Consider the following 115343-nt stretch of genomic DNA (forward strand, 5'->3'; position numbering starts at 1 on the left):
AAAACCAAAATGTAAAAAATGCTAGAGTTAGCACGCTAAGAGAAAATTTAGAAGCGATTTTATTAACCATTAGCTCGATATTTGGTTTTTTTAGCTCTGCATTTTGGAGCAAATTTATAAGCTGATTTAGATAAGAATTTTTAAAAATTTCCTTTGCTTCGTAGATGATTTGTCCATTTTGACAAATGACGCCACTTTTTACCTCTTGTCCCACTTCCAAGGTTACAGGCAGGCTCTCTCCAGTTAGACTTGAGCTATCCACGCTTGCCTCGCCACTAAGCACTACTCCATCAAGTAGCGCCCTCTCGCCAGATCTAAGCACGATCTTTTCGCCTAAATTTACATCTCTTGGCTCTTTTAAAACATCCTTGCCATCTTCTAAAACGCACACTTTTGCAAGCAGCATATCATTTAAGAAATTTGAAGTCTCAAGCGCCTTTTTCTTGCCCAAAATTTCTAAAAATTTACCGATAAAAACAAAGGTGATGATCATCGCAACCGAGTCAAAATAGCTCTCGCCACTCCTCGTAAACATCGCAAAAATGGAGTAGATATAGGTTATGCTAGCCCCCGTGATAACGAGCAAGTCCATATTTGGCGAAGCATTTTTTATGGCTATCTTTGCCCCTTTGAAAAACTCGCTACCAGTATAAAAAAGTACAGGCGTTGCTAATACAAACTGCGCAAAGCTTAAAATATCTTTTATATCGCCTCTTATGCCACTAAAATACCCGCTATATTGAGCGATGGCTAGCCACATAATGTTCATCGTAGCAAAGATACCAACTAGCGCTTTTGTGTAAAAATTTCTTCTTTTCTTAGCTAGCTCGTCCTCTTTTTGACTCGTAGCATAGAGCTTTGGGACATAACCAACGGCATAAATTTTTTCAATTATTTGCTCTACCAAAAGCTCCTGATCATCAAAAACAATAACCGCTTTTTGATTAAGCGAGTTGATATTTACCTCCAAGACGCCAGGCAAGCTAAAAAGTGCCTTTTCAAGTAGCCAGATGCAAGCTGAGCAAGTGATGCCATCAATTAAAAATGAAATTTGACCAAAGTCGCCCTCTTTTGTCACAAGCTCGCTAAAATTTGCCGCTAAATTTTTGATATTTGCACCGTTGCTTGCCGGTGTAAGTGTATTTTTACCAAGACGTTCATAAAACTCGCTAAGCCCATTTTCATTTAAAATTTCATAAACGCCTTTGCAACCAACACAGCAAAATTTAAGTCCGCTTTCATTTGAGATCATCACGCTTTCATCAAATTTTAATCTACAATGAGCACATCTACTTTGTGGCATTTTTACTTTCTTTTATCTAAAATTTTTACTAATATTATTGCATCACATGCCTATTACGCACCATGTAAATTTATGGTAGGCAAACTGCAAAAATAGGCATAAATTTCTTCTTTTATTATCGTTATAAAATGGCGAGATTATAGCAAATCAACCATTTTTGAGCAAAAATTTTATTTTATGCCATTTCTTGACAACAAAGTTTTATTTTTATAAAATGCCAAAGCTTTCAAAAACTTCTTTTTGAAACTTAGAAATTCTGCAAAATTATCCCCGCATTTAAAGAGGAAAAATGGAAAACAACCAAACCGAGCAAAGTGCTGCTCAAAATACAAAAACTACAAAAAAACATCAAGCATCAAGAACACACATACCAGTAGACGGACACAAGATCGAAGAACTAAGAACGCTTAGCTTAGATGAGCTAGTACAGATCGCAAATAGCGTCGGTGTCGAAAATCCACGCGAATTTCGTAGGCAGGATTTGATATTTGAGATACTAAAAACCCAGACAAAACAAGGCGGCTTTATACTATTTACTGGAATTTTGGAGATCACAAATGAAGGTTATGGCTTTTTAAGAGCTGTTGATGCGAATTTAAGTGACAGTTCAAACGATGCATACGTCTCAAACTCACAGATCCGCAAATTTGCACTTCGCGTGGGCGACATCATCACCGGCCAAGTAAGAGAGCCAAAAGATCAAGAAAAATACTACGCTCTTTTAAAGATCGAAGCGGTAAATTACATGCCTCTAGCAGACGCAAAAGAGAGGCCACTCTTTGACAACCTAACCCCACTTTTCCCAACTGAAAAGCTAAATTTAGAGTATGATCCTATGAAGCTAACGGGCCGTGTGCTTGACCTTTTCACACCTATTGGCAAGGGTCAGCGTGGTCTCATCGTCGCACCTCCAAGAAGTGGTAAAACTGAACTTATGAAAGAGCTAGCTCACGGCATCGCTAAAAATCACCCAGAAGCCCAGCTAATGGTGCTTTTGGTTGACGAGAGACCAGAAGAAGTTACCGACATGCAGCGCTGCGTAAAAGGCGAGGTATTTAGCTCGACATTTGACCTGCCAGCGCTTAATCATGTCCGCGTAGCAGAGCTAGTCATCGAAAAGGCAAAACGTCTAGTTGAGATGGGTAAAGACGTCATCATCTTGCTTGATAGCATAACCCGTCTAGCACGCGCCTACAACACAGTGACCCCACCAAGTGGCAAGGTACTAACAGGCGGCGTGGATGCAAACGCACTTCACAAGCCAAAACGCTTCTTTGGCGCAGCTAGAAATATCGAGCACGGCGGCTCACTAACCATCATCGCGACAGCACTTATCGACACTGGCTCACGCATGGATGAAGTAATATTTGAAGAATTTAAAGGTACTGGAAACAGCGAGATCGTGCTAGATCGCAACATCTCAGACCGCAGAATTTACCCAGCTATCAACGTACTAAAATCAGGCACCAGAAAAGAAGAGCTACTTCAAAAACCTGACGAGCTTCAAAAAATTTGGGCTATCCGCTCTGCGATCGCTACAATGGACGATGTCGAAGCACTTAAATTCTTGTATGCAAAAATGCTAAAAACAAAAGACAATAAAGAGCTTCTCTCTATCCTAAACGAGTAAATTTAAATGAGCTTGAAGCGCTTGCTTTGAGCTCTTTTTAAAATAAAAATTTCTACATTTTTCTATTATAAAAAATAAACCTTATCACTCTTAAAATCAAAGTCTAATTCTATTACTAAAAATTTACTTTTATATGGATATCACGATCTATTTTAAACTAAAAAATTTTTGATTTATAAAAATAGCTACTTGCTAAATTTTTCTATGTCTTGATTGATTAAATTTTCATATTCACAAAGCTCATTGCAGGTCTTTTTACTCTGCTCGATAAGCTCGTCAAATTTAAATCCAAGCATCACAATACGATAAAGGTTTGGCTTATGTTTTCGCCAGTTGTAAAGCGTTGCGACATCAACGTCTAAATGATAAGCCATATCACGTTTTGTCATCTTAGCCACTTTACACTCCTTTTTTCGAGTGATTTTATAAATTTTATTCTGATAAGAAAACAATTGAATTATTTTATGTTTTTTATTAATTTCATCTAATATTTAAACTTTATTTAATATAAGAAAACTTAAAATAGTCGCGTAACATTTTTTTAAATAAGGAGTAAAAATGAAAAATGCAGTTTTAAAAGTTGCTTTAGGTTTAAGCCTAGCTAGTGCCGCTGCTTTAGCGCAAGGAGCCTTTGTTGGAGTTGAAGGAGACTACTCTTTTGGATCAAACATGAAAGCAAAAAGCAACAATGGCACAACAAAAGTCAAAAAAGCTCAACCTGGTCTTGGCATAAAAGCTGGTTATGGCTTTGATGTAGCTAGAGTTTATGGAGCTTACATTTACGACTTTCAAGCAAAGAAGTCACTTGGTGATGAAGACGGTACAGTAATAAAATGGAAAACACACAAATTTATAGTTGGAGCAGACTACACTCCAAGCGTAGCAAAATATCTTAAATTAATTCTTGGTGGCTACACTGGCTACTCAAAGCTTAAAATGGATGTATTTGACACTCATGATGGCTCGGAAAAAGCTAATACAAATGGCTGGATACTAGGTGCAAGAATTGGTGCTGAATACTCTATTAACGAAAACAATGCAGTTGAGTTTGGTCTAAAAGCAGATAGAACAAAATATAGCTCTATAGCAAAATATGATAATGCAAAAATAAAAGAGACAAATGTAGGTCTTTATTTGGGATATACATATAAATTTTAATCACCCACAAGCTCAAATTTAAAAGCAAATTTGAGCTTTTTATTTAAAAACGAATTATAAATTTAAAAGTTTTTCTAAATTTTTACCGTCCAAGCGATAGTTTCTCCACTCAAGTGATTGATTTTTAGCACCCATACTTTCATAAAATTTAATGCTTGGCTCATTCCAGTTTAGACAGCACCACTCAAGCCTTTTTAAATTTTCATCCTTGCAAATTTGAGCTAAAAATTTAAAAAATGCCTTGCCGATACCTTGATTTCTAAACTCTTTTTTGACGTAAATGTCCTCAAGATAGATCCCACCAAGCCCCAAAAATGTAGAAAATGTGTAAAAATAGATAGCATATCCTATCACCCCATTCTCACTCTCACATACAAGGGCTTTTGCGTAGTTTTTATCAAAGATAGAGTCTGCGAAAATTTCATTTGTAAAGGTGACTTGATCGCTCAAATTCTCATAACTAGCAAGCTCTCTTACAAGCTCGCAGATCACGTCTATATCGCCCTTAGTCGCTTTTCTTATTTGAAATTTCATTAGTTATCACCAAAAAGTGCTTTTAAGTCTTTGATTGGCTCATTATTTTCTGCATTACTACTAGTTTTTGAGCCAAGTTCATTTAGCTCGATCTCATAACCAGTTAGCATGCTTGCTAGGCGGATATTTATGCCATTTTTGCCAATCGCCTTACTCTTTTGCTCGCTCGCAAGCGTTACGATTGCCTTATTTTCTTCAATCTTTACAGATGTGATGATCGCAGGCGCCATAGCGCGAGCCACCAAGATCGCTGGCTCTGTGGTGTATTCGATCGCATCGATGCTCTCACCGTGAAGCTCTTTACTTACGGCATTTATCCTAACACCCTTTGTACCGACCGTTGCGCCGACTGGATCGATGTTTGGAGTGGTTGAGATGAGCGCTACTTTAGCTCTTTCGCCAGGAATTCTCGCACTTCCTTGAATTATGATGCCACCATCTTTTATTTCAGGCACCTCTGAAGTTAGCAGCGCTTCAAGAAATTTAGGTGAAGTCCTTGAAAGCTCGACCTTTATACCTAAATTTTTATCTGTAAAAACTTTTCTAATGACTGCTTTTACCACATCGCCCACTTTAAATTTCTCGCCTTTTATACGGTTTTTGCGTGGCAAGATGGCACGAAGCTCGTCTATCTCGATAAATGTGTTTTCATCATTATCAACTCTGATAACTGGCCCAAAGACCATGTGGCCGCTCATCTCATTATATTTTTGTAAAATTTTCTCTTCTACTAGGCGCTGGATATGATACTCAAGCTCTTTGTGAAGCGTCTGGGCTGCGGTCCTTCCAAGGTTATCAAGGCTTAGCTCGTAAGTGAGCTCATCTCCGATCTCTACGCCACTATCTATCTTTTTAGCCTCTTTTAAGCTTAAAAAGTGTTCATTGTCTTCTTCAAGCCTCTCATCGTCGTTTGCTACGATTGAAATTTTTTGATAAAGCTTTAAATTTTTATTTGCATCGATACTCACGTCATACTCATAATTTTCGCCATAAACTCTTTTTGCAGTATTTATCAAGGCTCTTATAACGCGCTCTTTTACATCTTCTATCTCTAAATTTTTCTCATTTGCAATTGACTCGATGATATCTGAAATTCTTTCCATTTTTTCTCCATTGTAACGATAAATTTCGGGGATTTTTCGTGAAGTTTTGAAATTATACACAAGCCATACTTTTAATAAGTTTAAGCTTATTATTAACTTTTATTTAATCCTTTTTTTATGATGTTTTGGATATATTGACCGATTAAAATTTAAGATTTCGAAAGGATTAAAAATGGAGCTAAAACTTGCAAGAGCTGAATTAGACGCAAAACCAAAAACGATTTCACTAGAAAAAATAGAGGCAGCTGTCGAAAAAGAGGGTCAGAAAATTTTCTATTTTGATAAAGAAAATACACACAAACAACTAATCGCCTTAGTTGAGCATTTTGAAGAAAAAGGGCTAAGCGTTTATCACAGAACCGTAAAATACGGACTTGATGATAGCGACTACATGTATGAAGTGCATATACTTTAATGAGTAAAAAACTCTTTATCCAAACTTTAGGCTGTGCTATGAATGTTCGTGACAGCGAGCATATCATAGCCGAGCTCTCACAAAAAGAAGACTACTCCTTAACACAAAATATAGAAGAAGCTGATTTAATCCTTATAAATACTTGCTCGGTTCGTGAAAAGCCAGTTCATAAACTCTTTAGCGAAGTCGGCGCGTTTGAAAAAGCCAAAAAAAGAGGTGCTAAAATAGGCGTTTGTGGCTGTACTGCAAGCCATTTGGGTAGTGAAATTTTTAAACGCGCACCTTATGTTGATTTTGTTCTTGGCGCAAGAAATGTTAGTAAGATCACAAAAGCGGTAAATACACCTAAATTTATCTCAACCGACATCAATCATGACGAGAGCGAATACGCATTTGGCGAATTTAGAGGCTCACCATATAAAAGCCACATCAATATCTCGATCGGCTGCGATAAAAAATGCACCTACTGCATCGTCCCACACACCAGAGGCGATGAAATTTCCATCCCTTCAAGCCTTATCTTAAAAGAGGTAGAAAAGGCTGCAAAAAGCGGCGCAAAAGAGATATTTTTACTAGGGCAAAATGTCAATAACTACGGTAAAAGATTTTCAGGCGTGCAAGAAAATATCGATTTTAGCGACCTTTTAGTAAAGATAAGCGAGATAGAGGGTGTTGAGAGGATAAGATTTACAAGTCCACACCCACTTCACATGGATGATAAATTTCTTGAAATTTTCACTAATAACCCAAAAATTTGCAAGTCTATGCACATGCCACTTCAAAGTGGAAACACCAAAGTTTTACGCGAGATGAAGCGCGGATACACAAAAGAGTGGTTTTTAGATCGCGCGCTAAGACTTAGAAAGATGTGCCCGAACGTGAGTATCTCAACTGATATCATCGTCGCATTTCCGGGCGAGAGTGATAGTGAGTTTGAAGATACAATGGATGTGCTTGAGCAAGTTAGATTTGAGCAAATTTTTAGTTTTAAGTATTCGCCTCGCCCTCTTACAAAGGCAGCTACTTTTACAAATCAAATAGATGACAAAACCGCTTCAGAAAGGCTTACGCGCCTGCAAAATCGCCACAATGAAATTTTAGACGAGATCGTGGCGGCACAAAAAGATAAAATTTTTGATGTATATTTTGAAGAGCTAAGAGCAAACGGCGGCGTTGCTGGGCGAAGTTTTAACAACTTTTTAGTTCAAGTTGATGGAAGCGAAGAGCTTCTTGGCACTACACAAAAAATCAAGATCACAAACCCAAAACGAATGGTTTTGTATGGTGAGCCACAAATTTAAAAGCATCCTTGAAAAGCTCGCCCTAAATGTTGGCGTATTTTTCATCTACATTTTGATGTGGCTCATTTTCCTAACCTGCAAAAAGAGCCACACTCCAAATTTCTTACCACAAAATGGCTGCGTCGTCGTCTTTTGGCATGGCAGACTTAGCTTTATGAGCTTTGCCTATAGACGCTGGTGGAGCAAGCAAAATAGAAAGCAAGGCAAGGTGATAATAAGCGACCACAAAGATGGCGAGCTAATCACCAGAATAATCAAATTTTTTGGCATCGGCACCATTAGAGGCAGTAGCTCAAAAGGCGGCGCAAGGGCGCTTATAGAAGCCTTAAGAGAGATAAAGCAAGGCCACGACGTCATCATCACGCCAGATGGCCCACGCGGACCAAGACACAGCGTAGCAGATGGAGCTGTAGTGATCGCACAAAAGTCATCTTGCGAAATTTATGCTCTAAATTTTGAAGCAAGCTCGTTTTGGGAGTTTAAAAGCTGGGATAAGATGATACTTCCAAAGCCATTTTCAACTATAAATTTTAGCCTCTCGGCTCCTTTTAATGTGGAAAATTTGGAGCAAAAAGATGCAAAAGAGAAGATACAAAACGAACTTTGGCAAGCCTCACAAAATGATGGCGGAAAGAGCGTTTTGCAAAATAAAGAGGACTTTAGGTCAAATTTAAAAATTTGGTGGAAAAAATATGCGCATAAAAATCCACAAATAAGCGATGAGATAAAAGAAATTTTGGACGAAATTTATGAAAAATAAACTATCTATCTTTATAGCCATCTTTCTAATTATTTTATTTGGGCTATTTTTTTATAGCGACAACTCCTATAAGCTCGCTCTTGAAGCAAAATTTTTATACGAAAACAAAGAATACGAAAAGGCCTTAAATTTAAGCCAAAAAGCACTTGATATAGATATTTATAACAAAATGGCAAATACTATACTAAACCAAAGCAAGGCTGCTATCAAATTTAGCTCATACATAAAAAATGGCAAAGAGTATCTTGAGCGTATCAAAAAAATGAGCCAAAATAGCGTCAGCAAGGCTGATAGTGAACGTATTAAGATGATGTGTGATGTGATGATAGAGGATTTTGACGACCTTAAAAACTCGGCCCTACTTGATAATGAGCTAAAAAATGAAGCTTTAAACACAAAAGAGATTTTCGTTAAGCTTAAAAACGAGCTGTTTTAAACTTATTTAATCCCTTTTTAGCTACCATAACGAAAATTATGCACTAAATTTAGGAGATTTATGTCTTTTAGCGTCAAAAAGCTTTTTTCTAACCTTTTTTTAAGCGTCGTGTTGGAGGGCAATGAGTGCATATTCTTCGGTCAAGTCTTTAGAAATGGCAAACTTTTAAAAACTATAAATGCTAAATTTACAGATATAAATATCGATAGTATCGATGAGAAAATCATAAAATATATAGAAGAGCAAGAAAAAACATATTTTGGTGTATATGTTTCAGTTTTTTTTAACGACGACTCGCAAGGCGCACTTCCTAGCATTAGCTTTGACGAATATAAAAAATTTAATATAAATACTAAAAATCTTACAAGCCTTATCATGCAGGATAGCTGGAGCATTTATGCAAATTTAAATGCTATAAAAAAATATAAAAATTTATTTGGGCAAGATAGCGTGGATCTCATCTACTCGCCTATTGCCCTACTCTTTCACGAGCTTTTAAAACGCGGAATTTCTCCAAAAACTACGCTTTATCTTTATATCCATGCACATTCGTTTACACTTGCGATCTTTAAAGATAAGCAAATGAAATTATCCACTTTTTTAAATATGTCTGGTATTGAAGAAACCAACCAGGAAGCTGAAAGCCTAAAAGAAGAAGATATAACAGATATTGACAACTTAATCATTAAAGAAGAAAATGACGCAACGTCGCTTGATGATTTTAAAAGTTTAGATGATTTTTTAAGTGATGATAAGCCAAAAGAATTTGAAGACCTAAATTATGAACTAAATATGCCAGCTTCTACAAATGTAGAAAAATCGGTTGCTATTTTTGGGTATGACATGAAGATGTTTGATTACATCGTAAAGGCCGTAAAAGAATTTTATGAAAATCCTCTATACAGCGGTGATTTTATTGAACAAATAATTGTTTTTGAAAATACAAAAACAAGTGCAACCTTTTTACAATATCTGCAATCTGAGCTTTTAGTGGAGACTTCGGTGTATCCAGTGAATACAAATCATATTATGAATGAAATCATGCAAGAAGAGATAATATTATGAGATTTAGCTTTATTGCTCCAGAACCAAGACCGCTTATATCTATCTTTAGCAAAATTTGGCTAAGTCTTATAAGCTTTGTGTTTGTAGCTCTTTTGGCAACAAATTTCTTTATACTCTATAAAAATTATTCAATTGAAAAAAATATAAATTTTTTATCAAATGAACAAAAAGAACTTAGTCAAAAAATAGTCACAACAGATGAAATTTCAGCTAAGCTCGTCGTACAAATAGAATCTGCAAATGATATTTTCACTTCAAATTCTATTCTCAAGCAAAGCTTGCACAATCTTTTTGATCTAGTGCCTGACAGCATAACGCTTGAAGAGGTTTTTATGGATAAAAACTCACTCATCATTCGTGGTATAACGCCGACAAAAGATGTATTTAATCAGCTTCTAGCTTCACCTTTAAGATCTATTTTTACAACTTCAAATACTAGCTTTTATCAAAGTAAAAACGGCTGGTATGGCTTTATAAGTACAAACAAAATTGATAATTCTGAGGGATATAATGAGTAAAAAAGATACGAGCTTAGAAAAAATAGATCCTGTCAAGCTTTTACTTTTTATATTTGCTTTTATTGTAGCTTGTTTCATTATGATATTTGGTTTTATCGTGCCAAATATAAAAGAATTTAAAAGCCTAACTAGACAAAATTATTCACAGACCTCATCTTATACAAAAGTAAAAAATGAATTTGAAGCCAAATTTAAAAACCTTGAAGCAACTAAACAAAAAGATGGAGCTATCATTTCAGCTTTTGAGACTAAATTTGATAAAGATAAATTTATAGAATTTGCCTCCAAATTTTTCAGTGAAGTAAGCCTTAGTAAAATAGAAGAAGGTGATAATAATGCTAGTGAGAAATTTTTTAGATTTCGCCTAAATGTAACTAGCTCTCTAAGGACACCACAAAAATTTTATGACTTTTTAGATGCGCTTAGTAGCTATGACAGTATCGTAAAGACAGAATTTCCTATCGTCATGAAAGGCGAAAAGGATAAAATCCATACTACATTTAATATAAAAGTCTTTGGGTTAAAGTAAAATTTTAGATTTCATTTAATAAAAAGCTACAAATAGATAACAGTTCTCTCAAGTTCTTAGTTATAGAAATTATATTTTTATAGACATAAATTTATGTATTTCATCGGTATTGATATAAGCTCAACATCTACAAAAGTAGCAATACTAGATAATTAAGATAATTTTTGTGATCTATTTTTGTTATCAAGTAGTTTTAGTGCCATAAAAATAGTACGCAATATAAAAGAAATTTTAGAACAAAAAAGCTATCAATATGCCTCAATCACAGCTACTGGGTATGGAAGAGCAAGTGTAGAAGCGGATGTAGTAGCTTTTAAAAGCTGTACAGAAACTACAAATTTTAAAAATAATATAAGCGCACAAGGTAACCTTGTAGAAAATATCGCCAAACGTTACTTAAAGACGCCCCTCTTCTGTAATGTACAAAAACGACGCAATATCTGATGCTATTAAAAATTTGTAGATGAATATAAAGCAGATGGTGCAACAGATATCGTTTTAAGTGGCTGTTACACTTATGCAATAGAAACAAACAAGATAAAAGAAGCTAGCAAAGAAGCTGGTGCAAGCTATATGAGCCTTGAGGACTGACTTACCCCCCCCCAAAAAAAAAACAAGATGCTGTCTGGATTTGCACACATTTGAAGGTATTTTTAGAATTTCTCGAACAAAACATTAAATTTTAAAAGGCCCAAAAAGAGCCTTTGTTGATTTATTGCGAATTTTTAGAATAGTATTTTGCTAGTATTACTTTTTCTCCACACACTTACCAAGCTGACAAGCTCTTTTGTAAAGTGCATTTGCCTTTACTTCATCGCCGCTTAACTTTGCAAGCAAAAAGCACGACTGAGCGTATTCAAGCTCGCAGCTCTTTGCCAAAAGCCTTAGCACTCTAGCCTCAGCCTTAGTTCTATCTATCTTATGTATCTTTAAATTTTCGCTTTCGATGTAGGATTTTAGCCCCATAGCCTCGTTATAGCAGCCAACGCCATCGCCGCTATCACAAGCTAGTTTATAAAGTTTTAGAGCTTTTTCTATATCTTTTTGCTCATCAATCAGCCCTTGCTCATAAATTTGACCTAAATTTGAACAAGCCGTCGCAAGCCCAGCATTGCAAGCTTTTTCGTAGTAGCCTTTTGCCTTTACAAAGTCCTTTTCATTGCTAAAATTTACAGCTAAATTGTTGCAGTCGATACTATTTCCACCCTCGCAGTTTTGTATCATCTTCTCTTTTTCAAGCTCAAGATGCTCTGCCCTAGCCTCTTCATCACTTTGCCAAAAGCCAAAGCTTACCATCTTTTGCCAAGACCAGCAACCACTAAGTATAAAGCCCATAGCCAAAATAAGACCAAAATTTAAGACCTTTTTCACTTACATTCCTAGCTTTGTGCCTAGTCTTTTCATCTGTGGGCATGCCTTGCTTAGCCCACGAAAGCAAGCGACTTTATAAATTCCATAAGCCCTTTTTTCATCTTTATTGACACCAAGACCAAGCTCATACATCGCTCCGATATTGGCACAACTTGGCAAATCGCCAGCATTGCATGCATTTGTATAAGCTTCCATCGCCAAATAATAATCTCGCTTAACGATCTCGCCTTTTCTATAAGCATTGCCTAAATGATAGCAAGCTTGCATGCCTCCACCATTGCAACTTTCTTTATAAATCGAAATTGCCTTTTTTGGATTTTTTTTAACTCCAAGTCCAAGCTCATAAAGAGTGCCCAAATTTGCACAACCGACTTGCACCTTAGCATCGCAAGCTTTTTTATAATTTGTTAAAGCATTTTCATATTCTTTTAAAAGCTCGTAATTTACACCCAAATCGTTGCAAGCTTCCGCATCGCCTTCTTCGCATTTTGGTATTAAAATTTCGATCGCATTTCTTGAAATTTGCTCTTTATTTTGCACTATTTTTTCATCCTTTGGTTGCTGCCACGAATCATCTTGTTTTTGTCCTATACCAATCACATTTAAGCAGCCAGTGAAAAATAAAGCCGATAAAAGCAATAAATATTTTTTCATTCTTTTCCTTTTAAAATTGTCCAAATAAGTCATTTAGTGCTTCACTGATACTTGGATGAGTGAAAATTTGATTTTTAAAGAAATTTGCATTTGCTTTTAAATTCATCGCAATTGCAATTTCATTTATCAGCTCATTTGCATAGATGCAGTGAAAGCTGGCTCCTAAAATTTCTCCACTTTGTGCATCAACGATAGCTTTTAGCATGCCTACATCGTGATTTAATACTTTTGCGCCTGGTACTGTTGCCATGCTAAGCTTTAGCTCTTTAAAATTTAGCCCAAATTTACTAGCCTCTTTTGCATTTACTCCAACTCTTGCTAGCGGAGTATCAGTAAATAGCACATTTGCGTGAATGCTTCTATTTTTAGTATTTCTCTTTTTATCACCAAAAATTTGTGAATAAACTATCCTAAAATCATCCAAGCTCGTGTAAGTAAAAAGCTCTCCACCACGCACGTCGCCTACCGCATAGATGTTTGGCACATTTGTTTGAAGATTTTCATTTGTCTTTATAAAGCCTTTTTCGTTTAGCTCAACTCCAGCAGCTTTTAAATTTAAATCATCTACATTTGCTACTCTGCCAAGTGCGATCAAAAATGCATCAGCCCTAAGGCATCTTTGCTCGCCATTTTGCTTAAAATTTAATATATTCTCTTTAATGCACTCTATCTCGCAACCCTCTAAAATTTCAACGCCTTGGACTCTAAGAGCTTCTTTTACGCTATTAGCTATATCATCATCTTCATTTTTAAGTAGTTTTGAACGCCCTATAATAGTCACTTTTGAGCCAAAATTTGCAAACATTGATGCAAACTCTATACCGATAAAACCGCTACCGATAATGACAAAATGCTTTGGTAAATTTTTTAGATCAAGCAAAGTTTGGCTTGAAAATACATTTGAGCTTACAACCTCAAAAGGAGTATCTGTCTCTTTTGAGCCAATATTTATGATAATAAAATCGCCCTCTATTATCTTTTTCTCGCCGCTTGGCGTTGTTACAAGTACGCTATTTTCACTAGCAAATGAGCCAACACCATCGATCACATCGATATTTTCTTTATCATTTAGCATCGCATAGTTTTTAGCATTAAGAGCCGAGATTAGCTTGTTTTTATTTTCCACACTAAGCGTGTAATATTCGCTTTCGACACTATTATTTACAAATTTTGCCTCTTTAGCGGCTGTTATTAGACGTTTGGTTGGTATGCAGCCAACATTTATGCAAGTGCCTCCATACATCTTTGGCGATCTCTCTACAAGAGCCACTTTTTTGCCAAGTGCGGCAGCTTTAACCGCTAGCGTTTTGCCAGCTTTTCCAAAACCAATAATTACAATATCATATTTCATTTTCAGTCCCTTATCTTTCCCATTAAATAATAAGTTGTTTCATTTATCTTTTTTAGCTCCATTTTATATTTATTAGCCCAGTTTTTTATGATCTCATCAACTCGCTCTTTTATTTCATTAACGGTAGCTACATTTTTTATCTTTAGTCTATCTTCACTTCCACTCATCGCCACAAAACAAAGGTGTGGCTTTAAATGATCGTTTAGTTCAATTATGCTCTTTGGCAAAAGACCATCAGTATTGTTTAAAATTCTACACATTTGAGCAGTGGTCGTTTCATTGACGTTATAGCCAAGCTGGATTAAAAGTGCATTATGATCCATATCGTTCCTTTTGCTTAAAATTTGCGGGCATTATAAGATAAAATTGGATAAAATCGCCTAAATTTTCAAGGACAAATATGAAAAAATTTATCATTTTTGTGTTTAGTGTTTTACTATTTTGGGGATGTTCGTTAGATCAAATTTCACAAAATTTTGGCCTTAGTGAGCCACCACTTGATCCAGAGGTCGAGCAAATAGCAGACGCCATCTATCTATACAATGAAGGCAACTATCCAAAGGCTTGTAAGAGATTTTATGATTATGCAAAAGATGGAAATGTTCTAGCCATGCAGCAAACTGGCATTTGCTTTCGTGACGGCAAAGGCTTTAGCAAGGATATCTTAAGGGCACTTTTTTGGTTTGAGACAGCTGGCAGATACGGCAACATAGACGGACTAAGAAGTGCTGGATATATATACGAATACGGCCTTGGGGTCAATAAAAATTTAGAAAAAGCGATATATTTTTATGAAAAAGCTACAAGCCTTGGCTCAAGCGAGGCTAGCTACGATCTGGGGCTTATCTATCTAGGTAAAAATGACTATAAGAAAGCAATAATTTATCTTGATGAGGCTTGCTTTAAAGGCAAAGAAGAAGCGTGCATGAAGCTAAAAGAGATGAAATTTTAGCTCTCATCTCTTTTAAATTTACTACCCCTCAGCCTTTTGAGCGATCAAAACGCCCTCTATCATCTTTTTGATATCCCCATCAAGTATCGCGTCAGTTTGCGAAAATGCCTCGCCACTGCGGTTATCTTTTACTTGCTGATACGGAAAAAGCACGTATGATCTTATCTGATGTCCCCAGCCGATCTCACTCTTTTCGACGCTATTGCTCGCCTCTTGCTGCTTCATCAGCTCAAGCTCGTAAAGGCGCGACTTTAACATTTTCATCGCTGTAGCTCTATTTTTGTGCTGGCTGCGGTCGTTTTGGCACTGCACGACGATGCCAGTTGGTATGTGCGTGATACGGATGGCTGATTCAGTCTTATTTACGTGCTGACCGCCCGCGCCACTGGCTCTATAAGTGTCTATCTTTAGATCTTTTTCCTCGATCTCGATCTCTATGTCATCATCTATTTCAGGGCTTACCATGACACTTGAAAAGCTCGTATGACGGCGCCCTGCGCTATCAAATGGACTTGTGCGAACGAGCCTGTGAATGCCATTTTCTGCCTTGAAGTACCCATAGGCATTTTCACCTTTTACTATAAAGCTCACATCCTTTAGCCCAGCCTCATCACCCTCTTGAAAGTCAAGAGTCTCGACCTTAAAGCCTTCGCGCTCGCAAAATCTAAGATACATCCTATAAAGCATGCTGGCCCAGTCATTACTCTCAGTGCCACCAGCTCCTGGATGGATCGATACAATCGCGTTTTTACCATCATCTTCGCCACTTAAAAGCATAGAAATTTCTAAATTTACTATCTTTTCATCTAAATTTTTAGCGTCATCAAATAAAGAATTTATAGTATCCTCATCATTTTCAGAATTTGCTAGCTCAAAAAGCTCCTTTGCATCACTTACTGCCTGATTAGCGTCGTTAAATTTTGCAAGCATATTTGAAATTTTAGTTTTTTCTTTATTTAGCGCCCCAGCTTTAGCGATATCTTGCCAAAAGTCAGGGTCTTGCTCAGTGGTCTCTATCTCTTTAAGTCTAGCCTTGATCTCCTCAGGCTTTACGATAGAGCCTATGTTTTCAACTTTTGTTTGTAGCTTCTTTAAAAGCTCGTTATATTCGTAACTATCCAAGTCTTTCTCCAAAAATTTTTGCCGATTTTAACCAAAAGTTGCTTACATTTTTAAATTTACGCCCTTTTAATCCTTTTTTGTTACAATGCCAAGTTAAAATTTCAAACAAAAAGAGTCAAAATGCAAATCATAAGAACTATAAAAGAACTTCAAAATTTCGTCTCTAGCACAAGCGCAAAGATCGGTTTTGTGCCGACCATGGGCGCACTTCATGACGGACACGTTAGCCTTATCAAAAAATGTGTGAGCGAAAATGAGATAAGTATCGTCTCAACATTCGTTAATCCAACTCAATTTTTACCAGGCGAAGATCTGGACAAATATCCAAGAAACGAGCAAAATGACATCAAAGTTTGCGAGCAAAACGGTGTTAGCGCTATTTTTATTCCAGATTCTGGTGAGCTTTACTTTGAAGATGAGCCGCTCATAGTCGCTCCAAAGAAGCTTTCAACTATTTTAGAGGGCAAAACTAGGCCAGGACACTTTGACGGCGTCTTAAGAGTGCTAAATAAGCTATTTTGCCTAACTCGTGCAAATAGCGTCTATATGGGCAAAAAAGATACGCAACAACTAATCATCGTGCAAAATATGATAAAGACATTTTTCCTAAACATCGAGCTAGTTGCTTGCGATATCGTTAGAGAGCCGGACGGACTTGCACTTTCAAGTAGAAATGTCTATATCTGCGACGAAGATAAATGTAATGCTCTAAGGCTTTCAAGATCGCTAAATAAAGCACAAAATTTGATCCAAAACGGCGAAGAGGACGCAAGCGAGATCAAAACAAAGATGCTTGAAGTGCTAGAGCCGTTAAAGGTTGATTATGTCGCTATTACGGATAGAAATTTAAATGAAATTTCAAAAGTGGAAAAAAATAACACCATCATTTTAGTAGCAGCTTATGTTGGCAAAACTAGGCTAATAGATAATATCTGGATATAAAAATGCCAAAACTTCACTTAATTTCACTTGGCTGTAATAAAAATTTAGTTGATTCAGAAATAATGCTTGGTAGATTGCAAAACTACGATATTACCGATGACATCAGCGATGCCGACGTCATCATCGTAAATACCTGCGGCTTTATCAAATCCGCCAAAGAAGAGAGCATACAAACCATACTTGAGATGCACGAAGCTCGTAAAAATGGCTCTTTACTAGTAGTGACTGGCTGTCTTATGCAGCGCTACAAAGATGAGCTAATAAAAGAGTTGCCAGAGGTTGATCTCTTTACCGGTGTGGCTGACTACGACAAGATCGATGAGATCATCTTAAAAAAGCAAAATTTATTTAGCCCGCAAACTTATCTGCAAGCAAATGAAGAGCGTGTGATAACTGGCTCAAACTATCACGCTTACATCAAAATTTCAGAGGGCTGTAACCAAAAATGTAGTTTTTGTGCGATACCGACATTTAAAGGAAAACTAAAATCACGCTCGCTCGAAAATATCGTAAATGAGGTCAAAAATCTAGTCAAAAAAGGCTACTACGACTTTAGCTTTTTATCTCAAGACTCAAGCTCATATATGCGTGATCATGGCGTTAGCGACGGACTAATAAATTTAATAGACGAGATAGAAAAGATAAAGGGCGTAAGAAGGGCCAGGATACTCTACCTATATCCAAGTACGACTAGCAAGGAGCTAATTGAGCGCATCATCGCCTCGCCACTCTTTCACAACTACTTTGATATGCCGATCCAACACATCAGTGAAAATATGCTAAAAATAATGAAGCGTGGAAGCGGTGCTAAAAAGATAAAAGAGCTTTTAAATTTGATGAGAAATGCCGAGAATTCATTTTTGCGAACTGGTGTCATCGTTGGTCATCCAGGAGAGAGCGAGGAGAATTTTGAGGAGCTTTGCGAATTTTTAGAAGAGTTTAAATTTGATAGAATTTCAGCCTTTGCCTACTCAAAAGAAGAGGACACTGCATCTTTTGACATGGAGCAAATCCCAGCTAAGATTATCTCAAAAAGACTAAATAAGATAGAAAAAATCACTAAAAAATCGATAAATGAGAGCTTGCAAAAAGAGATTGGCAAGCAAATTTATGCTTCTCTTGAGGGCGAAAGTAGCGAGGGCGAGATGTTTTATGCAGCCAAAAAAGACATCTGGGATAAAGATATAGACGGCGAAATTTTAATAAATGAAAGCGATGTAAAAGAGCTTGAGATCGGCTCACTCTACCTTTGTGAGGTCACTGACGTGGTCGATCAAAAACTGATCGCTAAAATCATCAAAAAAGCAAAATGATAAGCCAAAATGTGAGAGAAAAGCTAAACTCAGGTGCAAACCTGCTTGCCTTCTCGCACGGCATCGATAGCACCGCACTTTTTTACATTTTAGAAGAGGCTGGGATCAAATTTGATCTAGCAATGGTTGATTACAATATTCGAGAGCAAAGCAAAAGTGAGATAAAAAGTGCAAAAGAACTCGCAGATAAATTTGGTAAAAAAATTTATACTAAAAGCGTTTTTTTAGATAATTCAAATTTTGAAAAAAATGCGCGCGAGGCAAGATATGAGTTTTTTGGAGAAATTTGCCAAAAATTTGGCTACGAAAATTTAATCCTAGCGCATCAGTTTGATGATAAATTTGAGTGGTTTTTGATGCAGCTTAGTAAGGGTGCTGGACTAAAAGAGCTCTTTGGCATGAGCGAGCTTGAAAAGAGAAAGCACTTCTGGCTAGTTAGGCCGCTTTTAAATTTACGCAAAAAAGAGCTTCAAAACTATCTTGGTGAGAGAAATTTACACTATTTTATCGATGATACAAATTTAAAAGGCGAGTTAAAAAGGAGCTTCATGAGGCTAAATTTTAGTGAGCCATTTTTGGATAGATATTTTAGTGGCGTACAAAAGAGCTTTGAGTTTTTAGAAGCCGATAGACAAATTTTAATGCCAAATATCATAAAAATAAGTGATGAAATTTTTATCATAAAAAATGATAGTAATGCGATACGAGGCGTTGATATGGTGGCAAAAGAGCTAAACGTGCTTCCAAGTAAAGCGCAAAAAGATGAGCTAAGCACAAATTTGGCAAAGCAAACAAGCGTGGTGCTAAGTGGCAAGATCGCTGTCGGATACGCAGACACTTACCTTCTAGTAACTCCATTTTGCAAAGCCATAATGCCAAAAATTTTTAAAGAGAAGGCTAGAATTTTAAAAATTCCAGCTATAAATAGAGGCTATCTTTTTGCTATAAATTTTGATTTATCAAAAATTAAATTCTAACAAATATTGAAAGATTTGGCTTTTGCCTGAAACAACTCCAAAGCAAAAGCCAAGATTAATTAAAATAAGCTATTTACGCTTTCATTGTGATATACACGGCGTATCACTTCTCCAAATAAAGAAGCCGCACTTAGCACTTTTATACAAGGAAGCTCCTCAGCTAGAGGGATGGTATCTGTTACTACTAGCTCATCCAAAAAGCCTAGTCTTAGCCTATCGTAAGCTGGTCCGCTAAGAACTGGGTGTGTACAAAACGCCATAACGCTAGTTGCACCACGCTCTTTAAAAATTTCAGCTGCTTTTACAATAGTACCAGCTGTATCGATCATATCATCGACCAAGATCACGTCTTTGCCGTTTACGTCACCGATTATATTCATCACTTCGCTCTCGTTTGCTTTTTCGCGGCGCTTATCTACGATAACCATGTCAAGATTTAGATTTTTAGCTAAGGCTCTAGCACGAGCCACGCCGCCTACATCAGGGCTTGCAACGATTGGATTTGGTAAATTTTTAGCTCTTACGTAGTCATTAAAAATGATACTTCCATAAAGGTTATCAACCGGAATATCAAAAAATCCTTGAATTTGTCCTGCGTGAAGATCCATAGTGACGACTCTATCGATGCCTGCTGTTTGCATCATATTTGCCACTAGTTTTGCAGTGATCGGCACTCTAGGAGCTGCTTTTCTATCTTGTCTAGCGTAGCCAAAATACGGCACAATCGCTGTTATAGAGCTTGCGCTACTGCGTCTTAAAGCGTCAGTTAAGATAAGTAGCTCCATTAAATTTGTATTTGTCGGTGCACATGTTGGCTGAATGACAAAAACATCTTTTCCGCGCACGCTCTCGCCGATTTGCACGCTGATCTCTCCATCGCTAAATCTTTTTATACTTGCCTCGCTAAGAGGAAGTGAAAGATATTGCGAAATTTTCTTTGAAAGCTCAATATTAGCCGTTCCTGAGAAAATTTTATAGCCTCTCATAATGATAACCTTTTTAGTGATTTTTATGTTGGGATTTTATCAAAACGAGCTTTAATTTAAATTTATTCTTTTTAGGACTATTTTCTAGCCCTAGTTTAATTCTTATCGCCACAATCAAAATTTTAAGCTTTGATTTTACAAACCTTAAAATTTAAACAAGTATAAAAAATATAAGATAACTAAGAATATTTTTTTATTTATAAACATTATAGGACTACAATCACAACATGTTTAAAGCTTATAGAATTTATGATTTTATCAAAGATGATAGTTTGGATATGAAGGCGGCTTTTGTTGATAGACTCTATCCAAGAGGCATAAGAAAAGAGATATTTTCAAATTTTTTTTGGTTAAAAGATATCACACCAAGCACTGCTTTAAGAGAGTGGTTTCATGAAGATAGAGAAGCTAGATTTGATGAGTTTTGTGAGAAATTTGAGCTCGAGCTTGATAATGAAAAAGCACAATCTTGCTTTAAAATGCTAAAAAAACTAGAAAAAGAGCATGGCGATATAGCACTTCTAACAGCTAGCAAAGATATAAATCTTTGCCATATCGTTGTGTTATTAAAAATTTTAAATAAGTAGTTTGCCAGCCTATTTCGCAAGAGTGCCAAGCACCTTTTCAAACTGCACACCATACCATGTGCGGTTCTTATCTTTTAGCGTGACTTTAATGCTACTAAGCACAAAATTTGCTGCCTTTTTGATAGAATTTTGCATGCTTTCACCATTTATAAGTGAGCCAAAAAGCACAGAAGCAAATATATCTCCGGTTCCGCTCGTATGAAATGGCAAAAATTCGTGAAAATACTCTACTTTCTCTTTTGTCTTTGCGTCGTAAGCTATGATGCCGCATTCATTTTGCTTGTATCTAATGCCCTTTAGCACGATCTTTCTAGCTCCAAAACTAGCCAAGCTTTCAAGCAACTCTAAAATATAATCTTGCGTATAGTCACTGCCTAAAAACGGCATCCCGCACATAAAGCTTGCTTCAGTTATATTTGGCGTGATGACGTGAGCCTTTGTGCAAAGCTCACGCATTTTCATAACAAATTTTTCATCAAACCCATGATAGAGCTTGCCATTGTCGCCCATGCAAGGATCTACAAGTATTAGTGGAGCAGAGTCTCTAAACTCATTAAAAATTTTCTCTATCAGCTCAAGCTGGCTAAAGCTGCCTAAAAATCCAGTATAAATTCCATCAAATGCGATATTTTCTTTGTGCCATACTTGTGTTACCGCGTCAAATTCATCAGTCAGATCACGAAATGTGAAATTTTTAAAGCCAGTATGAGTCGAAAGCAGCGCAGTAGGCAATATGCACGCCTCAATGCCTTGAGCGCTAATTATCGGAAGCGCGACGGTAAGGGAACATTTGCCAACACACGAGATATCTTGTATTGTAAGGATTCTTTTCATTTATGCTCTTAGTTTGTAAAATTTTACTCCAGCAACATCGGCTAGATAAACCATATCTTGTTGCAAGAGCTTGTTTAAAATTTGCTTTGAGTGTTCTGAGAAATTTTCTTCAACATTTGCGATAGTTTGCGGACGACGTTTCAGCATTTCTAAAATTTCATCCTCACTAAAGTTATATTTTTGCTCTATCTTGTGAGTTTTGACGATATTAACTGGCACGCCACTTATCTGCTCGGCTAACTCCTCTAACTTTTTAGCGTCTACGCCATTTACATTATAGGCTGGTGGGCGATCTACCGTACCAATATCTACTCGGTGTGGAGCTATCTCATTTATCGCCACATTAAGTGCTTCAAACTCACTTTTTTTATCATTAAAGCCAGCTACGACTAAAATTTCAAGCACAAGCTCGCCCTTAAATTCCTTACGAAATTTAGCCATTGCTTTTATAAGTTCATTTACTTCTATGCCGCTTTTGTTGCGGTCTATCTTTTTAAAAGTACTTTGCACCGCGCTATCCAGGCTAAATTTCACTATATCAAGCCCACTTAGCGCTTCACAAATTTTTGGATCACGCACGCCTGAGCCATTACTCAAAATAAGTGTTTTTGAACTGCCTTTTAGCTTATTTATCTCGTTAATTAGCTCTTGCAAGTATGGGTAAAGAGTTGGTTCGCCATTTGCTGTAAGTGTAATAACATCGATGTTTTGATGAGTACGCAAGGCATCTTTTAAAGCCACTAAAATTTCTTCAACACTTGGCGGATCTTGTATCGCGTTGACTGTTTTTGCGCCACTTAGCTCACAATAAACACAGTCAAAATTACATGATTTTTGCTTAGGGCTTAGATCTATGCCAAGACTCATGCCAAAACGGCGTGAATTTATCGGACCAAAGACGATGCAAGGCTTATTACCTTGCACTTTTTGTTTGCACCTGTTTTATGAAATATTTTGCATTTTTAACTGGCACATCTGGTAAGATTCCGTGACCGAGGTTAAAAATATGAGGCACGCCTTTCATTGTACTTAAAATTTTATCCACACCTTCATCTATCGCCTTTTTGCTATAAAGTCTAGTTGGCTCCATATTGCCTTGAAGGACGTATCTTGGGCTAAGTTTTGCTTTGGCTAGCTCGATCGGTGTACTCCAATCAACGCCAAAAACATCAAAGTTTCCTGAAATTTTATCCAGATAGCCACTTATTCCTTTTGGGAAAACGATGACTGGAATTTCTGGAAACTCAGCCTTAACGTTATCAACTATCTTGTTTATGTAGTTAAATCCAAACTCAAAATAAGCCTGCTCTTCAAGCGCAGCCGCCCAGCTGTCAAAAATTTGCACTGCATTTACACCAGCTTTTATCTGCTCTTTGACATATAAAATAAGAGCTTGCGTCACTTTTTCTAAGATTTGATGTAGGAATTCTGGATTTTCATAGAGCATTTTTTTGCAGATCGCATAGTTTTTGCTGCCGCCACCCTCTATCATATATGTAGCTATCGTCCACGGAGCGCCGCAAAAGCCAATGAGCGCCTTATCTTTGGCTAAATTTTCACGTGTTAGTTTGATCGTATCATAGACATATGCTAAATTTTTTACCGACTTTTCGATACTAAGTGCATCAAGTGCGGCTTGATCACGCAAAGGCTTTGTAAAAACAGGCCCCTCACCTTTTTCAAAACGCAGATCCATACCCATTTCAAGTGGCACGACAAGGATGTCGCTAAATAAAATTGCCGCATCAACACCAAGGATTTCAACTGGTTGAAGCGTGACTTCGCTAGCCTTTTTGTAGTCTTTGCAAAGCGATAAAAAATCCCCTGCTTGCGCACGTACTCGCATATACTCTGGCAAATATCTACCAGCTTGGCGCATCATCCAAACAGGCGTATAAGGGGTAGGTTTTTTAAGACAAGCGTCTATAAAAATCATTAAATTTCCTTTAAATTTTTAAAGGGATATTACCTAAAAATAGCTAAAGAAAAGATGTAGGAGAAATTTTAAGCGTAAAAACGCTTAAAATTTTAGTGATCTCCCTTGTGGAGGAAGTAAAGTCCAAGGCAAAGTGCTAGGATAGAAGCCGCAAGATATGCCATCTCAAGCGGTGTTGTAAATTTTGCATGAAGCACTCTTTGGAAGAAATTTACGATTAAAACCATGACGATCACTTTGCCAAGCTTGTCTTTTAGCTCATCAAGTGAATGCACTTCAAGCACCTTGCTCTGCTTTGACTGCTTTAACTGTGTGATCTCCGAGATGAAAAGCTCGTAAATTCCGAAGCTAAATATATAAAGAACAAGCGCCATCAAGTATAGATCGATCGCTCCAACAATCTCGCCAACGACTTCTGAGTGGAAATTTTCAACGTGAAAATCTGCGGCAAAGAAATATTTATAAACCTCTAAAAGTACCTTGCCGACGTCGTAACTTGCGATGATAAAAAGTACGATCGCACCTAAAAGTCCAAAAACTACTGGAAAAAGTGTAAAGCTGTTGCTTGCAAGCAAAATTTTTTCAAATATCTTACGCAATAAAAATCCTTTTTATTTACTCTTGCATCGCGATCCACTTTTGCGCGATCCTGACAGCATTTGTAGCAGCCCCTACGCGGATCTGATCGGCACTACACCAAAGGTGAAGCACATTAGGTCTGTAGTTATCGACCCTTATCCTACCAACATAAGTCTCATTTGTGTCGCTTGAGATGATAGGCATCGGATACTCTTTATTTGCTGGATTATCGACTACTACGATACTTGGAGCTTTACTCAAAATTTCTCTTGCTGCATCTGCACTCACATTTTTATCAAAATGAATAGTGATCGCCTCAGAGTGACTTCTAAGCACTGGCACACGTACGCATGTTGCGCTCACTTCGATATCTTTGTGAAGAATTTTTTGTGTTTCATTGACCATTTTCATCTCTTCTTTTGTATAGTCATTGTCCAAAAATACGTCAATATGCGGGATCACGTTTAGTGCTAGGCGGTGTGCAAATACCTTTGGCTCGCACTCATCGAGTTTAAACTCAAAGAATTTTTGCATCTGAATGACAAGCTCTTCCATGCCCTCTTTGCCAGCACCACTTGCCGCTTGGTATGTAGAAACGTCGACTCTGTTGATGCCAAAAGCATCATTTAATGGCTTTAAAATTTGCACCATTTGAATGGTTGAGCAGTTTGGATTTGCGATGATACCGCGATTTTTCCATAGTGCGATATCGCTTGGGTTGCACTCAGGTACGACTAGTGGAATATCTTTATCCATCCTAAAATGGCTTGTATTATCTATTACGACAGCACCGCTATCAGCTGCAAATTTGGCAAATTTCTCTGAGACTGAACCGCCCGCACTAAAAAAAGCAATATCTATCTCATGCTCGCTAAAAACCTTTTCGGTTAGCTCTTTTACTTTGTAATATTTGCCATTAAATTCGATCTCGCTACCAGCACTTTTTGCACTAGCAAGCGGCAAAAGCTCTCCAACTGGGAAATCAACCTCCTTCATAACTCTAAAAAGCTCTTCGCCGACCGCTCCAGTAGCACCAACGACCGCTACGTTAAATTTTCTCATCTGCTCTCCTTGGTTTCTTTTAATTTTCTTAATTTGCATAATTTTACTAGCCAAAAACTTAAATTTTTACCTATTTTTTACTTCTTGCTTGCAAAAATAGATCTTTTGGCAAAATTTCATCGCCCTCGCTTAGTATCGCTGCACGCTGCACGACCGAGATGAGCTCTCTTATGTTGCCTGGATAGTCGTAGCCCAAAAGCTCCTCTTTGGCTGCTTTTGAGAAATTTTTAGCCTCAAAGCCATACTCTTTGCAGCATTTGTCCAAAGCATCCTGCGCGATAGGCAAAATTTCATCCTTTCGCTCGCGAAGTGGCGGGATGAAAAGCGGGATCGTGTTTAGGCGGTAGAAAAGATCCTCTCTAAACCTGCCCTCTTTCATCGCAAGCTCTAAATTTGAATTTGTAGCGCAGATAATGCGAACGTCTATCTTTTCGCTCTTTGTAGCACCAAGCCGTGTTATCTCGCGCTCCTGCAAGGCACGAAGCAATTTTGGCTGTAAATTTATAGGCATCTCGCCGATCTCATCTAAAAATAGCGTTCCGCCATTTGCCAGCTCAAACTGCCCTTTTTTGGTAGTCGCTGCGTCGGTAAATGCGCCTTTTTCAAAGCCAAAAAGCTCACTTTCTATCAAATTTTCAGGGATTGCTGCCATATTTAAAGCGACAAACGCAGCGTCTTTTCTAGGTGAGTTTGCGTGGATAAATTTAGCAAAGACCTCTTTGCCAACGCCGCTTTCGCCACTAAGCATTATTGAAGCGTCAGTCCTTGCGGCTTTTAGCGCGATATTTAGCGTGGCTTCTAGCGCCTTTGAAGTGGCTAAAAAGCTGTTATTTTTGCTTTTTGTTTCTATTTTTTTTATAGTTTTTGGAGTTTTTTGCTTAAGAAGCTCGACCCTTTTTATCGCTTCATATAGCGTCGAGACGTCAAACGGCTTGGTTAAAAAGTCCTTCACGCCAAGCCTAACGCTCTCGATCGCCTTATTAAGCGTGGCGTTTCCAGTCATTATGATGACATCAAATTTGCCGTTTAGCTCTTTAATAAACTCAAGTCCGTCCATCTTTGGCATGTTTATGTCGGTGATTATTAGATCAGTGTCTTCACCTAGCTTTTTTAGAGCCTCAACTGCACTTTTATAGCTCTTGATGTTTAGCTCTTCATACTCGCCAAGTGCGATCTCAAGCGACTTTCGCATATTGATGTCATCTTCTACTATGACGATATTCATTTGATCTCTTTTTATTGAAGTGTGCCGATGATAGCGGATTTTGGCTTAAATTCCACCATAAATCTAACTGGCAAAATTTTCAAATTTGAAGCGTTTGTGACCTGTGCATTTTTGACATTAAGCTCATTTTTTATCATCACTTTTTTTAAGGCAAAGCAGTCAAAAATTTCATCTTTGTGTAAATTTAAAAAGCCAAGAGTTGTGGTGTTTTCATCTTTAAAAGCATCTATCTGGCAAAGAAATTTTGGTTTTGGATTTGATGTTAAAGTCATCGCCTTTGAAAATGAAATTTCCTCAAAGGCAACTATTTGGTTTTTTGTATCGACCTTCGCCCAGAAGATAAACTCCTCCAGGCAAAAGGCGAAATTTAAAAGTATTGTTAGTAAGAAAAGACTTCTCGCCACTTATCTTCGTCTATCTTAAGCTCCATATTTACCTTATAAAGCCCGTCTTTGAAATTTTCATTCACGATCCTTGCATTTTTGACAAGACCTTGAACCTTTGAAGTGATAGATGAATCATTTAGCATCGCGTCTCTTACGGTATCTTCAGCGTTGATCTTTACGCCATAAAGCTTACCAGCAAGCTGAGAATAAGCATCAGCCATCGCCGCTCTTTTTGCAAGAGTGACCGACTGAGCGTACGAGAGCGAATTTAGCGGAGCTATGCCCTCGCCTGTGGCTCTAAAAGTGGTCTCTCTTGGAGCACTATCATATATCATCTTCTCTTTTTTCATCACCTCTCTAAGATCGTCTTTATCGACCTTTTGGATGACTACGTTGCGGTTTGATGTGTTAGTTGGCTCGCCCATAAAGCCGTTAAATGAGCAACCGCCAAAAATAGCAACCATCAAAGCAAAAGATAAAATTTTAACCTTCATAAACAACCTTTTTTATGCTTCTATTTAAAATTTAGTAGCAAAATTTATTCCAAAAGCCCCATATCTTCGCTTGGTGCTTCTTCCTCGTCCTCACCATCATCTGCCTTAGGGCATCTTGCAATACTTACAACATCATCGCCATCGACATTTACAACGATCACACCACTTGTGTTACGTCCTGCTTTGCGGATGGTTTGCATATCAACTCTGATCATCTTGCCACTTGATGTTAGAGCCATTAGATCTTGCTCTTCATCAACCATCACAACACCGATCAGATCGCCTGTTCTGCTTGTTAGCTTCATGCAAATGACACCTTTGCCACCGCGATTTGTCAAGCGGTACTCATCAGCGGTTGTGCGCTTGCCGATACCTTTTTGAGATATGCTTAAAATTTCTTGATCATTGCTTTCGATGACTGCTGCGCCTACGACCTCATCGCCTAGCTCTTTAAATTTGATGCCAGTTACGCCGCGTGCAGTTCTTCCCATTTGGCGAACCTTACTAATCTTAAATTTAAGACACATACCTTTTTTAGTCACTACAAATAGCATTGTCTCATCGCCTGAGTTTGCGTCTTCTTCGGCGTTTGCATTGTCTTCGTCGATCTCGTTTTGTATCTCTTCTATCTCAAGTACTTCAGTCTCAACGCTTAGCTCATTCTCAGGGTCAGTTACTGGCATATCATCATATGTTTGAGCAATGAGCGCAGTTACTAGCTCGTCGTTCTCATCAAGACTGATCGCTCTTACGCCAACAGAGCGGATGTTTTTAAACTCGCTTAAATTTGTGCGTTTTACGATGCCGTTTTTAGTGAAAAACGCTAGCGATTTGCTCTCGTCAAAGTCAGTCGTTGGGATGATCGCTTTAATCTTCTCATCAGGCTGCAGCTGGATCAAATTTACAACTGCTTTGCCTTTTGCTGTGCGGCTTCCTTCTGGGATCTTATAGACTTTTAGCCAGTATAGCTGTCCGCGGTCTGTCACAAACATAAGCGTATCGTGGGTATTTGAAGTAAAGAAGCTCTCTATAAAGTCATCATCGTATGTCGTGACCGCTACTTTGCCCTTGCCACCACGTTTTTGCTTCTCGTACTGCTTGCTTGGCACACGCTTGATGTAGCCGCGGTGAGTTATGGTTACGACCATATTTTCATTTGGTATGAGGTCTTCGATGTCGATATCATCGTAGTCATCGACGATCTCTGTCACTCTTGGTACTTTAAATTTATTTTTTATCTCAAGAAGCTCTTCTTTGATCAAATTTTCAAGCAATGTCTCACTCTTTAAAATTTCATCAAGTCTTGCGATCTCAGCCATAAGCTCGGCTAGCTCGGTCTCTAGTTTTTCTCTCTCTAGGCCTGTAAGCTTGCTTAGGCGCATATCAAGGATAGCGTTTGCTTGAAGCTCTGAGAGGTTAAATTTACTCATCAAGCCTTCTCTAGCAACCGATGTATCAGCACTATTTCTAATAAGCTCGATCACCTCGTCAATATTATCAAGTGCGATCTTTAGACCCTCTAAGATGTGGGCTCTTGCACGCGCTTTTTCAAGCTCAAATATCGTTCTTCTAATGATAACTGTTTTTCTGTGATTTAAAAATAGCTTAAGCAGCTCAATAAGGTTAAATACCTTTGGCTCTTTGTTATTAATAGCAAGCATAATAACGCCAAAAGTGCTCTCCATCGTGGTTGATTTAAATAGGTTGTTTAGCACGATGTCGCTCATAGCGTCGCGTTTTAGCTCAATAACTACACGGATGCCGTCCTTATCAGACTCATCTCTAACCTCGCTAATGCCCTCTATCTGCTTATCTTTTACAAGCTCGGCGATCTGCTCAATGAGCCTTGCTTTGTTTGTTTGATAAGGCAGCTCGTCGATTACTATGACATCTTTGTTTGGCTTTTTTTCTATGTGAGTTTTAGCTCTTAGTTTGACTCTGCCACGACCTGTACGGTAGGCCTCTATTATGCCTTTTTTACCAAAGATGATACCACCTGTTGGGAAGTCTGGACCTTTAATAAATTCCATCACCTCTTCAAGTGTAGCCTCTTTGTTTTCAAGAAGGAGCAAAAGACCATCTATAAGCTCATCAAGGCTGTGTGGTGGGATATTTGTCGCCATACCGACCGCAATACCGCTTGAGCCGTTTAATAATAAATTTGGCACACGGCTTGGAAGTACATCTGGTTCAACCTCTCTATCATCGTAGTTTGGCACAAAATCAACCGTGTCTTTGTCGATATCTTTTAAAAGCTCTTCGGTAAGCATTGTCATTCTAGCTTCGGTATAACGCATCGCAGCTGCGCTGTCGCCATCTATTGAACCAAAGTTTCCTTGCCCGTCAACGACTGGATAACGCATAGAAAATTTCTGAGCCATACGAACAAGTGCGTCATAAACCGCTATGTCGCCGTGCGGGTGATACTTACCGATGACTTCACCGACGATACGAGCTGACTTCATATAGGCACTTCTGCTACCAACGCCAAGATTGTCCATAGCGTATAAAATTCTTCTATGAACTGGCTTTAATCCGTCTCTAGCGTCAGGCAAAGCACGTCCGACGATGACGCTCATGGAGTAGTCAAGATAGCTAGTTTTTATAGACTCTTCGATATCAACAGATGCGATATCTTGAGTTAATTCAAGTAGATTGTCTTTCATTTTTTTCCTTAAATTTAGCTTGGCTGATTTTAGCTTAAAATTAATAAAAACTTGCTAAATAGCAAATCAGCGACTTTGGCAATAGAGCGATAAAAATTTTAGTCTAAAATTTTTACTATCTGCTCTTTTTTAAGAATAAAATCGTAGCTAAAGGCATCTATTACGACTCCAGCGTAGCTACTCTCTTTTAGCATAGCTAGATACTCTTTTATCCCTATCTCAATGCTCTCTTGCTCGCTATCGTTTCGCCAAAGCTTCATCGCCTCTTTGCTAGTAAATGCTGGAAAATAGCTAAGCTTCTCGCCCTCATCTTCAAGCAGGATAAATTTGATATTTGAGCCCTCTTCTTCATAAACCACACCACCATCAGGCTTTGCGAGTGCTTGGTTTAAGAGTACCGGAGCAAAAAAACTAGCCTTTTTCAAAGCTGCTATCAAATTTATCTCATTTTGCTGACTAGGATCATTTAAAAATTTATCCATCACTTCTTGCATTTTAGCCCCTAAAAACCTCATCTACGGCCTGACAGATCGTATGTATAAAAAAGATGTGCGACTCTTGGATCCTTGCGGTATCGCTTGAGCTAACGACTAAATTTAGATCACATCCTTCATTCATCGCACCACCGCCTTTACCGCTAAGTCCAAGTACTGCAACGCCCATTTTTTTAGCACTTTTTATCGCTTCAAGGACGTTTTTGCTGTTGCCACTTGTTGAGATCGCCACGAGCAAGTCGCCCTCCTGCGCCAAAGCCTCAAACTGGCGTGAAAAAACATAGTCAAAGCCGTAGTCATTGCCAATGGCCGTAAGTGCCGAAGTGTCAGTAGTTAACGCGATGCCAGGTAGTGGCTGGCGCTCGCTTTTATATCTGCCAGTTAGCTCGGCTGCAAAGTGTTGAGCGTCCGCTGCAGAGCCGCCGTTGCCACATATTAGCACCTTTTTGCCATTTTTTAGCGTATCAGCTACCATCTGGCAAGCACACTCTAGGCTACCTAGCAAATTTACATGCTCGCTAAAGATCTTTTGGTGAGCCTCGAGCTCATTTTTTATCATTGTTTTTAGCATCTTTTATCCTTTTTATTATCCCTGTTGTGCTTTTGCCCTCGACAAAGTCAATCAGCCTGACCTCTTTTACGATCTCGCTACCAACGACCTCTTTATCTTTATAATCAGCCCCTTTTACAAGCACGTCCGGCTTTATCTTTGTTATCAAATTTAATGGCGTATCCTCGTCAAATATCACGACATAATCGACAAACCCAAGCCCACTTAGCACGCAGGCTCTATCATCTTGCGAGTTTATAGGTCTCGCCTCGCCTTTTAGCCTCTTAACTGAAGCGTCAGAATTTAGCCCAACGACCAAAAGATCGCCAAGCTCTCTTGCACGGGCTAGGTATTTTACGTGTCCAGCGTGCAAGATATCAAAGCAGCCATTTGTGAAAACGACCTTTTTCTTGCCCTTTTGGCTCAAAATTTCTTCTAACTCCTCAACGCTTTTAAGCTTATGCTCGAAATTTGCCCCAAATGAGCTATTTAGCAGCTGCTCGATCTCGCTAAAGCTAGCCGTTGCGCTACCTATCTTTGCCACGACGACGGCTGCAGCGAGGTTTGCTATCTTTATCGCCTCTTTTATGTCAGCACCAGTTGCTAGCATATAGCCAAGTGTAGCTAGCACCGTATCCCCGGCACCTGTGACGTCAAAGACCTCTTTTGCTTTAGCGGCAAAGATGTGCAGCCTGTCGTCATATAGCGCGATGCCCTCTTCTGAGATCGTGATGATCGAATAGGTCAAATTTAGCTCGTCTTTTAGCTGTTTTATCGCCTTTTCAAGCTCGGTCTTGTCTTTTATCTTTAAATTTGTAGCCTCGCTCGCCTCTTTTTTATTTGGCGTTAGAAGGGTCGCGTTTTTATACTTTGAGTAGTCACTGCCTTTTGGGTCAATAAGAACTGGGATATTTAGTCTCACGCACTCGTTTATGATCTCTTGGCAGACCTTTTCGCTAAGCACGCCTTTACCGTAGTCGCTTAACAAGACGGCCTTGAAATTTGCAAGATTTTCTTTGACTTTTAAGACGAGCTCATCTTCTAAATTTATCTTGACAACGCTCTCTTTATCAATCCTGACAACTTGCTGGTGGGATGCCATGATACGGCTTTTTATCGAGCTTTCACGCCCTTTTTCGGTGAGTATGAGCTCATCTTTTACATTTAGCTCAGCAAGTCTCTCTTTTATCTTTTTGCCAGCCTCATCATCTCCTAAGACGCTAGCCACGCTCACATTTGCGCCAAGAGAGAGTAAATTTCTCACCACGTTGCCAGCGCCACCAAGCGTGTAGGTTTCATTGTTTATCTTTACAACCTGCACTGGCGCTTCAGGCGAGATACGGTCGCAGCTACCCCAGATATAGTGGTCCAGCATGAGATCGCCGACGACTAAAATTTTAACTCTCTTAGCCATTTATCTCTTCCTTGTAAATTCTCTTTATTTCTGGCAAGTAGTCTTTTATCGCTTCTTCCAAGCTCCAAGTCGCACTAAAGCCAAATGCCTCGCGAGCTGGGGCTACGTCGGCCTCGGTGTGAAACTGATATGAGCCAATAAATGGATTTTTTATGTATTCGTTGCCTAAATTTACACCGATCTCTCGCTGCAAGATGTCAGCAATATCTTGAAAGCTTCTTGCTTTGCCAGTAGCTGCGTTATAGACGCCACTTGGTGCATCAAGCGCTTTTATGTTTGCATCAATAATATCTTTTATGTAAACAAAGTCTCTTTTGATCTGGTCGCTACCTTCAAAGAGTCTTGGGGTCTTGCCAGCTAAAATTTGCAGACCAAACTGAAGTACCATCGAGGCAGTTTTATTTTTGAAAAACTCGCCCTTGCCAAAGACATTAAAATACCTCAGCCCAACCACGCTTACACCGCGTTTTGCATAAATTTTATTGATATTATCCATGCTAAGTTTGCTAAAGCCGTAAACGTTATTTGGTGCTTCGCACTCGCCGACGGTTTGTGGACTCTTTGCGTTGCCATAAGTGGCGCCTGAGCTTGCGTAGATCATCTTTGCGCCCAAACTCTCGCAAATATCGAGCAAATTTACAAAGGCGTTTACATTTGTTTTTATTAGCTCATCTTGCTCTTTTACGGTCGTATCTGAGATCGCTGCCTCGTGGTAGATGACGTCTGGAGCAAAGTTTTTTATCTTTTCAAGTGTGCTGCGATCGTTAATGTCGCCAGCGTAAATTTCACCCCTAAAGCCAAGTAAATTTTTAAAATGGCCAAAGCTTTTTAGGTTGCCGTTGCTAAATGTCTCATCGTTTCTAAATTTATCCACGACAAGCACGTGAGCATCTTTAAAATTTTCATCAAAATAATGCGCCAGCGCCGAGCCTATAAAGCCAGCGCCGCCAGTTATAACTATCTTTTTTCCATTTAAATTCATAGTGATTTTTCCTTTTTTAGCTTATTTAAAACATCTCTTACATCTTTAAAATTTATCCCATCAAGCAAGAAATTTCTACCAACACCTGCTCTTTTGCCGGCCTCGACGTCACTTGGTTTATCGCCTATCATGAGCGAGTTTTTAGGGTTTATGTTAAAATCTTTGCAGGCATCAAGTATCATCTTTGGATTTGGTTTTCTACAAGCGCAATCCGCCTCTGGAGCGTGTGGACAAAAGTAGACTTTAGTGATAAAAATTTGCTCTTTTTTAAAGCTTTCTAGCATAAATTTATTTAGAGCATCAAACTGCTCCTGCGTGTAGTAGCCCCTGCCGATGCCTGATTGATTTGTCACGACAAAGAGCTTATAGCCAGCCCCAGCAAATTCTCTTAACGCATCAAAAATGCCATCGATAAATTTAAAATCTTTTATCTCGTAAACATATCCAGCATCTTCGTTTATTACGCCGTCTCGATCCAGAAAAAGTGCTTTAATAGGCTTATTTTTATTCATTTGGTGATTATAGCCAAAATATTTTAACTAGCTTCTTGCGAATTTACCTTTTTGTACTATAATGCATAAACTTTTTTTACAAAGGATGAAAAATGAAAAAATTACTAATTGTTTCTAGCGTTGCGGCTCTACTTTCAACTGCTGCCTTTGCTGCAGATGGTGCTGCTATCTACAAAAAATGCATCGCCTGTCATGGTGCAAAAGCTGAAAAAATGTTTAATAATAAAGTTCCAGCTTTAACATCTCTTGATGCAGCAGCTATCGAAGAGGCACTAAAGGGTTATAAAACAGGAGCAAATAAATTTGGTCTTGGCGCTATGATGAAACCAATCGCTACTCCAATGAGCGACGAAGATGCGAAAGCAGTAGCTGAATACATCCAAACTTTAAAATAATAATTAGGGGCATTCGCCCCTCCTGCATTTTTAAATTTATACTAATAATCCATAAAACATATAGTAGATAGGAATTTCTCTTTTTATATTTAAAAGTTATGAAACCTTTTTTTACTAATCTTTCTTTTTACATATTAAAACAAAACTATTCTAGTCTTCAAAGCCATAAAACAACGCTTAGAGATAGCTAAGAGCGTAAGTAAAATAGAGGCTCGTAAACTCTTTACTGAAACAAAAGACGACCAAGTGCTTCGTATGACATACTACTGGGTATCTCAAGGGGCTTATGATAACTGCAAAGACCTACCCTTAAACAAGTGCCCCATAACTCATCTAAACCACGATATAGCAAATCGTATGTGGTGGGCTGTAAGAAACCATCTATGATATAAGGGAGAAAACAACACTCACGGATTATACGTATTACGCCATACAGTGGCTTCTAGGTTAGTGAGCTTGAAGGGATTTAATGCTCATAAACTGATGGCTTTTATGGGTCATACAGATATCAAAAGTAGCTTACACTACGTTCATCTCAATGTTGATGATATACGTGATGGCACGGGGGTTGGCGTTTAGTTTTTAAATGATAAAGATACGAGGCATTTGGTTGCGGAGGACGGATTTGAACCGCCGACCTTCGGGTTATGAGCCCGACGAGCTACCACTGCTCTACTCCGCGATAAGTATTATTTTGGATTTAAAAAGTGGATGGGGTAAGAGGATTCGAACCTCTGAATGACTGGACCAAAACCAGTTGCCTTACCGCTTGGCGATACCCCAATGTTTTTAAGAGTTGTAATTATATAGATTTTAATGTGCTTTGTCAAGACTTTTTAGAATTTTAATAAAAATTAAAATTCTAAAATTAAAATAATTTATGACTTTAGCTATAAAATTTCTCTTTGTCCTTTTGCATTCACTGGACTTAAAACACCCATTTTCTCCATTTGCTCTATTATGTTTGCAGCTTTGTTGTACCCTATTTTTAAACGCCTTTGCAGATAACTGATCGACGTTTTTTGCTCACTTAAAATGATCTCTTTGGCCTCTTCGTAAAGTTCATCAAGTTCATCTTCTCCTAGAGGACCAGCAGCCACGCTTCCGCTTGTACCTTCTTCTATTAAAAATTTCTCGTCATAAACTACATCTTGTTGCTCTTTTAAGAAATTTACAACCGTTTCTATCTCTTTTTCGCTAGCAAATGGTGCATGTAACCTTATCACACCAGGGCTTCCTGGAGGTGTAAATAACATATCTCCACGTCCGAGCAAGCTCTCAGCTCCCATTTGATCCAAGATAACCTTACTATCGATCCTCTGCCCTACTCTATAGCTTATCCTGCTTGGTAAATTTGCCTTTATAAGGCCAGTCACGACATCGACACTTGGGCGCTGGGTTGCCACTATCAAGTGTATACCGCTAGCTCTTGCCATCTGTGCTAGGCGGCCTATATAAAGCTCCACATCCTTGCCACTAGTCATCATCAGATCAGCAAGCTCATCGATGATCACAACGATATACGGGAACTGCTCGCCGCCCTCCTCTTTCATCTTTTCATTGTAGCTCTCTATATTTTTCGTACGAGTTTGGCTCATTATCTTATATCTTCGCTCCATCTCAGCGACCATATTTGCAAGTGCAGTGATCGCCTTTTTAGCCTCTGTGATAACCGGTGTCAAAAGGTGCGGGATATCGTTATATATGCTAAATTCAAGCATCTTTGGATCTATCATCATTAGGCGCAAAGTTTGTGGGCTATTTCTATAAAGTAAGCTTAAAAGCATCGCGTTTATACCCACACTTTTGCCAGATCCTGTAGTTCCAGCGATTAGCAAATGAGGTAGTTTTTTAAGGTCAGTCACAAAAGGAGCACCAACGATATCTTTGCCAAGCGCCATAGTCAGCGGGCTACTTGCATTTTTAAAGACTTCGCTCTCTAAAATTTCTTTTAGGTATATAGTTTCTAAGTTTTGATTTGGTACCTCGATGCCTACCACATCTTTACCAGGGATCGGCGCTTGAATACGGATCGTTTGAGCCTTTAGTGCCATCGCTAGGTCATCTTGAAGTGTTAAAATTTTACTTACCTTGATATGTGGAGCTGGACGAAACTCAAATGTCGTGACGATAGGCCCAGTATAAGTTCTAACCACATCGCCGTCTATTTTAAACTTACGAAGTTTATCAAGCAAATTAGAAATTTGCTGATCGATTTCCGTTTCATTTACGCTGTGCGAGCGTTTTGGCGGATCGTTTAAAAATTTAAGCGGTGGTAAGACAAAATTCTTTGGCTTTTCGACATTGCCTCGTTCTATTTGATCAAGCAGCTTCTTGTTTTCAGCCACTTCGTTTAAAATTTCAACTCCATTTATAGTTGAGGCCCTGCTCTCTTTTTCTGACTCAGACTCTAGCTCTTCATCTAAACTCTGTTCATCATCATTTAGTACCTGAGCTTCGATAAGCTCTTCTTCTTTTATACCTTCAGATTTTGACCTCTTGCGTTCTATCTTTGGGATTTGTCTTGGTTTTATATCCTTTAAATTTTTACTCGCCTCGTAGCTTTTTGGCTCTCTATCGACAAAAGCCTTTCTTAAAACAATGATAAAATTTTCCCTAAAAGCAAGCCCAAGCGAGATAATAAACATCATAAGTATAGCAACCGCAGTGCCGATAGAGCCGATCACCTCTTTTAAGGCACTAACTATGAAATTTCCAATTATACCGCCATTTACACTTGAAGCACTCAAGGCTTGAAACATCAAAAAAGCTACAAAAAAGAGGAAAATTCCTACTAAAAACTGAGCAAAATCAAAATCAAATTTCTTAAAATTTTTATAGACAAAATAGCCCAAAATGATCAATAAAAATGGATAAACATACGCAATAAGTCCAAAATATTTGATATTTAAAACACCAAGACCTTGTCCAAGCGAGCCAACAAAATCAGCAGTTGGAGCAGCTGTAGCGATACCAAAATATATAAAAATGCAAACAAAAATTGTAAATAAGATATGTCGTAAAATTTTAGATCCTTTATAAAAAAGGCTTATTATAGCACGCTTGAGTTTAATTTTAAAAAATCAGCAAGCTAGGTGGCCTGCTGATTTAAATTTTAATTTAAATAATTTAGCAAGCTTAGTTGATTTATCTTTGCACTTGCTTGTAGGGTTGCTTGATAAGATAGTGAAAGCTGCGTAAATTTCAAATATGACTCCGCATAGTCTGCGTCAATTACATCATTTTTAACAGTTTGCACATTCACTTTCATTACTTCGGCTCGCTCTTTTGTAGCAGTTAAAAGTCTTGATTGAGAGCCGATCTTTGTAAGCTCTTTATTTGCATGATCTATTAAATGATCAAGCCTTTGTAATGCACCTTGCATACCAGTATTTCGTGGATCATTACTATTTGCATCAGCTCTATAATATCCCTTTCTAACAGCCTCAATCATATTATCAAGGTCTTGAAAAACGCTCGTACTTGGCTCATCAATAGTTAAAGCATTATTTTCGTTAAAGCTAAAGACAGAACCCTTTCCTTGAGGGTGGCCAGCATTACCAGCCGTATCTCTACCAGTGCTATCGCCATCAAATTTATCGCTATTTTTTGCATCATGCATAGTTACTTCTATGTTTGTTACTGATTTTGTCTTATCAGTTAAAACCATTCTGCCTTTATCATCTAAAGTTGTCTCTACCGCGCCCTTTGTTTTTGATAAAGCCTCTTTATAGGCATTATAGTTTTGATCTCTTTTTACTTTTTCTATATCTGTATCAAAATTTGCGTTTTCTGCATGTGGAGGGTTTGGAATATTATCGCTTGCTGCCATAGCAACGATATCCATGAGCTGTCTATAAGTAAAATCGCTAGCGTAAGTTCTGTAACTTCCAAACTCATCTGAGTTATAAACTGTTAAAGTTCTAGTTGCAGAAGGTGTGCCACCTGGTGGTGTAGATGTTATGTCAAATTGCACTGGAGTATTTGTACCCCCTGCTGTGCCCATTTTTACCTTTATGTCATATTTTGTGCCAGTGATTGACTTTACTTGTAAATTTATCTCTTGGTTGTCGATATTAAAAAGCTCTCTCTTTCTAGCATCGACATCTTTTGGATATAAATTTCTATCGTAGCTCTCTTTTGTACCAGAAACTTCGCTTAGCTTTGTCTGATCTGTTGCATATTCGCCCGTTCTTCTAGCTACTTGAGGTAAATTTGCGATTAGCTCATTATCTTTTCTTTCAAATCTAACCTTGTCATAGTCAAATGCATTTGTCGCATTTCCATCTTTATCGGTATATTTGCTCTTTACAAACTCAGTGATATGAACCGTTTTTGGAACGTTATTTGCCATAGTTTCAAGATCTTCAAGAGAATTTACCGTATCAAGCGCATTGTTTTGAGCGATTGCACCACGATTTGGTGCTACTGACGTGGCTGCAACCATATGAAAGTCAATAGTTTGATTACCTTTAGTAAGATCTTTTATATTAAATTGTCCATCGTTATTTATGCTTACATCAACAACTTTTGTTGTTTTTGTATTGCCAAATTCCATGCCGATTTTTTCCATAAGCCCAGCCATTGTTGTATTTGCACTCATCTTAAATTTGCTAGTAAATGTCGTGCCGTCTGGCTTTTTGCCTTGCATGAAAAAATATGTATCTGGAAAATTTACATTTGAATTATCTAAAAAATCATAATCCGGATTTATTGTGCCATTGTAAGAGCCGTCACTTCTAACCACTGAATCACTAGCGTAATTTAGTCCGATCATATTTTTTATCTTGCTGTTATCGTTTAGAAATTTTGGTGCATAAGAGATGTCGGTTCTAGTTTGATCAGCTAAACGAACATTTGTGGTCAAAATTTTACTGTAATCGCCATCTTTTCCTAAAAATAGATCATACCCTGGGATATTATAAGGAAGCTCAACCTGAGCACCAGCTGATGTTTTCATATAATCACGGTTGCCTTGATACTTTCCTGCACCATCTATTGGCTTTGTATCAACAGCGCTTCCAGAAAACAAAAACTGCCCATTAACCGAAGTGTTTGCAATATTTACAAGGTGATTTTTTATACCTTGAAGGTCATTTGCCAAAGCCTCTAGCGATGTCTTACTATGCACACTGCTAGCTGCTTGGACTACTTTTGTCTTAAAATTTTCAAGCTGTTTTTCAAACTCTTGTAATGCATTATCTGTATTTTTTGAGAAATTTACAGATTTACCAGTGGCATCAACTACTTGAGTGAGGGTAGTTGCTTCATAATCAAGCCTCATCGCATCATTATAAGTCGCAGCACCATCGTATGGATCTTGAATTTTCAAACCATTTGAGAGCTGCTTGTAGCTTTTATTTACACCAGTCATATTTTTTTGGTAGTCATGCAAAGTCTGACTAAAACGTAGTTGGTTTGTTATTCTCATAATTTTTTCCTAAATTTTTATTCACTCTAAGCAAAAATGATTCCGCTTGTTTTTATATCGGTAAAAATTTGATTTTTTTTAGCATAAAAAGTTTATTGTATAATCCAACAAATTTTATATATAAAATAGGTAAGAAAAATGGCATTAAAAATTCTCTTTTCTCCAAGCGAAAGTAAAATTTCTATAAATACGAATAATAAATTTAATGGTAAGGATTTGATATTTCCAGAGCTTTTTGACAAAAGAGTTGAAATTTTAAACAGATACGATGAGTTTTTAAAAAACGCAAATTTAGACGAGATAAAAAAGCTTTTTGGACTAAAAGAGCTTGAAGAGAGCAAGCAGTTGCGAGAAAGCCTATCTCAAAAAGGCAGCATAAAAGCCATCTTAAGATATGATGGCGTAGCTTATAAACATCTAAACTATCGTGGTTTAGACAATGAGGCGCAAAAATATATAGATAATAATGTTTTAATATTTTCAAATTTATTTGGGCCTATCTTAGCAAAAGATGAGATACCAGAGTACAAACTAAAACAAGGTGAAAAGCTAGATGGCTTTGAAATTTCAAAATTTTATGAAAAAAATTTTAGTAAAGCGGTTAATGATTTTTTGCAAAATGATGAGATTTTAGACCTTAGAGCTAAGTTTTATGAAAAATTTTACACTATAAAAAAAGAATACATAACTTTTTGTTTTGTAAAAAATAAAAAAATAGTGAGTCATCACGTAAAAGCATATAGAGGCGAAGTCTTGCGCCAGATAGCAAATAAACTTATAAAAAATAAAAATGAACTAATGAGCTTAAATTTTAAAAATTTAAGGCTTATTGATATGAAAAAGATTGGGCTAAAGACCGAGCTTACGTTTGAAATTTGCGAGTAAATCTTTAAAAAAAATGCATTTTTTGTTAAAAAAACGTAAAAAAGAGCTAAATTTAGGGAAAAAGTATTGTATTTTTTTTTAAAAGAGTGTAATATAGCCACATAACTTCTTAAAAGGATGGTTCATGAAAAAAGCTGAATTTATTCAAGCTGTTGCCGATAAGGCTGGTCTTTCAAAAAAAGATACTCTAAAAGTTGTTGATGCTACTTTGGAGACAATCCAAGCAGTTCTTGAAAAAGGCGATACAATTAGCTTTATAGGCTTTGGTACTTTCGGTACTGCTGACAGAGCTGCAAGAAAAGCTAGAGTTCCTGGAACTAAAAAAGTTATCGACGTTCCTGCTAGCAAAGCAGTTAAATTCAAAGTTGGCAAAAAACTTAAAGAAGCAGTTGCTGCTGGTGCTGCTAAAAAAGGTAAAAAGAAATAATTTCTTTTTAGGGGAGCAACTCTCCCCCTTTTTTTCTCTCACATAAAATTTAATTTCAATTTTTACTTTAGCCCGAGTGGTGAAACTGGTAGACGCGCCAGACTCAAAATCTGGTAAGGGCAACCTTGTGTCGGTTCGAGTCCGACCTCGGGCACCATTATTTACCTAAATAATTTCTAAATTTATCCGATATTATCTGCAACATCTTTAAAAAGGATTTTAGATGAATATTGCATCGTTAAAATATAACTTTATAAATTTAAAAGATTTAGAAAATCCTACAGAAATGCTCCATGCCTTTAAGGATAAACAAGGTTTAGAGATAAATAACGACCAAATTTTAAGTCTAAAAGAAAGCATAAAGGCAAGCAAAGTTATAAATGTCACTGATGCCGAGATCAAAGAGCAAAATAGGCACAAAATCCTACAAAAAGTAGAAGAAATTTTAAATAACTACTCAAAAAATCTCATCTACAGCAACAATAAAATCCACTCCGATGAGCTTTCCAAAGGCTATCATTTTAGTGAAAATTCCTACTTTAAAAATATAAAAGCTTCAGATAGCAGCAGCATGCTATCTACACTAAAAAGTGGATACCTAAAAAATACAAAATTTAAAAATTTAAACGATTACGCTTATTCAAACACTCTAAAAACAAAATATGGAGAAGTAGAAGTATTTTTAGATATTTACGGCGATAGCGACAAACTTGGCACTACAAAATTAGAAAACAATAGCTATCTTTTTAGCTTTGATAGTAATAACGACGGCGCGCTAGACCAAAAAGATATACTCTTTGATAAGCTAAAAGTAAGGGGTTATGACAAAGACGGAAATGAAAAAATAGCAAATTTAAGCGATGTGATGCCAAGGGTCGATCTTAGGCAGTTTATCAGCACAAATGTCATAAATCACAACCGAATAGAAAGAGAAGAGCTAAATCGTAAAGCAACGATCACAAATAATCCCGATCTTTACGTAGATACAAAAGATATTGATTATAGACACTCTTACTACGCCTCAGATCCAAATACTTTGTTCGCTGCAGAAAACAGATATGAAAAGATAGAGAAAAATGATATAAATAATTTCTTTAAAAAATATGCCCAAAATGACGGCTGGGTCGATCTAAGACACAATAATATCTTTGGCAAAGATAGCTCTTTTAAAAATTTTGCCTATCTTAAAGTGGGTTTTGATGATACTGCAAGACTAAGCGAGTTTAATCCGATCATTGAACCAAGCAAAGATTACAAAAAAGATGAAAATTTCTCATATACAAAATTTCAAAAAGATAGTTTTATGAAATTTTACAAAGATTATAACGCTGAGTTTGTCGCATACAACAAAATGATAGAAAATCTTGGCAATAATTTAAAGAAATTTGAAGAGAATGCGGATGCTTATATATCAAAGCTTGAGAAGACAAAATCAGCCAAAATGATCGCGATGGAAAATGAATTTAAGCAAGCAACTGGACTTGAGTTTAGTTTCTCAAATTTAAAAAAAGTAAAAAAGGCTTTTATAACAAATGAAGCCACAGCTGCCGCATCTTTGCAAGATAGCGATAGCGTCATAGCTATGAAGCTAAACAAAGATGGCACTATAAGGTTAAAATTTGATAGTGGTAGAGAGATAGACGTAAAAGAGCTTTATAACGATACTGGCAAGCTAAATACATCAAGTGAGCTAAAAACTAGCATAAATTTAGAGGCAAAAAAGATGAGTAATGTGCAGCTAAATAGCTTGGATTTTAAAGATATTGGCTTCATGCAAAGTGATAAAATCGTAAGCCTAAAAGATGCTGGAGCGATCGCTATTGCCAATCTATCTAATAAATTTGAGAGTAAATTTTTAATCAGTCTAAATAATGGCAAAAGCATATCTACAAGAGAAATTTACAATATCAGCTATCTTGAGAATGATTTAAAGAGCAAAGAAAAGATAGATGAGAGAGATAAATTTTATAAAAGGGTTGATATTAAGGCATAAATTTTGAGAGCAAATTTTAAAAAAGGTTTATTGTAATTTAATCTTATGGGTCCTATAATCAATTTTCCGTAAAAATTTAGATTTAAAAGAGAATGCTATGAACTTCACTCCACTTTTTGCAATTTTTTTCATAATCGCAACTGGTTTTTTTGCTAAAAAAGTCGGCATTGTTGAGCAAAAGCACTCGATCCCATTTGTGGATTTTGTCCTTTGTTTTGCAATGCCTGCGCTAATTTTCGACAAAATTTATCACGTAAACGTCGATGTTTCGCTCATAAATACAATTTTAATTGGCTTTGGCTCAACAGCTATCAGCGCTGTCATGGCATTGGTGCTTGGTAAGATTTTTAAATTTACTAAAGTAACAACTGTTAGTATGGTCATGCTAAGCCTTTTTGGTAATACCCTATTTGTCGGTATGCCTGTCATTCAGGGCTTCTTTGGTGATGCGATGGTAAATGAAGTCATCTTTTACGATCAAATAGCCACTGGTATCCCGCTTTCGATCCTTGGGCCACTTATTCTCTCTTTTGCTGCACCAGAGAAGGTTTCACTATTTCAAAATACGATGAAAATTTTAAAATTTCCGCCATTTATCGCGCTTATTATGGCTCTTATCTTAAAAGAAGTACCTTTGCCTGATTTTATCTTTGCTCCACTTAGGATGTTTGAAGGTAGCGTTACTCCGGTGGCACTTTTTGCGATTGGTGTTGGTCTTAACTTTGGCAGTATCACAAGCACATACAAAGGCGTTAGCGTCGTGCTTTTATGCAAGATGATCTTGCCAGCTATCATATTTTTCATCATACTAAAATTTTCAGGTATCCAAATGAATAGAACATGGGTAGTTGGTCTCTTTCAATGTGCAATGCCAACATCAGCCCTTGCAAGTGCAATGATCATAAAAGCTGGGCTTGATAGCTCATTAGCCATTTCATCAGTGGCCATTGGAGTGCTATTTTCATTTATCACGCTTCCAGTTATATATTTTGTATTTGCGTAAATTCACACTCACTTAACACTAAAGAGATAGTATTTCATCATATTTCATTTAAAGGAGACGTTATGAAGAAATTACTGCTAGTTGCACTTGGTGCTATGTTTATGCTTGGTGGTCTTGCAAATGCTACTGAAATGATGAAAAAAGATGACATGGGCAAAGACGAGATGATGAAGAAAGAGCAGATGATGAAAGATGACATGGCTAAAAAACCCATGGTAAAAAAAGATGAGATGAAAAAAGACGACATGGGCATGAAAGATGAAATGAAGAAAGACGACATGGGTATGAAAAAAGACGAAATGAAAAAAGGTATGTAAAGGTGCTTGATGGTTAGAATTTTGCTCGTTGAAGATGATGAAATTTTACTTGATCTCATCAGTGAGTATCTAAGCGAAAATGGATATGAGGTCACTACTTCAGATAATGCCAAAGAAGCGCTTGATCTCGCCTACGAACAAAATTTTGACCTGCTTATACTTGACGTCAAAATCCCACAAGGAGATGGCTTTTCACTTCTTTCTTCCTTAAGAGAGCTAGGTGTTAGCGCACCTAGCATCTTTACCACCTCGCTAAATACCATTGATGATCTTGAAAAAGGCTACAAAAGTGGCTGCGACGACTATCTAAAAAAGCCATTTGAGCTAAAAGAACTACTCATACGTATACAAGCACTTCTAAAGAGAAATTTCTCACATCACAGTGGAGATGCGATCAAAATTTCAAGCGATTTTAGCTTTCATCCGCAGAGCAAAACACTAAGCAAAGATGGCAAAAATGTAAATATCTCGATTAAAGAGAGCGACCTACTCGCCCTATTTTTGCAAAACAAAGGCAAAATTTTAACTAAAGATGAGATTTTTAATAAAATTTGGAAATTTGACGAGGAGCCAAGCGAGCTTAGCCTTCGTGTCTATATCAAGAATTTACGCCAAATTTTAGGCAAAGATACCATATTAAATAGGCGTGGGGACGGCTATGTCTATGTCTGAAAAGACGCAAATTTTATTTAAAATTTTATCCCTCTATCTTGTTAGCACTGTGCTATTTTTAGGATATTTTTTCATACATGACTATAAAAACAAAAAAGAAGCGCTCATTTTAAACGAGGTGAAGTCTTTAAAAGAGATAAAAATGGGCATTTACATGAAAGCTAGAATGAATGGACTTGATTCAATTTCAAGTCTAACAAAAGAGAAAGGCGTACATGCTTGCATCGTGCTAAAAAATGGTGAGAAAATTTACAAAGACTTTGACTGCCAAAAAATCGACAAAAGCAAAAATGTAAATTTGATCGGCGGCAAGGTCGCGATATTTGAAAAGATCCAGTACATGGACGACAACACTACAGACGAGCTCTCACACGCAGATATTTTTCTAGTTGGTAAAGATATCAAGGCTGAAATTTTATCTTTACAAATTTCAACCACGCTAAAGGCGCTCTTTTTCTTTTTTGCCCTGCTCTTTGTCGCCTTTTATCTCGCAAAACTAAGCCTAAGACCGCTTTATGAAAAGATAGATACGCTAAACCGCTTTATAAAAGACTCAACACACGAGATAAACACGCCTCTAAGCGTCATCTCGATGAGCATAGAAACGGCCGATCTTGACAACCTAAATGAGCGAAATTTAAAGCGTTTTAATAATATCAGCCTTGCCGCAAAGAGCCTAAATAACATTTATGACGCACTCGTTCATCTAAGCTTTAACCTAGATAAGCCTAGCAAAAAAGAGCTCATAGATCTAAATTTACTAACCACACAAAGACTGAACTATTTCTCGCCATTTTTTGCAAAACGCGGGCTTAAGATAGAGGCTAGTTTAAAGCCTAGCTTCATAAACGCAGACCTTGAAGATATGAGCAAAATTTTAGACAACCTCTTAAGTAACGCCTCAAAATATGCATCATCAAATTCAAAAGTTCGCATCATTTTAGAGCCAAATTTCTTTAGCATAACTAATCTAGGTCACGGTATCAGCAAGGAGCAACAGATGCAAATTTTTGATCGCTACACGAGATTTAACGACGATCAGGGTGGCTTTGGCATAGGACTAAGCTTGGTTAAGAGTTGCTGCATAAAAAATGGTATAGATGTAAAGTGTCAAAGTGAGCTTGGTAAAGAAACTACTTTTTCGCTTTCTTGGAAAGACTAAAACCAAAATTTCTAATATTAGATAATAAATTTTATTAAAAAAAAATAATTTATAGCAAAAATTTATTTTTGATAAACTTTATTAGTATTATAATCCTTCTACAAAATCTTAATCAAGGAGAAAAGTATGAAGTTACTAGAAAAATATGGGCTTTTCATAAATGGTGAGTGGCGCGACGCGAAAGACGGCGCTACCCTTGATGCTAAAAATCCAGCAAACGGCGAGCACCTTGCAAAGATCGCAGATGCGACTGAAGAAGATGTAAATGACGCTGTACGTGCTGCACGTGAGGCTTTTAAGAAATTTAAACACACCACAGTTAGCGAGCGAGCAAAACTGCTAAACAAGATCGCTGACATCATCGATGAAAACAAAGATCATTTGGCAAAAGTCGAGAGTATGGATAACGGCAAGCCGATCCGCGAGACGCTAAATGTTGATATTCCTTTTGCGGCAGAGCATTTTAGGTACTTTGCAGGTGTCATCATGGGCGAAGAAGGCAGCGCGAATGTGCTTGACGAGAAACAACTCTCTATCGTTTTACGCGAGCCACTAGGAGTTGTTGGTCAGATCGTGCCTTGGAATTTTCCATTTTTAATGGCAGCTTGGAAGCTAGCTCCAGTGATCGCAGCAGGTGATGCGAGCGTATTTAAGCCTTCAAGCGAGACAAGTCTAAGCGTACTTGAGCTATTTAGGCTGATAGATAAAATTTTGCCAAAAGGCCTTATTAACATCGTAACCGGCAGAGGCAGCAAGAGTGGCGAGTGGATCAAAAACCATCCAGGCCTTGACAAGCTAGCATTTACTGGTTCAACCGAGATCGGCCGCGATATCGCCATAGCTGCGGCTCGTCGCATCATCCCAGCTACACTTGAGCTTGGTGGTAAGAGCGCAAATATCTTCTTTAGAGACGCAAATTTAGACAAAGCGCTTGATGGTCTTCAGCTTGGAATATTATTTAACCAAGGTCAAGTTTGCTGCGCAGGATCTAGAATTTTCGTAGAAGAGAGCTTTTACGACAAATTTATAGAGGCTGCGGTTAAGAAATTTAGCACCATAAAAGTTGGCGATCCGCTAGATCCAAACACACAAATGGGCTCACAAATCAATAAAAAACAAGCTGAGCAGATATTAGAGTATGTCGAGATCGGCAAAAAAGAAGGCGCAAAAGTAGCAGTCGGTGGCAAAGCCTACACTGCAAATGGTTGCGACAAGGGCGCATTTGTCGAGCCAACGCTACTAGTTGATGTGACAAACGACATGAGAGTGGCTCAGGAAGAAATTTTTGGACCAGTTGGCGTTGTGATCAAATTTAAAGATGAAGCCGAGCTTATCAAAATGGTAAATGATAGCGAGTATGGCCTAGGTGGCGGAATTTTCACGCAAGACATCACAAAAGCGCTAAGAGTTGCAAGGTCTATGGAAACTGGCAGGGTATGGATCAACACCTACAACCAAATCCCAGCAGGCAGCCCATTTGGCGGATATAAAAACTCAGGTATCGGCCGCGAAACGCACAAAATCATCCTTGAGCACTACACTCAAATGAAAAATATCATGATTGACCTAACCGGCAAGGTTAGCGGCTTTTACGCACAATGATTTTAGGGAGCTTAGGCTCCCTTCTGCTTTAAAATCCTTAAATTTTAAATTCTTTTACTAGGTTTTAACTTTATATATCGCTAGCATTACACCAATATAGTACAGCTATACAAAAGTGTTTTCTTAACACTACATTTTTAAGCTTAATAGACTAAAATTTGGCACAAAGGAGAAAAATTGAGCGAGCAAATTTATATCATAGGCGATGTGCACGGCTGTTTTAACACACTTTTAGAGCTTATCAAGCAGTTTCCAGACAAAGAAAAATCACAAATTTGCTTTGTCGGAGATGTGATAGATCGGGGGCTTTTTAGTTGCGATGTAGTCGAGCTTATCATACAAAATAACTATAAAATGGTAATGGGAAATCATGAGCGTAGGCTGCTAAGTAATAAACTTGAATTTCTAAACAACAAAGTGCCATTTGACAGGAGCTGGTTCTTTGGAAACGGCGGAGAAGAGACATATAGATCATACCTTGGACAAAGTGTGGAGTTTAAGCAAAGGCATGTGGATTTTTTAGAAACAAGGCCAGTTTATCTGGAGTTTAAAGAGTGTAAAAACCAAAATGGCGAGCATTTGGTCGTTTCGCACTCGGCTGTTGGTAAATTTTGGGACTTAAGAGATGATGATAGCTCAAAAGATGAGTTTAGAAGGCATGTACTATCGGGCAGAGGCGATATGATGCAAGTTGAAGGCATATTTAATGTCTATGGCCATACGCCAGTGCGTGAGGCTAAGCTCTATACAAATAGCGCCAATATCGATACGGGATGTGTTTTTAACGAAGAAGGATATGACAGGCTAAGTGCCTTAGAATTTCCATCGATGAAAATTTATACGCAAAAAAATGTTGAAAATTTTAATAAACAAGGATAAAAATGTGGTTTTCTAAAAAGAGCTCTAGCTTTGCAAGCAGAGTTGATAAATTTTGGAGAGAGTTTGGCAAAAATTTAGACGCCATCAAACAAAATTTAGAAGATAAAAATTTTGAAGCTGCAAGCAAAATGACCGAAGAAGCGCTAAATTTATGTTTAGTTGATCCAACTTTTATGATAGGCCTTATTGATGGAAAGATCGATCTAGTACTCACTCCAGAAGGACTTAAACATAGGCTTTTGTGGCTTAAATTTATAAAATCTCGCATGCCAAAAGAGTATGAAGCAAAGCTTACTTGTACACTTGGCAAGCCACGTGCACCACGAAACGTCGCTACTATACAGATGTATGGCGTAAGCGTTGATGCAAATGAGGTCATGGTCTATGCAAATTTCAACGACAAAAGCGTAGATATGTGCCTATATAACGAAACTATAAGTAAGCTTAAAAGTGAAGATGAAAATAAGGCATATACATTATCGCTAATACTTTGTGACAACGTAGTTGGTGAGATGATCATGATAAATATGCTTGGAGAGTTTGAGATAATAGACGAGCCAAGAGAAAAAGGCGTGCCACTGATCGACTTTGCCGATCTTATAGATGAGAAATTTGGTAAAGAAGCCTCAAATGAGCCGCTTAAGAATTTTATGGTCTATGAGCTAGAGCCTCGTTCAAACAAGCTACGTGACGACGTTTTTACAGGATTTACATCTCTTAGTGAGCTACTAAACGAATACTACGACGGTGCAAGTGATACTTATAACGAAGCTTTTGAGCTTGGCATAAATTTTTGCTTTTTAGCCATATCTCACGGTGGCGACATACAGTTTGGCGTTGATAGCAAAAACAAAATTTCAGACGCGCTAAAAGAGAGTGAAATTTGTGAGATCATAGGTGAAGCAAATGGCGAGATGCGATCTTACATAGATCTTATCTGCTTTGACAAAGATGACCTAGAGAAAAAGGCTAAAGAATTTAGCAAAGAGCTTGGAGTAAAGATAGAAATTTGCGAGTTTAAACGCTGATTTTACATAATATTTTACATAAAATAATACAAATCACACCAGCTGGTAAATTTATAAAAATATATTGCCAGCTGGCACGAACTATTAAATTTATCTTTTAAATTTTGAGCTATTTGAGAGGTAAGCACAAAGCTTTAGCCCATATAAAAAGATGATCCACGAGATGTAGATCCAGACAAAGAAGAAAAGCACGGCCGAAAAAGAGCCATAAACGCTTAGATAGGTTTTGTTATAAAGGACGTAGTAGACAAAGGCTGACTTGCCAATATACCAAACGAGCGAAGCAGCAAATGAGCTAAAAAAAGCGCTTTTAAACTTTATCTCGTCATTTACAGAGATGAGATATGTGATGCAAAATATCGCCCAGATGATGAGATATGGGAATATGCTTAAAAAATTTATCGAGTTTGTGATCACGTTTGAGTTTAGCATCTCTTGAATGAGGCTTGAAAGATAAAAACTACCAGCAAGACCAAGTGGTGCAAGCGTGATAAGCGTCCAATACGAGCTAAGTGCTGACCAAAATCCTCTAGCTCTACTTGCACGTGTCACTTTTAAAACTACATACTCGTAGTCACTAAAAAACATAGCCGATGTAAATATCATCGCTACAAAGCCAACTATGCCCAAATTTCCGCTATTTTGTAAGAAATTTTGCAAATAGTTTGAGATGATCTCTTGATTACTTGGCAAAAGAGCCGAGAAGATAAAGTCTTGAATTTTGGCGTAATAGTCCTCAAAACTAGGAAGTTTTGTAAAGATAGAAAACGATATAAGAAGTATCGGAATGATCGATAAAATCGTATGAAAACTAAGGCTTGAGGCATAGTGAAAGAGCTCTTTGTCCTTAAGCGTTGGGAGCAAATTTAAAAACTCCTTTAAATTTTGCTTACTTAAGGACAAACGGCTCATTTATCAGTTATCTTCTTCGAAAAGTTTTTCGTAGTGAGCGTCGTAGTTGTTGATGTGCTCGCTATTTAGCTTCCAAAAGACGGTGTCTATGTCGCTAACTCTTGTATAAAATGGTAGCTGATAGTACTCAACCTCACCACTTTTAAATTCTTTTAGTACTTTAAAGCTTTGGCAATCAGCAAAAACGCTTCTGCCATCCATCGCTACGAAAATTAAACCAGCTGCGCTTTGAGCGCACATTTTTCTAAAGTCATCTCTGCTTGGATTTGGTTTGTACTCGTAGCTTAGATATGCTCCAATAAGATCTGGATGGATAAATATCATATTAGGAAACGCGCCTGTGATCTCTTCATAAATTTCTTTATTTGGCACGATGATTAATGAGCGGTTATAAAGATAGTTTAGCACGACCATATCGCCATTTGCAGGTGCTATGCCTGGAAGTGGGAGCGCCTTTTGCTCAAGCAGATCAAACACCTCAAATCTAATCTTAGCAAAGCCAGCATTTTTTGATACAACACTAACTCTTGCGATGATAGAGCTATCAGTATCAAATTTGTGAAGCACAATACCACTTGAGCCGATTAAAATTTCTGGACTATCGACTATCGTTGCTGTGCCATCACTATCGACACTAATTATAGGAGTTCTATACTCATTTAAAGAAAAATCAGCCCCAAAAGCAAAGCCAAAAACTAGCGATAAAATCACAAATATACGTTTCAAAAATATCTCCTAAGTTTAAATTTTTAGAGCGATTATAGCCTAAAATGCTTTATCTTTTGCAAAATTAAAGCAAGTTTTAGTTAAAATCCCACCAGCTTTTTAAAAGGACATTAATGCCTCGTATTTTTATAATTTTTGCAATATTATCTATAAATTTATACGCTATAAAACCAAGTGTCGAAGAGCTTAGCTGGCCAAATGGAAGTAACTTTTTAAATTTCTTAGAGACAAACAAAATCCCACTTTCACTTTACTATAATTTAGCAACCGAAGATCAAGAGCTAACAGAAGAGATCATCGCTGGCACAAAGTATCAAATTTATAAAGACGATAACGGCAATACTAAACAAGTGCTAATTCCTGTTAGCGACGAGCTTCAAATGCATATTTTTAGAGACGATAATGATAAATTTAAGCTCGAATTTCTTCCTATCTCTTATCAAAGTGAGGATAAATTTTTAGCCTTAAAGGTGGACAAATCAGTCTCTGAAGACATTTTTGACTACACTGGCTCTGGTACGCTAGCTCTTGGCTTTAAAGAAATTTTTAAAGGAAGTGGCATTGATTTTAAAAAGATAAACAAAGGCGATACGATCGCTATCGTTTATAATCAAAAAATACGCATGGGCCGCTCTTTTGGCACTCCAGAAATTTATGCTGCGATGATAGAAACAAAAAATAAACGATATGTCATGTATAAATTTGAAGATAAATTTTATGATAAAAATGGCAAAAAAAATGATAAATTTTTACTTGTTCGCCCTCTTACAAACGCCAGAATCACATCAGCTTTTACTCTAAAAAGATGGCACCCTATTCTTCAAAGATATAGAGCGCACCTTGGCGTTGACTACGGTGCTCCAAAAGGTACACCAATCAAAGCTGCAGGCGATGGCACGGTTAAATTTGTCGGACAAAAAAGCGGATATGGCAGAACCGTTATCATCTCTCACGCTGGTGGCTATGAGACGCTTTATGCTCATCTAAATGGCTTTGCTAAAGGTATGAAAGGTGGTTTAAAAGTCAAGCAAGGCACGCTTATAGCCTACGTTGGCACAAGTGGTATGAGCACAGGGCCGCACCTTCATTTTGGTCTTTACAGAGACAATAAACCTATCAATCCAGAAAGTGCAATAAAGGTCGTTAAAAGCCTAGAGGATAAGAAAGAATCGGCTAAATTTAAAGCAGTTGTTAGCAAAAATGACGAGCTAATAAAAAATGCTTTAAATAATGAAAAAGAGTACCACAAAGTGGAATTTTTCCCTAACGTAATAGAATTTTAAAGGTAAAACTTGAGCCAAGAACTAGAAGAAGCAAAAGAGCTGATAGATCAGCATTTAGATGAAAATTTAGAAGATAACGAACTCTCGCCTTACGAGCTAGCCCAACACCTAAAAACGCTAAAGAAACACGACGAAGAGCTCTTTGCTCAATATCTTGAGAAGCTAGATCCTGAAATTTTAGGTGATGTTGCTATCGAGCTACCTGATCACATGCTAAAAGACGTGATCGACACACTACCAGCCGAAAAGATAGTAGAGGCACTTGAAGAGCTAGAGAGTGATGATGCGACAGACTTGCTTCAATACATCGAGGATATTGACGAGGATAAAGCTAGAGAACTCTTTAATGAGCTTGATAGAGAAAACCAAAATGAGATTTTAAGACTTAGAAGTTATGAAGAAGATAGAGCCGGTGCTCACATGCAAACAGAGCTTTTCTCGGCTCACCTTGAAGAAAAGCTTGGCAGTGCAGTAGCAAGACTTAGACGCGAGAAGCAAGAAGGAAAGTTAGAAAATATTTCACAGCTTTTTATTATTGATAAAGACGGTGTTTTACAATACGCTATTCCACTTGAGGATCTTATACTATTTGACTTTACAAAGACACTTAAGCAAAATATCGAAACCGCAGATATTGACCAGTATAAGCCCCACGTCGCAAACGATATGGACCTTATGCAAGACGTTGCTGATATGTTTCAAGAGTACGATCTAAACGTTATAGCAGTTACTAGTAGTAGCGGTATATTGCTTGGGCGTATCACGGCTGATGATATCCACGACTACATCCAAGAGAGCGCAACTGAGCAAATGTATAACCTAGCCGGTGTTGATGACGAGTCAGAAGAGGACGATACGACGCTATTTAAGGCAGGTCGCAGCCGTGCGGTCTGGCTTGGTGTAAATTTACTAACAGCTCTTTTTAGCTCGTCCATAATAGGACTTTTTGACGAGACAATCGCAGCCTATGTCGCTCTTGCTGTTTTAATGCCAATAGTCGCCTCAATGGGTGGAAACACCGGCACGCAAGCCCTTGCCGTTACGGTTCGCCGTTTAGCACTTGGCGAGATAGAGTTTAAAGATGCCAAAAATGTTTTAAAACGCGAAGTCAGTATTTCCCTCATAAATGGACTAATCTTTGGTGTGGTAATGGGCATAATCGCCTCTGTTTGGTTTGACAAAGGTATGCTTGGCGTTGTTATTGGGCTTAGTATGGTTACGAATTTATTCTTTGCTGGCTTTTTTGGCACGATCATACCTTTGACGCTAAGGCGCTTTAACATAGATCCTGCAGTCGGTTCAGCCGTCATTCTTACTACTTTTACTGATGCGATAGGATTTTTTAGCTTTTTAGGACTTGCAAAATGGATACTACTATAACTAATTTAGAAATTCTGCCTCTTGGTGAGTCAAAATACCTAAAGCCATTTAAGATGAAATTTATGCAAAATGGTGTCCAAAGAGACTGGGACTGCGTCAAGGTGATGAATAGTGTTAGTATTTTTTTATATCACGAGCAAAAAGATGCCTTTTTATTTGTAAAGCAATTTCGTCCTGCTGTTTGGTACTCACAAGAGAAAGAAGGCATCAAAACAAATGAGCAAGGCTTTACTTACGAGCTTTGCGCAGGGCTTATGGATAAAGGACTTAGCGAAGAGCAAACAGCTAGAGAAGAAGCGGTCGAAGAAGTGGGCTATAAGCTAAAAGATATCGAGCGTATCACTATGACATATGGTGCTTTTGGCTTTGGAGGCAACACACAAACTATGTTTTACGCAAATATAAATGATAGCATGAAGGTAAATTCTGGCGGCGGTATCGACGGAGAGGATATTGAGCTTGTTTTTATAAAACGAGAAGATATGATGAAATTTGCCTTCGATGAGAGCAAGGTCAAAGGCTTTGGGCTCATCTTTGCTTATTTGTGGTGGGAGAAATTTAAAAGCTAAAACGATATCTTTTTAATAAGCGCAAAAACAACGACTGCCACTAAAAAGATGCCAACTAATATCACATAATCAGACATAACAAGCCTTTAAATTTAAATTTTGGCTTATTGTAACCAAAAATTTAAATAAAGTAAGAACTTTATAACCGCACATATCATAAAATAACTCAAAAACGCACAAGGAGAAGATGATGAGCGAAAATGAAACTCTTTTTATAAACCGAGAATTAAGCTGGCTACGCTTTAATTCAAGGGTGCTCACTCAGTGTGAAAAGGAAATTCCTTTACTTGAAAAGCTAAAATTTATAGCCATTTATATGACAAATCTAGACGAGTTTTATATGATCAGAGTCGCTGGCTTAAAGCAGCTCTTTGCAGCTGGAGCTACTACAAGCAGTGGCGATGGCATGAGCCCACTTGATCAGCTAAGAGAGATTAGAAAATATCTACAAAATGAGCAAAATTTAGTAGAAGATCACTATAAAAAAACAGTAAATGCTCTTAGCAAAGAGGGACTTTTTATAAAAAATTATGACGAGCTTGATGATAGCTTGAAGCAAAAGTGCGACGAATACTTTTTCTCAAATATCTTGCCAGTCATCGTGCCTATCGCTGTCGATGCGACTCATCCATTTCCGCACCTAAACAACCTTAGCTTCTCGCTTGCAGTTAAGCTTGCTGATATCGAGCATCCAGAAATTTTAAAATACGGCATGATAAGAATTTCAAGAGTCTTGCCACGTTTTACACAGCCAAGTAGCAATGTTTTTGTGCCGATTGAAACGATCGTACATCGCCATGCAGAAGAAATTTTTCCAGGGTATAAGCTACTTAGCTCGGCTGCTTTTAGAGTTACACGAAACGCTGATATCGTCATCGAAGAAGAAGAGGCAGATGATTTTATGATGATACTTGAGCAAGGGCTAAAGCTTCGCAGAAAAGGGGCTTTTGTTCGTATGCAAATCGATAAAAACGTAGACGCTGATATCTTGGAATTCTTAAATTTTCATATGAAAATCTTTCATAAAGATGTCTATTTTTCAAGCATTCCGCTCACTCTTAGCTCGCTTTGGGAGATAGCTGGAAGCAAAAATTTTACCCACCTAGCAAATGCACCTTACGTTCCAAAAACGCTACCACCATTTGGCAATGGCATATCTGTATTTGACGCCATAGATAAAGAAGATGTGCTCTTAGTGCATCCATTTGAGAGTTTTGATCCAGTTGTAAGCTTTATAAAAGAAGCTAGTAAAGATCCAAAAGTCATATCTATTCGAATGACACTTTATAGAGTCGATAAAAGCTCACCAATAATTCAAAGTCTAATAGACGCCGCAAGTGACGGCAAGCAAGTAACCGTGATGGTTGAGCTAAAGGCAAGGTTTGATGAGGAAAATAACCTACACTGGGCAAAGGCACTTGAAGATGCTGGGGCGCACGTGATATATGGCATCACAGGCTTTAAGGTGCATGCAAAAGTTAGCCAGGTCATCCGCCAAATCGGCGATAAGCTTAAATTTTATATGCACTTTGGCACAGGCAACTACAACGGCAGTTCGGCTAAAATTTACACCGACGTTAGTCTATTTACGAGCAAAGAAGAATTTAGCCAGGATACGACTTCGTTTTTTCACATCCTCTCAGGATATAATAAAAATCGCCGTCTAAACGCTCTTAGCATGTCGCCTTTTCAGATAAAAGAGCGCATTATCGAAAAGATAAGAGTGGAAGCTAGCAAAGGCAGCGAGGGTAGGATCATCGCCAAAATGAACGCACTAATCGACGAAGATGTGATAAATGAGCTTAGCCGCGCATCAAACACAGGTGTGAAGATCGATCTCATAGTTCGTGGTGTGTGCGGACTAAGGCCTGGCATAAAAGGTAAAAGTGAAAACATAAAAGTTCGCTCAATAATCGGCAAATACTTAGAGCACGCTAGAATTTTATACTTTAAACATGCTCAGCCAAAAATTTATATCTCAAGTGCTGACTGGATGCCGAGAAATCTAGAGCGTCGCTTGGAGCTTATGACACCTATCTTTGAACCAAGGCTTCAAGAGAGGTTGCTTGAAATTTTAGAGCTTCAGCTAAGCGATAATGACCTAGCTTTTGAGCTACAAAATAGCGGTGAATACGTAAAAGTAGCAAGAAGTGAAAATGAAAAAGTAATATCTTGTCACGAAGTTTTGGAAAATTATATATCTAAAATTTACAAATCCGTAAAAAAAGATACAGATAAAGCAAAAGCCGATATGCTCGCAAGCAAGCTCTTAAAAGAGAGCTAAAAATAAATTAAGCTTTTAGACCTAGTCTAAAAGCTATTTTTTAATCAGCATAAAAAACACCAGCATTTGATTAAGTAAGTCTTATTAAAAATTTCAAATCTGCAGCAAAAAGTAAAATTTATAAATTTACTTGAGCCCCTCAAAGCTAGCCAAATATTTCAAATTTTTTAAATAGCTCTGGCTCATCTTTTACTATACCGCGCTTAACTAGATCAGCAACAACTTCGCGGTCACAATCCGTTTGTAGCGGCCAGCCTCTCGTATATCCCTCACGCTCATCTTTACTAGTGGCATCTACGCAGAAATTTTCACCATCTATGAAAATATCACGCAATGCATCAATATTATTTGTCACACGCCAAAGTAGCATATATGGGTTTTCAAGGTGATTTTGCATATCTACAACGATAAGGAGTTTGAAAAATTCTCTAAATGTCAAAAGCTTGTCAAAAAGCTCTTTTACCACACAATCTTTTTCAAATTTCACCACACAAATAGGCGTTTTGGTATCCGTTTTAAACTGCTTAAGTTCTTTTACATTTGGAGCTATACTTTGGAACTTAGCTAAAAGCTCGCTGTCGCTTAAAACCACAGGGCTAAATTTACAAAAATCCTGCGTCGCATCTACGCCGAGTTTGCCGCCAAAGCACGAATTTGGACTAGCGTGATCAAGCTGATCGCACACGCCTTGGCTTATTAGCACACTTTGGCTACCAAAACGATTTAGAACAAAGCTAGTAAATTCATCATAATCTTTAAGCTCAGGCGCATCGGCTCCAACAAAAATGGCATGTTTTACAAAGCTCATCTGCCCAACGCCCCAAAATGCGTGCATGGCCTGCTTTGCATGAGCTGGATAGAGCGTATTTATCTTGGCTAAGATTAGGTTGTGAAAAACGCCATTTTCAGGCATATTGTAGTCCAGTAGTTCAGGCACGGTCGTTCGCAAAAGTGGCAAAAAAACCCGCTCAGTCGCCCAGCCCATATATTTATCCTCAAGTGGCGGCTTTCCAACCACAGTCGCGTGAAATACCGGCTCATGCTTGCTAGTTATCGCCGTTACATCCATCACTGGAAAAGGCTCGATAGGCGTATAAAAGCCGGTATGATCGCCAAATGGCCCCTCAAGCTCGCACTTAGTCGTATCCACAAAGCCCTCTATCACGTAGTCTGCATCGTGCGGGACGTAAATTTCATTCGTTAAGGATTTTACAAGTTTGGCTGGCTCTTTGCGGATAAAACCATAAAGCAAAAGTTCAAAAATTCCCTTTGGAAGCGGTGCTTGCCCGCACCAAATATAAAGCGGATCACCGCCAATGGCTACAGAGACTGGCATTTTTTTACCTGCACGCTTGTATTCGTGAAAGAAATTTGCACCGTCTTTGTGGATCTGCCAGTGCATGCCAAGGCGATTTTTGTCATAAATTTGCAGTCTATACATGCCTAAATTTTGCAAATTTCCATCCAAGCTTTGCGTATAAACCTGGCCCATAGTGATAAAAGCACCTCCGTCATGCGGCCATGTCTTTAGCGCCGGAAGCGATAGCAAATCAGCATCCTCACTTATAAGTTTCACCTGCTGGCACTCACCCTCACCTTTTAATCTCTTAGTAAAAATTTTTCTCATGCTAAAAAGATAGGCTAAAAAATCAAGCTTTTCTTTGAAATTCTCTGGTCTTTTGGGCTTTAAAAGCTTTTCTATCTCGGCTGCGATCTCATCAGGCTGCACGCCAAATATTAGCCCAAGTGCGCGTTTTGAGCCATAGATATTTGTAAGCACTGGGGCAAATTTACGCCCAGTTTTTTTGCAGACTGGGTTTTTAAAAAGTAGCGCTTGCGAGCCCTCACGCTTGACCTCGATATAGCTAGCGTGTGCGATCTCAAGATCAATATCTACTGGCTCGTCGATAACACGAAGTAGATTATTTTCTTTTAAAAGCTTGATGTAGTCCATATTTCGCCTTTTTGATTTTTGGGCGATTTTAGCCAAAAATAGCTGAAAAAGGCGAAGCAAAGCGGATAGCTATTATTTACCGCACGCACCGATAGCTATCAGAGTATCGATCGCTGTTTCGGAAGCAGTCTTTGCGGTATTGCCTCGCCGTTTAAATAGACACAAGCACTAAATTTATACTCCATTGTCATAACGTCCGCAAACTAGCGTTCAACGCACAGCCACACATGGCCAGCATACTTACGTCTTTTCCAAAGTAATTCATCACAAATTTTTTGTTAGGTTAAACACTAGATGGCATCGTGGTTTTGAAAACGGCAGTAAATTTTGTAAATTTAATCTTTTTTTGCAAATTGATTAAATTTATAGCTACTCTAACAACTCACCAAATATCTCTTTGCTATATTTCATAAAGCGCTCATTAAGCTTTACGCTCTCGGTATCTATGCAAATGAGACTATCTTGTATCTCAAAAATGATGCTCTTATCAGTGATCTTTACTCGTTTTCAAGCGTTGTAGCAAACGTCGCCGTTGCACTCTGCGTATATGCCGTTTATATCGGCGTTTTCGTCGTCATCACTTTTTAGTTTGATCGGTCTTTGAAAGATTATGTAGTTTTTGTAGTCGTATTTGTCGTCTGCAAGACCGATCATATAGTAGTTGTCTTTGCTATTTTTAGTAGCGGTTAGGGCTTTTGCTTTAAATTTTAGCTCAAACACACTCTAAGCCATCTCTTCAGCGCGTTTTAAAAGCTCTTTTGCCCCTTTTTCTATAAATTTATGAGCTAGCTCCTTACCAACGCTTTGAAATTTATCTTTGCTAATCTTTAAGCTATCTTTTATAAACTCGCTTCCATCAGGCAGACCAACGATCGCATCGATAGAAATTTCATCACCTTTTAGCCTTGCACTTATGCCTATTGGTACCTGGCAGCCGCCCTCTAAAACGCTTACAAAATCACGCTCTATAGTCGTTTCTATAACCGCATTTTCGTCGTTTAGAAAATCAATCTGCTCTAAAATTTGCTTCTCATCTCTAGCCTCTACCCCAAGAGCACCCTGCCCCATCGCAGGTATCATCTCGTCAAAGCCAAATGTGTAGATGTGCGCCACTTCAGCCTTGATATTTAAGCGATTTATGCCAGCCATCGCCAAAATAATCGCGTCGAATTCACCCTCTTTTAGCTTTCTAAGTCTAGTTTGCACATTTCCACGAAGCGAGATAATCTCAAGATCAGGCCTCATGATAAGTAGCTGCATCTTACGGCGTAGGCTCGTTGTACCAACCTTTGCGCCATGTGGCAAGTCGCTAAATTTAGCAAATTTCTCACTTATCATCGCATCTCTTGTATCCTCACGTGAGCAAATCGCTGCTAGTTTAAGTCCTTCTGGAAAGACTACTGGCACATCCTTTAGGCTATGCACCGCGATGTCAGTCTCGCCTTTTAGCATGCTATCTTCAAGCTCTTTTGTAAAAAGCCCCTTGCCTCCGATCTTTGCAAGCGGCGTATCAAGGATCACGTCGCCCTTTGTCTTCATGCCAATAAGCTCAACTTTTATATCATTATGTTTTGATTCTATTCTAGCTTTGATATGCTCGCTTTGCCAAAGAGCTAAGATACTCTTTCTAGTTGCTATTTTTATCTCTTTCATCGTCTCTCCTAATTTACTCTTTTTGGCTCTTCTATGACCTCAACGTCGATAATCTCGCCCTCATCTTTTTTAGCACTCTGCTCGCTAAAATTTTGAAATTTAAACTCCTGATAGCTCTCATTTTTTGCTACATTTTTCTTAAATATCAAAGAAAAAATAACTACGGCTATACCAAAAATATCTGTTAAAATTCCTGGCAGAAACAAAAGCATTCCGCCAAAGCTAAGCCCTAACTGACTAAATAAATTTCCGCCAAGAAAGCTTTTAAGCGCCACTTGAGGCGAATTTAAGCTAGAAAATCCAGCATTTAAAAGAAGTGCGATACCCACAAATCCAGAGACTAGCACCTCAAGAAAGTAGTTTAAAAAGCCAAATTTATCAACAAAAAGATAGATAAATATCGCTTCTATCAAAAAAAATAAAAATGCGAAAAATCTCATAAGCCTTCTTTTATCTTTTTAAAGGCTTCATTTGCGCCGATCGTTTCTTTGCTTAAACCATCTCTTGTGATAAACTCGACCTTGCCATTTGCAAATTCTTTACCCACAAGTAACGCAAAAGGGAAGCCGATGAGTTCAAAGTCATTCATCTTAACGCCAAATCTCTCGTTTCTATCGTCGATGATGACACTAACGCCAGCTTTTTTAAGGCTCTCATAAAGCTCAAATGCAAATTTTACGCCCTCTTCATCTTTTAAATTTGAAATGATGATCTCCACGTCAAACGGCGCGCACTCTTTTTTCCAGATGCAGCCCTTCTCGTCGTGGCTAGCCTCTATCATTACGGCAATCAGCCTACTGATACCAATACCATAGCAACCCATCAAAAATGGCTTTGCCTTGCCGTTTTCATCAAGATATGTCGCATTCATCGCAGCTGAATATTTATCGCCTAGTTGAAAGATATGACCGACTTCTATGCCCTTACTAAGTTTTAAATTTCCGCCACACTCTGGGCATTTATCGCCCTCTTTTACCTTTACAAGGTCTTTAAATCTCTCTTCGTTAAATCCGCTAACGCTAACGCCAACAAAGTGGTAATCCTTTTCGTTGGCACCACATATCATATTATTTGCGCCTTTTAGCTCGTTGTCTATGTAAAATTTTACATCTTTTAGCCCAACTGGTCCGCAAAATCCAGCCACAAGCCCAGCTTTTATAATCTCTTCTTCGCTAGCATCGACAAGCTCGAGCGCCTTGCAAGCATTTTGCGCCTTTGTTTCTTGAAGCTCGTCATCTCCCCTTACAAAAAAGACCACAACTTCTTCCTTGTCCTCGTAGATTGCTTTTTTTATAACGGCTTTTATGCAGTAAAACTCGCTAACTTTGAAAAACTCAGCCACACCTTTTATAGTCTTTGTATCTGGCGTTTTAAATTTAGCCGCGTCAGCCTCTGGTGCCTCAGCATCGGTTGTTCTAGCTTTTCTCCTAGCAGCCTCTATATTTGCAGCGTATTTGCAAGCCTCACAGCAAAGGATGTCATCTTCGCCATTACTTGCAAGCACCATAAATTCTTTACTGCCGCTACCACCGATAGCTCCACTATCAGCTTCAACGGCTCTAAAATTTAGCCCCAGACGAGTGAAAATTTTACTATAAGTTGCCTCCATAAGGTCAAACTCTCGCTTAAGATCCTCTTTGCTAGAGTGGAAGCTGTAAGCATCTTTCATCGTAAATTCGCGACCTCTTAGCAAGCCAAAGCGTGGTCTTGCCTCGTCACGAAATTTAGTATTTATCTGGTATAAATTTAGCGGCAACTGCTTATAGCTAGTCACCTTGCCACGTACCAAAGCAACGGCTGCCTCTTCGTTTGTAGGGCTTATAACAAAGTCATTTTCTTTTCTATCTTTAAAGCGCAAAAGCTCCTTACCAAAGACGTTGTAGCGACCACTTTGCTTCCAAAGCTCGCCTGAAGTAACCACGCTAAAGCTCACCTCTAGCGCACCAGCCTCATCCATCTCCTCTCGCGCGATACGAGAAATTTTCTCATGCATGATCTTTCCAAGCGGTAGATAGTTATAAAGACCTGAGCCTATCTGCTCGACAAAGCCACCTCTTATTAAAAATTTATGACTTGGCAAAGAGGCGTCTTTTGGCGCTTCTTTGGTAGTTGGTGCATAAAATTTACTAAATCTCATCTATATCTCCTGCTTGAAAAATTTGCTCTTCTTTTATGTCAAATAGATATCTAACTCCGCTTGAAAGCTCTCTTGCTCCTTCTTTGTCCGCAAGCTCTTTTAGCTTCATCGTTGGCTGATGCAAAAATGCCTTAAAAACTTGGTGAATTAGTTTTTGCGCCTCTTCATAATCACTATGTTTTAGATAGCCCTTTTTGATCGCTTTTTCTAACTCGTTTTTAGCACAAATTTCAGCTTGTTTGCGGATCGATTTTATGAGTGGCACACTCATATCTTCTTTTAAAATTTTTAAAAATTCACTTGTGCCTTGACCTACGATCGAATAAGCTTTTTGTGCTTGCTCCTCTCTTAGGGCTAAATTTTTCCTTACTATCTCCTCTAAACTATCAACCGTATAGACACTAATAAATTCTGTATTTATAAGATCAATATCCCTTGGCACGGCAATATCAAAAAAGTATCTGTGAAATTCTCTTGGTTCGATTATGGCATTTGTGATGATCGCGTGCGGGGCTGCGGTGCTTGAAAATATTAGATCGTAATTATTTACATACTCTTTTAATTTTAAAATGCTATCCCAACTAGCGTTATCACCCAGGCTATCAACTAGCTGCTCAACACGCTCGGAGCTTCTATTTATAATGATGACTTCTGCGCCACTAGAGATTAGGTGTTTTGCTGCTAGCTCGCCCATTTCGCCAGCTCCTACGACGATAGCAGTTTTACCTTCAAGCGTGCCAAAAATTTCTTTTGCCTTTGCTACGGCGACACTTGAAACGGAGATCGGGTTTTTAGAAATTTGAGTTTCGTTTCTAACTTTAGCAGCGCATTTACATGCATAATGGATGATTTTACTGATTTGTTCGCCACAAGCTGAGCTATCGTAAGCAAATTTAAAGGCATTTTTTAGCTGGCCAACGATCTGCGTTTCGCCGACGACTAGGCTATCAAGCGAGCTTGCCACAGCAAAGAGGTGGTGCACAGCTCCGCTATCTTCATAAATATCAGCCCTTTCATAAAGCTCATCTTCAAAAACACCTGAAAATACAGACATACACCTAAATGCATGCGTCGTTGCACTTTCTAGATCACTAACGCTTGCAATTATCTCGACGCGGTTGCATGTATTTAAAACCATACATTCGTTTATACTTTTGTTTGATCTTAGTAGTTTTAAAATTTGCTCTTTTTTCTCATCGCTATCAAATGCAAGCTTTTCTCTAACTGAAATATCAGTATTTTTATATGTAAAACTTATATCTAAATAGTGCATTAAAATTCCCTATCTATCATGCTTTTTATGATCCCTTCAAGCTCGGCGTTTTTATACTCTTTTATCGATTCTATCGCTTCATTTCCAAGCCTTTTTGCTTCATTTACTGCTTTTTGAAGCGAATTTGTCTTAACAAATTCCTCTTTTAGCCATGAAATTTCGCCCGCGTTTAGCTTCTTTGCCCAAAGCGATCTAAGCTTTGTCTTACCAGCCTCGTCTAAGCTCTTATAAAGATATATGTAAGGGAGTGTCGTTTTACCCTCTACAAAGTCATTAAGTGCTGGTTTGCCAAGTATTTTTTCATCTTGAGTTATGTCTAATATGTCATCAACGATCTGAAACGCAAGGCCTAAATTTTTGCCATAAATTCCAAATTTCTCGCTATCTTTGCCAGCTAGCTTTGCTCCGCAAATAGCCGTGGCTTCTATCAAAACAGCTGTTTTATAGTAGATCATTTTTAAATATTCTTGCTCGTTTTCATTAAAATTTTCAGCCATTTTCACATCCATCATCTCGCCGATACTTAGCTTGCTGACTGCATCTGAGATGATAACTGCGATGCTTGAATCAAATTTTGTAAGCTCAAAATAAGCCTTTGAGTAGAGGATGTCGCCCAACATAACCGAGTTTTTACTACCAAAAAGCGCGTTTATGCTTGGCTTGCCGCGTCTTATATTTGCCTCGTCTATGACGTCGTCGTGTAGTAAGCTTGCAAGGTGGATGAGCTCGATGATAGCGCAAAGCTTAAGAGAAATTTCACTCTCGCCCGCTATTTTTAAAAGAAGTTTTGAGCGCAGCTTCTTGCCTGAGCTTATCTTTAAAAACATCTCAAACGCCCCTTTGTAGCCAAGCTCGCTTATAAATTTATCCATTATTTCATCGATTTTATCCATTTTTATCCTTCTATTTAGCCTCATCTGGATCTCTAAAACCCACATCCACACGCTTGCTCTCATCTAGCAGAGCCACCCTAAAATGCGCCTTTTTATCCTTAAAATCAATAAATGATATATAAAGGCTTACGCTCTCATTTGGCGGCATCGTAAAATCAGGCAAAACTCGCTGCATATAGGTGTTTTGTCCTTGTCTTAGCGAAAAGACCATCTGCCTTGGATAGCGCCTAAAAAAGCTTTGCACAGTGATATTTGTACTATCAAATAGCGTCCAACGAAAGTCAAACGTTTCAACCCTTTGGGTTCGCTTTTCAGTTATAAAGACCCTAGCCCACTCATCTTTTTTAAGCTCAAATGTATGCACCGAACTTGGGTCAAAATTTGGCTCTTTTGCAAAAGCAATGGAGGCAAGCAAAGCAATGAGCGCGAAAATCTTACTCATTTTGGCTTAAAATTTCTCCGCTAAGCTCGATATATAGGTCATTTACTCCGTTATAAATTTTATCTTGCTCTGAGACTATAAAATTTCTGATCTCGCCCTCGCTAATGCCATGCTTTTCGCAAAGCTCACTCATAGCCACAAATTTTTCAAAAATTTTATCTATCTCGTTTTTAACCAAAACGGCATTTGCGTTAAACAAAATGTCATAAAATTTATCCCTCGCACTGCCCTCAAATATATCTATCATCGCTGTTTCTTTGAAAATTTCTTAAGATTATAGCCAATTAAAACTAAGTTAAAAATTTAATATTATCTCCCATGCCTCGCTAACATTTTTAGCGTTATACGTGGCTGTTTTGCTATCCTCGCCAAATCCCCAGCAAACTTGCACGTAAGGCATATTTGCATTTTTGGCAGCTAGCTCGTCTTTTAGGCTATCTCCTACAAATATCGCCTTGCTAGCTCCAGTTCTACTAACAGCTAGGTGAAGCATCGCAGGATCTGGCTTTTGCGGTATCTCCTTGCTAGCGCCGATGACCTCGTCAAATAGCTCATAAATTTCATTTTTCTTTAAAATTTTCTCTAGCGTATCATGTGGTGCGTTGCTTGCCAAAACAACCTTATAGTGAGCCTCTTTGCACTTTTGCAAAAGCTCTTTTACGCCCTCATAGGTAGTCGCACATTCATCGTAAAATTTCTTAAATTTCTCTTCAAAACCCTCTTTCAAGCTCCTACTTGGCGTGTCGATGCCGTAAAACTCAAGGGCTAAATTTCTACCTGGCTCGTTGATCGCTTTTATGATAAATTCCTTTTCAAGTGGCGGCAAATTTAGCTCATCTCTTACTTCATTTACCGTTTTATATATCGCCTCGCCGCTATCTATCACCGTGCCATCCATATCAAAAATAACTACTTTCAATCCTCATCCTTAAATTTATTTTTATGCTTTTCTTTCTTATACGTCTTTTGATTTTTTAGCTTATCAAGTAGGTTTGCTGCCTTTAAAAGCTCCTCTTTTGGGGCATTTTTGATAAGCAAATTTATAAAATTTTCTAGCGCCTTTGAGTATGGCTGATCAAGATAAACGGCCTCTACTTTTTCGATGACTTTCGCGTTTTTCTCTACTCTTTGGCGAAATTCAGTCTCGTCAAAGTCATCTCTTTTTAGCCCGTTTATCGCTGATTTTGCAAATTTTTCTAGCGCGCGAAGATACTTTACACGTTTAAATTTGTCCGTGACTTGGTTCAAATTTTTCCTTTTTTTTGGCAAATTATATCAAAATTTGATTTTATCCCCTAAATTTTGGCTTTGCTAATGTATAATTTACGCCAAAATTACTTAAACAAGGAGCAAAAATGAGGCAAGAAACCGCTGCGATCCACGTAGGCTACGATACAAACGAGGGCTTTGGCACGATGGCTGTGCCTATTTTTCAAAGCACAGCTTATGACTTCGGAAGTGCCGAGACAGCAGCTGCTAGGTTTGATCTAAAAGATAACGGCTACATCTACACAAGACTTAGCAACCCAACGACAGATATCTTTGAAAAAAGAGTCGCTGCACTTGAGGGCGGAGCCGCTGCGATAGCGACTGCAAGCGGTCAGTCAGCTTTGTTTTACAGCATCATAAATTTAGCCCAAGCAGGCGATAATATCATCATCGCTAAGAAAATTTATGGCGGCACAACGGTGCTTTTTACGCACACGCTAAAAAGATTTGGCATAGAAGCTAGAGTCTTTGACAGCGACACAGCTGATGATCTGGAGGGTTTTATAGATGATAAAACTAGGGCTATATTTTTTGAAACGCTTTCAAATCCGCAAATTTCTATCCCAAATATCGAGAAAATCGTAGAAATCGCAAACAAATATGGCATCATCAGCATCACTGATAACACCGTGCCAACGCCTATCATCTTTCAGCCACTTCGCCACGGCGTCGATGTTTGCGTGCATAGCGCTAGCAAATATATGAGCGGTCAGGGTCTTAGTCTAGCGGGCGTGGTCGTAAGCGCAAATCACCTAAACGATAAGCTAAAAGGCAACAAGAGATATGAGCACTTTAACGTGCCAGATGCGAGCTATCACGACATCGTTTATGCTGATATGACGGATCGTTTTGATATCTACACGCTAAGAATGAGGCTTGCCATCGTGCGCGACATCGGCGCTGTGATCTCTCCGTTTAACTCTTGGCAGCTCATACAAGGGCTTGAAACGCTTGCTGTTAGAGTTGAGAGACACTCGCAAAACGCGCTAAAAGTGGCTAAATTTCTAAACTCTCACAAACATATAAAAAGCGTAGCATACCCAGGACTTGCCGACAACGTAGATCATGCAAAGGCACAAAAATACTTTAAAGACGGCATGGCAAATGGACTATTTTGCTTTGAGACTGATAGCTTTGAGCGCGCGAAAAAGATGCTAGAGCGCGTAAAACTCTTTAAGATCGTAGTAAATATCGGCGATACAAAGTCGCTCATCACACACCCAGCCTCGACAACTCACCAGCAGCTAAGTAGCGAAGAGCTCATCAAAGCTGGCATCACAAAAGAGCTGATAAGAGTTAGTATAGGTCTTGAAAACGCCGAGGATCTGATCGCTGATCTAGCTCAAGCTTTGGAATAAAGAAATTTCTAGCTCATTTTGGGCTAGAAATTTAAATTTTACTATAACTTTAAATACCTTGTCTGAACTTGTATCCGCGCGCATTTAAAATGAGAGTATTTTACATTTAAAATGAGAGCGGGATAAGGATAAAATTTGCTTCACTATCATTTTAAATGTAAAAAATATATTTTTAAATAGCTTTTTGCAGAATTCTAAAGGTTATGCTAAACATAGATTATCTAAATTTAAAGGGATAAGGAAAGAGAATTGCTTATTACATTTAAAGGAATGTGAATTTAAATATGATACTAAAACTACACAGGAAAACTTATATCAGAAACTACTAAAATTGATAAGAGAAAATCTGCTTAAGTTTTGTTGAGCCTTTAAAAAATCTCAGCTTAAAATTTCACTCAAAGCAGCGTTTAAATCACCAAATTTAAACTCAAAGCCCTGTTTTAGTAAATTTACAGGTCGCACATCTGCACCTTCAAGCAATATCGCCGAGCCTTCGCCAAATTTTAGCTGCAAAACAAAGCTTGGGACATTAAAAATGGCTGGGCGTTTAAGTGTGTTTGCAAGGGTCTTTGTGAAGCTTTCATTGGTAGCAAATTCTGGCGAAACAAGGTTAAAAATGCCTGAAATTTCACGATTTAGCACAAGCTCATAAGCTTTTAGCAAATCGTCCAGATGCACCCACGAAAAGCTCTGCTTTCCGCCTGCCAAAACGCCGCCAAGACCTAGCTTAAAAATCGGCAACATCTTAGCCAAAGCACCGCCCGTTTTGCCATCAACCCCTCTGCCAAGCACTACGCCAAGCCTAAAAATCGCCGTTTTCACGCCAAGCTCACTGGCCTTTAACGCTTCATTTTTCCCAAGCCACCGCCAATTTTCCCAAAAATCCTTTACTAAAATTCTGCGAACTTTCATCGTGTATTAAACCGCTCTCATAAATGCCAACCGCCGAAGTTGAGATGAAAATTTTGGGCTTTTTTGAAGTCTTTGAAAGTGCCAAAACAAGGTTTTTCGTACTTGCAATTCGGCTATTAAAAAGCTCATTTTTATAGCTTTGACTCCATCTTTGCGAGATGTTTGCACCAGCTAAATTTATTAGAGCATCACACTCTTGCAAAATCTCAGTCGAAGCTGAAATATCCGCATAAATCTCACGCTTTATTTTTAAAATTTCATGCCCTTTTGAAGCTAAAAACTCACACAAATTTGAGCCAACAAAACCACTCGTGCCATTTATCGCTATTTTCAAGTTTGTCCTTATCAAATTTTCTTAATTGCAATTTTCACTTTGCTTCAAAGCGTGTATTTTAAGAAGTTCATCCTTTTTCTGGTTTTTTAGATTATACCAAAAAGGATGAAATTTTATTATTTTATTATCGCTGAATTTCGCAAGAGCATATATTTTTCTTGAGAATTTAAAAGCTCATTTGTAAGGTCTAAAATTTATGGATTATAGACCTTCAAAAGGATTTGAAGCTACGTCCTTGCGATCAACTATATAAGGTATGATGGCTGCGTGACGTACTCTCTTGATCGCTTTTTCTACCATCTCTTGGTATCTTTTTGATGTGCCAGTTAGGCGTCTTGGCATGATTTTAAATCTCTCTGACAAGCAATACTTTAAAAGTGAAGTGTCTTTGTAGTCTATAAAATCAATCTTTGCTTCTGTAAATTTGCAATTAACCCATCTCACTTTTTTTGTAAAAAAATTTCTCATTTTTAACCTTAATGTAAAACTTGGTTACAAGACAAATTCAAATTAAAAATCTACCGTCCATTATAGAGGTATATACGGTTGCGCTTTTTACCACATGTGTTTTATAAAATTTTATTGGTGAAATAGCATAAATTTAATATGTCAAATACTTAACCGTATCTTGATACAGCACTTGATTTTCGCATTGTATCAGTAACAGGTCATTTTCTTCAAAGATTGTTGAGCCAGTTGGCTTTTGATACTCATTTTTACGTTTTATTAGGATTATTAAAAATTCACTTGGAAGCTCAAGCTGAGCCAAATCTTTGCCAATTAGTTTTGAGCCATAGTGGATGGTATGCTGACGAAGTGTGTAACTTAGGATCGGCGAGTTTTCTACCGGCTTAACATCCTCTTGCTCACTCTCTTTGACCTTAAATTTATCAGCCGCAAAGCCAAGTGACATACCCTGTATCAAAATAGAAATCAAAACCATAAAAAATATAATGTTAAAAATCATATCCGCATCACGTACGCCATCGACATAAACATAAGTAGCTAGCACGACCGGCACAACGCCTCTTAGCCCAACCCAAGAGATAAAAATTTGCTCATTTATCTTAAATTTTGAAAATACAAGCGATGCAAAAACACCAAGTGGTCTTGCAAAAAACATAAGCCATAAGGCCAAAACAAGCGCCATTAGTGCTGTTGCTGGAAGCTCGGAAGGATTTACTAAAAGGCCAAGCGTCAAAAAGACAACTATCTGCATCGTCCAAGCGATACCATCGTGAAAACCGACTAAATTTTTCTTATGAGAAAACTCTTTTTTGTTTATAAAAATTCCAGCTATATAGACAGCCAGGTAGCCATTGCCACCAATTTTAAAGCAAAGTGTGTATAAAAGCAATATCCAAGCGATAGAAAAAACTGGATAAAGGCCCCAGCTTTTTAGGCGAAGTCTATTAAACATGGCTGGCAAAGCAACGCCAAACAAATAACCCATGGCGATGCCTATGCCAAACTGCTTAACTAGCGTAATCGCCCACTCAGATGCTGTCGGCGTGGTATTTAGTGAGATCATTTGAACGATCGTCATAGTTAAAAATATCGCCATTGGATCGTTTGAGCCAGATTCAAGTTCAAGCAATGGAGCAATGCTATTTTTAAGTGAAATTTTCTTAGCTCTTAGTATGGCAAATACCGCTGCTGCATCTGTTGAAGAGATGATGGAGCCTAGCAAAAAGGCCTCCGCCCAAGTAAAATCAAGCAGATATTTTGCTACTGGAGCGATGGCTAGCGCGGTTAAGAAAACACCAAGTATAGCAAGCGCTAAACCTCTACCAAAAATAGGCTTAATCGCTGCAAAATCAGTATCTAGCCCACCAGCATAAAGTATAAAAATAAGTGCTAACATGCCGACATTCTGAGCAATCATTTGATCATCAAAATTTACGCCAAGCAGTCCGTCTGAGCCAGCTAGCATACCAACGCCTAAAAATATTATTAAAGATGGAATTCCAAATTTATCAGAGATCTTACTTAAAAGAATGCTAGTTATAAGCAAAACTGCAAAAAATAGTAGTAAATTCTCCAAATAAACTCCACAAAATTATATTAAATCATGCTTTCAAAAGCTTCAAATTTTTCTTGATTTGAAAGCATTTCAAGCAATACACCATAATTGTCTTTTATCTCATCTTGAAGCTTAGTAGTAAGCTCTTTAGCGTTTCTTCCGTCTTTTGGATAGCTCACTATTAAATCAATTGGCTCAGCGTTTAAAAACTCTTGAATACCTGATAATAGTTCGCTAGCTCCTCTTTCATTTGTTCCATGAAGCACGACCACATAATGCTCGTTCTCTCTTACAACAACATCGGTTTGTCTTAAAAATTTTTCAAAGAGTTCACTATACTCTTTGGTGCTTGGCAAAGAAAAATATATCAAAGATAAATTTTTTGCATAATCTTTTACATTTTTATAACGATTTATAAAAGCTATTTCAAGATCTATTATTGATAAGAGATCAACTGGTGAGAAAATTTTTGCTGCCATTTTTAGCCCTCTTTTGTTTATTATGTTTTATTTAAGTCACTATTATATCTTGTAAATTTTCAAAAACAAAGACATTCATTCCGTTTTTATATTCGTATCTAAATTTGAGTCCATGAGCATCAAGTATATTGCTAACTATATATAAACCTAGTCCAAAACTCTTTTGAGTATCCTCTCCTTTGATAAATGGCTGGACATAAAAGTCAAGATCATTTTTTAGCTTCTCACCTTGAGTTATAAATTTCATATGATCCTTGCTAACAACGATATTTACGTGCTTATCAGTTGAATATTTTATGCCATTATCTATCATATTTTTTATAGCAACCGAAAATAACTTGAAATCAACAAGCACCCTAACCTCATCAAGCTCACTGATACCAACACACTCTTTTTCTACCATTGCTATATCGATAGCCTCATCGATGAGATCCCTCATAAAACATGGCGTTTTATTGCTAAGTCCTATTTTTGATGTTATCTGCTCGATCGCCGCAAGTTCATTTATCAAATTTTCAAGCTTGTGAAAGACAGAGATTAACCTTTCTTGATTTTTACTTTTTTCTATCATTTGAGCAGCTATTAGGCCTTTTGTGATAGGGGTTTTTAACTCATGCATTATGTTTCTTAAGAAAAGATGCCTTGAGTCATTAAGTGCCTTGATCTGACAAACCGCCTCATAAAATGCTTCAGAAACTTCAGAAATTTCATCCTTGCCGTTGCCAACATTTTGTACGCCATCAAGCTCACCATTTGCAAATTTTACGATCTGACGCTTTAGCTTTCTAAGTGGTTTTATCTTATAGATAACAAAAATGTAAGCACCTAGCAAAATGACCGCAACCACCAGAAAAACAGCCTTTATCACCTCGTATCTATAAGGCTGAAATTCCTTATCCATTAAAAGTTTTAGCTCGTCTAAATGCTCAATCCTTAAGTAATGATGCTTGTCATAAAGCAAGATCGCACTTGAACCTAAATCGCTTGAAATTTCTTCTAAAACGGTCGCTTGTTTTAAAATTTCATCTTTTTTCTTCTCGTCTTTTATCTCTGGCATATCGATATTTGAAAGCTGGCGATCGTACTGAGCCTTATTTATAATGCCACCCATATAAAATAAATTTGTCCTAGCAACGTTTGAGTATTTGTTATTTAGCTCTCTTGTATAGTTTTGCTTATCAAAGCCCATGAGCCATAAAAAAGCTAGAAATATCGAAACAAGCGCAAGGGCAAAGATAAAAGTTATAGTTATAAAAATAGACGATCTTGGCATCAAAGAACCAATTTATAGCCGATACCGCGGATCGCGTGGATGTATTTTGGCTCTTTTGGATTTTCATTTAATTTTTGGCGAATCCTGCCGATGATGACGTCAATACTTTTGTTTGAGCTATCTTCATTTATGCTCTCGCAGTTATAGATGAGCTCCTCTCTAGTAACCGCTCCGCCCTCTTTTAAAAGTAGATATTTTAAGATATCGTATTCTGCAGCAGTTAAATTTAGCACGTTTCCTTTAAATAAAATTTCACGCTCAAATTCTTTTAAAACTAGGTCTTTATTTAAATTTCTCGCCTCACTTGCTGGGGTGATACTCTGCCTTCTTAGATGACTTTTGATACGAGCTAAAAGTTCTTGTGGGTCATATGGCTTTGGTAAATAGTCATCAGCGCCGTTATCAAGAGCATTTACCTTATCTGTTATATCATGCCTTGCACTTGATATGATTATAGGGATATTGTGATTTTTCCTGATCTCTTTACAAACTTCTAGCCCGTCCATACCTGGCAAAGTAAGATCTAGTATAACTAGGTCAAATTTACTTGTATTTAGCGTAGAAAGCCCGATATACGGCTCTTCGGCAGTCACCACTTCAACATCATAGTTTTCTAGATATTCGGTTAAAATTTCAGCAAGCTCCATATCATCTTCTATCATTAAAATTCTAGTCATGATCTTTCCTGTTGTAAATTTATTTTTAAGGATTATAGCAGATTAAGATTTTAAAAATTTAAAAGGGTTAAGAGCTGAAATTTCAGCTCTTAGATGATTATTTTATAACAAGGCCTTGTATGATACCGCCGCGATTTATCCACACTAGCGTCTTTTTACCTTTTGTATTTTTGACAGTATTTGCAAATGTTTGAAGATCTTTTATACTCTCTTCGCCAACTTGAACGATCACATCACCTCTTTCAAAGCCAAAGTCTTCAGCTTTTGAGCCTGATTTTACATCAGTTACTAGCACGCCTTGAGTATCTGGGCTAATTTTGTATTTATATCTTATCTCATCGCTTAGATTACTAACGCTAAGTCCTTCGATGATAATGCTTTTTGCTATGTCTTTTGAATTGTGATCAGCGTTTGCAAGCTTAATTTTTGCATTCATTATTTTATTTGATCGCTCGTAAGTTATATCAACACTACTATTTGGAGTTAGTGAGCCGATGAAATTTTTAAGATCATTTGCATTTTTGATAGCTTTATCATTAGCTGATATGACCAAATCACCTCTTTTTAGTCCAGCTTCATCTGCTGGCATGCCTTGCTCTACGCCACTTATTAAAGCACCTTCTTTATTTGTATAAAGCTCTTTTTGCTCATCAGTTAAATTTGCAATCGTAACGCCTATAAAGCCACGCTCGATCTTGCCGTCAGTTATCAGCTTTTTAGCGATATCTTTTACCATATTTGATGGAATCGCAAAGCCAATACCGTTGTTGCCGCCACTTTTTGAAAGAATGGCCGAGTTTATTCCGACTAAATAGCCCCTGCTATCAACCAAAGCTCCACCTGAATTTCCTGGGTTTATCGAAGCATCTGTTTGGATAAAATTTTCATATTGATTAAGGCCTATATTATCTTTATTTAGACCTGAGACGATGCCTTGAGTAATACTCTCACCAACGCCAAATGGATTTCCTATAGCAAATACAACGTCTGCATCAAGTAGTTTTGATGAGTCTGCAAAAGTAATTGCATTTAGTCCGTTTGCTTCTATCTTTACGACGGCTAGATCGGTTTTTGGATCACTTCCTATTAGCTTTGCTTTATACTCTTTGCCACCATTTGCAAGAGTTACTACTATTTGATCGCTATCTTCTATAACGTGGTTATTTGTAACGATATATCCATCATTTGAGATGATAACACCAGAGCCAAGCGAAGTAGTTTTTTCTTTTTCTTTTGGTTTTGCAAAGTTAAATCCAAAAAATTCATTGAAAAAAGGGTCATTAAACATCTGCTCAATGCCAGCGTTATTTACCGTTTTTGTAGTTGAGATATTTACAACTGAAAGCTTTGCCTGAGCGATCGAGTCATAATAAGAAAGTACGCTATTTTTATCGCTAAGTGGCGAGACTCTCGTGATATTAGAGTTAGCTTCATTAAATTTAATATCAGCCCCCACTAAAAAAGAAGCTGCCACTAATGAAATTAGCACAATCTTTTTCATTTTTTTCCTTTAAACTAAAAATTTTTGCAAATTATAAATATAGTGAAAAAATAAAATCTTAACACTTTTTCTTGTTATTAAACAAAAATAAACTTGACTTGCATAGACTAAAGCTTTGTGATATAATCCGTATCAAAAAAATATAAGGAGAATATATGAGTGAAAGCTTATATGAGACTTTAGGAGTTTCAAAGGGTGCCTCAAGCGACGAGATAAAAAAAGCTTATAGAAAACTTGCCAGAAAATATCACCCAGACATCAATAAAGACCCTGGAGCAGAAGATAAATTTAAAGAGATAAATGCTGCTTATGAAATTTTAAGCGACGATAAAAAACGAGCTCAATACGACCAGTACGGCGATACTATGTTTGGCGGTCAAAATTTCCACGACTTTGCTAGTAGTTCAGCCGATATGGGCGATCTAAATGAAATTTTAAAGAATATCTTCTCAGGTGGCTTTGGCGGTGGTGGAGCTAAATTTAGCAGCGGATTTGGTAGTAGTTTTGGAGGCTTTGATGGATTTAGTAGTGGTGGATTTGGCTTTGGCGGAGCTGATCTAGACGTAAATGCAAAAATTTCTATACCATTTGACGTAGCTGTAACTGGTGGTGAACATAAGATAAATTTTAATGGCGAAAGCATTAAGATAAAAATTCCAAGTGGCATAGAAGGCGGCGAGAAGCTTCGTGTAAAAGGCAAAGGTAAAAGCGCTGGTGGTCAAAAAGGCGACCTCATACTTGCCATTAGCGTTGAGCCAAGCGACGAATATGAAAGAGTCGGAGACGATCTTTATAAAGATATAGAAATTCCACTAAAAACTATGCTTTTTGGCGGAAAAGTCGATGTACATACTTACAAAAAAGATGTCACGATTAAAATCGCTGAGAACTCAAAAACAGGCACGAAAATCCGCTTAAAAGGATATGGTGTGCAAAATAGAAAGAGCGGAATTTATGGGGATCTTTACTTAAAAGCCAGGGTAAAACTTCCAAATATTAGTGAGCTTGATGAAGGCTTAGTAAAAGAGTTAAAAGAAAAATTACCGGAGTAAAAAATGCAAAATTATGAAGAACCACTTTTTTTAATAAGCGTTGTTGCAAAGGTTTTAAGCATACATCCACAAACTTTAAGACAATATGAAAGAGAGGGACTTATCGAACCATCAAGAACAGATGGCAAGATGAGACTCTACTCACAAAAAGACGTTGATCGCGTAAAAACTATACTAAATTTAACCCGTGAGCTTGGTGTAAATTTAGCCGGCGTTGATGTGATACTTCAGTTGAAAGAAAAAATTGACGATTTAGAATCAACTATTGATGAGCTAAATAAAAAATTGCACGAAGCTACCAGTCAAACTAGCACAAAAAGATCGCTTGTAAAGAGAAAAAGTAGCTTTGATCTAGTCTTTTATGAAGGTAAAAAATAATTTATGGAACAAATTTTAGAAGGTTTCTTGCTTGTTGCAGCGATTTCAGTCGCATTAAATGTCATTTTTAAAAAATTTCAGATACCAACCATCATCGGCTACATCGTAACAGGTACGCTTATATCAGAATTTTTCAACCTAAAAAGCAATGATGAAATTTCTCATATTGCTGAGTTTGGTATCGCATTTTTGATGTTTACCATTGGGCTTGAGTTTAGTTTTAAACATCTCATGGGCATGAAAAAAGAGGTCTTTTTAAATGGCGGCTTACAGGTTTGCTTAAGCGGCTTTATAATGGGCGTGATGCTTTATTACGCGCTTCATCTAAAGGACGAGACAGCGCTTATTGCAGGTCTTGCGCTTGCACTATCATCAACTGCGATCGTGCTAAAGACGCTAAATGATAGTGGCGATGTGAGTAAAATTTACGGCAGAAAAGCACTTGGAATTTTACTATTTCAAGATATTGCAGTCATCCCTATTTTGCTTATGATAGATATGTTTAGCTCACAAGATGCTTCAATAAATGAGCTTTTACTAAAGACATTTACAAGTGCGATTATTCTTATCGTTGTACTATTTTTGCTTGGTAAATATGTCATCAACTGGATATTTTATAAAGTCATTCAAACAAATTCGCAAGAGGTTTTTATAGCTACGATTTTATTTATGGTCGTTGGCTCTAGTACTTTGGCTCACTTCTTTGGCTTCTCATACTCTTTGGGTGCATTTTTGGCCGGTATGATGATGGCTGAGACACAGTATAAACACCAAATCGAAGTTGATCTTATTCCTTTTAGAGATTTGCTCTTAGGGCTATTTTTTATAACCGTTGGTATGCAGATAAATTTTGCTGTCGTCATCTCAAACATCTGGCTTGTCCTTGGCCTAGTATTTAGTGTCATGGTGATAAAAGCGGTTGTTGTTTTTGCTATTTTAAATATCTACTTAAAGCGAAGAGTTGCTGCAAAAACTGCACTTAGTGTTTGTCAAATAGGCGAATTTGCACTAGCTGTTTTTGGACTAATGACTACTAGAAATTTACTTGATATACAAACAGCTCAAATTTTTATTGCAGCCTCTGTTGTATCGATGTTTGCCACGCCTTTTATACTTAAAAAACTAGACGCAATAGCAGACCTTATAGAACGTGAGATCGTTGTTGAACCAAATGAAACTCTAAAGCCGCAAAAAATAAAAAATCACATCGTAGTTTTTGGTTATGAAAGGCTTGGACAAGAGGTTGTTTTAAGACTAAAAGAGACAAAGCTTTTATACCTTGTGCTTGATAATGATATTAGTCTAGTTGAGCTTGGTAGAAGCCGCGGGGAAAATGTATTTTTAGGTAACGTTCTTCAAAGCCATACACTTGAAAATGCCTGCCTAAGCGATGCAGCCGCTGTTATTATAACTGTTAATAATGAGCAAAGAGTGGAGCTCATCGCGCAAAAGATAAAAGACTACGGCGTAAATACCCAAACTATAATAAAAATAAATGGTGAGGGTAATAAAGATATTTTTGGTGAGTTAGGTAAAAATTTTCACCTAATAAACGAAGAGCGTGTCATGGCAAAAACGCTCGTGCACGAGGCTCTTCAATGCAAAATCGATCATGATATAAGAGCGTAAAAGTATAAATTTATTCTAGAATTTTACGAGTTTATGCTAGTTTTAAAATAATCTTTTAAAAATAACTTTTACAAGCGATGAGCAAGCCTAAGCATCTAGGCTCTACTCATTTCTTAAAGTTTGAAGTACGTTTACTTCTGTGGCTTTTTTAGCTGGATAATAAGACGATATAGCCACGATAAATACAGCTCCAACTATAATAAGCACAAGATCGATGGTTGAAAGCTCGAGTGGAAGTTTACTTGAGCCATAAACATCAGCTGGCAGGTCTATGATGTTGAAATTTCCAAGTAAAAATAGTCCTAAAAAGCCAAGTATCAAGCCAAATATAATGCCACCGCCCCCGATTACTAGCCCTTGATAGAAAAAGCTTCTTTTTATCTCGCTTTTGCTTGCTCCAAGCGCTAAAAGCAAGGCGATCTCTTGCCTGCGGTTCATCACTGTCATTAGTAGCGAGCTTATGATATTTAACGACGCCACAAGGATGATTAGCATCAAAACGATAAAAAGTGCCCTTTTTTCAAGTGCGAGCGCCGAGAAAAAGTTGCCATTTTGCTCCCACCAGCCAATGGCAACCGTGCCAGTTGGCAGGCCTTCACGCACTCTTTTTATATCATCAAATGGCTTACTTGAAAAGATATGAATTCCATCATAAACGCCTTTTGGATAGTCTAAAATTTTCCTCAAAGCATCAACTGAAACATATGAAAATGCCTTATCGTAGGCGATTAGCCCAGATGTAAATGAGCCACCGATGTCAAAGCGCTTCATCTTTGGCGTTAGCGAAAAGCCAGCTGGATCGGCCTTTGTAAAGATAAGCGTTAATTTCTCATCGTTTCTTAGTCTAAACTCGCTCATTATGCCACTTCCCACAAGTATCTCAAAACCATCTAGCTCTTTGTCTTTTAAAGCTTCATTTACGACTGAGTTTATCTGCTTTTCATCTTTAAAATTTACGCCATAAACCAGTCCGCCCTCAAGTGCATTTGCCGAGCGGTAAATGACCTGTGTGCTTATAAATGGACTAAATTTAAGATCACTAAATCTAGCCTTTAGCTCATCAACAAAGTCATCATCAATAGAGCCTTTAAAGGCACTTTGAACGGTTATTGGATAGTTCATCGTAAAAAGTTTACGCTCAAATTCTTTGTCAAATCCATTCATAATAGCCATAGCAACGATTAAGACCATAAGTCCGATGCTAACACCAAGAAAGGCAAGCAAGGCACTTAGAGTGATAAATGGCTGAGTTTTATCAAATCTTAAATATTTAAAAAGTAGATACTTTGGTAAGCTTGTCATTAAATAGCCTTTAAAAGATTAAGGCGCTTTTGGCGCCTTAAAAGTAGAAATTCTAAGCAAATATGCCTTTTTTAGGACCACTTTTTCCGTGGCAATCTTTATATTTTTTACCGCTTCCACAAGGGCATGGAGCGTTTCTTGGTATCTTTTTTTCAGGCGTAAATTTATCATCCTCGCCTTGATTGTTGTAGCTTAAATTTTCATTTTCAGCATTTTGACTAGCTTCAAGCATCATTTTAGCTTGCTCTTCTTGCTCCTCACGGCTCTTAAATCTAACAACCTGAAGCGTCTTAACACTCTCACTTTTTAGCCTGCTAACTAGCTCCATAAAGAGGTTATAGCTCTCTTTTTTGTATTCAACAAGCGGATCTTTTTGATTATACCCTCTAAGGCCGATACCGGTTTTTAGGATATCCATTTGATAAAGGTGCTCTCTCCACGCATTATCAAGCACTTGAAGGTATAAAATTTTCTCTATCTCTTTTCTTTGATCTTCATTTAGCACGCTCATTTTTTCGTTATATCTTACTTCAAAAATTTGTGCAAGCTTTTCTATTAGCTCATCATACTCTAGACCTTTTAACTCACTCTCGTCTATCTCTTCACCGCAGTCTGCAAGGATGATAGAGCATAAATTTTTAATATCAAAGTCATCTTTCAAGCCGCCATGGAAAATTTCAGCTGTATCAAGTAAATTTGCAGCATACTCTTTCCTGTTTTGAGCTATCTTTTCGCTCATATCATAGTTTTTATCAAGTAGTTCGTCACGGTATTTGTAGATAGTTTTTCTTTGCTCATTTGCCACATCGTCATACTCAAGCAAGTGTTTTCTAGCCTCAAAGTGCAAGCTCTCAACTTTCTTTTGGGCATTTTCAACAGCCCTTGTCACCATGCGACTCTCGATACTCTCGCCCTCGTCGATACCAAGCCTATCCATGATCGCTTTTATGCGGTCGCTACCAAAAATTCTCAAAAGATTATCCTCTAAACTTAGGTAAAATCTACTCATACCAGGATCGCCCTGACGTCCAGCACGACCACGAAGCTGATTGTCTATCCTTCTACTCTCGTGCCTTTCGGTGCCTATGATATATAGACCGCCTAAATTTCTAACCTCATCATCGATCCTGATATCAACACCACGACCAGCCATGTTTGTAGCGATAGTTACAGCGCCTTTTACACCAGCTTGTGCGATGATCTCGGCCTCTTTTTCGTGGTTTTTAGCATTTAGCACAGAGTGTGGGATGCCAACTTTTTTAAGCATCTCATGAAGCACTTCACTGCGCTCAATACTTGCAGTTCCCACAAGCACTGGCTGACCTTTCTCGTGAGCTTTTTTAACCTCATCAATAACTGCTTTAAATTTCTCATTTTGAGTTTTGTAGATAAGGTCGTTTTGATCGATTCTTTTAACTGGTAAATTTGTAGGGATCGAGATAACTTCAAGGTTGTAAATTTGAGAAAACTCAGTAGCCTCTGTCTGAGCCGTACCAGTCATACCTGCAAGCTTTTTATACATCCTAAAGTAGTTTTGATATGTTGTATCGGCTAGCGTTTGGCTCTCTTCTTGGATTTTCACGCCCTCTTTTGCTTCAAGCGCTTGGTGAAGTCCCTCGCTAAAGCGTCTGCCTTCGCTTAGACGTCCAGTAAATTCATCAACAATGACTACCTCGCCATCTTTTACGACATAATGAACGTCTTTTTCAAAGAGGTTGTGAGCTTTTAGAGCTTGATCTAAGTGGTGGCTTAGTATGGCATTTTCAAGGTTATATAAATTTTCAACACCAAATAATTTTTCAGCCTTGCTGATGCCAGCTTCTGTGATCATTATCGTTCTATTTTTTTCATCGACTATGAAGTCCCCTGTCGGCTTTGAGCCTGGCACATTTGGATCAGCTGGAGTGCCTCTAGTAAGCCGTTTTGCGACCTGATCAGCTCTTATGTAGCCATCAAGTGTGCGATTTGTTGGACCTGATATTATAAGCGGTGTTCTTGCTTCATCTATCAAGATACTATCGACCTCGTCTACGATAACGAAGTTATGACCTCTTTGCACCTTTTGACCAGCTTCAAATTTCATATTATCACGAAGATAGTCAAAGCCAAATTCTGAGTTTGTGCCGTATGTTATGTCCGCGTTATACGCAGCTTGTCTTACTTCATCATCGTATCCACCGCTTAGTATCACATCTACGCTTAAGCCTAAAAAGTTATAAAGCTCGCCCATTTGCGTAGCGTCACGCTTTGCAAGGTAGTCGTTCACGGTCACTACGTGCACACCTTTGCCACTCATCGCGTTTAATATAACTGGTAAAGTCGCCACCAAGGTCTTACCCTCGCCCGTTTTCATCTCAGCGATCCTGCCCTCGTTTAGCACCATGCCGCCTATTAGCTGCACGTCAAAATGGCGCATCTTAAGCACCCTTTTGCTAGCTTCTCTAACGATCGCAAAAACATCATTTAAAATTTCATCTAAAGTGACTTTTTCTTCTACTACTTGGGCTTTTAGCTCATTAAATTTGATCTTAAGCTCATCATCGCTCATCTTCTCATAAGTAGGCTCTAGCGCATTTATCTGCGCCACACGTTTTATATATTTTTTGACTTCTCTATCGTTTTTCGTGCCAAAAATCTTTCTAAATACCGATGAAATCATTACTTTACCTTCCTAAATTTTTAAACTTTGGATATTAGCATAGTTTAACTATTTATTTAATTAAACTGGGCTAGAATACGCCAAAAAAGGATAAAAAAATGAGAAAATTTCTAGTTGCATCTCTCGTCGCAGTTTGCTCATTTGGTGCTGGCTTAAATTTCAAAAGCCTTCAAAGTGACTTTACTCAAACTGTCTTTAGCGAGGGCAAAAGCATAAACTACAAGGGTAGATTTTACGCAAAAAACGACAATACTGCACTTTGGATATATGAAAGTCCAACACCAAAGAGAATTTATTTTAACAAAGAGCGTGTGATCGTGATTGAAGACGAACTTGAGCAAGCTATTATTTCAAAGCTTGATGATACACCAAATTTGACGCAAATCTTGGCTCATGCGGAGCAAATTCAGCCGACACTTTATAAGGCGATATATGACGGAGTTGAGTATTTTATAACTATTAAAAACACGCTTCCAACGACGATTGACTATAAAGACAAGCTCTCAAATAAAATAAAAATCACTCTAAGCAACCCTGTAAAAGACGCGCTAATTCCGCAAGAGACGCTAACTCCTGTCATTCCTCAAGGTTATGACATTGTAAATCAATAAATTTGGCTAACTTTAGCCAAATTTACTCACTTCTCTCCAAAATCTTTTCCAAATTCTTGAACGTTATTTAGATCGATAGGCTTTTGAACTACATCATTTGGATCTGGCGAGATGATGATCTCATTGCCCTTTTTCTTCTTTTCTGGTTTTGTTACAATCTCTTCATTAACACTTGGATCGGAGCATAAATTTTGGCTTTTTATTGCTTTTATGATCTCGCTTAGTTCAAGATTATTTATCACTTTTATATTTAAGATAAGCACATCATCGATATCAAGAGAGTGCTTTTTGGCTGCGTATTTTATGAAAAGCTCTTTAAATTTCTCTTTTCCCATTGAGGTTAAGATATCTTCCACATAAAAGCTACCAACTATTATGTTTAAAGCATCAAGAACATACGCTTCATTTTCTTCAACATCACGTCCGACAACTTCAAGGTTCATATTTATCTTTTTTGTTAAATTTTGTCCGGCTTTTGAGTAGATATCTGTTTGAAAATCTCTTACTTTTAGCACGTCTGCAAATGCAAAAACACAAAAAGCAAGGCTTAAAAATAGCTTTTTCATAAATTCTCCTTAATATGCAAAAATACGTTTTCTTGGTAAAATTTCTTAACTTCGTCGTCAATTTTAACCACTTTTCTTAAATGCTGCCTAAAATCACTTTTTTTATCATAAAAAAGTTTTAAATTTTTAGGACTTACTGCACGAGAAAGTGCGACATAGAGCTGTCCTTTGGCAAAAATATGGTTGATATTACAAATGAGCGAGTTTATGCTCATTCCTTGAGATTTGTGGATAGTTAGAGCGTAAGCAAGTTTAAATGGAAACTGATAAAGCGATGCCTGTACATTTTCTTCGATCTCATCTTCGTTTAAATTTAACGAACTAAATATATAAGCGGCTTTTTCTATCTCGCAAATTTCGCCGCTATCTTTTTTCACAATCACGCTTGAGATGATGCCGTTTTCTTTTAATATTTGCATGATCTTGCCTTGCTCGCCGTTATAGTACTCACCCCATTTATTTGACGTAAAGATAATCTTAGCGCCTATCTTCATCTCCAAATCCCTTGAGATGTTTAGCGTATTTGCCCATTTTTCAAACTCTTTTTTATCTAAATTTTCATCCAAAACGCTCACATCTGAGTTCGAAATTTCAAGTGGCGTGCTAAGCTCTGAAAGCCTTTTTTGATTTAGCATTTCAGCCTCGGCGTTTCTGCCAAAAAGCACGCTCGTATCATCATCTGGCTCTATCTTGGTCACTCTTAACCTCTCTATATAGCTCATTATTTCATCATCTAGCTCGCCAACTCTAAGACGAGAGAGAATCTCATAAAATTTAAGATCGTTTGTGCGTTTTGAGACGAGCAGCTCAACATTTGTAAATTCCATATCCTCCCACGCACTGGAGTTAAAAGCGTATAAAAAATTAAAAAGCCTATTTTCGTTTTGCTGCTTTTGCACTGGCGGAAGCTGATAAAAATCACCCACTATAAGCACCCTACCTTTAAATTTGGAAGTAAGTAAGCGGTATCTTATCATCTCCATTAGATCTGAGCTCACCATTGAAATTTCATCAATTACAAGCAGATCGCAAGCATCAAGCATATTTCTTAGCTTACTTAGTTTGTCTTTTTGATGATAGTCAAAGCGTCTTAGCTCCTCATAGTCCTTGCAGTAGCCAAATTTAAAAAAACTATGTAAGCTAACTCCTCCAAGGCTAACAGCACTTATGCCAGTTGAGCCAAGGATTATGACGTTTTTAAAATTTTCTTTGTAGTGTCTGATGATGGAGGCGGTTAGATAGCTCTTGCCAACACCGCCGCCGCCTGTTAAAAAGACGTTTGAGCGAGATAAAATTTCTAAAATTTGCTCTTTCATCTACTCAAACATCTCTGGGCGATACTCGAAGTGCATCGTATCAAAGTGCTTCCAGCGTCCACCCCAGATAAATTTATGTTTTTCAAAAACACGCACTATCTTTTCAGGGATGAGGTTTTGGTAGCCATTGCTCCACTGCCAATAGTGGCTCTTTTTCACATTTATATCGATCGCAATACCGTAGCTGTGCGGGCTCAAGCGGTTTGTGCCAGCGATCACTCGCCACTTAAATGTTCCACCTGGATTTTTTAAATACTCAAGCAAGCTTGCATCACTTTTTACCATATCGTTTAGCTCATTGCTTACGTCTTGTAAGGCAGTTGCGGCTCCATTTTTAGAGTTAAATGGTAACTTTAGCGCAAGGCTATCTTTTAGCCAAACAACATCTACCAAATTTGCTTTTAGCTCGCTCTCGCTTGAGCCATAAATTTTGCCTAAAAATTCATAATTTCTACATCTGCCAGCATCGCTTAGTGCGGTGCTAAGTGACGAAAATGCAGCGTAATCAAGCGCGTTCATATCCTCTATATCGGCCCCGGTGCTACACTCATCATCTTTTTGTTTAAAGTCATCATAGACAAATATTGTTCCATCACCAAATTTGACCAGATTATCCTCAACCTTAACATCATAAGCCCTTTGTAAAGCTAAAATTTTTCTAGCTTTATCGCTTATTACATTTTCAGGCTTTATTACATTTATAGAATCAACCTTTGAAATGAGCAAATTTGAGTTTTGTATATCGCTTCTGTTTTGTCCGATATTTAACGTAGTTACTGCCGTAGCACCGATTAATGCCCTGCCGTTATTTTCGGTTTTTAGTCCCCAAGCATCATGCACCACATATATATCATCACCCTTGTATCCAGCATAAAGCATGATATGCCCTGGCAGATGCACAAGCGTAAGATATGGCACACCTTTTTCTTTTATCTCTTTTGTCTTAGCAGCGTTACTAAGTCCTTTTAAATCAAATTTTTGTCCCATATTTGCTTGAGCTCTTGAGTTTCTGGGCAACCACACGCCAAAACTTGCTAGCAGATCTTTGGTAAAAAGCGAGCAATCCCTTAGCTTATCGACCCCACCCCAACCATAAGGCTGAGTAAGAAGGGAGCTAATAAGTGTTTTTAGATTTGAATCATTAAATTTAAGAGGAAAAAGAGCGCCAAGAGATTTTGGCAACACAAATTCTCTCAAGAGATTTCTTACATAAATTTTACCGTAGTAGTTTTTACTATCCTGTGCTAAAACAGGCAGTATCGCTCCGACTCTTGAATAAAACAAGAAATTTCCGGCCTTGTCATAAACTGGCATTTTATCCGTTTTTATAGTCACAAAACTTGACTTTTGATAGGCATTTGCCTCATCATCGCTTATAAATTTTATATCCTCGACCTTTACCCAGCCCCAAACCGCATCATCACTAACAAACGCCCATGCCCTGTCTTTAGAAAGATGTGACACAAAAAGCGGATGAGCGATGCTTAGGGTTGACTCTTGCAGATAATCAAACGGATAGCCCTCACCTGGAGTTTGAGGATTTAAAAATATCGGCTCATCAGTTGGAAAATTTCTTAAAGCTGTGTTTGCCGAAGTTAAAGCATAGGCAGAGATGCTTGAAAGAGCTGAAAAATTTGCATTGTCCTTTTGTGCGTCAAACCAGCTTTGAGGTATCTGTCTAAAATTTGAGCCAAAATACTTTCTCTTCTCACTTGGTTTATATATATTAAATGCCCAAAAGACATCGTTTGGATTAAATTTTACGCCCCTTAATGTAAAAACCTTAAACCTTCTTTTTAAAATTTCTTCTTGGTCAAAGCTTGCACTTTGCATATTTTGCGGTAGTGACGAGGCATCTTGCTTCATTTCAAAATCAAGCAAACTAATGCGTTCATTTGGCTTATATACATTTTCATCTGGTAAAGAATTTTGCACACTTGGCTTTGGCTGGGTCTGCGAACATCCCAAAAACAAAGCAACACTAAACGCTAAAAATATACCTTTTTTCAAATTTTTTCCTTATCCTTAAAAATAGCTTCGACGATCAAAACAAAAATATAAAACATCTTTTCATCGTTGTTTTTACAAATTTGCTTCATAGTCTCATTATCGCTTTTTACTTTTATGTCATTTGACCTTAAAATTTCTACAATATCAGAGCCAAATTTCTTTGAAAGATCGCCCACTTTTACATCATTTAGAGCGTTTAAAAATCTAGTAGTGTTACAATCCATCTGCACTGGCTTGTGATTTAATATATTTTTAAACTCAAGGCTTAGCTTCTTTAACTTTTTCTTCTTAACATAACTATGAACAATCGTCAAGACAACCAAACTAAAGCCAAAGAAAATGTGTAAATTCAGCGAATTTTCACCCATCTCCCCATTTAAGAAAAGAATGCCACTCATAAAAAGACCGATCACACAGATAAAAAGCAGCAACAAGATGATGTACTTAAAAATCACCTCAAGCATAATGTTGTCTTTTAGCCTATCAAACATTAAAGCCCCACTATCTCATCTTCGCTGTAAACTAAAATTTCATTTTCTTTTAGCAGTTTTGCTGTGATGCCATCGCCTAAAATAAGCCTCTTGCTAAAGCTTCCATCATAAATTTGCCCACTTCCACAACTTGGACTTTTTGATTTTAAAATAGCCTTTTTGCAACCATTTAGTTTGGCTATCTTTAGGCAAATTTCTGCTCCTTTTTTAAAATTTTCACTCACATCTTTACCTGAAAATTTACAAATAACTGCACCATTTTTCATCTCAGCTGGCTCTCTTGGCGTGCTAAGCCCCCCGTAAACTTCAGGACAAACAAAAAGCAGATGATATCTCTTTGAAATTTCATCTAAAACATCTTTATTTAAAAGATTATTTTCGCCGTTAAATTTACAATTTATGCCGACTAGGCAAGCGCTTATTAAGATTTTTTCTCTCAAAGTCCGGCTTCTTTTAAAAGTTCACCAGCATAAATTTCACGAAGTTTGCTTGAAATTTCTCCTACTTTTGCGCCATTTATCGCCTTACCATCAGCATAAACGACTGGTAAGAGTATGAGCGTAGCAGCCGAGATAAAGACTTCATCAGCATTATAAACTTCATCCATACTAAATTTTCGCTCCTCTATCTTAAGGCCAATATCTTTAGCGATCTTTAAAAGTCTCATACGGCGAATTCCTGGCAAAATTTCATTTGAAAGCGGTTTTGTGATTAAAGTTTTATCCTTGATGATAAAAGCGCTCGAGCTACAGCCCTCTGTGACAAAGCCATTTTCCACCATAAAGCCCTCGTCTGCGCCTTTTTTGTGAGCTTCATTTTTAGCATAGCACTGAGCTAGAAGCGAGATAGATTTGATGTCGCGCCTTTTCCACCTGATATCCTCGACACTCACGACTTTTATGCCAGTTTTTGCAGTAGGATTGTTTAAAATTTCACTCTCGTAACAAAAAATAAAGACACTTGGTGTTAAATTTTCTATAAAATAGAAATTTCTAAACGCCACACCTCTTGTTACTTGCATATAAATTCCGCCCTCTTTTAAGGCATTTTTGGAGATTATCTCGTTTAAGATCGCTTCAAATTTTTCCTTTTCGTAGGGCAAATTTATATCTATCTCATTTAAGCTTCTTTCAAATCTCGCCCAAAATCCATCTTTATCAACCATTTTTGAATTTATCACAGGCACAACCTCATAAACTCCATCACCAAATATAAATCCTCTATCAAAAGCACTAACTTTTGCTTCATCTTTTTGCAAAAATTCTCCGTTTAAAAAGACGGTTTGCAAAGCTTGATCTGCCATTTTTAGCTCCTTAAATTTTGGGCAAATTGTATCTAATTTTGTTTGAATTTATAGATTCTTAGATATAATAAGCCAAAATTTCAAAGGTAAAAAGTCTATAAAAAATGCAAGAAACTTTAAAAGATAGAATCATAAAAAACGTTTTTTTTGTTTCAAAACAGCCAGTTTTATTTAGGGATCTACTTGAAGCGAATGCCCTTTTTAACGAAGGTATGCTAATAGATGGAGCAAAGCTAAATTTTAGATTTAACCACATCAAGCTCTATCAGATTTATGCACTTATCTGTTTTGTTATTTTATTTCCATTGTTAATCATCACGCATCATTTTTTAGCAAAAACTGACGCGCATATATCTATAATAGCGACTGCTGTCGTCACTTCAGCCGTTTTTATCGGCTTTGATATGTTTAAAGTTTGGGCAAGAAGAGAGATAAGTCACGATCTTATCAGGAAAGCTTGGAGTGTGCATTTTCCTTATTTTAGCTATGAAAAATACTCAAGCAAGGTCGAAGAAATTTATAATACTGCTATAAAAAATGACATATCAAAAAAAGATTTAGAACAATATATATATGAAAAGCTAATCTCTCAAAAAGAAAGTAACTAGCAAATTAAAAATAAACTTTGTTTATTGAGCTAATTTTATTTTTATGCAGTTATATACAAAATGGCTATATTATTTGCCAATATAATTGAATCGCCAAAATTTAAAAACTTTAAATGTTTCGTTATTTCCATTGACGCTCTTGCATATTGTTTAAAATTTGATTTTTATAACGTAAATTTTCAAGCTTTATATTAAGAGCTCTATTTTCCTCTAAAAGCATATCTCGTTTACCGCTTACGTCAGCTATATCTCTACTTATATAATAAATTTGATTTGCTATGTAAATTTTTGGCAAAAATATAGCTAGAGCTATAAAAACAGCTAAATAGACCATCACTAATGTCTTAAAGCTTAAATTTACCTCACGTTTTTGCTCCTCGTCGTGAAGCGTCAACAGCTCTTCTTTTTCTTGCATCTTTATCCTTTTATCTTAAAAACTCGAAGTTTTGCGCTCTTACTTCGCGAGTTTATCTTTAGCTCACTGCTACTTGCTGTTAGTGGCTTTTTGGTTAAAATTTCTCCTAGTTCGTGATTGTTTCCGCATTCACATCTATAAACACCAGGTAAACAGATACAGCTATTCGCCCATCTTTTAAAGCGCTCTTTTACGATCCTATCTTCAAGCGAGTGAAATGTAATAATCGCCACAAGACAATCTTTAAACCCACATTTTTCTATACTATCAAGTAAATTTGTTAGCTCATCTAGCTCACCATTTACCTCTATCCTAATCGCTTGAAAGGCGAGTATCGCAGGACTAACTCCGCGCCCTTTTATCTGGGCTGTACCTATTAAATTTGCAAGCTCTTTTGCACTCGTTATCTTGCCAAAATTTCTAGCATTTATAATCTTGTTCGCAATCCCGGCAGCATTTTTTAGTTCGCCATAATCTCTAAAAATTCCAACCAACTCGTCAAAAGAGTAATCATTTACAACGTCAAATGCGCTAAAATTTCGCTCTTTGTCCATGCGCATATCAAGCGTGCTTGAGCCAAGACTAAAGCCCCTATCATCTTTATCTATCTGAAGCGAGCTAACACCAATGTCAGCCAAAATTCCTCTAACATTTAAAATTTCTTCTTGACTTAGCTTGCTAGTCAATTCAGAGAAGTTACTTTTATAAATTTTAACCCTACTACCAAATGGCTCAAGTTTTTTTAGTGAAAAATTTATAGCTTCGTTATCTCTATCACAGGCAATTAAATTTAAATTTTCGTTTTGAGATAAAATGGCACTAGAATGTCCGGCATATCCAAGCGTGCAATCTATAAAATTTCCATTTAAATTTTTAAAAAAAGATAGAACTTCATCAAGTAAAACACTGATATGTGGACTTTGCAACGCTGCCTCTTTATAGTAAATAGTGTGGAAAATTTATCGAAATTTTACTTAAAAAGATATCATTACGTAAAATTTTACATAAATTTTAAGATAGCTTAAATATAATCGCTTAAACGTAGGAGAAAAAATGGAGCTAGAACACTCAATAAATGAGATAAAAACGATATCACTTTCTATGTTTAGAAAGAATTTTTTTGGCGTCTTTCACGGCTCGATTTCAGCAAGAGTCGAAAAAAATCAATTTATAATCAATAAACAAAATGCCATTTTTGATAATTTAAAAGATGATGACTTGACGCTTCTTTCATCAAAAAAAGACTATCGTTGGAATGAAGCTAGTCTTGATGCTGATATACACTTAAATATTTATAAAAATATAAATGAGGCGAGATTTGTTTGCTACGCAATGCCACCATACGCAACTGCCTACGCAATGAAACATGAAAAAATAGCACCGAAAGATTATTTTGGATATATGAGATTTAATGAAATTTTAGTCTATGATCCAAAACAATATGACGACTGGTATGAGCGTGCAGAAACTGAAATTTATAGATATATGCTAGAAAAAAATACAAATATTATTATCATTAAAGGATATGGTATTTATGCATACAGCAGAAGCCCACAACTTCTTGCAAAAGAGATAGCTTTACTAGAAAATAGCTGCAAATTGCTTCATTTAACTAGTGGTTATAGCGATTATAGTATTTAAAAATTTTGCTAACAATACTAAAAAATTGTTAGCAAAATTCTTCACAAAGGTATTTTTAAAGCCCCTATTTTAAGCTTATTTAAGGCAATTTTATATAATATATCATACAAATTTCGTTAGTCTTTTAAAGGAAAATTTAATGTTGTCTTGGATGCAAAAACATAAAAAATACCTAGTTGTTACCATTTGGGTAAGTACAATAGCCTTTGTTGGAGCAGGCTTTGTAGGCTGGGGAGCTTATGATTTAAACAGCAATCGAGCCACTTCAGTGGCAAAAGTAGGACACAGAAATATAAGTATTCAAGAACTACAACAAAAATACGATAGTTTGTATCAATACTACAATAATCTTTTTGATGGTAAATTAACGCAAGAAAAGGCCAATGAGTTAGGATTACAGAATGCTGCACTTCAGGCTACAATTCAAGAGAATTTACTATTAAATTTTGCAGACGATATAGGTCTTAGTGTTAGCAAAGATGATATTTTAAAATATATAATCGCGGATCCAACATTTCAAAAAGATGGTGCTTTTGATAAAAATTTATACTACGATATTTTAAGAAGAGCTAGAATAAACCCAACCGATTTTGAAGAAAATTTAAAACTAACAATACTACTTGATAAACTTAGAACTATTTTAAATTTACCAGCCAGCAAAGAAGACATTGCAATGATGAAAGCAAGCTTTTTTATGCAAGACAAATTAGCAATACAGATAATAAATGCTAATCAAAGTAATATAAAAATAGATGAAAAAGAGCTAAAGAATCTCTGGGAAACAAATAAAAACAACTATATGACAAAGACTATATACGGTCTTGAAACATACTTTATAGAGTCAAACAAAAATGATGTAAATCAAACTACTTTGAGTGACTACTACAACGAAAACAAGGAGAGATATAAAGGCTCTGATGATAAAATCAAATCATTTGACGAAGTAAAGACTGAAGTTATTAAAGACTACAATATCGAGAAAAGCAAGACTGATGCTTTAAAAAAATATACCTCTATAAAAAAAGCTGAGCTTGCAACAAATGAATTTATTAGTATAAATGAAGATAATGCAACATTCTCGCTTGATGAAATAAAAGGTGCAAAAGTTGGTGAGGTTATAAAACCATTTACATATAAAGATGGATATTTAATAGTTAGAGTAAAAAGCATAACTCCTCCACAGCCTATGAGTTTTGAACAAGCAAGAGCAATGGTACTTGAAATTTACAAAGATAAAAAGAAAAAAGAAAACTTAACAACCATAGCGAAAGAGTCTTTACAAAATTTCAAAGGTACTGATATAGGCTTTATCAGTAGAGATATAAATGGCTCTATCTCAGGACTAAATGAAAGTGAAACTAGAGCTTTTGTTTCTCAACTTTTTGAAACTAACAACAAAAAAGATTATGTTATATTAGAAGATAAGGCCGTTATATACGATATTTTGGAACAAAGGTTGCTTGTAGATAATATAGATAATAATTATAAACAAATAACACAGCAAAACGTTACAATGCTTAAAAATAATGAGTTAATAAAAGATTTAACAAACAAACTGAAAAAATACTATGAAATTAAAGAATATATCAAAAGGTAATTTATCTTGAGTACAAAAATTTTAGGTATAGATATCGGCTCTTTCCAGATTTGTGCAGTAATAGCACAACATGATGAAAATGACATTAAGATAATTGGAATTGGAACTGAAAAAACACAAGGAATAAGAAAAGGTGTTATAACCAATATTGAGCAAGCTGCAAAGTCAATAAAAAATGCATTGATAGAAGCACAAAGAGTTGCAGGAACACGCTATGAAAAAGTCATAGTTTCTATTTCTGGTGCGTATACAAAAAGCGTTGACAGTAGTGGTGTAGTGAATATACCAAATCATGAAATAGGCATAAAAGAGATCGAACGTGCTATGCAAATGGCTGATCATACAGCTGATATACCTCATGAGTATGAAAAACTACATGTTCTTCCTTATAATTTTAAAGTAGATGGACAAGAACATATTGAAGATCCAATAGGCATGAATGGTAGTAGGCTAGAAGTTCAAACACATATTGTTACAGTACAAAAGTCATCTATTAGCAACCTAAGAAAAGCCGTAAATTTAGCAGGTGTTCAACTAGATAACATAGTCCTTTCAGGATATGCTTCTGCGATAGCAACATTAACAAAAGATGAGAAAGAACTTGGTGCCGCACTTGTTGATATGGGTGGTGCGACTTGTAATCTTGTGGTACATTCTGGAAATTCTATAAGATACAATGAATTTTTACCTGTTGGCTCAGCAAACATTACAAATGATCTTTCTATGGCTTTGCATACACCTCTTCCAAAGGCAGAAGAGATAAAATTAGGTTATGGCGCTTTAATAAATAAGTCAGTTGATCTAATAGAGCTTCCGATCCTTGGAGATGAAACAAAAAGCCACGAAGTTTCACTAGACATAATATCAAATGTTATATATGCCAGAGCAGAAGAAACCCTTATGGTACTTGCTAAGATGCTAGAAGATAGCGGCTATAAAGATAGCATTGGTGCTGGAATAATACTTACTGGCGGTATGACTAAGCTAGAAGGCATTAGAGATCTTGCATCCGCAATATTTGACAAAATGCCAGTTCGTATAGCAAAACCAAAAGAAATGGATGGATTATTTGAAATTTTAAGAGATCCAGCAAATTCTTGTGCTATAGGGCTTTGTTTGTATGGTGCTGGCAACTTTAGCCCATACGAAATCGATTCTGAGAAAAAAATGAGATACCAAGGGGAAATAGCCTCAAAACCGAAAGCAAATTTTAGAAATGTTTTTGTAGAAGAGGAAAATGTACAAAATTTTGGACAAGAGGTGCAGGATCCAAATGAAAAAGAGGATAGTTTTTCTGATAAAGATTTTGAATTAGAGATAGCAAATAAATCAAAAAACAAAGAAGAGCTTGCCAATATCGCAGATATTAGCAAACAAGAAAAAAAGCCAAATGCTTTTGCAAAATTTTGGTATAGTATTACACAATTATTTTAAGGAGAATTTCAAAAATGAGTAGCTTCACAGTAGAAGAAAATAAAAGCATCTATGGTGCAAAGATAAAGGTCGTAGGTGTAGGTGGAGGTGGTGGCAATATGGTCAACCATATAATAAGAGTTAATCCAAATTTAAATATAGATCTTATTGTTGCTAATACAGATGCTAAGGCTCTTGAAAATTCTCTCGCACATACAAAAATACAGCTTGGAGAAAAGACAACAAAAGGTCTAGGTGCAGGCATGAGGCCTGAAATAGGAAAAGCCGCTGCTGAAGAGAGCTATGATGAAGTAAAAAGTGCACTTGAGACATCAGATATAGTTTTTATCGGTACAGGACTTGGTGGCGGAACTGGTACAGGTGCAGCTCCAGTAGTTGCTCAAGCTGCAAAAGATATTGGTGCACTAACAGTTGCAGTTGTTACTATGCCTTTTATGTTTGAAGGAAAAAAGCGTAGAAAACTGGCTGATTGTGGTCTTGAAGAGCTCAGGAAAGAAAGCGATTCTATTGTTGTCATTCCAAACGATAAGCTCCTAACATTAATTGATAAAAATGCTGGCATAAAAGAAAGCTTTGAAATGGTTGATGAAGTACTTGCAAGAGCCGTCAATGGTATGAGTACGATCGTACTTGACTCAGGAAAAAGCGACATAAATCTAGACTTTGCTGATGTTAGAACAATTATGAGCCATAGAGGACTAGCTTTAATGGGTGTTGGCGAAGCAAGTGGCGAAGATGCAGCGCAAGAAGCTATAAAAAATGCTATACAATCACCACTTCTTGATAACATGACAATAAATGGTGCATTTGGTATTTTAGTTCATTTTAGAATAAGTCCTAGTTGCCCACTAGCTGATATCAATAACGCGATGAGTATTATTCATGAGGCAGCAGATGAAGATGCTGAAATTATATTTGGTACAACAACTGATGATAAAATAGAAGACAATAAGGTTGAAGTTACAATAATAGCCACAGGTTTTCAAAGCTCACAAAAAGAAACTGAAAAAAAAGATGAAGTACAAACTTCTAATGCAAACGATATCATAAAAAAAGAGCGTATATTAAGACTTAAAAAAGTTAGTGGTGGATATGATGAAGACTATATGTCACAACTTGATGTGCCATCATTTATGCGCCATCAAATGGACTAATAAAAAAATAAACTCCTTAAAATTTCTAGAGAGCTTTTGCTCTCTAGCTTATAAAAATTTACAAACTTTCAAATCTAAAAACTTAAAATTTAAACTCCAAGTTGCGCTTTTACAAAATCGCTTGCCATTTGTATATTCCACTCAGGCTCCCAAACAAGGTCGATCTCGCACTCTTTGACACCTTCTATATCAAGCACGGCAGTTTCTACCCAGCCAAGTATCATTTCATGTAGTGGGCAAGATTTAGTTGAAAGCGTCATAGTAACTTTTGCTTTGCCATTTTCATCGCAGCTCGCATCGTATATAAGTCCAAGCGAAACGATATCAAAGCCAACTTCTGGATCAACGATATTTGACAGTGCGTTATAAATTTTTTCTTTCATTTTTTATCCTTTAAAACCAGTAAATCTAAAAATATTTATTATATTTATTGATAGTAAAACTACACTAAGAGCTATAAATATCATACCAGCTTGCACTAAAATTTCTAGTTCAAAGCAAGTTGAGAAAAGATAGCAAAGAAGCGAGACAGCATTAAAAGCTATACCAAAATAAGCTATCTTTTTTAGTATCATGGCATCAAGAAGTGGCACTTTTACCTTTCCAACAAAAGGTGCTACGTAGTGATACCATATGAGAAATGGTGCGATCTTGTAAAGATGAGCTACGATAAAAGCAAACAAAAAGCCATATATTAAAAAATATGCAGCTAAATTTAATTTATCCAAAGCTATAAAAACAGCAGCACCAAGCAAAGCTACCAAAGAAAGAACGATATTTACATTCCAGTAATCATACGCCTTTCTAACACGCTTTTTTAAAATATAAAATGCTTGAGCTATAAAAAGTAAAGCCGCCACACATATTGACAAAACAGATAAATTTTCATTAAAAGCTAGCAAGATACCACCCAAAATATAGCATGCTAGCGAGGCCTTGCTAAGTGTAAATTTTAGATCGTGAGCCAATGCAAACATAGGTAGGAGTACGCTAGCAGCTCCAAGTATCACAAGAAATACAAATCCCAGCACAAAATAAACGTGAAATTTTAGTGTCATCTCAAAATCAAGCATCAATGTGCCACCAAGTATCATAAGCAAGCAAAAACCAAGCGTTATTCCAGTTAGCAAAAAGATAGCTGAAACAAAAAGTGCAAAGGCTGCAAAGCTCTTTTTTTCATTATCCATAAAGCTTAATGCGTAAGTCGTAGCAAAAAAAGCGAGCGAGCAAAAAAGCAAAACTCCACTAATTTGTAAAATTTTAGCCTCAGCAAATAGCATCCCGTAGCACATGCCCAGCAACGATAGACAAAAAATAGCCAAATTTAAAATAGCACCTTTTGCGGTAAAAAATGGCTTTTCTAAGATGACTGAGGTTAGCTGATAGAGCGCTCCGATGATAATACTCATAACAAAGCCAACAAAAAATATATGCAAAAAACCAGCTGTATTTAGTGAGCTAATCGCATCAAAATCTGCATAAAAGAATGCCGGCACACTTAATGCTAAAAAGAAAATTCCAGCAATAAAATATCCACCAACTAGCTTAAATGGTGGTGCGTAAGTATTTAAAAGCATCTTAGTGGCAAAGACTCGTATCTACGTCTTCTATGTTTGCGCCGTCTTTTAGGCTAAAAATCATCTTTACAGCCCCACCATCTATATCTTCACGCTCTATGTTAAAGCTCTTATCTATCTTTGGTATAAGACCAGCTGGAAATTTATGATTTAGCATCATAATTTTTGTGTTTTTATCAGCAAATTTAATAGCGATTAATGCATTGACCATTGGCTCTGGCGGTACGCAAGGACGTGAATCAAAACCAACAAAATTTACACCATTTTCATTAAATTTATAAAATGGCACGGTTGCACCATCAACATTAAACTGCTCTGCATTTTTGAAAAAATCGCTCATTTTTTCTCCTTTTAATTTTGGAGAATTATACTCTGATTAAACTTTTTAAACTATTGATTTGCTTCAACAAAAGCTATTTTACGTAAGGTATAAATTCCTCGTATCCAAGTCTAGCCATATCTTCAAGCGGTATAAATTTAAGGCTCGCACCGTTTATGCAATATCTTAGCCCGCCCTTATCGCTTGGGCCATCGTCAAAGACATGACCAAGGTGCGCATCGCTATTTTGAGACTTAACTTCGACCCTTTTCATCATAAACGAGTTGTCCTCCTTATACGAAAGAGCTGTTGTCGTTATAGGCTTTGTAAAGCTTGGCCAGCCACATCCTGCATCAAATTTATCTGTACTTGAGAAAAGTGGCTTTCCACTCGTTATATCTACATAAATGCCTTTTTGATCAAATTTATCATACTCACTGCTAAACGGCCTCTCAGTCGCCGCTTCTTGCGTCACGGCATACTGCTCGCTACTTAAATTTTTCTTTAGCTCATCTTTACTAAGCGGCTTAAATTTTGCCTCATCGTAAAGCGGTTTATCAGCTAAACCTAGGTCAATGTGACAATATCCAAAAGGATTTTTATCAAGATAATCTTGATGATACTCCTCACCTAAGACGAAATTTTTAAGTGGCGCCACCTCAACCACGATCTTATCTTTAAATTTCTTTTGCTCTATTTTCATAAAGCTCTCTATCGTTGGCAGATCACTTTCGCTCACATAGTAAATTCCGCTTCTATACTGCCTACCAACGTCATTGCCTTGTTTGTTTAGCGAGGTCGGGTCGATCACTCTAAAAAAGTGAGCCAAAATTTCAGCCAAAGCGACTCTATTTTCGTCGTATTTTACATAAAGTGTCTCAGCATGATCACTCTCATGAAGCTCGCGGTAGCTAGTATTTTCGCTCTTGCCATTCGCGTAGCCTACCTTTGTATCCACTACGCCAAATATCTTTTTAAAATATCCCTGCATACCCCAAAAGCAACCGCCTGCTAGATAAATTTCTTTCAAATTTTGCCCTGCCATCGTCTGCTCCTTTATAAGCTCATCTTTTGCCATCAAATTTAGACCAGAAAACATTGCCACCATTAAGATAAATTTTAAGATCTTTTTCATTCTATCTCCTTTTGTTTTGAAAGATTATATGGAATTTAAAGTTATAAAGTGTGAAGTAAGGGGCAAACGCCCCTAAATTTTAGTGTAAAAAGTGTCTAACGCCAGTAAAGTATAGCGACATGCCGTGCTCATCGGCAGCCTCTATCACCTCATCATCTCTGATGCTGCCACCTGGCTCGATGACACATTTTACGCCGACCTTACTAGCGATGTCAATGCTATCTCTAAATGGGAAGAACGCCTCACTTGCAAGTACGCAGCCACTTAGATCGATCTTTAGCTCTTTTGCCTTTGCCACGGCCGCACGAGCAGCATCAACGCGGCTTGTCATACCCATGCCAATAGCTACCATTGCGCCGTCTTTTACATAAACTACACAGTTGCTCTTCGTTAGCGCAGCCACTTTCCACGCGATCTGAGCGTCCTTTAGCTCGCTACCAGCTGCAAATTTCTTGCTCATTTGCTTCATATTTTCAAGCTCTTCGTCTTTTACATAGTCTCTTTCTTGAAATACAAATCCACCATCAACGTGCTTAAAGTCAAATTTATCATTTGAGCGAACTAAAAATTTATTGTCTTGAGTGAAAATTTTGATACGTTTTTTACTCTCAAATACTTTAAGAGCTGCTTCGTCAACATTTGCAGCAATTATTACCTCAACATAAATTTCATTTATCTTTTTAGCTAGCTTTTCATCAAGTGTGCCGTTTATCGCTACCACACCGCCGTAAGCTGAGATCGGATCGCATTTAAGTGCGGCCTCGTAGCTCTCAAGCAAAGTATCTTTTACCGCAAAGCCGCAAGGGTTAGCGTGCTTGATGATAGCCACTGCCGGTGCGTCATCAAAACTAGTTGCAAGCATTAGTGCACCGTTTATATCGGTCATATTATTGAAACTTGCCTCGCCTTTTAGGGCTCTAAAGTTGTTTGAAAAGAAGTAGTTAAACTCATAAAGTGCCCCTTTTTGGTGAGGGTTTTCGCCGTATCTGGTGTCAAAAACCTTGCTTCCCACGATAAATCTAGCATCACCAAAGCCGCTATTAAATCTATCATTCATATAGTTTGCGATCATGCTATCATAAGCCGCTGTATGCTCATAAGCCTTTATCATCAGCGATCTTCTAAACTCAAAATCATCGCTTTTTTCTCTTAGGCGCTTTAAAATTTCGTCGTAGTCAAGCACGTTTGTGACAATTAGCACATCTTTAAAATTTTTAGCCGCACTTCTTACCATGGCTGGGCCACCGATATCGATATTTTCGATGATCTCAGCAAAGTCATCAGTCCTGATTGTAGTCTCTTTAAATGGATATAAATTTACGCAAACCAGGTCAATCCCCTCGATGCCGTGCTCTTTTGCCTGAGCCACGTGCGTAGTGTCGTCGCGTTTGTGCAAAATGCCACCATGTATCTTTGGATGAAGCGTCTTTACCCTGCCCTCAAACATCTCAGGTGAAGCCGTAAATTCGCTAACTTCAGTTGCTTTGACACCATTTTCTTTTAAAAGCTTAAATGTACCGCCAGTTGAAAGTATCTGCCAGCCAAGCTCTTCTAGCCCCTTTGCAAACTCTACAATGCCCTCTTTATCGCTAACGCTAAGCAATGCTCTCATTTTTTCTCCTTTATTAAATTTTTTATCTTTTTGTTAAACACATACCTTTTACTAGCAGAAGTTGCCCCATTTTTATATCTTTTGCGATATTCTTTATCGATAAGGCTTCTAGCGTAACCATAACATTTGCAGCTGCGTCTATAAAATAATCTTTTCTCTCTACAAAGTTTTCACGCTTTTGACCAACAATATCAACGCTAAAGGCATAGCTTGAAATTTGATTGCCATCAAAATATCTCGCATCTAATACGCTTAAATTTACAGGTTCCTCTTTCTCAAGCGCCTCGCATATCGGCTTTTTCGAGCTAAATTTCATCACCTTTATACCGCGATCATACGAAAAGATATACTCACTAATTTCGTTTAATTTTTTTGCTTGAACTGACATAATGTCACTCTTGTTGCCATCTTTATCGACAAATATTATGCTCACATTGCTATCTTTAACATCGTAGTTGCTGATGACTAGCCTTTGATCTCGATAAAGCTCGCTTTGCGTAAGCTTAAATTTTATCTCTTTTCCATCGACATTTACCACTTTAAAATCATTACAAAAGCCAGCCACCGCTAGCAGCAAAATAATAAATTTCTTCATCTAAACTCCAAATTTCTCTTTTAATCGCCCATAAGCCTCGTTTATCTCCTGAAGCTTCTTAGTCGAGCGCTCTATCACCTCTTTGCTCTCGCCCCTACCCATTAAAATGTCGGGATGATACTGCCTTACAAGCTCTTTGTAACGAGCTTTTACCTCTTCAAGACTTGCATTTTTGCTAAGCCCTAAAACATCAAACGCATCTTTTTCTTGGACCATTTCATCGGGATTTGCCTCAAATCTTGAGCCATAAAAGCTATCAAATTTAAAGATGATCTCATCAAGCGTTTCTTTATCAATGCCAAATCCATAAGCGATATTTCTTATAACATCTTGCTCACTTTTGTTAAATTCTCCATCGATGTAGGCTAAATTTAGAAAAAAAGTGAGCCTAGCCACACAGGTATCGTAGTTTAGATTAAACTCGCGCTTGTAGTTTCTGGCGGTTTCATAGGCGTTATCTACATTTTCTTTTTGGCTGTTATAAACCTCTTTTAGATACTCACGCACGCCGCTAACGCCGCTAACTTTCTGGCTTAGATCATCAAGCACTTGAGTGATCAGCCTAGCCTCTAGCTCGCTAACTCTGCCGTCACTTTTAGCTACTTTTGCAAGCAGTGAAACTAGAAATTTAGCCTCATCTACATCTGCTTGTTTCTTGCGGTTACTACCTATTTGGACATTCATAAAGAGAAATATCGCACCACCTAATATTAGTAAAAACAGGACTCCAGACATATTACCACAAGTGATAGATAGTATTTTTTATTTTGCCATTTACTAGCTCGTTTTTACGCCAAGAGCTCTCGTCATTCATCACGTTCCAGCGACGCTCTTCAGGGCGGTAGAACCAGTCTTTATCTATCTGATAATAAATTTGCTTGCCATTTGTTTCGATGATATTTGCAATATTGTTATCGTGGTAGCTATTTTCATCATAGTCGGTAAAAGCTCGCTGACCCATCTCAGAGTAAAGCAGCGTTAGCTCCTGAAGCATTTCATTTAGGTCATCATCCATCTTTTTTACATGAAGGCCGATCTCGTGTGCCTCTCTAAAGAGGATTGGATATTCATGAGCTGGATAGTCACCATTTAGCCTTTCAGAAATTTCTGCGATCTTTTTATCATCATCGATGTGATACCTAAGAAGCTCGGTGCAAATCTTAAGCGATAGCGAGCTAGCACGGTCAACCGCACCAAAGACTAGCGGATGAATATACTCATAAAGCGAATTATAAGGGTTTGTGTCGTTTGGCCTATCTTTATCTTGCTCTTTCCAAAGTTTGACCACACGACTAAGTTCGTCCATCGAAACACTTACAAGCTCATTGCCTTTATTTGTCGGGCTAAGCTCGTGTTTTAGTGAAGTATCAACAGGCGTTAGATAGGCAAGTGGTCCCATGACGATCTCATTTGCGCCAAGTGCCATCATGGTAGCAGCTGAGGCGCAGTTTGCAGGTATTAGAGCTATTAAATTTTTGCAGTAATTTCTAAGTGTAGTGATGATCCTAAGAGCAGCAATACCGCTTCCACCGTCACTTTTTATAAAAAGATAAGCAGTATCTATCTTTTTACCCTTTAAAATTTCATACATAGCACTCGCATCGTTGCCGCAAACGCTACCAGCATTTGAATTATAGTAAGTTATCAAGGTGGCGTTTAGTCTTTTTTCGATCGATTTTATTAAATTTTGTGTCTTACTAAAAAGCACTGGCGGCTTTGCTACACCTCGCTTTTCAACTTGTTCTGCTTCCTTCTGCTCATTTTCAGCCTCAGCGACCTTGCTCTTTTTTAAAGCCATTTCTTAATCCTCTTTTCTAACGATTTTTGCAAACTCATTTAGATAAATTTCTCTTATCTCATCCACACTCTCATCAATGTCATTTAGTTTAAATCTTCTGCCACCACTAACACCGATCTTTTCAAATTTCACACCAAATTTAGCCGCAAGCGCTTCAAATTTAGCCTCGTCTTTCACTCCTACAACTGCTCTTGAAAAGCTTTCATCAAAGATGAAATTTGGCTCTTTAAATTTCACTTCGCAATTTACACCGATGTTTGAGATGCTAGCCATTTTTGCTAGCGTGATAGCAAGACCGCCTACGCCTACGCTATTAGCAAACTCTAAAATTTGCTCTTTATTTGCCTCTATCACTAGATCCCAAAGGGCTCTCTCAGCTTTATAATCAACCTCTTTTAGCTTACCGCCAACCACATTAAATAGCGCCTTTGCGTAAAGTGAGGCAGCAAATTCCCCGCTTGTCTCACCAAGCAAGTAAATCGCCCTGCCCTCGCTTAAAAATGTGCTTTTTAGATTTAAGTTTGCATCTTCATTTACGCCAACTGTGACGATGGCTGGCGTTGGATAGACGCTCACGCCATCTGTGTCGTTATAAAGGCTCACGTTGCCACTCACGACTGGTGTATTTAGCTCACGGCAAGCCTCTTTTATGCCTTCACATCCCTCTTTAAACTGCCACATTACCTCTGGATTTTGCGGGTTGCCATAGTTTAGGCAGTCGGTGATCGCAAGTGGCATAGCGCCACTCATCGCTACTTTTCTGCCAGCCGCCGCAACGGCTCTTGCAGCACCAATTTTAGGATCAACAAAATTTGCTCTAGGATCGCACTGAGCAGCCATAGAGACGGCCTTTTTAGTGCCTTTTACTCTGATACTTGCAGCACCTAAGTGACCAGGCTGTTTTATGGTATTTGTCTGGATATTTGCGTCGTATTGGTCGTAGATAAAGCTTTTATTTAGCACTTCTGGCTCTTTTAAAAGCTTGAAAAATGCCGTTTTGTTATCAACATTATTTGGAATTTCTAAATTTACTATCTCATCAAGATATTTTGGACGTGCAACTGGGCGATCAAGCACCGGAGCTGCCTCACTAAGTGGTCCGATAGGGATTTCGCCTGCTAGCTCGCCATGCCAGTAAAGCTGCATCACGCCGCTACTTGTGACCTCACCGATGATCTCAGCATCAAGATCCCATTTTCTAAAAATTTCAAGCACTTTTTGCTCATAGCCTTTTTTGGCGCATATTAGCATGCGCTCTTGAGACTCGCTTAGCATTAGCTCATAAGGTGTCATGCCAGTTTCGCGCATCGGCACGCGGTCTAGATACATCTTCATGCCGCTGCCACTTCTGCCTGCCATCTCAAAGCTAGAGCTTGTTAGTCCTGCTGCGCCCATATCTTGGATGCCAATGATGTAGTCTTTTTTAAAGAGCTCCAAGCAAGCTTCCATAAGCAGCTTCTCAGCAAATGGATCGCCCACTTGCACCGTTGGACGAAGTGATTTGTTCTCGTCATTAAAGCTATCACTAGCCATGACAGCACCGCCAAGGCCGTCTCTGCCGGTCTTTGACCCCACGTAGATAACTGGGTTGCCAACACCTTCAGCCTTGCCGTAAAAAATTTCATCACTCTTACAAAGGCCAAGTGCAAAGGCATTGATTAGGATGTTGCCATTAAAACTAGGATCAAATGTGGTTTCACCGCCAACTGTTGGAATACCCATGCAGTTGCCGTAGTGACCGATGCCCGCAACACTTCCTTTTAGTAGATATCTATGCTTTTTGGCTAGCTCGCCATCGCCTCTTATCTCACCAAAACGAAGTGAGTTCATGTTTGCAACAACTCTTGCGCCCATCGTAAAGACATCTCTTAAAATTCCACCAACACCGGTTGCAGCGCCCTGAAACGGCTCGATAAAGCTTGGGTGGTTGTGACTCTCCATCTTAAACACAGCTGCGATCCCGTCGCCAACGTCGATGACACCAGCATTTTCGCCAGGTCCTTGAATGACCCAGGGCGCCTTTGTCGGAAAGCCGTTTAGGTATTTTTTACTTGATTTATAGCTGCAGTGCTCGCTCCACATCGCTGAAAATATGCCAAGCTCGAGCAAATTTGGCTCTCTGCCTAGGATTTTTAAGATCTCTTCATACTCTTGATCGCTGATTTTATGTGCTTGTATGGTAGCTTTATCCATTGATGTAACCTTTTAAGAATTTTAAGCCATTTTACAATCTTGCTTATAAAAAGTTACTAAAAAGCCTTTTGAAATTTAGCAGAATAAAGCATTATTGAGAGAAATTTGCCTACTTTGATAAGGCCTTTTTATATTAGCATTTTTAAAATTTATACCAGCGCTTTATTTTTGCTAGCATAGTAATAAAAAGTGGCAAAATTTTCAAAACTAGCTCGTAGCTATTTTATTGCCACTTTTATTTATATTTGCGGTTTTGTTTCTAATTTAAATTTCTATTTTGTATTTTTAAAAACTTTTTCAAGATGCGCTTCGTACTCTTTTAGATCTCTTGGCACATCTGGCATCTTGATAACATCGTAGCAGACAAAATATGGAAGCGGCCTCATGCCTAAAAACTCATTTGCCTTTCTAAAATGAAAATAAACCCCATCGATCCCGCGCGCATCAAAAAACTCGCTTGGATCGCTAAATGTCTCGGCTGGAGCGTTCCAAGTAAGGCTTAGCATAAATTTCTTGCCATTTAACAAGCCACCCTTGCCGTAGTTTTTCGTAGGATCGACCCTATGCCTGCCATCACTCGTATAAAGCTTGCCGTGGCCTGCGGTAAAGACCTCGTCGATATATTTTTTAACTATCCAAGGCTCACCCATCCACCAAGCTGGCATCTGCCAAACTACCGCATCCATCCAGATAAATTTCTCGACTTCAGCCTCTATATCATAGCCATGATCTATTGTAGTTTGCTTTATCTCGTGACTCATTTTTGCGAGCTTCTCGCATGCAAGGTCGTGAAGTGTTTGATTTAGTCTGCCATCTGAGTGGGCAAATTTTTTACCACCATTTATAAGTAAAATTTTCATTGTATCTCCTTTAAAAAACGAAATTTTTAACCAAAAAAACTATCATTTTCCTAAACAAAAATGGCTAAACATCTCGTCTAAAATTTCACTTCTCTCAAATGGCTTTGTGATGCTTGCAAGCGCCTTTATCGCACTATTTAGCTCATAAGCAAAAATTTCTAGCTCCTCTTCACTAAGCCTCAAAAACGCTCTTTTTAAAGCCTCACTCGCCTCTTTACAGCTTAAAATTTGGCGGTTTGAGCTTAGCATGATCTCGTCAGTATCTTGTGTCTTGAGGTAGCTCTCAAGCTCTTTTAAAACTACGCTCGTATCGGTTTTTGCTGAAATTTTGATAGCGCCTTCTAGCTCTATGTCAAATTTAAACACTAGATCGCTTTTGTTTAGGATAAAAAAGGCTTTTTTATTTGAGTTTGAAACGAGATTAATTATCTCTTTGTCTTGCTCATCGCTTGGATTTGAGCCGTCAAAGACAGCCAGGATAATGTCAGCTTCGTTTATGGCAGAGATTGAGTAGTTTATGCCGATTTGCTCGATCCTTCCAGCATTTTTTCTTATGCCAGCGGTATCTATTATACGAACCAAATGTGAACCTATCTTAAAATTTTCTTCTATTCTATCTCTGGTCGTGCCTGCTTCATCACTTACAATCGCTCTCTCGTAAGCCAAAAATGAGTTTAAAATAGAGCTTTTGCCAACATTTGGCTTACCAACGATGGCGATCTTAAAGCCATCAATTAGCCCTCTTCTTTGCTCACTAAGTGTGGCTATGCGCTCTAGTTTCTCACTATTTTTTAAAAGCATCTGTTTGGTCTGCTCTAGTAAATTTGCAGGCAAATCATCATCAGCATAGTCAATCATCGTCTCCACAAAGGCAAGAGTTTTGACCACTTCGCTTCTGATCTCGCCTACAAATTTACTAAGATCGCCTTGCATTTGGCGGGTTAAAATTTTAGCAGCGATCTCACTTTTTGAAGTGATAAGCCCTTGCATCGCCTCTGCTTTTGTTAGATCCATCTTGCCATTTAAAAATGCTCGCTTGCTAAACTCTCCAGGCATAGCAAGCCTTGCACCAGCTTTAATTAGTTCGTTTAAAATTCTTTCACTAACTACGATACCACCATGAGTTTGAAACTCGACGATATCCTCACCAGTAAAGCTTGCTGGGCCTTTAAAATATATAACGATAGCTTCGTCTAAAATTTCATCATCAAGGGAGTAAATTTTAGCTAGTTTTGCGTATCTTGGCTCTAAATTTGAAAGTTTAAGCAGTTTTAAAGAGGTGGCTAGGGCGTCCATGCCGCTAAGCCTTACGATAGAAACTGAGCCGATGCCATAAGCTGTGGCAAGGGCTGCAATGGTCTCACTCATTTTTTGAAAAAGTCATTTACAACGACAAATTTACCGTCATTGCCGCTTTTTATGCCGACATATTTATCTGGAAATTTCTCGCGTAGCTTCTCAAGTGCGATCTTAACCAAAACCCCATCAAGTGGCTTCGTTTGGGCTCTACCGCTATTTTGCACACGCTCGATCACGCCATTTAGATACTGATCCATCATCGCTTCTTGATTTTGTAAAAATTGTGCGATCTCAAGGCGGATAGCAAGGTTGTATTTTGAGTTTAACCAGTTATAAAGCATGTAAGATATCGCTTTATATCTATAACCTTCTTTACCTATAAGTAGAGCCGCGTCAGCTCCATCAAGCTCTATAAGTACGGTTTCATCGTCAAATTTGCTAACTTCAATTTTACTAATATCAAAACAACTTGCCTTAAAAAGACGGTTCATGCCATCTTTGATCTCAGGTAAAATTTTATCAAAGTCGATTGCTGCTTTTTCTTTTTTTTCTTTTTGTAAAGCTTGAGCTGCACTCTCTTCATCAGTTTGGTTAAAATTTTCAATAATAGAATTATCTAAAATATTTTTAGGAGTATTTTTACCAGCTTGTGGCTCCTTTATTTCTTTTGGCTCATCAAGTCTCTTTATCACATATCCTGGTTCAGCCTCTTCTTCACTCTTTTGAGCAAATGCATCTTTAGCTAGAGCTTCATTTTTTTCACTTAAATTTGACTTTTCATTTTTATGCTCTTTTTGATCAAATTTAGTTTCGCTTTTTTCATCTCTATGTTTTTTAGGGCCTCGCTTTTTATCACTATGATCGTGTTTTTTAGCTTGCTTTTTATCTTCTTTTATAGCCTCGTTCTCATCATTTTTTTTAGCAAAATTTCTATCATTTTTTGGTTTATGTTGTGGTTTTGGCTGATTTTCTAAATTTGCTTCAATGATCGCACTTCTTTTAAAAAATCCAAAAAAACCACTGCTTGGATGCTGTAAAACTTTTATATCAAGCTGGGTTACTGAGCAGTTAAGCTTCTCAGCTGCCTTTTGAAATGCCTCTTGAAGGGTATTTGCTTCTATTTTCATTAAGCCTTTACCTCCGCAGCTTTTTTATGTTTTTCAAAAAGTTTATTTACAAACACTTGCTGAACAACCGAGCAAACGTTATTTACAAACCAGTAAAGTGTAAGACCGGCTGGGAATGTCACGAAGAAAAATGTAAATATAAGAGGTAAAAATTTCATCACCTTTTCTTGCATAGGATCAGTAAAAGTTGTTGGTGTAAGCTTTTGCTGTAAAAACATCGTTAGACCCATCAAAATAGGCAATACAAAATATGGATCCATTACTGAAAGATCGTGTATCCAAAGTATCCAAGAAGCACCTTTTAACTCGATCGCATTTAATAAGACGCGGTAGATCGCAAAAAATACCGGAATCTGAAGCAAGATTGGCAAGCATCCACCCATTGGATTTGCGCCATGCTTTTTATAAAGCTCCATCATATGAACTTGCATTTTTTGCTTATCATCTTTATATTTTGTCTGAAGCTCTTTTACCTTTGGAGCAAGCTCTTTTAGCTTATTCATCGATAGCATGCCCTTATATGTAAGTGGGAATAAAACTATCCTTATGACAAGCGTTAATACAACTATCGCCCAACCCCAGTTGCCAATGTAGTTATGCAAGAAATTTAAAAATGCAAACATCGGTTTTGCTATAAATGTAAACCAACCATACTCAATAACATCATTTAATCTCTCGTCCATTGAGCTTAAAATTTTATGCTCTTTTGGTCCGATATATGCACCTAATTTTAAATTATCATTTGCCTTTACAAAAAGAATAGGATTATTGTTAGAATCTTTGTCTACGGCTACTTCAAATGGCTTTTCAAATGAGTAAAATAGAGTTGTATAGTATCTATCAGAGGCGGCTGCTATTGTGGTATTTGCATAGTTTTTAACCTCTTTGGCGTCACCATCTTCTATAATATTTAGGCTATCATCTGCATTTCTAAGCATAACGCCATGAACTGTGTAGCTATCTACTGCGATGTTTGGCCTAAAGCCAGGAGTGATGAAATAATCAACATTTTTACTTAAATTTACTTCAACTTCATATCTACCATTTGGGTAAAATTTGATATTTTTTGTAATCGTAACGCCATCTAAATTTTGAGTAAGTTTTATGGTTCTAGGCTCTCTGCTGGCATCTATCTCGCTAGCGTCACTGCTATATGCAACCTTAAAGGCATCAGTATTTAAAGTACTATCGTTAAATCTAAGCTCAAGTGGCAATGGATTTTGCGAAACAAGCTCGATTTTGTTGCCATCTTCTGTTTTATATTTCTCTTCAGTTAGATAGAATTTTGAAATTCTTCCTAGCTTATCTATTTTTGCTTCGTAGCTTTGACCTTTAATAGTAGCGATTATCTCATTTGAAGCTAAATTTTCATTTGATTTTGGTGTATTTTGATTTGTATTTGGAGCTTTATTTTGATCTATTGCTTGAGACATTGTAGTTTGGTTTTGCTCAGGCACCACTCTTTTTGGCATAAAAAAATCATACACTATAAAAAAAACAATAGATAAAAGCGCTGCAAGAAGCAACCTTTTTTGCATAGACATCTGTTCCATTTTATTTTTTTTCCTTTAATTTATCTAATACTTTTACGACATAAAATTTACTATTCTGACAAGGGACAAACCAAAAATTTACATTTCTGGTATCACTTTTTTGAAATATAAAACATAAGTTAAATTTTTTGTAGATGATTGGGTAGTTGATACCGCCTTTAAAAAGCTGATTACATTTTAAAATTCGCATGAAGGTTGCAAAAAAAGCAGAAAAAAAACTATTTGTTTGAAATTCCCAAATCGCGTATTGTGAACAAGTCGGGTAATAGCGACAGCTTTTTGGTAGAAGTATGGAAATATATTTTTGATAAAAAGCGATAGCTTTAATCGCAATTTTTTTCATTTTAAACATCCCATTTTTTTTGTAGACCAACTTAAATTTTTACAAATTTTTTCAAATGAAATCTCTGTAATTCCATTTTTTGCGATCATAATATATGTGCCATCTTTTAATTCACTAGAAATGTTAAAAAAAGCGGCTCTCAAAAGTCTTTTAGCTCTATTTCTAACTACCGCTTTTCCTACTTTTTTACTAGCAACTACTGCTATTTTTTTTTCATTTGTTGGTTTATAAAAAACAATGCAAGCATCACAATGCCACTTGCTAGCCTCTTTATAAACTTGAGAGAATTCTTTTGAGCCGCTTAACGACTCAAAACCAGCTAAGCAGCCAATCTTTTTCTACCTTTGGCACGTCTAGCGTTTATTACTTTTCGGCCATTTTTAGTTTTCATTCTTAAGCGAAAGCCATGAGTGCGTTTTTTAGGGGTTTTATGAGGTTGATAAGTCCTTTTCATTTCTATCCTTAAAGTTAATATAAAAAGTGGGATTTTATCAAAGCAATACTTAAATTCCTTTGAATAACTTAGCTTAAAAAGCCACAACTCAAACTTTAAGCAAATCAAGTTATAATCCAAAAATGAATTTTAATAAAGACAATAGGCTTTTAAAAAAATTATTTTTCTTAAAACAAATTGGATATAAGTTTATTGATAAAAATTTTCTTAGTCTAAGCAATTATCATGATTACAACAATATTGATGAGCTAAACCGCGAAGTAAAAAAATGTTCTCTTTGCTCTTTGCGAAATAGCTCAAAAGGCGTAACAGCTGGCATCGGCAATGAAAATAGCAAAATCATGTTTATATTATTTTCTAAAAAAAATGATTCTTATGAAAATAACAGTAAAAAATTTTTAGAAAATGCCATAAAAAATAGTTTAAATTTAGATATAAAAGAAATTTATGTAAGTTCTCTACTTCGGTGCGAAATTTCACAAAGTGATGATAAAAGTCCGATTTTAAACCGTTCTATCGAACTTTGTCGTCCTTATTTGTTTGAAGAGATTAGACTGATAAAACCAAAGATAATAGTGACTTTAGGAGAGAAAGCTTTTATGCATTTATATCCAAATTTATTGTTAAAAGGCGGATTTTCAAGTATAAGAGGTAGTATTTTAAAAAATGAAGACAGTCTTATTTTACCAACGTTTTCACCAGAGTGGATAAGCAAAAATCCTAGTTTTGAAAATATTTTTATAGATGATTTAAGAAAGATCAAAGGAGTGATATGAGAAAAATTTTACTTTTTTTAGCCATTTTTTCAACTATTTTTGCATCGCAAGATGAGATAAATTTTGAGAGTAATGTTACAAAAAACCAAAGTCTATCAAGCATACCTCCAGCAAAGATTACTTATATAAATTTAGAACCAGAATTTTGTGATAATGCCTGCTTAAATGAGCTTATTAAGGCTGATTTGCTGGCTAGCTTTATGGCGAGATTTGAGCCAGCAAAAATAGATGATAACACTCTTTTAGAGCTTTATATCTCTCTTGGTGGTGAAGCTATTTTAAAAGTTAATAAAAGCGGCAAAATCGCTGTAATCATCCCACAAAAGATTATAAAATCTTATGCAAATGTTGTATCAAATGCGGTCTTAAGCTATGTCTTAAAGCAAGATGCGGATATCGAGATCAAATTTATAAATAGCAACGATGAAAGCCCACAAAGTCTTACCAATGCTATGCAAACGGCTAGAGCCCAAGACTTTAATTATTTTATCGCAGCCCTTACATCAAATGGTGCAAACATTATAAATTCGCTAGTTCTATCAAATGAGCTTATCTACATTCCAAGCGTTCATAGCTCTTTTATCATAAATCCAAAACCAAATTTGATCTTTGGTGGCATTGATTATAAAGACCAAATTTCAGCTTTGCTAGCTTACTCGAACGAAAAGATAGTTGCATTTGACGATGGTAGTTCATTAGGGCAAAAGCTAAATGAATATGTCCGCATGCAAAGTAGCGATTATCATGAAGCCTCTATCGTAGGCAAAGATATAAATTTAAACGATACTTTAAGTAAAAAATCTAAGTTTGATAATGCAAGTATATTTTTAAACATCCCAATCGTCAAAGCTTCTCTTGTAGCAACGCAGATGAGGGGCTTTGAGATAAAACCATACGCACTTTTAAGCACACAGATAAATTTTTTACCAAATATCTTTAATGCCATCGCACAAAGAGATAGACAAAATCTTTTCATTGCAAACTCATTAAATCCTATTAACGACTTATTTTTGGGGCTTGGTGATCTTTTTGATGTAGATTTTAGATATTCGCAAATCGGCTATTCAAGTGCTTTTGGTGCCGAGTATATATATACAAATTTTATAGATAAAAGTGCTGATAGAATTTTTACCGAAAGAGTTGAAAACTCACAAGTTTTATATGGAGTTAAAATTTATAACGCAAAAGGCGACCACTTTGACGAAGCAAATCAAGAAATTTTGCTCAATTAAAATAGCTCAATGTAAAAGCACAAAGTGGCTAAAGTTAAATTTCTAAACTTAGCCACGATCTAAAATTTAGAATTCTCCAAAAATTTCTTTATCTCATCATTTATCTTTGCAAGTCTCTCTTCTTTCATAAAGGCTAACGTAATCGTCGCTCTAAAAAGTAGTTTTTCGGCATTTTTGTCATCAAATTTATAAATTTCTTGCTCCAAAACAAGACTAGCTTTTTTAATCTCCAATACCTTGCTTCGCACAAAAATTTCATCTCCAAGCACAGCAGAAGCTATAAATTTAGCCTCCAGCGACGAAACTACAAAGTATCCGCCCTCTTTTGTAAAATCTAGCCCAGCCTGAAAAAATGCTTCACTTCTGGCTCGCTCACAAAATTTAATGTAGTTTGTATGATAGACTATGCCACCAGCATCGGTATCTTCGTAGTAGATTCGTATTTTCACAGCCACTCCTTAGGCTTTTAGATTAAGGCACATTTTACTGATTTTTCTTAAAAGACCCATTATATCCGCCTCTTTTTCCTCGCGTGCTTTTAAATTTCGCTCGTGAGCGCTACTAAAATCATAATTTACGTTTGCGTTAAATCCGTTTACGCCGCTTATCATATTAATCCTTTTAAGCCTTTATATCCACGCTCTTAGCGTTAAATTTCATTATCGCCTCGAGTTCTTCTAAATTTTTTCTAGTATTTTGCTCTAGCTCTTTGTCGTATTTTCTGTTTTTATCCAGCATCTTTTGTGTTCGCTTTTCTTGCCTGGTTAGCTTTTCTAGGCGTTTTTGTGCCTCTTTCATATCCTCTTGCATTATTTCAAAGAGGCTTTTTGATTCTTTGCCGTCGGAAGTTATGTTAGAGTTGCCGCTTAAGGCAGTGCTACCGGGTAAAAGCGACTCTTGCATTTTTTGAAACGTTAGTACATATTCTCGGTAATCCTTGCTAAGCCCGTCAAGCTCGCTTCCTTTGATACCGTAGATATTGCGCGAATCAATAAAAGCGTCCAGCTTTTGTCTGTATTCTTTGCCGCTTATGCTTTTGTCATAACCTTGCATCTTGCCCCAAACCGTAGTTTCGCCCTCTAGTACGTCTAAATTTGAGTTTATTACGGCTGCTATCAAGCCTCCTTTGGTTATACTACCGTCAGGATTAGTGTATCTTTCGCCGTGAGGATTTATAAACACGCTCACATTTTCGCTCTCTTTACCGCCGTTATTGTTATCAAAGATATTGGTTGACGGCTTATATTGCGGCGTTGTTGTTAACGCATGATATGAGCTATTAAAAAATAGCGTTTCCATGTTGGTTTTCCCAGACTTATCGTCAAAGGCGCTACGTGCCGACGCATAGTCGTAGATGTTTTTATTTACTTTAGTTACTTTTAGACTTGATTTTTCGTACTCGTATCCTTGAGGAAATTTGGCGAGGTCTTCTTTGTTAAAACTTTCTTTGGAATTTAAAACGTCCTCGCCGACTACTTGGGATAAAATTTTATATGCATTGCCGACTGTTTTTGCTATGTCGATTTTTGAAAACATTTTATTAAATGCGATCGCTTTATCATTTACGTTCACGAGAGATTTTAAGGTATCAGAGTGGATTTTGTAGTCCTTTGGGATACCTGCGGCTTCGTTAAATTCGAACGTAAAATATCCGTCCGCACCTACTTTATAGCCTAAAACTTCGTTAAATTTGTGCTCGACCGTATCCGGCTGCGAGATTTCATTTTTATATATGATTTGACTCTTTATGCTATGTTTTTCATTTAGTTGAAAATTTTTAGCGACACTAGAAAATCCGCCGATACCGCTTAACATCATAAATCCTTTTAAAATTTGGTTTTAAGCTACATCGGCAAAATTGAGAAAATATCTAGTAAAAATAATAAAAACTATCAAAAAACCATACAAAATTTCTATGCCGAAAGTTAAAATTACTCGCGCATCTTCCTCGCCGCTAGATCACACTTAGCGCCGCGAGTTATCATCAAGGACTGATCGTAAAATAAAATAAGCACCACCGAAACGCCCACGCCAAGGGCTAGCGAGACCGTCGTAGTCGTGATTGCGTTATCGAAAAATATGATTAGATATTCGTTTTTCTTAGCGATATTAGGCTCGTTTAGAAACGAAAATAGCGCCAAAATGCCCTTGTACGCGTAGACTCCCGGTACCATCGGCAAAAGCGCCGGAAATGCGATGATCTCGGCGGGCACCTTTAGCCGTTTAGCAAAGAGCATACCTAAAATCCCGCTTAAAAATGATACTATGAGAGTGGCGACGCTAATGTTAAAAAATCCCATCTGCATGATCCAAAAGCGGCTAGCGTGCGCAAACGCCGCAAGCAGCGCGCAAAATGCGAGAGTCCTTTTGGGCGGCGAGCTAGCGTAGGCAAAGCCAAGCCCAGCCACCGCCGCAAAAGCGCCGTCTATAAGAGTCGCGGTAAAAAGCTCAAACATGTAAAATCTCCGCATTGCTAAGCGAGAGTGTGATATAGACGCCCACTGCTATGCAAAGTATCAAGATGCCCGTGCTCACGGCCCTGCTGATGCCTACAAGCGTGTTGTCGTTTATGATATCAAAGACCGAGTTTATGAGAAAAACGCCCGGCATCAAAAATAGTATCGACGAGCCGATCGCCACGTCGCTAGTGTGCGTAAAGCCGTAAAATACGCCAAGATAGGCGATAAACGAGACGACGAACGAGACTAGGACGTACTGGATTTTTAAATTTACGCCAATTTTAGCAAGCGCAAATCTAAGGCTATACCCCACGAGCGTCGCAAAAAATACGCATACGACCGAGCCCGCGTCGCCGCCAAAAAGCTTGCAAAACGCCGCATTTGCAAGGCTTATTAAAATAAGCGAGCTTGCAAATTTATTCGCCCCTATGCGCATGACGCCCTCAAACTGCTCTTTTGCCTCATCTAAGCTTAAATTTTCATCCAAAATCCGCCAACTAAGCGATGAAAGCTCGGAAATACGGTTAAAGCTCACATAACCAAACGGGATCTTTTTCACGTAGGTTCGGCGTAGGGAG

Annotated in this window: 118 protein-coding genes, 3 tRNA genes and 4 pseudogenes (2 of these 125 running past the window's edge); 44 read left to right on the forward strand and 81 right to left on the reverse strand. The window is 37.5% G+C overall.

Features of this window, described 5'->3' with window-relative positions; all coding sequences use genetic code 11:
* Positions 1-1303 carry the 5' portion of a heavy metal translocating P-type ATPase gene (locus CVT18_RS05975; RefSeq protein WP_103628269.1) on the reverse strand. It extends 1079 nt beyond the left edge of the window, so only the first 1303 of its 2382 coding nucleotides appear in the window; the start codon lies at positions 1301-1303; its stop codon lies beyond the left edge, outside the window.
* Between the two features lie 289 nt (positions 1304-1592).
* On the opposite strand from CVT18_RS05975, the gene rho reads away from it, so the two are divergent.
* Positions 1593-2933 (forward strand): transcription termination factor Rho, encoded by a 1341-nt coding sequence (gene rho, locus CVT18_RS05980; RefSeq protein WP_021090510.1) that lies wholly within the window; start codon positions 1593-1595, stop codon positions 2931-2933.
* A gap of 185 nt (positions 2934-3118) precedes the next feature.
* Here the strand turns inward: rho and CVT18_RS05985 are convergent, their stop codons facing one another.
* Positions 3119-3331 (reverse strand): transcriptional regulator, encoded by a 213-nt coding sequence (locus CVT18_RS05985; protein WP_002941953.1) that lies wholly within the window; start codon positions 3329-3331, stop codon positions 3119-3121.
* A 160-nt stretch (positions 3332-3491) separates the two neighbouring features.
* Here CVT18_RS05985 and CVT18_RS05990 point away from each other — a divergent pair, with 160 nt between their 5' ends.
* Complete coding sequence (locus tag CVT18_RS05990; RefSeq protein WP_103628270.1) at positions 3492-4091, forward strand: outer membrane beta-barrel protein; 600 nt, start codon at positions 3492-3494, stop codon at positions 4089-4091.
* A gap of 54 nt (positions 4092-4145) precedes the next feature.
* On the opposite strand, the gene CVT18_RS05995 is transcribed toward CVT18_RS05990, so the two are convergent.
* Positions 4146-4625 (reverse strand): GNAT family N-acetyltransferase, encoded by a 480-nt coding sequence (locus tag CVT18_RS05995; RefSeq protein ID WP_103628271.1) that lies wholly within the window; start codon positions 4623-4625, stop codon positions 4146-4148.
* Positions 4625-5728 carry a transcription termination factor NusA gene (gene nusA / locus CVT18_RS06000; RefSeq protein ID WP_103628272.1) on the reverse strand — a complete coding sequence of 368 codons (1104 nt, stop codon included), beginning with the start codon at positions 5726-5728 and terminating at the stop codon, positions 4625-4627. The genes CVT18_RS05995 and nusA overlap by 1 nt, the downstream gene beginning before the upstream one ends.
* 172 nt (positions 5729-5900) lie before the next feature.
* On the opposite strand from nusA, the gene CVT18_RS06005 reads away from it, so the two are divergent.
* Genes CVT18_RS06005 through CVT18_RS06035 form a run of 7 tightly spaced genes read left to right on the forward strand, consistent with a single transcriptional unit; the run spans position 5901 to position 10752 of the window.
* Positions 5901-6143: an HP0268 family nuclease gene (locus tag CVT18_RS06005; protein WP_002941786.1), complete on the forward strand. Its 243-nt coding sequence runs from the start codon at positions 5901-5903 to the stop codon at positions 6141-6143.
* On the forward strand, positions 6143-7444 hold the full coding sequence (gene miaB / locus CVT18_RS06010) for a tRNA (N6-isopentenyl adenosine(37)-C2)-methylthiotransferase MiaB (protein WP_103628273.1): 1302 nt from the start codon (positions 6143-6145) through the stop codon (positions 7442-7444). Before CVT18_RS06005 ends, miaB begins: the two co-directional genes overlap by 1 nt.
* A complete protein-coding gene (locus CVT18_RS06015; protein WP_103628274.1) occupies positions 7425-8204 on the forward strand; it encodes a lysophospholipid acyltransferase family protein in 780 nt (259 codons plus the stop codon). Before miaB ends, CVT18_RS06015 begins: the two co-directional genes overlap by 20 nt.
* Positions 8194-8640, forward strand: a complete 447-nt coding sequence (locus tag CVT18_RS06020; protein ID WP_103628275.1) for a hypothetical protein — start codon at positions 8194-8196, stop codon at positions 8638-8640. The genes CVT18_RS06015 and CVT18_RS06020 overlap by 11 nt, the downstream gene beginning before the upstream one ends.
* A gap of 60 nt (positions 8641-8700) precedes the next feature.
* Positions 8701-9705 (forward strand): hypothetical protein, encoded by a 1005-nt coding sequence (locus tag CVT18_RS06025; RefSeq protein ID WP_103628276.1) that lies wholly within the window; start codon positions 8701-8703, stop codon positions 9703-9705.
* Positions 9702-10223: a hypothetical protein gene (locus CVT18_RS06030; protein ID WP_103628277.1), complete on the forward strand. Its 522-nt coding sequence runs from the start codon at positions 9702-9704 to the stop codon at positions 10221-10223. The genes CVT18_RS06025 and CVT18_RS06030 overlap by 4 nt, the downstream gene beginning before the upstream one ends.
* Entirely contained in the window at positions 10216-10752 is a 537-nt protein-coding gene (locus CVT18_RS06035) for a hypothetical protein (RefSeq protein ID WP_103628278.1), read from the forward strand. Before CVT18_RS06030 ends, CVT18_RS06035 begins: the two co-directional genes overlap by 8 nt.
* A gap of 747 nt (positions 10753-11499) precedes the next feature.
* Here CVT18_RS06035 and CVT18_RS06045 read toward each other — a convergent pair.
* The 4 genes from CVT18_RS06045 to CVT18_RS06060 are packed head-to-tail and all read right to left on the reverse strand — an operon-like array spanning position 11500 to position 14451.
* The gene (locus CVT18_RS06045; protein WP_103628279.1) at positions 11500-12123 is read right to left on the reverse strand and encodes a tetratricopeptide repeat protein; all 624 of its coding nucleotides are present in this window, start codon (positions 12121-12123) and stop codon (positions 11500-11502) included.
* Positions 12124-12777 (reverse strand): tetratricopeptide repeat protein, encoded by a 654-nt coding sequence (locus CVT18_RS06050; protein ID WP_103628280.1) that lies wholly within the window; start codon positions 12775-12777, stop codon positions 12124-12126.
* Positions 12778-12787: 10 nt separating this feature from the next.
* Complete coding sequence (locus CVT18_RS06055) at positions 12788-14128, reverse strand: dihydrolipoyl dehydrogenase family protein (RefSeq protein ID WP_103628281.1); 1341 nt, start codon at positions 14126-14128, stop codon at positions 12788-12790.
* Positions 14129-14130: 2 nt separating this feature from the next.
* Positions 14131-14451: a type II secretion system protein gene (locus tag CVT18_RS06060; RefSeq protein ID WP_087585814.1), complete on the reverse strand. Its 321-nt coding sequence runs from the start codon at positions 14449-14451 to the stop codon at positions 14131-14133.
* A gap of 77 nt (positions 14452-14528) precedes the next feature.
* Here CVT18_RS06060 and CVT18_RS06070 point away from each other — a divergent pair, with 77 nt between their 5' ends.
* Positions 14529-15080 carry a tetratricopeptide repeat protein gene (locus CVT18_RS06070; protein ID WP_103628282.1) on the forward strand — a complete coding sequence of 184 codons (552 nt, stop codon included), beginning with the start codon at positions 14529-14531 and terminating at the stop codon, positions 15078-15080.
* 21 nt (positions 15081-15101) lie between these two features.
* Here the strand turns inward: CVT18_RS06070 and prfB are convergent, their stop codons facing one another.
* Positions 15102-16202 carry a peptide chain release factor 2 gene (gene prfB, locus CVT18_RS06075; RefSeq protein WP_103628283.1) on the reverse strand — a complete coding sequence of 367 codons (1101 nt, stop codon included), beginning with the start codon at positions 16200-16202 and terminating at the stop codon, positions 15102-15104.
* A gap of 120 nt (positions 16203-16322) precedes the next feature.
* Between prfB and panC the strand changes: the two genes are divergently transcribed.
* The 3 genes from panC to tilS are packed head-to-tail and all read left to right on the forward strand — an operon-like array spanning position 16323 to position 19434.
* The gene (gene panC, locus CVT18_RS06080) at positions 16323-17144 is read left to right on the forward strand and encodes a pantoate--beta-alanine ligase (RefSeq protein WP_103628284.1); all 822 of its coding nucleotides are present in this window, start codon (positions 16323-16325) and stop codon (positions 17142-17144) included.
* A gap of 2 nt (positions 17145-17146) precedes the next feature.
* On the forward strand, positions 17147-18457 hold the full coding sequence (gene rimO / locus CVT18_RS06085) for a 30S ribosomal protein S12 methylthiotransferase RimO (RefSeq protein WP_103628285.1): 1311 nt from the start codon (positions 17147-17149) through the stop codon (positions 18455-18457).
* Positions 18454-19434 (forward strand): tRNA lysidine(34) synthetase TilS, encoded by a 981-nt coding sequence (gene tilS / locus CVT18_RS06090; RefSeq protein WP_103628286.1) that lies wholly within the window; start codon positions 18454-18456, stop codon positions 19432-19434. The genes rimO and tilS overlap by 4 nt, the downstream gene beginning before the upstream one ends.
* 59 nt (positions 19435-19493) lie before the next feature.
* On the opposite strand, the gene CVT18_RS06095 is transcribed toward tilS, so the two are convergent.
* Positions 19494-20420: a ribose-phosphate pyrophosphokinase gene (locus CVT18_RS06095; protein WP_072594149.1), complete on the reverse strand. Its 927-nt coding sequence runs from the start codon at positions 20418-20420 to the stop codon at positions 19494-19496.
* A 227-nt stretch (positions 20421-20647) separates the two neighbouring features.
* Between CVT18_RS06095 and CVT18_RS06100 the strand changes: the two genes are divergently transcribed.
* On the forward strand, positions 20648-21007 hold the full coding sequence (locus CVT18_RS06100; protein ID WP_103628287.1) for a DUF488 domain-containing protein: 360 nt from the start codon (positions 20648-20650) through the stop codon (positions 21005-21007).
* 9 nt (positions 21008-21016) lie between these two features.
* On the opposite strand, the gene CVT18_RS06105 is transcribed toward CVT18_RS06100, so the two are convergent.
* The 14 genes from CVT18_RS06105 to gmhB all read right to left on the reverse strand — a co-directional run bounded on the left by CVT18_RS06105 (position 21017) and on the right by gmhB (position 34141).
* Positions 21017-21841 carry a pyridoxamine kinase gene (locus tag CVT18_RS06105; RefSeq protein WP_103628288.1) on the reverse strand — a complete coding sequence of 275 codons (825 nt, stop codon included), beginning with the start codon at positions 21839-21841 and terminating at the stop codon, positions 21017-21019.
* Positions 21842-22708 (reverse strand): radical SAM protein, encoded by an 867-nt coding sequence (locus CVT18_RS06110; RefSeq protein WP_103628305.1) that lies wholly within the window; start codon positions 22706-22708, stop codon positions 21842-21844. It lies immediately after the preceding gene.
* A gap of 46 nt (positions 22709-22754) precedes the next feature.
* Positions 22755-23777, reverse strand: coding sequence for a uroporphyrinogen decarboxylase (gene hemE / locus CVT18_RS06115; RefSeq protein WP_107824336.1), 1023 nt, complete (start codon positions 23775-23777; stop codon positions 22755-22757).
* 92 nt (positions 23778-23869) lie between these two features.
* A complete protein-coding gene (locus tag CVT18_RS06120; RefSeq protein ID WP_103628290.1) occupies positions 23870-24376 on the reverse strand; it encodes a YqhA family protein in 507 nt (168 codons plus the stop codon).
* 16 nt (positions 24377-24392) lie between these two features.
* Positions 24393-25418, reverse strand: a complete 1026-nt coding sequence (locus CVT18_RS06125) for an aspartate-semialdehyde dehydrogenase (RefSeq protein WP_103628291.1) — start codon at positions 25416-25418, stop codon at positions 24393-24395.
* Positions 25419-25488: 70 nt separating this feature from the next.
* Positions 25489-26643 (reverse strand): sigma-54-dependent transcriptional regulator, encoded by a 1155-nt coding sequence (locus tag CVT18_RS06130; protein WP_103628292.1) that lies wholly within the window; start codon positions 26641-26643, stop codon positions 25489-25491.
* Between the two features lie 11 nt (positions 26644-26654).
* Positions 26655-27047 carry a hypothetical protein gene (locus tag CVT18_RS06135; RefSeq protein ID WP_103628293.1) on the reverse strand — a complete coding sequence of 131 codons (393 nt, stop codon included), beginning with the start codon at positions 27045-27047 and terminating at the stop codon, positions 26655-26657.
* A complete protein-coding gene (locus tag CVT18_RS06140; protein WP_103628294.1) occupies positions 27023-27523 on the reverse strand; it encodes an LPP20 family lipoprotein in 501 nt (166 codons plus the stop codon). Before CVT18_RS06140 ends, CVT18_RS06135 begins: the two co-directional genes overlap by 25 nt.
* A gap of 44 nt (positions 27524-27567) precedes the next feature.
* Positions 27568-30189: a DNA gyrase subunit A gene (gyrA, locus tag CVT18_RS06145; protein ID WP_107824337.1), complete on the reverse strand. Its 2622-nt coding sequence runs from the start codon at positions 30187-30189 to the stop codon at positions 27568-27570.
* A gap of 98 nt (positions 30190-30287) precedes the next feature.
* Positions 30288-30683: an SseB family protein gene (locus CVT18_RS06150; RefSeq protein WP_103628296.1), complete on the reverse strand. Its 396-nt coding sequence runs from the start codon at positions 30681-30683 to the stop codon at positions 30288-30290.
* 1 nt (position 30684) lies between these two features.
* Positions 30685-31254 carry a D-sedoheptulose 7-phosphate isomerase gene (gene gmhA, locus CVT18_RS06155; protein ID WP_103628297.1) on the reverse strand — a complete coding sequence of 190 codons (570 nt, stop codon included), beginning with the start codon at positions 31252-31254 and terminating at the stop codon, positions 30685-30687.
* On the reverse strand, positions 31229-32647 hold the full coding sequence (gene rfaE1, locus CVT18_RS06160; RefSeq protein ID WP_107824338.1) for a D-glycero-beta-D-manno-heptose-7-phosphate kinase: 1419 nt from the start codon (positions 32645-32647) through the stop codon (positions 31229-31231). Before rfaE1 ends, gmhA begins: the two co-directional genes overlap by 26 nt.
* Positions 32640-33629, reverse strand: coding sequence for an ADP-glyceromanno-heptose 6-epimerase (rfaD, locus tag CVT18_RS06165; protein ID WP_103628299.1), 990 nt, complete (start codon positions 33627-33629; stop codon positions 32640-32642). Before rfaD ends, rfaE1 begins: the two co-directional genes overlap by 8 nt.
* Positions 33626-34141, reverse strand: coding sequence for a D-glycero-beta-D-manno-heptose 1,7-bisphosphate 7-phosphatase (gene gmhB / locus CVT18_RS06170; protein WP_103628300.1), 516 nt, complete (start codon positions 34139-34141; stop codon positions 33626-33628). Before gmhB ends, rfaD begins: the two co-directional genes overlap by 4 nt.
* A gap of 92 nt (positions 34142-34233) precedes the next feature.
* Here gmhB and CVT18_RS06175 point away from each other — a divergent pair, with 92 nt between their 5' ends.
* Both CVT18_RS06175 and CVT18_RS10665 read left to right on the forward strand, forming a co-directional pair.
* Positions 34234-34536 (forward strand): c-type cytochrome, encoded by a 303-nt coding sequence (locus CVT18_RS06175; protein ID WP_072594134.1) that lies wholly within the window; start codon positions 34234-34236, stop codon positions 34534-34536.
* Positions 34537-34992: 456 nt separating this feature from the next.
* On the forward strand, positions 34993-35115 hold the full coding sequence (locus CVT18_RS10665; protein ID WP_258032509.1) for a hypothetical protein: 123 nt from the start codon (positions 34993-34995) through the stop codon (positions 35113-35115).
* A 28-nt stretch (positions 35116-35143) separates the two neighbouring features.
* Here the strand turns inward: CVT18_RS10665 and CVT18_RS06185 are convergent.
* The 4 genes from CVT18_RS06185 to CVT18_RS06200 all read right to left on the reverse strand — a co-directional run bounded on the left by CVT18_RS06185 (position 35144) and on the right by CVT18_RS06200 (position 39967).
* Positions 35144-35218 (reverse strand) — tRNA-Met (locus CVT18_RS06185).
* A gap of 26 nt (positions 35219-35244) precedes the next feature.
* Positions 35245-35319 (reverse strand) — tRNA-Gln (locus CVT18_RS06190).
* Between the two features lie 107 nt (positions 35320-35426).
* A complete protein-coding gene (locus CVT18_RS06195; protein ID WP_413784331.1) occupies positions 35427-37610 on the reverse strand; it encodes a DNA translocase FtsK 4TM domain-containing protein in 2184 nt (727 codons plus the stop codon).
* Positions 37611-37651: 41 nt separating this feature from the next.
* A complete protein-coding gene (locus tag CVT18_RS06200; protein ID WP_103628744.1) occupies positions 37652-39967 on the reverse strand; it encodes a flagellin in 2316 nt (771 codons plus the stop codon).
* 138 nt (positions 39968-40105) lie between these two features.
* Between CVT18_RS06200 and CVT18_RS06205 the strand changes: the two genes are divergently transcribed.
* The 11 genes from CVT18_RS06205 (at position 40106) to CVT18_RS06255 (ending at position 49935) form a co-directional block, all read left to right on the forward strand.
* On the forward strand, positions 40106-40852 hold the full coding sequence (locus CVT18_RS06205; protein ID WP_103628745.1) for a YaaA family protein: 747 nt from the start codon (positions 40106-40108) through the stop codon (positions 40850-40852).
* 124 nt (positions 40853-40976) lie between these two features.
* Positions 40977-41279: an HU family DNA-binding protein gene (locus tag CVT18_RS06210; protein ID WP_012001719.1), complete on the forward strand. Its 303-nt coding sequence runs from the start codon at positions 40977-40979 to the stop codon at positions 41277-41279.
* A gap of 70 nt (positions 41280-41349) precedes the next feature.
* A tRNA-Leu gene (locus CVT18_RS06215) sits at positions 41350-41436 on the forward strand.
* A gap of 66 nt (positions 41437-41502) precedes the next feature.
* Positions 41503-43272, forward strand: a complete 1770-nt coding sequence (locus CVT18_RS06220) for a response regulator (protein WP_107824340.1) — start codon at positions 41503-41505, stop codon at positions 43270-43272.
* A 97-nt stretch (positions 43273-43369) separates the two neighbouring features.
* Positions 43370-44275: an AEC family transporter gene (locus CVT18_RS06225; protein WP_107824341.1), complete on the forward strand. Its 906-nt coding sequence runs from the start codon at positions 43370-43372 to the stop codon at positions 44273-44275.
* A 62-nt stretch (positions 44276-44337) separates the two neighbouring features.
* The gene (locus CVT18_RS06230; protein WP_103560287.1) at positions 44338-44592 is read left to right on the forward strand and encodes a pyruvate kinase; all 255 of its coding nucleotides are present in this window, start codon (positions 44338-44340) and stop codon (positions 44590-44592) included.
* Between the two features lie 9 nt (positions 44593-44601).
* Positions 44602-45264: a response regulator transcription factor gene (locus CVT18_RS06235; RefSeq protein ID WP_107824342.1), complete on the forward strand. Its 663-nt coding sequence runs from the start codon at positions 44602-44604 to the stop codon at positions 45262-45264.
* Positions 45257-46426, forward strand: coding sequence for a sensor histidine kinase (locus CVT18_RS06240; RefSeq protein ID WP_107824343.1), 1170 nt, complete (start codon positions 45257-45259; stop codon positions 46424-46426). Before CVT18_RS06235 ends, CVT18_RS06240 begins: the two co-directional genes overlap by 8 nt.
* A gap of 126 nt (positions 46427-46552) precedes the next feature.
* Complete coding sequence (locus CVT18_RS06245) at positions 46553-48028, forward strand: aldehyde dehydrogenase family protein (RefSeq protein WP_103628751.1); 1476 nt, start codon at positions 46553-46555, stop codon at positions 48026-48028.
* A 177-nt stretch (positions 48029-48205) separates the two neighbouring features.
* On the forward strand, positions 48206-48907 hold the full coding sequence (locus CVT18_RS06250; RefSeq protein WP_103628752.1) for a metallophosphoesterase: 702 nt from the start codon (positions 48206-48208) through the stop codon (positions 48905-48907).
* Positions 48908-48909: 2 nt separating this feature from the next.
* On the forward strand, positions 48910-49935 hold the full coding sequence (locus tag CVT18_RS06255) for a hypothetical protein (RefSeq protein WP_103628753.1): 1026 nt from the start codon (positions 48910-48912) through the stop codon (positions 49933-49935).
* Positions 49936-50025: 90 nt separating this feature from the next.
* Here the strand turns inward: CVT18_RS06255 and CVT18_RS06260 are convergent, their stop codons facing one another.
* Both CVT18_RS06260 and CVT18_RS06265 read right to left on the reverse strand, forming a co-directional pair.
* Complete coding sequence (locus CVT18_RS06260) at positions 50026-50847, reverse strand: YihY family inner membrane protein (protein WP_103579620.1); 822 nt, start codon at positions 50845-50847, stop codon at positions 50026-50028.
* Positions 50848-50850: 3 nt separating this feature from the next.
* On the reverse strand, positions 50851-51573 hold the full coding sequence (locus tag CVT18_RS06265; RefSeq protein WP_103628754.1) for a plasminogen-binding N-terminal domain-containing protein: 723 nt from the start codon (positions 51571-51573) through the stop codon (positions 50851-50853).
* Positions 51574-51686: 113 nt separating this feature from the next.
* Between CVT18_RS06265 and CVT18_RS06270 the strand changes: the two genes are divergently transcribed.
* The 4 genes and pseudogenes from CVT18_RS06270 to CVT18_RS06285 form a co-directional block, all read left to right on the forward strand.
* A complete protein-coding gene (locus CVT18_RS06270) occupies positions 51687-52856 on the forward strand; it encodes a peptidoglycan DD-metalloendopeptidase family protein (protein ID WP_103628755.1) in 1170 nt (389 codons plus the stop codon).
* A 9-nt stretch (positions 52857-52865) separates the two neighbouring features.
* Positions 52866-54236: a magnesium transporter gene (mgtE, locus tag CVT18_RS06275; protein ID WP_103628756.1), complete on the forward strand. Its 1371-nt coding sequence runs from the start codon at positions 52866-52868 to the stop codon at positions 54234-54236.
* Positions 54221-54805, forward strand: a complete 585-nt coding sequence (locus tag CVT18_RS06280; protein WP_103628757.1) for an NUDIX domain-containing protein — start codon at positions 54221-54223, stop codon at positions 54803-54805. The genes mgtE and CVT18_RS06280 overlap by 16 nt, the downstream gene beginning before the upstream one ends.
* Before the next feature lie 178 nt (positions 54806-54983).
* Positions 54984-57089, forward strand: a pseudogene (locus CVT18_RS06285) (RNA degradosome polyphosphate kinase); the annotation flags it as partial.
* A gap of 145 nt (positions 57090-57234) precedes the next feature.
* On the opposite strand, the gene CVT18_RS06290 reads toward CVT18_RS06285, so the two are convergent.
* From CVT18_RS06290 to CVT18_RS06340, 11 genes are all read right to left on the reverse strand, one after another.
* Complete coding sequence (locus CVT18_RS06290; protein WP_103628759.1) at positions 57235-59043, reverse strand: menaquinone biosynthesis decarboxylase; 1809 nt, start codon at positions 59041-59043, stop codon at positions 57235-57237.
* Positions 59044-59550: 507 nt separating this feature from the next.
* Positions 59551-59763 carry an Imm10 family immunity protein gene (locus CVT18_RS10500; RefSeq protein ID WP_234410295.1) on the reverse strand — a complete coding sequence of 71 codons (213 nt, stop codon included), beginning with the start codon at positions 59761-59763 and terminating at the stop codon, positions 59551-59553.
* Between the two features lie 3 nt (positions 59764-59766).
* Positions 59767-60696 carry a hydroxymethylbilane synthase gene (gene hemC, locus CVT18_RS06300; protein ID WP_084041450.1) on the reverse strand — a complete coding sequence of 310 codons (930 nt, stop codon included), beginning with the start codon at positions 60694-60696 and terminating at the stop codon, positions 59767-59769.
* A gap of 8 nt (positions 60697-60704) precedes the next feature.
* Entirely contained in the window at positions 60705-61136 is a 432-nt protein-coding gene (locus CVT18_RS06305; RefSeq protein WP_103628761.1) for an FxsA family protein, read from the reverse strand.
* On the reverse strand, positions 61133-62833 hold the full coding sequence (locus tag CVT18_RS06310; protein ID WP_103628762.1) for a proline--tRNA ligase: 1701 nt from the start codon (positions 62831-62833) through the stop codon (positions 61133-61135). The genes CVT18_RS06305 and CVT18_RS06310 overlap by 4 nt, the downstream gene beginning before the upstream one ends.
* The gene (gene hemA / locus CVT18_RS06315; RefSeq protein ID WP_021090656.1) at positions 62823-64106 is read right to left on the reverse strand and encodes a glutamyl-tRNA reductase; all 1284 of its coding nucleotides are present in this window, start codon (positions 64104-64106) and stop codon (positions 62823-62825) included. The genes CVT18_RS06310 and hemA overlap by 11 nt, the downstream gene beginning before the upstream one ends.
* On the reverse strand, positions 64106-64999 hold the full coding sequence (locus CVT18_RS06320; protein WP_107824344.1) for a polyprenyl synthetase family protein: 894 nt from the start codon (positions 64997-64999) through the stop codon (positions 64106-64108). Before CVT18_RS06320 ends, hemA begins: the two co-directional genes overlap by 1 nt.
* 10 nt (positions 65000-65009) lie before the next feature.
* Positions 65010-65441: a hypothetical protein gene (locus CVT18_RS06325; RefSeq protein ID WP_087584352.1), complete on the reverse strand. Its 432-nt coding sequence runs from the start codon at positions 65439-65441 to the stop codon at positions 65010-65012.
* Entirely contained in the window at positions 65434-65688 is a 255-nt protein-coding gene (locus CVT18_RS06330) for a DUF2018 family protein (RefSeq protein ID WP_087578691.1), read from the reverse strand. Before CVT18_RS06330 ends, CVT18_RS06325 begins: the two co-directional genes overlap by 8 nt.
* A gap of 48 nt (positions 65689-65736) precedes the next feature.
* Complete coding sequence (locus tag CVT18_RS06335; protein ID WP_107824345.1) at positions 65737-66360, reverse strand: HAD family hydrolase; 624 nt, start codon at positions 66358-66360, stop codon at positions 65737-65739.
* Complete coding sequence (locus CVT18_RS06340) at positions 66357-66689, reverse strand: hypothetical protein (RefSeq protein ID WP_002940272.1); 333 nt, start codon at positions 66687-66689, stop codon at positions 66357-66359. The genes CVT18_RS06335 and CVT18_RS06340 overlap by 4 nt, the downstream gene beginning before the upstream one ends.
* Positions 66690-66796: 107 nt before the next feature.
* On the opposite strand from CVT18_RS06340, the gene CVT18_RS06345 reads away from it, so the two are divergent.
* Both CVT18_RS06345 and CVT18_RS06350 read left to right on the forward strand, forming a co-directional pair.
* Positions 66797-68068, forward strand: coding sequence for an O-acetylhomoserine aminocarboxypropyltransferase/cysteine synthase family protein (locus CVT18_RS06345; RefSeq protein ID WP_103628767.1), 1272 nt, complete (start codon positions 66797-66799; stop codon positions 68066-68068).
* 190 nt (positions 68069-68258) lie between these two features.
* Positions 68259-68432, forward strand: a pseudogene (locus tag CVT18_RS06350) (IS1595 family transposase); the annotation flags it as partial.
* Between the two features lie 14 nt (positions 68433-68446).
* On the opposite strand, the gene CVT18_RS10505 reads toward CVT18_RS06350, so the two are convergent.
* From CVT18_RS10505 to CVT18_RS06385, 8 genes are all read right to left on the reverse strand, one after another.
* Entirely contained in the window at positions 68447-68890 is a 444-nt protein-coding gene (locus CVT18_RS10505; RefSeq protein ID WP_234410296.1) for a DUF1731 domain-containing protein, read from the reverse strand.
* Between the two features lie 25 nt (positions 68891-68915).
* Positions 68916-69314 carry an NAD-dependent epimerase/dehydratase family protein gene (locus CVT18_RS10510; protein ID WP_234410297.1) on the reverse strand — a complete coding sequence of 133 codons (399 nt, stop codon included), beginning with the start codon at positions 69312-69314 and terminating at the stop codon, positions 68916-68918.
* Positions 69315-69515: 201 nt separating this feature from the next.
* Positions 69516-69782, reverse strand: coding sequence for a 30S ribosomal protein S18 (rpsR, locus tag CVT18_RS06360; protein WP_103628769.1), 267 nt, complete (start codon positions 69780-69782; stop codon positions 69516-69518).
* Between the two features lie 133 nt (positions 69783-69915).
* Positions 69916-71358, reverse strand: a complete 1443-nt coding sequence (locus tag CVT18_RS06365; RefSeq protein WP_103628770.1) for a potassium/proton antiporter — start codon at positions 71356-71358, stop codon at positions 69916-69918.
* Between the two features lie 20 nt (positions 71359-71378).
* Positions 71379-71816, reverse strand: a complete 438-nt coding sequence (locus tag CVT18_RS06370; RefSeq protein WP_103628771.1) for a pyridoxal-5'-phosphate-dependent protein — start codon at positions 71814-71816, stop codon at positions 71379-71381.
* A 31-nt stretch (positions 71817-71847) separates the two neighbouring features.
* Entirely contained in the window at positions 71848-73089 is a 1242-nt protein-coding gene (locus CVT18_RS06375) for an ArsS family sensor histidine kinase (RefSeq protein WP_103628772.1), read from the reverse strand.
* Positions 73089-73766, reverse strand: coding sequence for a response regulator transcription factor (locus CVT18_RS06380; protein ID WP_103628773.1), 678 nt, complete (start codon positions 73764-73766; stop codon positions 73089-73091). Before CVT18_RS06380 ends, CVT18_RS06375 begins: the two co-directional genes overlap by 1 nt.
* 97 nt (positions 73767-73863) lie before the next feature.
* Positions 73864-75267, reverse strand: a complete 1404-nt coding sequence (locus CVT18_RS06385; protein WP_103628774.1) for a Do family serine endopeptidase — start codon at positions 75265-75267, stop codon at positions 73864-73866.
* Between the two features lie 155 nt (positions 75268-75422).
* Between CVT18_RS06385 and CVT18_RS06390 the strand changes: the two genes are divergently transcribed.
* From CVT18_RS06390 to CVT18_RS06400, 3 genes are read left to right on the forward strand one after another with little or no spacing between them, the layout of a single operon-like run.
* Complete coding sequence (locus CVT18_RS06390; RefSeq protein WP_103628775.1) at positions 75423-76319, forward strand: DnaJ C-terminal domain-containing protein; 897 nt, start codon at positions 75423-75425, stop codon at positions 76317-76319.
* A gap of 3 nt (positions 76320-76322) precedes the next feature.
* Positions 76323-76697 carry a heat shock protein transcriptional repressor HspR gene (locus tag CVT18_RS06395; RefSeq protein ID WP_084041465.1) on the forward strand — a complete coding sequence of 125 codons (375 nt, stop codon included), beginning with the start codon at positions 76323-76325 and terminating at the stop codon, positions 76695-76697.
* A gap of 3 nt (positions 76698-76700) precedes the next feature.
* Positions 76701-78326 carry a cation:proton antiporter gene (locus tag CVT18_RS06400; RefSeq protein WP_021090872.1) on the forward strand — a complete coding sequence of 542 codons (1626 nt, stop codon included), beginning with the start codon at positions 76701-76703 and terminating at the stop codon, positions 78324-78326.
* Between the two features lie 102 nt (positions 78327-78428).
* On the opposite strand, the gene CVT18_RS06405 is transcribed toward CVT18_RS06400, so the two are convergent.
* The 3 genes and pseudogenes from CVT18_RS06405 to secA all read right to left on the reverse strand — a co-directional run.
* A complete protein-coding gene (locus tag CVT18_RS06405; protein ID WP_107824346.1) occupies positions 78429-79628 on the reverse strand; it encodes an ABC transporter permease in 1200 nt (399 codons plus the stop codon).
* A 52-nt stretch (positions 79629-79680) separates the two neighbouring features.
* Positions 79681-79782 (reverse strand): annotated as a pseudogene (locus tag CVT18_RS10800) (SEC-C metal-binding domain-containing protein); the annotation flags it as partial.
* Between the two features lie 108 nt (positions 79783-79890).
* Positions 79891-82287 (reverse strand): annotated as a pseudogene (gene secA, locus CVT18_RS06410) (preprotein translocase subunit SecA); the annotation flags it as partial.
* Between the two features lie 98 nt (positions 82288-82385).
* Between secA and lolA the strand changes: the two are divergent.
* Positions 82386-82898, forward strand: coding sequence for a LolA-like outer membrane lipoprotein chaperone (gene lolA, locus CVT18_RS06415; RefSeq protein ID WP_054196481.1), 513 nt, complete (start codon positions 82386-82388; stop codon positions 82896-82898).
* Between the two features lie 26 nt (positions 82899-82924).
* On the opposite strand, the gene CVT18_RS06420 is transcribed toward lolA, so the two are convergent.
* The 6 genes from CVT18_RS06420 to CVT18_RS06445 are packed head-to-tail and all read right to left on the reverse strand — an operon-like array spanning position 82925 to position 88584.
* Entirely contained in the window at positions 82925-83464 is a 540-nt protein-coding gene (locus CVT18_RS06420) for a hypothetical protein (protein WP_103593182.1), read from the reverse strand.
* Positions 83461-84780 (reverse strand): ATP-dependent DNA helicase, encoded by a 1320-nt coding sequence (locus CVT18_RS06425; RefSeq protein ID WP_103628778.1) that lies wholly within the window; start codon positions 84778-84780, stop codon positions 83461-83463. The genes CVT18_RS06420 and CVT18_RS06425 overlap by 4 nt, the downstream gene beginning before the upstream one ends.
* A complete protein-coding gene (locus CVT18_RS06430; RefSeq protein ID WP_103628779.1) occupies positions 84781-86790 on the reverse strand; it encodes an SH3 domain-containing protein in 2010 nt (669 codons plus the stop codon).
* Positions 86787-87281, reverse strand: a complete 495-nt coding sequence (locus CVT18_RS06435) for a chemotaxis protein (RefSeq protein WP_103628780.1) — start codon at positions 87279-87281, stop codon at positions 86787-86789. The genes CVT18_RS06430 and CVT18_RS06435 overlap by 4 nt, the downstream gene beginning before the upstream one ends.
* Positions 87281-87721 (reverse strand): DUF523 domain-containing protein, encoded by a 441-nt coding sequence (locus tag CVT18_RS06440; protein WP_103628781.1) that lies wholly within the window; start codon positions 87719-87721, stop codon positions 87281-87283. The genes CVT18_RS06435 and CVT18_RS06440 overlap by 1 nt, the downstream gene beginning before the upstream one ends.
* Complete coding sequence (locus CVT18_RS06445) at positions 87718-88584, reverse strand: D-amino acid aminotransferase (protein WP_103628782.1); 867 nt, start codon at positions 88582-88584, stop codon at positions 87718-87720. The genes CVT18_RS06440 and CVT18_RS06445 overlap by 4 nt, the downstream gene beginning before the upstream one ends.
* 104 nt (positions 88585-88688) lie before the next feature.
* On the opposite strand from CVT18_RS06445, the gene CVT18_RS06450 reads away from it, so the two are divergent.
* Positions 88689-89192 (forward strand): hypothetical protein, encoded by a 504-nt coding sequence (locus CVT18_RS06450; RefSeq protein WP_103582653.1) that lies wholly within the window; start codon positions 88689-88691, stop codon positions 89190-89192.
* 121 nt (positions 89193-89313) lie between these two features.
* Here the strand turns inward: CVT18_RS06450 and CVT18_RS06455 are convergent, their stop codons facing one another.
* A complete protein-coding gene (locus CVT18_RS06455; RefSeq protein ID WP_103628783.1) occupies positions 89314-89607 on the reverse strand; it encodes a hypothetical protein in 294 nt (97 codons plus the stop codon).
* Positions 89608-89609: 2 nt separating this feature from the next.
* A complete protein-coding gene (rsmH, locus tag CVT18_RS06460; protein ID WP_103628784.1) occupies positions 89610-90533 on the reverse strand; it encodes a 16S rRNA (cytosine(1402)-N(4))-methyltransferase RsmH in 924 nt (307 codons plus the stop codon).
* A 127-nt stretch (positions 90534-90660) separates the two neighbouring features.
* Between rsmH and CVT18_RS06465 the strand changes: the two genes are divergently transcribed.
* The 4 genes from CVT18_RS06465 to ftsZ all read left to right on the forward strand — a co-directional run bounded on the left by CVT18_RS06465 (position 90661) and on the right by ftsZ (position 95433).
* Positions 90661-91248 carry a class II aldolase and adducin N-terminal domain-containing protein gene (locus tag CVT18_RS06465; RefSeq protein WP_107824348.1) on the forward strand — a complete coding sequence of 196 codons (588 nt, stop codon included), beginning with the start codon at positions 90661-90663 and terminating at the stop codon, positions 91246-91248.
* A 139-nt stretch (positions 91249-91387) separates the two neighbouring features.
* Positions 91388-92845, forward strand: a complete 1458-nt coding sequence (locus tag CVT18_RS06470) for a peptidylprolyl isomerase (protein ID WP_103628958.1) — start codon at positions 91388-91390, stop codon at positions 92843-92845.
* Positions 92846-92851: 6 nt separating this feature from the next.
* Positions 92852-94279, forward strand: coding sequence for a cell division protein FtsA (gene ftsA / locus CVT18_RS06475; RefSeq protein WP_103628957.1), 1428 nt, complete (start codon positions 92852-92854; stop codon positions 94277-94279).
* A gap of 14 nt (positions 94280-94293) precedes the next feature.
* A complete protein-coding gene (gene ftsZ, locus CVT18_RS06480) occupies positions 94294-95433 on the forward strand; it encodes a cell division protein FtsZ (RefSeq protein ID WP_103624034.1) in 1140 nt (379 codons plus the stop codon).
* An 89-nt stretch (positions 95434-95522) separates the two neighbouring features.
* Here ftsZ and CVT18_RS06485 read toward each other — a convergent pair whose 3' ends face one another.
* The 16 genes from CVT18_RS06485 to rpmH form a co-directional block, all read right to left on the reverse strand.
* The gene (locus CVT18_RS06485; protein WP_021091019.1) at positions 95523-95816 is read right to left on the reverse strand and encodes a metal-sulfur cluster assembly factor; all 294 of its coding nucleotides are present in this window, start codon (positions 95814-95816) and stop codon (positions 95523-95525) included.
* A gap of 3 nt (positions 95817-95819) precedes the next feature.
* On the reverse strand, positions 95820-97010 hold the full coding sequence (locus CVT18_RS06490) for a peptidase M50 (RefSeq protein WP_107824349.1): 1191 nt from the start codon (positions 97008-97010) through the stop codon (positions 95820-95822).
* Position 97011: 1 nt separating this feature from the next.
* Complete coding sequence (locus CVT18_RS06495) at positions 97012-97350, reverse strand: hypothetical protein (RefSeq protein ID WP_103628955.1); 339 nt, start codon at positions 97348-97350, stop codon at positions 97012-97014.
* A gap of 73 nt (positions 97351-97423) precedes the next feature.
* Complete coding sequence (gene msrB / locus CVT18_RS06500; protein ID WP_103628954.1) at positions 97424-98464, reverse strand: peptide-methionine (R)-S-oxide reductase MsrB; 1041 nt, start codon at positions 98462-98464, stop codon at positions 97424-97426.
* A 79-nt stretch (positions 98465-98543) separates the two neighbouring features.
* Positions 98544-100076, reverse strand: a complete 1533-nt coding sequence (purH, locus tag CVT18_RS06505; protein WP_107824350.1) for a bifunctional phosphoribosylaminoimidazolecarboxamide formyltransferase/IMP cyclohydrolase — start codon at positions 100074-100076, stop codon at positions 98544-98546.
* Between the two features lie 22 nt (positions 100077-100098).
* A complete protein-coding gene (locus CVT18_RS06510) occupies positions 100099-100671 on the reverse strand; it encodes a hypothetical protein (RefSeq protein ID WP_107824351.1) in 573 nt (190 codons plus the stop codon).
* Positions 100672-101406, reverse strand: coding sequence for a TerB family tellurite resistance protein (locus tag CVT18_RS06515; protein WP_103628951.1), 735 nt, complete (start codon positions 101404-101406; stop codon positions 100672-100674).
* A 1-nt stretch (position 101407) separates the two neighbouring features.
* On the reverse strand, positions 101408-102469 hold the full coding sequence (locus tag CVT18_RS06520) for an SDH family Clp fold serine proteinase (protein ID WP_103618700.1): 1062 nt from the start codon (positions 102467-102469) through the stop codon (positions 101408-101410).
* A gap of 3 nt (positions 102470-102472) precedes the next feature.
* Positions 102473-104662: a phosphoribosylformylglycinamidine synthase subunit PurL gene (purL, locus tag CVT18_RS06525; RefSeq protein ID WP_103628950.1), complete on the reverse strand. Its 2190-nt coding sequence runs from the start codon at positions 104660-104662 to the stop codon at positions 102473-102475.
* Positions 104663-104934: 272 nt separating this feature from the next.
* On the reverse strand, positions 104935-105522 hold the full coding sequence (locus tag CVT18_RS06530; RefSeq protein WP_103628949.1) for an NAD(P)H-dependent oxidoreductase: 588 nt from the start codon (positions 105520-105522) through the stop codon (positions 104935-104937).
* 42 nt (positions 105523-105564) lie between these two features.
* Positions 105565-106890, reverse strand: a complete 1326-nt coding sequence (mnmE, locus tag CVT18_RS06535) for a tRNA uridine-5-carboxymethylaminomethyl(34) synthesis GTPase MnmE (protein WP_103628948.1) — start codon at positions 106888-106890, stop codon at positions 105565-105567.
* Entirely contained in the window at positions 106887-107948 is a 1062-nt protein-coding gene (locus CVT18_RS06540) for a Jag N-terminal domain-containing protein (protein ID WP_103628947.1), read from the reverse strand. The genes mnmE and CVT18_RS06540 overlap by 4 nt, the downstream gene beginning before the upstream one ends.
* The gene (gene yidC / locus CVT18_RS06545; protein WP_103628946.1) at positions 107948-109501 is read right to left on the reverse strand and encodes a membrane protein insertase YidC; all 1554 of its coding nucleotides are present in this window, start codon (positions 109499-109501) and stop codon (positions 107948-107950) included. Before yidC ends, CVT18_RS06540 begins: the two co-directional genes overlap by 1 nt.
* A gap of 1 nt (position 109502) precedes the next feature.
* Complete coding sequence (yidD, locus tag CVT18_RS06550; RefSeq protein WP_103628945.1) at positions 109503-109844, reverse strand: membrane protein insertion efficiency factor YidD; 342 nt, start codon at positions 109842-109844, stop codon at positions 109503-109505.
* Positions 109841-110176, reverse strand: coding sequence for a ribonuclease P protein component (rnpA, locus tag CVT18_RS06555; RefSeq protein WP_072594909.1), 336 nt, complete (start codon positions 110174-110176; stop codon positions 109841-109843). Before rnpA ends, yidD begins: the two co-directional genes overlap by 4 nt.
* A complete protein-coding gene (gene rpmH / locus CVT18_RS06560; RefSeq protein WP_002940373.1) occupies positions 110164-110298 on the reverse strand; it encodes a 50S ribosomal protein L34 in 135 nt (44 codons plus the stop codon). Before rpmH ends, rnpA begins: the two co-directional genes overlap by 13 nt.
* A gap of 122 nt (positions 110299-110420) precedes the next feature.
* On the opposite strand from rpmH, the gene CVT18_RS06565 reads away from it, so the two are divergent.
* Both CVT18_RS06565 and CVT18_RS06570 read left to right on the forward strand, forming a co-directional pair.
* Positions 110421-111074, forward strand: coding sequence for a uracil-DNA glycosylase (locus tag CVT18_RS06565; RefSeq protein ID WP_107824352.1), 654 nt, complete (start codon positions 110421-110423; stop codon positions 111072-111074).
* Positions 111071-112306: a hypothetical protein gene (locus tag CVT18_RS06570; RefSeq protein WP_103628943.1), complete on the forward strand. Its 1236-nt coding sequence runs from the start codon at positions 111071-111073 to the stop codon at positions 112304-112306. Before CVT18_RS06565 ends, CVT18_RS06570 begins: the two co-directional genes overlap by 4 nt.
* Positions 112307-112365: 59 nt before the next feature.
* On the opposite strand, the gene CVT18_RS06575 is transcribed toward CVT18_RS06570, so the two are convergent.
* The 5 genes from CVT18_RS06575 to CVT18_RS06590 form a co-directional block, all read right to left on the reverse strand.
* A complete protein-coding gene (locus CVT18_RS06575; RefSeq protein ID WP_103628942.1) occupies positions 112366-112755 on the reverse strand; it encodes a YbgC/FadM family acyl-CoA thioesterase in 390 nt (129 codons plus the stop codon).
* A 9-nt stretch (positions 112756-112764) separates the two neighbouring features.
* Positions 112765-112917 carry a hypothetical protein gene (locus CVT18_RS10190; protein ID WP_159071491.1) on the reverse strand — a complete coding sequence of 51 codons (153 nt, stop codon included), beginning with the start codon at positions 112915-112917 and terminating at the stop codon, positions 112765-112767.
* A gap of 10 nt (positions 112918-112927) precedes the next feature.
* Entirely contained in the window at positions 112928-114121 is a 1194-nt protein-coding gene (locus CVT18_RS06580; RefSeq protein ID WP_107824353.1) for a Cj0814 family flagellar-dependent secreted protein, read from the reverse strand.
* 116 nt (positions 114122-114237) lie between these two features.
* A complete protein-coding gene (locus CVT18_RS06585) occupies positions 114238-114762 on the reverse strand; it encodes a threonine/serine exporter family protein (RefSeq protein ID WP_103628940.1) in 525 nt (174 codons plus the stop codon).
* Positions 114755-115343: the 3' portion of a threonine/serine ThrE exporter family protein gene (locus CVT18_RS06590; RefSeq protein ID WP_103628939.1), read on the reverse strand. It continues 194 nt past the right edge of the window; the window shows 589 of its 783 coding nt (coding positions 195-783); its start codon lies beyond the right edge, outside the window; it ends in the stop codon at positions 114755-114757. Before CVT18_RS06590 ends, CVT18_RS06585 begins: the two co-directional genes overlap by 8 nt.

Origin of the sequence: Campylobacter concisus (assembly GCF_003048405.1) — a bacterium.
Classification (GTDB): domain Bacteria; phylum Campylobacterota; class Campylobacteria; order Campylobacterales; family Campylobacteraceae; genus Campylobacter_A; species Campylobacter_A concisus_Q.

Bases quoted from the DNA above. Each gene is read 5' to 3' on its own strand.
- CVT18_RS06025 (WP_103628276.1), top strand. From the start codon at position 8,701: ATGTCTTTTAGCGTCAAAAAGCTTTTTTCTAACCTTTTTTTAAGCGTC.
- rpmH (WP_002940373.1), bottom strand. From the start codon at position 110,298: ATGAAAAGGACTTATCAACCTCATAAAACCCCTAAAAAACGCACTCAT.
- CVT18_RS06020 (WP_103628275.1), top strand. From the start codon at position 8,194: ATGAAAAATAAACTATCTATCTTTATAGCCATCTTTCTAATTATTTTA.
- CVT18_RS06260 (WP_103579620.1), bottom strand. From the start codon at position 50,847: ATGAGCCGTTTGTCCTTAAGTAAGCAAAATTTAAAGGAGTTTTTAAAT.
- CVT18_RS06205 (WP_103628745.1), top strand. From the start codon at position 40,106: ATGGCATTAAAAATTCTCTTTTCTCCAAGCGAAAGTAAAATTTCTATA.
- CVT18_RS06255 (WP_103628753.1), top strand. From the start codon at position 48,910: ATGTGGTTTTCTAAAAAGAGCTCTAGCTTTGCAAGCAGAGTTGATAAA.
- CVT18_RS06070 (WP_103628282.1), top strand. From the start codon at position 14,529: ATGAAAAAATTTATCATTTTTGTGTTTAGTGTTTTACTATTTTGGGGA.
- CVT18_RS06380 (WP_103628773.1), bottom strand. From the start codon at position 73,766: ATGACTAGAATTTTAATGATAGAAGATGATATGGAGCTTGCTGAAATT.
- CVT18_RS05995 (WP_103628271.1), bottom strand. From the start codon at position 4,625: ATGAAATTTCAAATAAGAAAAGCGACTAAGGGCGATATAGACGTGATC.
- CVT18_RS05990 (WP_103628270.1), top strand. From the start codon at position 3,492: ATGAAAAATGCAGTTTTAAAAGTTGCTTTAGGTTTAAGCCTAGCTAGT.
- gmhA (WP_103628297.1), bottom strand. From the start codon at position 31,254: ATGCTAAAAACAATGATAAAAAATGAGCTCGAGGCTCACCAAAAGATC.
- CVT18_RS06325 (WP_087584352.1), bottom strand. From the start codon at position 65,441: ATGAGTAAGATTTTCGCGCTCATTGCTTTGCTTGCCTCCATTGCTTTT.
- CVT18_RS06450 (WP_103582653.1), top strand. From the start codon at position 88,689: ATGCAAGAAACTTTAAAAGATAGAATCATAAAAAACGTTTTTTTTGTT.
- CVT18_RS06465 (WP_107824348.1), top strand. From the start codon at position 90,661: ATGGAGCTAGAACACTCAATAAATGAGATAAAAACGATATCACTTTCT.
- CVT18_RS06435 (WP_103628780.1), bottom strand. From the start codon at position 87,281: ATGTTTGATAGGCTAAAAGACAACATTATGCTTGAGGTGATTTTTAAG.
- CVT18_RS06055 (WP_103628281.1), bottom strand. From the start codon at position 14,128: ATGAAATATGATATTGTAATTATTGGTTTTGGAAAAGCTGGCAAAACG.
- CVT18_RS06225 (WP_107824341.1), top strand. From the start codon at position 43,370: ATGAACTTCACTCCACTTTTTGCAATTTTTTTCATAATCGCAACTGGT.
- msrB (WP_103628954.1), bottom strand. From the start codon at position 98,464: ATGAAAAAGATCTTAAAATTTATCTTAATGGTGGCAATGTTTTCTGGT.
- CVT18_RS06345 (WP_103628767.1), top strand. From the start codon at position 66,797: ATGAGGCAAGAAACCGCTGCGATCCACGTAGGCTACGATACAAACGAG.
- CVT18_RS06150 (WP_103628296.1), bottom strand. From the start codon at position 30,683: ATGCAAGAAGTGATGGATAAATTTTTAAATGATCCTAGTCAGCAAAAT.
- CVT18_RS06280 (WP_103628757.1), top strand. From the start codon at position 54,221: ATGGATACTACTATAACTAATTTAGAAATTCTGCCTCTTGGTGAGTCA.
- CVT18_RS06125 (WP_103628291.1), bottom strand. From the start codon at position 25,418: ATGAGAAAATTTAACGTAGCGGTCGTTGGTGCTACTGGAGCGGTCGGC.
- panC (WP_103628284.1), top strand. From the start codon at position 16,323: ATGCAAATCATAAGAACTATAAAAGAACTTCAAAATTTCGTCTCTAGC.
- CVT18_RS06290 (WP_103628759.1), bottom strand. From the start codon at position 59,043: ATGGACTACATCAAGCTTTTAAAAGAAAATAATCTACTTCGTGTTATC.
- CVT18_RS06035 (WP_103628278.1), top strand. From the start codon at position 10,216: ATGAGTAAAAAAGATACGAGCTTAGAAAAAATAGATCCTGTCAAGCTT.
- CVT18_RS06470 (WP_103628958.1), top strand. From the start codon at position 91,388: ATGTTGTCTTGGATGCAAAAACATAAAAAATACCTAGTTGTTACCATT.
- CVT18_RS06565 (WP_107824352.1), top strand. From the start codon at position 110,421: ATGAATTTTAATAAAGACAATAGGCTTTTAAAAAAATTATTTTTCTTA.
- CVT18_RS06310 (WP_103628762.1), bottom strand. From the start codon at position 62,833: ATGAGATTTAGTAAATTTTATGCACCAACTACCAAAGAAGCGCCAAAA.
- CVT18_RS06515 (WP_103628951.1), bottom strand. From the start codon at position 101,406: ATGTCTGGAGTCCTGTTTTTACTAATATTAGGTGGTGCGATATTTCTC.
- rimO (WP_103628285.1), top strand. From the start codon at position 17,147: ATGCCAAAACTTCACTTAATTTCACTTGGCTGTAATAAAAATTTAGTT.
- CVT18_RS06405 (WP_107824346.1), bottom strand. From the start codon at position 79,628: ATGACAAGCTTACCAAAGTATCTACTTTTTAAATATTTAAGATTTGAT.
- CVT18_RS06530 (WP_103628949.1), bottom strand. From the start codon at position 105,522: ATGAAAATTTTACTTATAAATGGTGGTAAAAAATTTGCCCACTCAGAT.
- CVT18_RS06455 (WP_103628783.1), bottom strand. From the start codon at position 89,607: ATGCAAGAAAAAGAAGAGCTGTTGACGCTTCACGACGAGGAGCAAAAA.
- CVT18_RS06510 (WP_107824351.1), bottom strand. From the start codon at position 100,671: ATGAAGAAATTTATTATTTTGCTGCTAGCGGTGGCTGGCTTTTGTAAT.
- mnmE (WP_103628948.1), bottom strand. From the start codon at position 106,890: ATGAGTGAGACCATTGCAGCCCTTGCCACAGCTTATGGCATCGGCTCA.
- rfaD (WP_103628299.1), bottom strand. From the start codon at position 33,629: ATGAATTTAAATGGAAAAAAGATAGTTATAACTGGCGGCGCTGGCTTT.
- CVT18_RS06100 (WP_103628287.1), top strand. From the start codon at position 20,648: ATGTTTAAAGCTTATAGAATTTATGATTTTATCAAAGATGATAGTTTG.
- CVT18_RS06175 (WP_072594134.1), top strand. From the start codon at position 34,234: ATGAAAAAATTACTAATTGTTTCTAGCGTTGCGGCTCTACTTTCAACT.
- miaB (WP_103628273.1), top strand. From the start codon at position 6,143: ATGAGTAAAAAACTCTTTATCCAAACTTTAGGCTGTGCTATGAATGTT.
- rfaE1 (WP_107824338.1), bottom strand. From the start codon at position 32,647: ATGGCTAAGAGAGTTAAAATTTTAGTCGTCGGCGATCTCATGCTGGAC.
- CVT18_RS06030 (WP_103628277.1), top strand. From the start codon at position 9,702: ATGAGATTTAGCTTTATTGCTCCAGAACCAAGACCGCTTATATCTATC.
- CVT18_RS06240 (WP_107824343.1), top strand. From the start codon at position 45,257: ATGTCTGAAAAGACGCAAATTTTATTTAAAATTTTATCCCTCTATCTT.
- CVT18_RS06375 (WP_103628772.1), bottom strand. From the start codon at position 73,089: ATGCCAAGATCGTCTATTTTTATAACTATAACTTTTATCTTTGCCCTT.
- gmhB (WP_103628300.1), bottom strand. From the start codon at position 34,141: ATGAATAAAAATAAGCCTATTAAAGCACTTTTTCTGGATCGAGACGGC.
- CVT18_RS06580 (WP_107824353.1), bottom strand. From the start codon at position 114,121: ATGTTAAGCGGTATCGGCGGATTTTCTAGTGTCGCTAAAAATTTTCAA.
- CVT18_RS06385 (WP_103628774.1), bottom strand. From the start codon at position 75,267: ATGAAAAAGATTGTGCTAATTTCATTAGTGGCAGCTTCTTTTTTAGTG.
- hemC (WP_084041450.1), bottom strand. From the start codon at position 60,696: ATGAAAGAGATAAAAATAGCAACTAGAAAGAGTATCTTAGCTCTTTGG.
- rho (WP_021090510.1), top strand. From the start codon at position 1,593: ATGGAAAACAACCAAACCGAGCAAAGTGCTGCTCAAAATACAAAAACT.
- CVT18_RS06330 (WP_087578691.1), bottom strand. From the start codon at position 65,688: ATGATAGATATATTTGAGGGCAGTGCGAGGGATAAATTTTATGACATT.
- CVT18_RS06110 (WP_103628305.1), bottom strand. From the start codon at position 22,708: ATGAGTCTTGGCATAGATCTAAGCCCTAAGCAAAAATCATGTAATTTT.
- CVT18_RS06220 (WP_107824340.1), top strand. From the start codon at position 41,503: ATGAATATTGCATCGTTAAAATATAACTTTATAAATTTAAAAGATTTA.
- purH (WP_107824350.1), bottom strand. From the start codon at position 100,076: ATGAGAGCATTGCTTAGCGTTAGCGATAAAGAGGGCATTGTAGAGTTT.
- CVT18_RS06015 (WP_103628274.1), top strand. From the start codon at position 7,425: ATGGTGAGCCACAAATTTAAAAGCATCCTTGAAAAGCTCGCCCTAAAT.
- CVT18_RS06585 (WP_103628940.1), bottom strand. From the start codon at position 114,762: ATGTTTGAGCTTTTTACCGCGACTCTTATAGACGGCGCTTTTGCGGCG.
- purL (WP_103628950.1), bottom strand. From the start codon at position 104,662: ATGGATAAAGCTACCATACAAGCACATAAAATCAGCGATCAAGAGTAT.
- CVT18_RS06105 (WP_103628288.1), bottom strand. From the start codon at position 21,841: ATGAAAAGAATCCTTACAATACAAGATATCTCGTGTGTTGGCAAATGT.
- lolA (WP_054196481.1), top strand. From the start codon at position 82,386: ATGAGAAAATTTCTAGTTGCATCTCTCGTCGCAGTTTGCTCATTTGGT.
- CVT18_RS06200 (WP_103628744.1), bottom strand. From the start codon at position 39,967: ATGAGAATAACAAACCAACTACGTTTTAGTCAGACTTTGCATGACTAC.
- CVT18_RS06210 (WP_012001719.1), top strand. From the start codon at position 40,977: ATGAAAAAAGCTGAATTTATTCAAGCTGTTGCCGATAAGGCTGGTCTT.
- CVT18_RS06235 (WP_107824342.1), top strand. From the start codon at position 44,602: ATGGTTAGAATTTTGCTCGTTGAAGATGATGAAATTTTACTTGATCTC.
- CVT18_RS06420 (WP_103593182.1), bottom strand. From the start codon at position 83,464: ATGAAAAAGCTATTTTTAAGCCTTGCTTTTTGTGTTTTTGCATTTGCA.
- CVT18_RS06425 (WP_103628778.1), bottom strand. From the start codon at position 84,780: ATGAAAGAGCAAATTTTAGAAATTTTATCTCGCTCAAACGTCTTTTTA.
- CVT18_RS06485 (WP_021091019.1), bottom strand. From the start codon at position 95,816: ATGAAAGAAAAAATTTATAACGCACTGTCAAATATCGTTGATCCAGAA.
- CVT18_RS06130 (WP_103628292.1), bottom strand. From the start codon at position 26,643: ATGAATATCGTCATAGTAGAAGATGACATCAATATGCGAAAGTCGCTT.
- CVT18_RS06320 (WP_107824344.1), bottom strand. From the start codon at position 64,999: ATGGATAAAATCGATGAAATAATGGATAAATTTATAAGCGAGCTTGGC.
- CVT18_RS06395 (WP_084041465.1), top strand. From the start codon at position 76,323: ATGCAAAATTATGAAGAACCACTTTTTTTAATAAGCGTTGTTGCAAAG.
- CVT18_RS06230 (WP_103560287.1), top strand. From the start codon at position 44,338: ATGAAGAAATTACTGCTAGTTGCACTTGGTGCTATGTTTATGCTTGGT.
- hemA (WP_021090656.1), bottom strand. From the start codon at position 64,106: ATGCACTATTTAGATATAAGTTTTACATATAAAAATACTGATATTTCA.
- CVT18_RS06140 (WP_103628294.1), bottom strand. From the start codon at position 27,523: ATGAAGGTTAAAATTTTATCTTTTGCTTTGATGGTTGCTATTTTTGGC.
- CVT18_RS06305 (WP_103628761.1), bottom strand. From the start codon at position 61,136: ATGAGATTTTTCGCATTTTTATTTTTTTTGATAGAAGCGATATTTATC.
- CVT18_RS06540 (WP_103628947.1), bottom strand. From the start codon at position 107,948: ATGAAAATAGAAGCAAATACCCTTCAAGAGGCATTTCAAAAGGCAGCT.
- nusA (WP_103628272.1), bottom strand. From the start codon at position 5,728: ATGGAAAGAATTTCAGATATCATCGAGTCAATTGCAAATGAGAAAAAT.
- CVT18_RS06370 (WP_103628771.1), bottom strand. From the start codon at position 71,816: ATGGCAGCAAAAATTTTCTCACCAGTTGATCTCTTATCAATAATAGAT.
- CVT18_RS06060 (WP_087585814.1), bottom strand. From the start codon at position 14,451: ATGGATCATAATGCACTTTTAATCCAGCTTGGCTATAACGTCAATGAA.
- CVT18_RS06245 (WP_103628751.1), top strand. From the start codon at position 46,553: ATGAAGTTACTAGAAAAATATGGGCTTTTCATAAATGGTGAGTGGCGC.
- CVT18_RS06050 (WP_103628280.1), bottom strand. From the start codon at position 12,777: ATGAAAAAATATTTATTGCTTTTATCGGCTTTATTTTTCACTGGCTGC.
- rpsR (WP_103628769.1), bottom strand. From the start codon at position 69,782: ATGAGAAATTTTTTTACAAAAAAAGTGAGATGGGTTAATTGCAAATTT.
- CVT18_RS06490 (WP_107824349.1), bottom strand. From the start codon at position 97,010: ATGCTTTTAAATACTTACGCACCACCATTTAAGCTAGTTGGTGGATAT.
- yidC (WP_103628946.1), bottom strand. From the start codon at position 109,501: ATGGAACAGATGTCTATGCAAAAAAGGTTGCTTCTTGCAGCGCTTTTA.
- CVT18_RS06400 (WP_021090872.1), top strand. From the start codon at position 76,701: ATGGAACAAATTTTAGAAGGTTTCTTGCTTGTTGCAGCGATTTCAGTC.
- CVT18_RS06390 (WP_103628775.1), top strand. From the start codon at position 75,423: ATGAGTGAAAGCTTATATGAGACTTTAGGAGTTTCAAAGGGTGCCTCA.
- CVT18_RS06445 (WP_103628782.1), bottom strand. From the start codon at position 88,584: ATGGCAGATCAAGCTTTGCAAACCGTCTTTTTAAACGGAGAATTTTTG.
- gyrA (WP_107824337.1), bottom strand. From the start codon at position 30,189: ATGAAAGACAATCTACTTGAATTAACTCAAGATATCGCATCTGTTGAT.
- ftsZ (WP_103624034.1), top strand. From the start codon at position 94,294: ATGAGTAGCTTCACAGTAGAAGAAAATAAAAGCATCTATGGTGCAAAG.
- CVT18_RS06005 (WP_002941786.1), top strand. From the start codon at position 5,901: ATGGAGCTAAAACTTGCAAGAGCTGAATTAGACGCAAAACCAAAAACG.
- CVT18_RS10190 (WP_159071491.1), bottom strand. From the start codon at position 112,917: ATGATAAGCGGCGTAAACGGATTTAACGCAAACGTAAATTATGATTTT.
- CVT18_RS06270 (WP_103628755.1), top strand. From the start codon at position 51,687: ATGCCTCGTATTTTTATAATTTTTGCAATATTATCTATAAATTTATAC.
- tilS (WP_103628286.1), top strand. From the start codon at position 18,454: ATGATAAGCCAAAATGTGAGAGAAAAGCTAAACTCAGGTGCAAACCTG.
- hemE (WP_107824336.1), bottom strand. From the start codon at position 23,777: ATGATTTTTATAGACGCTTGTCTTAAAAAACCTACCCCTTATACGCCT.
- yidD (WP_103628945.1), bottom strand. From the start codon at position 109,844: ATGAAAAAAATTGCGATTAAAGCTATCGCTTTTTATCAAAAATATATT.
- CVT18_RS06095 (WP_072594149.1), bottom strand. From the start codon at position 20,420: ATGAGAGGCTATAAAATTTTCTCAGGAACGGCTAATATTGAGCTTTCA.
- CVT18_RS06495 (WP_103628955.1), bottom strand. From the start codon at position 97,350: ATGAGCGATTTTTTCAAAAATGCAGAGCAGTTTAATGTTGATGGTGCA.
- CVT18_RS06520 (WP_103618700.1), bottom strand. From the start codon at position 102,469: ATGGCTTTAAAAAAGAGCAAGGTCGCTGAGGCTGAAAATGAGCAGAAG.
- CVT18_RS06570 (WP_103628943.1), top strand. From the start codon at position 111,071: ATGAGAAAAATTTTACTTTTTTTAGCCATTTTTTCAACTATTTTTGCA.